Source organism: Corynebacterium sp. HMSC055A01, from assembly GCF_001809405.1.
Taxonomy (GTDB): domain Bacteria; phylum Actinomycetota; class Actinomycetes; order Mycobacteriales; family Mycobacteriaceae; genus Corynebacterium; species Corynebacterium hesseae.
The window spans coordinates 1-111904 of sequence record NZ_KV797521.1; the positions used below are offsets into that span (position 1 = coordinate 1).

At 62.2% G+C, this 111904-nt stretch carries 107 protein-coding genes and 2 tRNA genes (1 of these 109 cut by a window edge); 41 read left to right on the forward strand and 68 right to left on the reverse strand.

The window, feature by feature from the left end; genetic code table 11:
• Window positions 1–97: 97 nt before the first annotated feature.
• Both HMPREF2604_RS00465 and HMPREF2604_RS00470 read right to left on the reverse strand, forming a co-directional pair.
• Window positions 98–170, reverse strand: a tRNA-Lys gene (locus tag HMPREF2604_RS00465).
• Between the two features lie 90 nt (window positions 171–260).
• Window positions 261–1763 carry an acetyl-CoA hydrolase/transferase family protein gene (locus tag HMPREF2604_RS00470; RefSeq protein WP_070522973.1) on the reverse strand — a complete coding sequence of 501 codons (1503 nt, stop codon included), beginning with the start codon at window positions 1761–1763 and terminating at the stop codon, window positions 261–263.
• Window positions 1764–1939: 176 nt separating this feature from the next.
• Here HMPREF2604_RS00470 and dusB point away from each other — a divergent pair, with 176 nt between their 5' ends.
• Together dusB and phoU are read left to right on the forward strand one after the other, a co-directional pair.
• The gene (dusB, locus tag HMPREF2604_RS00475) at window positions 1940–3085 is read left to right on the forward strand and encodes a tRNA dihydrouridine synthase DusB (RefSeq protein WP_070532398.1); all 1146 of its coding nucleotides are present in this window, start codon (window positions 1940–1942) and stop codon (window positions 3083–3085) included.
• 65 nt (window positions 3086–3150) lie between these two features.
• Window positions 3151–3879 (forward strand): phosphate signaling complex protein PhoU, encoded by a 729-nt coding sequence (phoU, locus tag HMPREF2604_RS00480; protein ID WP_070532395.1) that lies wholly within the window; start codon window positions 3151–3153, stop codon window positions 3877–3879.
• Window positions 3880–3977: 98 nt separating this feature from the next.
• Here phoU and pstB read toward each other — a convergent pair whose 3' ends face one another.
• From pstB to mshD, 5 genes are all read right to left on the reverse strand, one after another.
• Window positions 3978–4751, reverse strand: a complete 774-nt coding sequence (pstB, locus tag HMPREF2604_RS00485; protein ID WP_070532392.1) for a phosphate ABC transporter ATP-binding protein PstB — start codon at window positions 4749–4751, stop codon at window positions 3978–3980.
• 39 nt (window positions 4752–4790) lie between these two features.
• Entirely contained in the window at window positions 4791–5708 is a 918-nt protein-coding gene (pstA, locus tag HMPREF2604_RS00490) for a phosphate ABC transporter permease PstA (RefSeq protein WP_070522961.1), read from the reverse strand.
• A 13-nt stretch (window positions 5709–5721) separates the two neighbouring features.
• Window positions 5722–6771, reverse strand: coding sequence for a phosphate ABC transporter permease subunit PstC (pstC, locus tag HMPREF2604_RS00495; RefSeq protein WP_070522957.1), 1050 nt, complete (start codon window positions 6769–6771; stop codon window positions 5722–5724).
• Between the two features lie 149 nt (window positions 6772–6920).
• Window positions 6921–8030 carry a phosphate ABC transporter substrate-binding protein PstS gene (gene pstS, locus HMPREF2604_RS00500; protein ID WP_070532391.1) on the reverse strand — a complete coding sequence of 370 codons (1110 nt, stop codon included), beginning with the start codon at window positions 8028–8030 and terminating at the stop codon, window positions 6921–6923.
• Window positions 8031–8216: 186 nt separating this feature from the next.
• Window positions 8217–9131, reverse strand: coding sequence for a mycothiol synthase (gene mshD, locus HMPREF2604_RS00505; protein ID WP_070532388.1), 915 nt, complete (start codon window positions 9129–9131; stop codon window positions 8217–8219).
• 33 nt (window positions 9132–9164) lie between these two features.
• Here mshD and HMPREF2604_RS00510 point away from each other — a divergent pair, with 33 nt between their 5' ends.
• Window positions 9165–10010, forward strand: a complete 846-nt coding sequence (locus tag HMPREF2604_RS00510) for an LmeA family phospholipid-binding protein (protein ID WP_070532386.1) — start codon at window positions 9165–9167, stop codon at window positions 10008–10010.
• Window positions 10011–10060: 50 nt separating this feature from the next.
• Here the strand turns inward: HMPREF2604_RS00510 and HMPREF2604_RS00515 are convergent, their stop codons facing one another.
• Window positions 10061–11101, reverse strand: a complete 1041-nt coding sequence (locus HMPREF2604_RS00515; RefSeq protein WP_070532383.1) for a diacylglycerol/lipid kinase family protein — start codon at window positions 11099–11101, stop codon at window positions 10061–10063.
• Between the two features lie 63 nt (window positions 11102–11164).
• On the opposite strand from HMPREF2604_RS00515, the gene HMPREF2604_RS00520 reads away from it, so the two are divergent.
• On the forward strand, window positions 11165–11839 hold the full coding sequence (locus HMPREF2604_RS00520) for a heme-binding beta-barrel domain-containing protein (RefSeq protein ID WP_070522940.1): 675 nt from the start codon (window positions 11165–11167) through the stop codon (window positions 11837–11839).
• A 17-nt stretch (window positions 11840–11856) separates the two neighbouring features.
• Here HMPREF2604_RS00520 and HMPREF2604_RS00525 read toward each other — a convergent pair whose 3' ends face one another.
• The gene (locus HMPREF2604_RS00525; protein ID WP_070522936.1) at window positions 11857–12744 is read right to left on the reverse strand and encodes an aminodeoxychorismate lyase; all 888 of its coding nucleotides are present in this window, start codon (window positions 12742–12744) and stop codon (window positions 11857–11859) included.
• A gap of 30 nt (window positions 12745–12774) precedes the next feature.
• Between HMPREF2604_RS00525 and HMPREF2604_RS00530 the strand changes: the two genes are divergently transcribed.
• Both HMPREF2604_RS00530 and HMPREF2604_RS00535 read left to right on the forward strand, forming a co-directional pair.
• The gene (locus HMPREF2604_RS00530; RefSeq protein WP_070532382.1) at window positions 12775–13836 is read left to right on the forward strand and encodes a CAF17-like 4Fe-4S cluster assembly/insertion protein YgfZ; all 1062 of its coding nucleotides are present in this window, start codon (window positions 12775–12777) and stop codon (window positions 13834–13836) included.
• A 187-nt stretch (window positions 13837–14023) separates the two neighbouring features.
• On the forward strand, window positions 14024–14251 hold the full coding sequence (locus HMPREF2604_RS00535) for a DUF3073 domain-containing protein (protein ID WP_070532434.1): 228 nt from the start codon (window positions 14024–14026) through the stop codon (window positions 14249–14251).
• Window positions 14252–14359: 108 nt separating this feature from the next.
• Here the strand turns inward: HMPREF2604_RS00535 and purM are convergent, their stop codons facing one another.
• Genes purM through HMPREF2604_RS00550 form a run of 3 tightly spaced genes read right to left on the reverse strand, consistent with a single transcriptional unit; the run spans window position 14360 to window position 17359 of the window.
• Window positions 14360–15412 (reverse strand): phosphoribosylformylglycinamidine cyclo-ligase, encoded by a 1053-nt coding sequence (gene purM, locus HMPREF2604_RS00540; RefSeq protein ID WP_070522927.1) that lies wholly within the window; start codon window positions 15410–15412, stop codon window positions 14360–14362.
• Window positions 15413–15426: 14 nt separating this feature from the next.
• Window positions 15427–16920 carry an amidophosphoribosyltransferase gene (gene purF / locus HMPREF2604_RS00545; protein WP_198530965.1) on the reverse strand — a complete coding sequence of 498 codons (1494 nt, stop codon included), beginning with the start codon at window positions 16918–16920 and terminating at the stop codon, window positions 15427–15429.
• A gap of 34 nt (window positions 16921–16954) precedes the next feature.
• Window positions 16955–17359 carry a sterol carrier family protein gene (locus HMPREF2604_RS00550; RefSeq protein WP_070522921.1) on the reverse strand — a complete coding sequence of 135 codons (405 nt, stop codon included), beginning with the start codon at window positions 17357–17359 and terminating at the stop codon, window positions 16955–16957.
• Between the two features lie 33 nt (window positions 17360–17392).
• On the opposite strand from HMPREF2604_RS00550, the gene HMPREF2604_RS00555 reads away from it, so the two are divergent.
• Window positions 17393–18427, forward strand: a complete 1035-nt coding sequence (locus HMPREF2604_RS00555; RefSeq protein ID WP_070522918.1) for an acyl-CoA thioesterase — start codon at window positions 17393–17395, stop codon at window positions 18425–18427.
• Between the two features lie 38 nt (window positions 18428–18465).
• Here HMPREF2604_RS00555 and HMPREF2604_RS00560 read toward each other — a convergent pair whose 3' ends face one another.
• Window positions 18466–19395 carry a MaoC/PaaZ C-terminal domain-containing protein gene (locus HMPREF2604_RS00560; RefSeq protein ID WP_070522915.1) on the reverse strand — a complete coding sequence of 310 codons (930 nt, stop codon included), beginning with the start codon at window positions 19393–19395 and terminating at the stop codon, window positions 18466–18468.
• Window positions 19396–20736 (reverse strand): 3-oxoacyl-ACP reductase, encoded by a 1341-nt coding sequence (locus HMPREF2604_RS00565; protein WP_070522912.1) that lies wholly within the window; start codon window positions 20734–20736, stop codon window positions 19396–19398.
• 187 nt (window positions 20737–20923) lie between these two features.
• Here HMPREF2604_RS00565 and HMPREF2604_RS00570 point away from each other — a divergent pair, with 187 nt between their 5' ends.
• From HMPREF2604_RS00570 to HMPREF2604_RS00580, 3 genes are all read left to right on the forward strand, one after another.
• Window positions 20924–22222, forward strand: a complete 1299-nt coding sequence (locus HMPREF2604_RS00570) for an acetyl-CoA C-acetyltransferase (protein WP_070562232.1) — start codon at window positions 20924–20926, stop codon at window positions 22220–22222.
• A 28-nt stretch (window positions 22223–22250) separates the two neighbouring features.
• Complete coding sequence (locus HMPREF2604_RS00575) at window positions 22251–24335, forward strand: acyl-CoA dehydrogenase family protein (protein WP_070562235.1); 2085 nt, start codon at window positions 22251–22253, stop codon at window positions 24333–24335.
• 106 nt (window positions 24336–24441) lie between these two features.
• Complete coding sequence (locus HMPREF2604_RS00580) at window positions 24442–25074, forward strand: DUF6891 domain-containing protein (protein WP_070562238.1); 633 nt, start codon at window positions 24442–24444, stop codon at window positions 25072–25074.
• 68 nt (window positions 25075–25142) lie between these two features.
• Here HMPREF2604_RS00580 and HMPREF2604_RS00585 read toward each other — a convergent pair whose 3' ends face one another.
• Complete coding sequence (locus tag HMPREF2604_RS00585) at window positions 25143–26159, reverse strand: TDT family transporter (protein ID WP_070562242.1); 1017 nt, start codon at window positions 26157–26159, stop codon at window positions 25143–25145.
• Between the two features lie 79 nt (window positions 26160–26238).
• Here HMPREF2604_RS00585 and HMPREF2604_RS13410 point away from each other — a divergent pair, with 79 nt between their 5' ends.
• A complete protein-coding gene (locus HMPREF2604_RS13410) occupies window positions 26239–27234 on the forward strand; it encodes a LysR family transcriptional regulator (RefSeq protein WP_083299134.1) in 996 nt (331 codons plus the stop codon).
• A 331-nt stretch (window positions 27235–27565) separates the two neighbouring features.
• Here HMPREF2604_RS13410 and HMPREF2604_RS00595 read toward each other — a convergent pair whose 3' ends face one another.
• Window positions 27566–28219 (reverse strand): PAQR family membrane homeostasis protein TrhA, encoded by a 654-nt coding sequence (locus HMPREF2604_RS00595; RefSeq protein ID WP_246818353.1) that lies wholly within the window; start codon window positions 28217–28219, stop codon window positions 27566–27568.
• Between the two features lie 290 nt (window positions 28220–28509).
• Here HMPREF2604_RS00595 and HMPREF2604_RS00600 point away from each other — a divergent pair, with 290 nt between their 5' ends.
• Window positions 28510–29547: an alpha/beta hydrolase gene (locus HMPREF2604_RS00600; RefSeq protein WP_070522900.1), complete on the forward strand. Its 1038-nt coding sequence runs from the start codon at window positions 28510–28512 to the stop codon at window positions 29545–29547.
• A 189-nt stretch (window positions 29548–29736) separates the two neighbouring features.
• Here the strand turns inward: HMPREF2604_RS00600 and HMPREF2604_RS00605 are convergent, their stop codons facing one another.
• From HMPREF2604_RS00605 to purS, 4 genes are all read right to left on the reverse strand, one after another.
• Window positions 29737–30423: a DUF3800 domain-containing protein gene (locus HMPREF2604_RS00605; RefSeq protein ID WP_070562247.1), complete on the reverse strand. Its 687-nt coding sequence runs from the start codon at window positions 30421–30423 to the stop codon at window positions 29737–29739.
• Window positions 30424–30551: 128 nt separating this feature from the next.
• Window positions 30552–32849: a phosphoribosylformylglycinamidine synthase subunit PurL gene (gene purL / locus HMPREF2604_RS00610; protein WP_070562250.1), complete on the reverse strand. Its 2298-nt coding sequence runs from the start codon at window positions 32847–32849 to the stop codon at window positions 30552–30554.
• A 27-nt stretch (window positions 32850–32876) separates the two neighbouring features.
• On the reverse strand, window positions 32877–33539 hold the full coding sequence (gene purQ / locus HMPREF2604_RS00615) for a phosphoribosylformylglycinamidine synthase subunit PurQ (protein ID WP_070562254.1): 663 nt from the start codon (window positions 33537–33539) through the stop codon (window positions 32877–32879).
• A complete protein-coding gene (gene purS / locus HMPREF2604_RS00620; RefSeq protein ID WP_070522888.1) occupies window positions 33539–33769 on the reverse strand; it encodes a phosphoribosylformylglycinamidine synthase subunit PurS in 231 nt (76 codons plus the stop codon). Before purS ends, purQ begins: the two co-directional genes overlap by 1 nt.
• Before the next feature lie 230 nt (window positions 33770–33999).
• Here purS and HMPREF2604_RS00625 point away from each other — a divergent pair, with 230 nt between their 5' ends.
• Window positions 34000–36831: an ExeM/NucH family extracellular endonuclease gene (locus HMPREF2604_RS00625; RefSeq protein ID WP_070562259.1), complete on the forward strand. Its 2832-nt coding sequence runs from the start codon at window positions 34000–34002 to the stop codon at window positions 36829–36831.
• Between the two features lie 406 nt (window positions 36832–37237).
• Window positions 37238–37654, forward strand: coding sequence for a hypothetical protein (locus tag HMPREF2604_RS00630; protein WP_070562262.1), 417 nt, complete (start codon window positions 37238–37240; stop codon window positions 37652–37654).
• 706 nt (window positions 37655–38360) lie between these two features.
• Here HMPREF2604_RS00630 and HMPREF2604_RS00635 read toward each other — a convergent pair.
• From HMPREF2604_RS00635 to HMPREF2604_RS13820, 3 genes are all read right to left on the reverse strand, one after another.
• Window positions 38361–39047: a DUF2334 domain-containing protein gene (locus HMPREF2604_RS00635; protein WP_070562266.1), complete on the reverse strand. Its 687-nt coding sequence runs from the start codon at window positions 39045–39047 to the stop codon at window positions 38361–38363.
• A gap of 106 nt (window positions 39048–39153) precedes the next feature.
• Entirely contained in the window at window positions 39154–41262 is a 2109-nt protein-coding gene (locus tag HMPREF2604_RS00640) for a S9 family peptidase (RefSeq protein ID WP_070562271.1), read from the reverse strand.
• A gap of 9 nt (window positions 41263–41271) precedes the next feature.
• The gene (locus HMPREF2604_RS13820; RefSeq protein ID WP_070562275.1) at window positions 41272–42129 is read right to left on the reverse strand and encodes a phosphoribosylaminoimidazolesuccinocarboxamide synthase; all 858 of its coding nucleotides are present in this window, start codon (window positions 42127–42129) and stop codon (window positions 41272–41274) included.
• A gap of 64 nt (window positions 42130–42193) precedes the next feature.
• On the opposite strand from HMPREF2604_RS13820, the gene HMPREF2604_RS00650 reads away from it, so the two are divergent.
• Window positions 42194–43000, forward strand: a complete 807-nt coding sequence (locus HMPREF2604_RS00650; RefSeq protein ID WP_070562278.1) for a serine/threonine protein kinase — start codon at window positions 42194–42196, stop codon at window positions 42998–43000.
• A gap of 114 nt (window positions 43001–43114) precedes the next feature.
• Here HMPREF2604_RS00650 and purB read toward each other — a convergent pair whose 3' ends face one another.
• Complete coding sequence (gene purB / locus HMPREF2604_RS00655; RefSeq protein ID WP_070532348.1) at window positions 43115–44554, reverse strand: adenylosuccinate lyase; 1440 nt, start codon at window positions 44552–44554, stop codon at window positions 43115–43117.
• Between the two features lie 39 nt (window positions 44555–44593).
• Window positions 44594–45868 carry a phosphoribosylamine--glycine ligase gene (gene purD, locus HMPREF2604_RS00660; RefSeq protein ID WP_070532345.1) on the reverse strand — a complete coding sequence of 425 codons (1275 nt, stop codon included), beginning with the start codon at window positions 45866–45868 and terminating at the stop codon, window positions 44594–44596.
• Window positions 45869–45902: 34 nt separating this feature from the next.
• On the opposite strand from purD, the gene HMPREF2604_RS00665 reads away from it, so the two are divergent.
• Window positions 45903–46331, forward strand: coding sequence for an HIT family protein (locus tag HMPREF2604_RS00665; RefSeq protein ID WP_010188927.1), 429 nt, complete (start codon window positions 45903–45905; stop codon window positions 46329–46331).
• A 24-nt stretch (window positions 46332–46355) separates the two neighbouring features.
• Here HMPREF2604_RS00665 and HMPREF2604_RS00670 read toward each other — a convergent pair whose 3' ends face one another.
• From HMPREF2604_RS00670 to HMPREF2604_RS00685, 4 genes are all read right to left on the reverse strand, one after another.
• Window positions 46356–47807, reverse strand: a complete 1452-nt coding sequence (locus HMPREF2604_RS00670) for a sensor histidine kinase (RefSeq protein ID WP_070532342.1) — start codon at window positions 47805–47807, stop codon at window positions 46356–46358.
• A gap of 11 nt (window positions 47808–47818) precedes the next feature.
• Window positions 47819–48523 carry a response regulator transcription factor gene (locus HMPREF2604_RS00675; RefSeq protein WP_070522860.1) on the reverse strand — a complete coding sequence of 235 codons (705 nt, stop codon included), beginning with the start codon at window positions 48521–48523 and terminating at the stop codon, window positions 47819–47821.
• Between the two features lie 131 nt (window positions 48524–48654).
• The gene (locus HMPREF2604_RS00680; RefSeq protein ID WP_070562280.1) at window positions 48655–49437 is read right to left on the reverse strand and encodes a MerR family transcriptional regulator; all 783 of its coding nucleotides are present in this window, start codon (window positions 49435–49437) and stop codon (window positions 48655–48657) included.
• A gap of 133 nt (window positions 49438–49570) precedes the next feature.
• On the reverse strand, window positions 49571–51316 hold the full coding sequence (locus HMPREF2604_RS00685) for a pyruvate dehydrogenase (protein ID WP_070522852.1): 1746 nt from the start codon (window positions 51314–51316) through the stop codon (window positions 49571–49573).
• A gap of 168 nt (window positions 51317–51484) precedes the next feature.
• Here HMPREF2604_RS00685 and HMPREF2604_RS00690 point away from each other — a divergent pair, with 168 nt between their 5' ends.
• Both HMPREF2604_RS00690 and HMPREF2604_RS00695 read left to right on the forward strand, forming a co-directional pair.
• Window positions 51485–52984, forward strand: coding sequence for an MFS transporter (locus HMPREF2604_RS00690; protein ID WP_070562283.1), 1500 nt, complete (start codon window positions 51485–51487; stop codon window positions 52982–52984).
• Window positions 52971–53498: a TetR/AcrR family transcriptional regulator gene (locus HMPREF2604_RS00695; RefSeq protein WP_070562286.1), complete on the forward strand. Its 528-nt coding sequence runs from the start codon at window positions 52971–52973 to the stop codon at window positions 53496–53498. The genes HMPREF2604_RS00690 and HMPREF2604_RS00695 overlap by 14 nt, the downstream gene beginning before the upstream one ends.
• 30 nt (window positions 53499–53528) lie before the next feature.
• Here HMPREF2604_RS00695 and HMPREF2604_RS00700 read toward each other — a convergent pair.
• Window positions 53529–53601: transfer RNA gene (locus HMPREF2604_RS00700), tRNA-Thr, on the reverse strand.
• 186 nt (window positions 53602–53787) lie between these two features.
• On the opposite strand from HMPREF2604_RS00700, the gene HMPREF2604_RS00705 reads away from it, so the two are divergent.
• The 5 genes from HMPREF2604_RS00705 to otsB are packed head-to-tail and all read left to right on the forward strand — an operon-like array spanning window position 53788 to window position 58594.
• The gene (locus HMPREF2604_RS00705) at window positions 53788–55464 is read left to right on the forward strand and encodes a threonine/serine exporter ThrE (protein ID WP_070562474.1); all 1677 of its coding nucleotides are present in this window, start codon (window positions 53788–53790) and stop codon (window positions 55462–55464) included.
• A 50-nt stretch (window positions 55465–55514) separates the two neighbouring features.
• Window positions 55515–55874, forward strand: a complete 360-nt coding sequence (locus tag HMPREF2604_RS00710; protein WP_070522844.1) for a hypothetical protein — start codon at window positions 55515–55517, stop codon at window positions 55872–55874.
• Between the two features lie 2 nt (window positions 55875–55876).
• Entirely contained in the window at window positions 55877–57298 is a 1422-nt protein-coding gene (locus tag HMPREF2604_RS00715; RefSeq protein ID WP_070562289.1) for an alpha,alpha-trehalose-phosphate synthase (UDP-forming), read from the forward strand.
• On the forward strand, window positions 57295–57819 hold the full coding sequence (locus tag HMPREF2604_RS00720; RefSeq protein ID WP_070562292.1) for a hypothetical protein: 525 nt from the start codon (window positions 57295–57297) through the stop codon (window positions 57817–57819). The genes HMPREF2604_RS00715 and HMPREF2604_RS00720 overlap by 4 nt, the downstream gene beginning before the upstream one ends.
• 31 nt (window positions 57820–57850) lie before the next feature.
• The gene (gene otsB, locus HMPREF2604_RS00725) at window positions 57851–58594 is read left to right on the forward strand and encodes a trehalose-phosphatase (RefSeq protein ID WP_070562295.1); all 744 of its coding nucleotides are present in this window, start codon (window positions 57851–57853) and stop codon (window positions 58592–58594) included.
• Here the strand turns inward: otsB and HMPREF2604_RS00730 are convergent.
• Window positions 58591–59676, reverse strand: a complete 1086-nt coding sequence (locus tag HMPREF2604_RS00730) for a LacI family DNA-binding transcriptional regulator (RefSeq protein WP_070522832.1) — start codon at window positions 59674–59676, stop codon at window positions 58591–58593. The genes otsB and HMPREF2604_RS00730 overlap by 4 nt on opposite strands.
• Before the next feature lie 72 nt (window positions 59677–59748).
• Between HMPREF2604_RS00730 and HMPREF2604_RS00735 the strand changes: the two genes are divergently transcribed.
• Genes HMPREF2604_RS00735 through HMPREF2604_RS00750 form a run of 4 tightly spaced genes read left to right on the forward strand, consistent with a single transcriptional unit; the run spans window position 59749 to window position 63343 of the window.
• Window positions 59749–60852: a metal ABC transporter solute-binding protein, Zn/Mn family gene (locus HMPREF2604_RS00735; RefSeq protein WP_070562298.1), complete on the forward strand. Its 1104-nt coding sequence runs from the start codon at window positions 59749–59751 to the stop codon at window positions 60850–60852.
• Window positions 60853–61554, forward strand: a complete 702-nt coding sequence (locus tag HMPREF2604_RS00740; RefSeq protein WP_070562301.1) for a metal ABC transporter ATP-binding protein — start codon at window positions 60853–60855, stop codon at window positions 61552–61554.
• Entirely contained in the window at window positions 61532–62494 is a 963-nt protein-coding gene (locus HMPREF2604_RS00745) for a metal ABC transporter permease (RefSeq protein ID WP_196189550.1), read from the forward strand. The genes HMPREF2604_RS00740 and HMPREF2604_RS00745 overlap by 23 nt, the downstream gene beginning before the upstream one ends.
• A gap of 9 nt (window positions 62495–62503) precedes the next feature.
• Entirely contained in the window at window positions 62504–63343 is an 840-nt protein-coding gene (locus HMPREF2604_RS00750) for a CE1 family esterase (RefSeq protein ID WP_070522820.1), read from the forward strand.
• A gap of 33 nt (window positions 63344–63376) precedes the next feature.
• Here the strand turns inward: HMPREF2604_RS00750 and HMPREF2604_RS13415 are convergent, their stop codons facing one another.
• The 9 genes from HMPREF2604_RS13415 to HMPREF2604_RS00790 all read right to left on the reverse strand — a co-directional run bounded on the left by HMPREF2604_RS13415 (window position 63377) and on the right by HMPREF2604_RS00790 (window position 70197).
• Window positions 63377–63658 (reverse strand): ATP-binding cassette domain-containing protein, encoded by a 282-nt coding sequence (locus HMPREF2604_RS13415; RefSeq protein ID WP_080550367.1) that lies wholly within the window; start codon window positions 63656–63658, stop codon window positions 63377–63379.
• 305 nt (window positions 63659–63963) lie between these two features.
• A complete protein-coding gene (locus HMPREF2604_RS00755) occupies window positions 63964–64614 on the reverse strand; it encodes an AAA family ATPase (protein WP_010188886.1) in 651 nt (216 codons plus the stop codon).
• Window positions 64611–65345: an AAA family ATPase gene (locus HMPREF2604_RS00760; protein WP_010188884.1), complete on the reverse strand. Its 735-nt coding sequence runs from the start codon at window positions 65343–65345 to the stop codon at window positions 64611–64613. Before HMPREF2604_RS00760 ends, HMPREF2604_RS00755 begins: the two co-directional genes overlap by 4 nt.
• An 18-nt stretch (window positions 65346–65363) precedes the next feature.
• Window positions 65364–66314, reverse strand: coding sequence for a 23S rRNA (guanosine(2251)-2'-O)-methyltransferase RlmB (gene rlmB, locus HMPREF2604_RS00765; RefSeq protein WP_070562308.1), 951 nt, complete (start codon window positions 66312–66314; stop codon window positions 65364–65366).
• A 59-nt stretch (window positions 66315–66373) separates the two neighbouring features.
• Window positions 66374–67795: a cysteine--tRNA ligase gene (gene cysS / locus HMPREF2604_RS00770; RefSeq protein ID WP_070562311.1), complete on the reverse strand. Its 1422-nt coding sequence runs from the start codon at window positions 67793–67795 to the stop codon at window positions 66374–66376.
• Window positions 67796–68166: 371 nt separating this feature from the next.
• The gene (locus HMPREF2604_RS00775; protein WP_141746401.1) at window positions 68167–68367 is read right to left on the reverse strand and encodes a hypothetical protein; all 201 of its coding nucleotides are present in this window, start codon (window positions 68365–68367) and stop codon (window positions 68167–68169) included.
• 28 nt (window positions 68368–68395) lie between these two features.
• Window positions 68396–68887: a 2-C-methyl-D-erythritol 2,4-cyclodiphosphate synthase gene (gene ispF, locus HMPREF2604_RS00780; RefSeq protein ID WP_070562317.1), complete on the reverse strand. Its 492-nt coding sequence runs from the start codon at window positions 68885–68887 to the stop codon at window positions 68396–68398.
• Window positions 68880–69641 carry a 2-C-methyl-D-erythritol 4-phosphate cytidylyltransferase gene (gene ispD / locus HMPREF2604_RS00785; RefSeq protein WP_070562320.1) on the reverse strand — a complete coding sequence of 254 codons (762 nt, stop codon included), beginning with the start codon at window positions 69639–69641 and terminating at the stop codon, window positions 68880–68882. The genes ispF and ispD overlap by 8 nt, the downstream gene beginning before the upstream one ends.
• On the reverse strand, window positions 69613–70197 hold the full coding sequence (locus HMPREF2604_RS00790) for a CarD family transcriptional regulator (RefSeq protein WP_070522798.1): 585 nt from the start codon (window positions 70195–70197) through the stop codon (window positions 69613–69615). Before HMPREF2604_RS00790 ends, ispD begins: the two co-directional genes overlap by 29 nt.
• A gap of 288 nt (window positions 70198–70485) precedes the next feature.
• On the opposite strand from HMPREF2604_RS00790, the gene HMPREF2604_RS00795 reads away from it, so the two are divergent.
• On the forward strand, window positions 70486–71061 hold the full coding sequence (locus HMPREF2604_RS00795) for a hypothetical protein (RefSeq protein ID WP_070522795.1): 576 nt from the start codon (window positions 70486–70488) through the stop codon (window positions 71059–71061).
• A gap of 187 nt (window positions 71062–71248) precedes the next feature.
• Here HMPREF2604_RS00795 and HMPREF2604_RS00800 read toward each other — a convergent pair whose 3' ends face one another.
• Window positions 71249–71485 carry a hypothetical protein gene (locus tag HMPREF2604_RS00800; protein ID WP_070522792.1) on the reverse strand — a complete coding sequence of 79 codons (237 nt, stop codon included), beginning with the start codon at window positions 71483–71485 and terminating at the stop codon, window positions 71249–71251.
• 37 nt (window positions 71486–71522) lie between these two features.
• Window positions 71523–71735, reverse strand: a complete 213-nt coding sequence (locus HMPREF2604_RS00805) for a hypothetical protein (RefSeq protein ID WP_070522789.1) — start codon at window positions 71733–71735, stop codon at window positions 71523–71525.
• Between the two features lie 219 nt (window positions 71736–71954).
• Here HMPREF2604_RS00805 and radA point away from each other — a divergent pair, with 219 nt between their 5' ends.
• Window positions 71955–73337: a DNA repair protein RadA gene (radA, locus tag HMPREF2604_RS00810; RefSeq protein WP_070562323.1), complete on the forward strand. Its 1383-nt coding sequence runs from the start codon at window positions 71955–71957 to the stop codon at window positions 73335–73337.
• Here the strand turns inward: radA and HMPREF2604_RS00815 are convergent.
• Both HMPREF2604_RS00815 and HMPREF2604_RS00820 read right to left on the reverse strand, forming a co-directional pair.
• Window positions 73324–74076 (reverse strand): hypothetical protein, encoded by a 753-nt coding sequence (locus tag HMPREF2604_RS00815; protein WP_070562326.1) that lies wholly within the window; start codon window positions 74074–74076, stop codon window positions 73324–73326. The two genes, radA and HMPREF2604_RS00815, sit on opposite strands and share 14 nt — an antisense overlap.
• 102 nt (window positions 74077–74178) lie before the next feature.
• Entirely contained in the window at window positions 74179–74802 is a 624-nt protein-coding gene (locus HMPREF2604_RS00820) for a carbonic anhydrase (protein ID WP_070562329.1), read from the reverse strand.
• 41 nt (window positions 74803–74843) lie between these two features.
• Between HMPREF2604_RS00820 and HMPREF2604_RS00825 the strand changes: the two genes are divergently transcribed.
• Window positions 74844–75704, forward strand: a complete 861-nt coding sequence (locus HMPREF2604_RS00825; protein ID WP_070562333.1) for an HhH-GPD family protein — start codon at window positions 74844–74846, stop codon at window positions 75702–75704.
• Here the strand turns inward: HMPREF2604_RS00825 and HMPREF2604_RS00830 are convergent.
• Window positions 75670–76986, reverse strand: coding sequence for a threonine/serine exporter family protein (locus tag HMPREF2604_RS00830; protein WP_070562336.1), 1317 nt, complete (start codon window positions 76984–76986; stop codon window positions 75670–75672). The two genes, HMPREF2604_RS00825 and HMPREF2604_RS00830, sit on opposite strands and share 35 nt — an antisense overlap.
• Window positions 76986–77156, reverse strand: a complete 171-nt coding sequence (locus HMPREF2604_RS13420) for a DUF4236 domain-containing protein (RefSeq protein ID WP_083299135.1) — start codon at window positions 77154–77156, stop codon at window positions 76986–76988. The genes HMPREF2604_RS00830 and HMPREF2604_RS13420 overlap by 1 nt, the downstream gene beginning before the upstream one ends.
• A 78-nt stretch (window positions 77157–77234) precedes the next feature.
• On the opposite strand from HMPREF2604_RS13420, the gene HMPREF2604_RS00835 reads away from it, so the two are divergent.
• Entirely contained in the window at window positions 77235–78461 is a 1227-nt protein-coding gene (locus tag HMPREF2604_RS00835; protein WP_070562339.1) for a lipase family protein, read from the forward strand.
• 3 nt (window positions 78462–78464) lie between these two features.
• On the opposite strand, the gene HMPREF2604_RS00840 is transcribed toward HMPREF2604_RS00835, so the two are convergent.
• On the reverse strand, window positions 78465–79298 hold the full coding sequence (locus HMPREF2604_RS00840; RefSeq protein ID WP_070522769.1) for a DUF1266 domain-containing protein: 834 nt from the start codon (window positions 79296–79298) through the stop codon (window positions 78465–78467).
• Between the two features lie 132 nt (window positions 79299–79430).
• Here HMPREF2604_RS00840 and HMPREF2604_RS00845 point away from each other — a divergent pair, with 132 nt between their 5' ends.
• From HMPREF2604_RS00845 to HMPREF2604_RS00855, 3 genes are all read left to right on the forward strand, one after another.
• Window positions 79431–79991, forward strand: coding sequence for a hypothetical protein (locus tag HMPREF2604_RS00845; protein ID WP_070522766.1), 561 nt, complete (start codon window positions 79431–79433; stop codon window positions 79989–79991).
• Window positions 79991–80851, forward strand: coding sequence for a hypothetical protein (locus HMPREF2604_RS00850; protein ID WP_070522763.1), 861 nt, complete (start codon window positions 79991–79993; stop codon window positions 80849–80851). The genes HMPREF2604_RS00845 and HMPREF2604_RS00850 overlap by 1 nt, the downstream gene beginning before the upstream one ends.
• Before the next feature lie 80 nt (window positions 80852–80931).
• Window positions 80932–81822: a cation diffusion facilitator family transporter gene (locus HMPREF2604_RS00855; protein ID WP_070522760.1), complete on the forward strand. Its 891-nt coding sequence runs from the start codon at window positions 80932–80934 to the stop codon at window positions 81820–81822.
• A gap of 143 nt (window positions 81823–81965) precedes the next feature.
• Here the strand turns inward: HMPREF2604_RS00855 and HMPREF2604_RS00860 are convergent, their stop codons facing one another.
• A complete protein-coding gene (locus HMPREF2604_RS00860) occupies window positions 81966–84743 on the reverse strand; it encodes an ATP-dependent Clp protease ATP-binding subunit (RefSeq protein WP_070562342.1) in 2778 nt (925 codons plus the stop codon).
• Window positions 84744–84997: 254 nt separating this feature from the next.
• On the opposite strand from HMPREF2604_RS00860, the gene HMPREF2604_RS00865 reads away from it, so the two are divergent.
• Window positions 84998–86257 (forward strand): serine/threonine protein kinase, encoded by a 1260-nt coding sequence (locus HMPREF2604_RS00865; protein ID WP_070562345.1) that lies wholly within the window; start codon window positions 84998–85000, stop codon window positions 86255–86257.
• Between the two features lie 7 nt (window positions 86258–86264).
• Here the strand turns inward: HMPREF2604_RS00865 and HMPREF2604_RS00870 are convergent, their stop codons facing one another.
• The 4 genes from HMPREF2604_RS00870 to lysS form a co-directional block, all read right to left on the reverse strand.
• Window positions 86265–87665, reverse strand: coding sequence for an MDR family MFS transporter (locus HMPREF2604_RS00870; RefSeq protein WP_070523012.1), 1401 nt, complete (start codon window positions 87663–87665; stop codon window positions 86265–86267).
• 158 nt (window positions 87666–87823) lie between these two features.
• The gene (locus HMPREF2604_RS00875) at window positions 87824–88768 is read right to left on the reverse strand and encodes a hypothetical protein (RefSeq protein WP_070532269.1); all 945 of its coding nucleotides are present in this window, start codon (window positions 88766–88768) and stop codon (window positions 87824–87826) included.
• A gap of 31 nt (window positions 88769–88799) precedes the next feature.
• On the reverse strand, window positions 88800–89759 hold the full coding sequence (locus HMPREF2604_RS00880; RefSeq protein ID WP_070532267.1) for a hypothetical protein: 960 nt from the start codon (window positions 89757–89759) through the stop codon (window positions 88800–88802).
• A 170-nt stretch (window positions 89760–89929) separates the two neighbouring features.
• The gene (gene lysS, locus HMPREF2604_RS00885) at window positions 89930–91504 is read right to left on the reverse strand and encodes a lysine--tRNA ligase (protein WP_070562346.1); all 1575 of its coding nucleotides are present in this window, start codon (window positions 91502–91504) and stop codon (window positions 89930–89932) included.
• Between the two features lie 187 nt (window positions 91505–91691).
• Here lysS and HMPREF2604_RS00890 point away from each other — a divergent pair, with 187 nt between their 5' ends.
• Window positions 91692–93788, forward strand: a complete 2097-nt coding sequence (locus HMPREF2604_RS00890; RefSeq protein ID WP_070562349.1) for a PhoX family protein — start codon at window positions 91692–91694, stop codon at window positions 93786–93788.
• 27 nt (window positions 93789–93815) lie between these two features.
• On the opposite strand, the gene HMPREF2604_RS00895 is transcribed toward HMPREF2604_RS00890, so the two are convergent.
• From HMPREF2604_RS00895 to dacB, 13 genes are read right to left on the reverse strand one after another with little or no spacing between them, the layout of a single operon-like run.
• On the reverse strand, window positions 93816–94763 hold the full coding sequence (locus HMPREF2604_RS00895; RefSeq protein ID WP_070562352.1) for a 2-dehydropantoate 2-reductase: 948 nt from the start codon (window positions 94761–94763) through the stop codon (window positions 93816–93818).
• Between the two features lie 39 nt (window positions 94764–94802).
• Complete coding sequence (locus HMPREF2604_RS00900) at window positions 94803–95534, reverse strand: pantoate--beta-alanine ligase (protein WP_070562477.1); 732 nt, start codon at window positions 95532–95534, stop codon at window positions 94803–94805.
• Window positions 95535–95557: 23 nt separating this feature from the next.
• A complete protein-coding gene (locus HMPREF2604_RS00905) occupies window positions 95558–96235 on the reverse strand; it encodes a hypothetical protein (protein ID WP_083299136.1) in 678 nt (225 codons plus the stop codon).
• Window positions 96236–97429: a DUF4229 domain-containing protein gene (locus HMPREF2604_RS00910; RefSeq protein WP_070562485.1), complete on the reverse strand. Its 1194-nt coding sequence runs from the start codon at window positions 97427–97429 to the stop codon at window positions 96236–96238. It lies immediately after the preceding gene.
• Window positions 97430–97434: 5 nt separating this feature from the next.
• Complete coding sequence (locus HMPREF2604_RS00915; protein WP_070562355.1) at window positions 97435–97908, reverse strand: DUF3180 domain-containing protein; 474 nt, start codon at window positions 97906–97908, stop codon at window positions 97435–97437.
• A 3-nt stretch (window positions 97909–97911) separates the two neighbouring features.
• Entirely contained in the window at window positions 97912–98382 is a 471-nt protein-coding gene (gene folK / locus HMPREF2604_RS00920; protein ID WP_070562358.1) for a 2-amino-4-hydroxy-6-hydroxymethyldihydropteridine diphosphokinase, read from the reverse strand.
• Window positions 98382–98753: a dihydroneopterin aldolase gene (gene folB, locus HMPREF2604_RS00925; protein WP_070562361.1), complete on the reverse strand. Its 372-nt coding sequence runs from the start codon at window positions 98751–98753 to the stop codon at window positions 98382–98384. Before folB ends, folK begins: the two co-directional genes overlap by 1 nt.
• Window positions 98754–98757: 4 nt before the next feature.
• Window positions 98758–99687, reverse strand: a complete 930-nt coding sequence (gene folP, locus HMPREF2604_RS00930; protein ID WP_070562364.1) for a dihydropteroate synthase — start codon at window positions 99685–99687, stop codon at window positions 98758–98760.
• Between the two features lie 5 nt (window positions 99688–99692).
• Complete coding sequence (folE, locus tag HMPREF2604_RS00935) at window positions 99693–100283, reverse strand: GTP cyclohydrolase I FolE (protein ID WP_070562366.1); 591 nt, start codon at window positions 100281–100283, stop codon at window positions 99693–99695.
• Window positions 100273–102792 (reverse strand): ATP-dependent zinc metalloprotease FtsH, encoded by a 2520-nt coding sequence (ftsH, locus tag HMPREF2604_RS00940; RefSeq protein ID WP_070562370.1) that lies wholly within the window; start codon window positions 102790–102792, stop codon window positions 100273–100275. Before ftsH ends, folE begins: the two co-directional genes overlap by 11 nt.
• 49 nt (window positions 102793–102841) lie before the next feature.
• The gene (hpt, locus tag HMPREF2604_RS00945; RefSeq protein ID WP_070532240.1) at window positions 102842–103429 is read right to left on the reverse strand and encodes a hypoxanthine phosphoribosyltransferase; all 588 of its coding nucleotides are present in this window, start codon (window positions 103427–103429) and stop codon (window positions 102842–102844) included.
• A complete protein-coding gene (tilS, locus tag HMPREF2604_RS00950) occupies window positions 103413–104372 on the reverse strand; it encodes a tRNA lysidine(34) synthetase TilS (protein WP_083299137.1) in 960 nt (319 codons plus the stop codon). Before tilS ends, hpt begins: the two co-directional genes overlap by 17 nt.
• On the reverse strand, window positions 104362–105648 hold the full coding sequence (gene dacB / locus HMPREF2604_RS00955) for a D-alanyl-D-alanine carboxypeptidase/D-alanyl-D-alanine endopeptidase (protein ID WP_070562376.1): 1287 nt from the start codon (window positions 105646–105648) through the stop codon (window positions 104362–104364). Before dacB ends, tilS begins: the two co-directional genes overlap by 11 nt.
• Before the next feature lie 69 nt (window positions 105649–105717).
• Here dacB and HMPREF2604_RS00960 point away from each other — a divergent pair, with 69 nt between their 5' ends.
• Window positions 105718–106191 (forward strand): inorganic diphosphatase, encoded by a 474-nt coding sequence (locus HMPREF2604_RS00960; protein ID WP_070522711.1) that lies wholly within the window; start codon window positions 105718–105720, stop codon window positions 106189–106191.
• Between the two features lie 197 nt (window positions 106192–106388).
• Window positions 106389–107225, forward strand: coding sequence for an endonuclease domain-containing protein (locus HMPREF2604_RS00965; RefSeq protein WP_070562379.1), 837 nt, complete (start codon window positions 106389–106391; stop codon window positions 107223–107225).
• Between the two features lie 12 nt (window positions 107226–107237).
• Here HMPREF2604_RS00965 and HMPREF2604_RS00970 read toward each other — a convergent pair whose 3' ends face one another.
• Genes HMPREF2604_RS00970 through HMPREF2604_RS00980 form a run of 3 tightly spaced genes read right to left on the reverse strand, consistent with a single transcriptional unit; the run spans window position 107238 to window position 110247 of the window.
• Window positions 107238–108167, reverse strand: a complete 930-nt coding sequence (locus HMPREF2604_RS00970; protein ID WP_070562382.1) for a S41 family peptidase — start codon at window positions 108165–108167, stop codon at window positions 107238–107240.
• Complete coding sequence (locus HMPREF2604_RS00975; RefSeq protein WP_070562386.1) at window positions 108164–109564, reverse strand: FtsX-like permease family protein; 1401 nt, start codon at window positions 109562–109564, stop codon at window positions 108164–108166. The genes HMPREF2604_RS00970 and HMPREF2604_RS00975 overlap by 4 nt, the downstream gene beginning before the upstream one ends.
• Entirely contained in the window at window positions 109561–110247 is a 687-nt protein-coding gene (locus HMPREF2604_RS00980; protein WP_070562389.1) for an ABC transporter ATP-binding protein, read from the reverse strand. The genes HMPREF2604_RS00975 and HMPREF2604_RS00980 overlap by 4 nt, the downstream gene beginning before the upstream one ends.
• A gap of 110 nt (window positions 110248–110357) precedes the next feature.
• Between HMPREF2604_RS00980 and HMPREF2604_RS00985 the strand changes: the two genes are divergently transcribed.
• The 3 genes from HMPREF2604_RS00985 to HMPREF2604_RS00995 all read left to right on the forward strand — a co-directional run.
• Window positions 110358–111050: a sensor histidine kinase gene (locus HMPREF2604_RS00985; protein WP_070562393.1), complete on the forward strand. Its 693-nt coding sequence runs from the start codon at window positions 110358–110360 to the stop codon at window positions 111048–111050.
• A gap of 3 nt (window positions 111051–111053) precedes the next feature.
• Complete coding sequence (locus HMPREF2604_RS00990; RefSeq protein WP_070562396.1) at window positions 111054–111710, forward strand: LuxR C-terminal-related transcriptional regulator; 657 nt, start codon at window positions 111054–111056, stop codon at window positions 111708–111710.
• Between the two features lie 132 nt (window positions 111711–111842).
• Window positions 111843–111904, forward strand: partial view of a hypothetical protein gene (locus HMPREF2604_RS00995; RefSeq protein ID WP_070562399.1) — the 5' portion only. Its footprint extends 1945 nt past the window's final position; only the first 62 of its 2007 coding nucleotides appear in the window; the start codon lies at window positions 111843–111845; the stop codon falls past the right edge of the window.

Consider the following 111904-nt stretch of genomic DNA (forward strand, 5'->3'; position numbering starts at 1 on the left):
CGCTCCTAAATCCACACGAAATGTCCCTTAAGCCTGAACCCAGCCCTGCGCTTGGGCCCCAAAACAAAAAAGAGCCGCCCGAAGGCGGCTCTTTTTGTGGGCCCTGTGGGGATCGAACCCACGACCTGCGGATTAAAAGTCCGTAGCTCTACCAACTGAGCTAAAGGCCCAACGCTCACCTATCCTAGCCGGTGGCACCAAAGAAAAGGAAATGGCCCTCACCTTCAGCGGTAAGGGCCACGGCCTTGCGGGTCTAAGACTTAGCCGCGCATGTCACCCTTCTCCATGAAGTTCACCTGGAAGTCGAAGGCCGTCTTCAGGTCGTGCGGGGTGTGCTGGAACTTGTTAGCCTTGGCGCGCTCGAAATACTCCTCCAACATCGGGCGGTAATCCGGGTGAGCCACGGCGATGACCTTCTCCACGCGCTCCTTCGGGGCCAAACCGCGCAGGTCCGCAACGCCATACTCGGTGATGATGACCATGGTGTCGTGCTCGGTGTGGTCGGTGTGAGAAACGAAAGGCACGATAGCGGAGATAGCGCCGCCCTTGGCCACCGACGGGGAGACGAAGGTGGAGATGTAGGCGTTACGGGTGAAGTCACCCGAGCCGCCGGTACCGTTCATGATGCGGGAGCCGGAGACGTTGGTGGAGTTGATGTTGCCGTAGATATCGCCTTCAATCATGCCGTTGGAAGAAATCAGGCCCACGCGGCGAATAACCTCCGGGTGGTTGGATACCTGCTGCGGGCGCAGGATGATGTGCTTGGCGTAGCGATCAGCCTCAGCGTTCATCTTGTCCGCGTACTCCGGGGACAGGGCGAAGGAGGTTGCGGAGGCGACGGTCATCTTGCCGGCGTCGATAAGATCCAACATGCCGTCCTGGATAACCTCGGTATAGGCCTGAATGTTTTCGAACTTGGAGTCCAACAGGCCTGCCATCACGGCGTTCGGGACGTTGCCCACACCGGACTGCATGATGAACTTGTCATACTCTAGGCGGCCGGCAGCAACCTCACCCTCGAGGAACTCGATGAAGTTCGCAGCAATCTTCTCAGAAACCTCATCCGGGGCCTTGAACGGAGCGTTGCGGTCCGGGGCATTGGTCTTGACCACAGCCACGACCTTCTCCTCCGGAATCTCGATGTAGGTGGTACCGACGCGGTCAGCCGGCTTGGTAATCGGGATTGGCTGGCGGTTCGGCAGCTTCTCGATCTTGTAGATATCGTGCATGCCCTCGAGGTTGAGGGACTGCCACTCGTTGATCTCAATGATGATCTTGTCGGCGGCATCGATGTATTCGAGGTTGTTGCCCACAGCGGAGGACGGAACGATATTTCCGTTCTCGTCAATACGAACGGCCTCAATAATGGCTACCTGGAAGTCACCGTAGAAGCCCTCTTCCACCTGCTGGCCAGAGTGCGAGAGGTGGATGTCCTGGTACAGGGCGGAGCCGTCGTTGAAGCGGCCGCGCAAAACCGGGTCAGAGTTATACGGAGAGCGGAAGCGGATGGCGTCTGCCTCAGCCAACACACCATCACAGTCCGGAGCGGTAGAGGCACCGGAGAAAACATCGATCTTGAACTCCTCGCCCGCCTCATGAGCTGCCTTCGCCTTCTCCGCGATGGCGGTCGGCAGCGCCTTAGGGTAGCCAGCGCCGGTAAAGCCGGAGATTCCCACACGGTCACCGTGGTTGACGAACTTTGCGGCCTCGTCAGCGCTCATCACGAGCTTCTCAAACGGTGCGTATGCAATTCTCTCAGACATTAGTCCTCCTTTTATGTGCAGAAACGACCTACGTTACGGTCCTTTCCTGTTAGTTACATGCACCACACTAGCGAATCGGTGGAGGATTTACCGCACTCTGCCCCAAACTGTGTGCACCCCTCACTTTCCTCGTGAGAATTTGCCACCCCAGGCTCTTTCCGCGCACAATTGGCGGCGTGACTCTTGCTATCGGAAAAATCCAGCTCAACTCCCCCGTTGTCCTCGCCCCCATGGCGGGCGTGACCAACGTGGCCTTTCGCGTGCTGTGTCGCGAGCAAGAGATAGCGAAGACCGGCACCGTCTCCGGCCTTTATGTCTGCGAAATGGTTACCGCCCGCGCCTTGGTAGAGCGAAATCCCAAGACGCTGCACATGACCACTTTCGATCCACAGGAGAATCCGCGCTCGTTGCAGCTGTACACCGTCGATCCGGAGTACACCTACAAGGCTGCGAAGATGATCGTGGATGAGAATCTGGCTGACCACATCGATATGAACTTTGGCTGCCCGGTTCCCAAGGTCACGCGCCGCGGCGGAGGCTCCGCACTCCCCTATAAGCGCCGCCTCTTTGGCAACATCGTCGCCGCAGCGGTCAAGGCCACAGAGGGCACCGATATCCCGGTCACCGTGAAAATGCGCGTGGGCATCGACGATGAGCACCACACGCACCTCGACGCCGGCCGCATTGCGGTGGAAGAAGGGGCGTCGGCAGTCGCGCTCCACGGACGTACCGCCGCGCAACGCTACTCGGGCCATGCGGACTGGAATGAAATTGCGCGCCTTAAGGAGCACTTGGCCCATACCGGTGTTCCTGTCTTGGGAAACGGCGATATTTTCAAAGCCACGGATGCCCACGCCATGATGGAACAAACGGGCTGCGACGGCGTCGTCGTGGGGCGAGGTTGTCTGGGCCGTCCTTGGCTCTTTGCGGAGCTCTCCGCCCACCTCCGCGGCGAGCCGGTGCCGGCCGAGCCCACGTTGGGTGAGGTCACGCAGATCATGATTCGCCACGCAGAACTGCTGGCGCAGCACGAGGGCGAGGACCAGGCCAGCCGCGATATCCGCAAGCACATCGGCTGGTACCTGCGCGGTTTTCCCGTGGGAGGTCAGGTCCGTGCTGGCCTGTCCCGCGTGAACTCCCTCGACGATCTCCGGGAGCTGCTCGAGCCGTGGGCGGATTCGCCTGCGCTTGCCGACGATGCCGATGGCGCCCGCGGCCGCCAGGGTTCGCCCGCCAAGGTAGTCCTTCCCGAGGGCTGGCTCGACGATCCGGAGGACGCAACCGTTCCGGAAGGCGCGGAGATTATGCATTCCGGCGGCTAGCCACGAAAACCCCTTTTGTGTCGCTCGACAGGCACTAGACCAATTGTTCAGCTAAAGTACGTGACATGCGCGCTGCCTACCGTGAACAGTTGGACAACTTTGCCCATGACCTCATCATCATGAGCACTGCGGTTCATAAGCTGATGACTCTTGCCTCTCAGGCATTAATCGAATCCTCCCTGCAACCAGCCGAAGAGGCCTTGTCGTTGCGCGATGAGTTGGATGAAGTCCGCTCGCGCTGCGAAGACCGTGCGGTGTCCCTTCTGGCCTTGGAGAACCCGATGGCCAAGGATCTGCGCCAGGTCATCGCTTCCATCTATATTGTGGAAGATTTTTACCGCATGGGCCGCTTGTCTCAGCACATTGCCACCAGCGCCCGCCGCCGCCACCCTGAATCAGTTGTTCCGCCAGACATTATGGGCTATTTCGAGGAATACGCCCGCCTCGTTCTCGACATGTCCTTAGGCCTCAAAGACATCCTCATCACCCGCGATCCGGAGCTGGCGCTCCGTTTGACCGAGGACGACGACGCCGTCGATGACATCAACCAACACCTGCTTCGTATGTTGACGCAGCGCGAGTGGAAAGGAACGGTGCGCCAGGCCGTGGAAACCTCGCAGCTTTCGCGCTACTACGAGCGTTTCGCCGATCATTGCGCAGCAGCTGCCGGCCGCATCATTTACCTGGCAACGGGCTTGGACCCCGACCGCTACATGCGCAAGCGTGATCAGGAGCTACGAGAGGCAGAGCTGGAGGCCCGCATGGCGGAGCTGGAGCGCCAGTTTCACCGCTAGCCCCTACCGCTCGCCACACCTAGCGCACAGTGCATGCACAAAGCCGGCACCTCTTCTAGACCTTTAGAAGAGGTGCCGGCTTTCGGCGCTGTCAGTGTTTAGCCGAAGCGGCCAGAGATGTAATCCTCAGTATCCTTCTTGGCGGGGTTTTCGAAGATCTTCGTGGTGTCATCGAACTCCACCAGGTGGCCAGGACGGCCGGTGGCTTCCAGGGAGAAGAAGCCGGTCTTGTCCGACACGCGGGCTGCCTGCTGCATGTTGTGGGTAACGATAACGATGGTGAAGTTTTCCTTCAGCTCATGGATCAGGTCCTCCACGGCCAAGGTGGAAATCGGGTCGAGCGCCGAGCAGGGCTCGTCCATGAGCAGGACTTCCGGCTCCACGGCAATCGCGCGAGCAATGCACAGACGCTGCTGCTGTCCGCCGGACAGGCCGCCGCCCGGCTTGTCCAGGCGGTCCTTAACCTCATCCCAAAGGTTGGCGCCGCGCAAGGACTTCTCGGCGACTTCCTTCAGCTTCTTCTTGTTCTTCTCGCCGGACAGCTTCAGGCCGGCAACAACGTTATCCTCAATGGACATCGTCGGGAACGGGTTGGCCTTCTGGAAGACCATGCCGATGGTATTGCGAACGGACACCGGATCGACCTTCGGCCCGTAGATGTTCTGGCCGTCCAGGAGAATCTCACCCTTGACATAAGCACCAGGGATGACCTCGTGCATGCGGTTGAGGGTGCGCAGGACTGTGGACTTACCACAGCCGGAAGGGCCGATGAAGGCAGTCACGGCCTTCGCCGGGATCTGCATGTTGACGTTCTGTACGGCGTGGAAGTCACCGTAGTAGATGTTCACGTCGTTGAGCTCAAGCTTGGACATGAGTAGTGCTCCTTTGGGGTAGGTAGAAAGTGAGTACGGTTACTTCTTGACGGAGAACTTCGCCGAAACGATGCGCGCGCCAATGTTGAGAATCGCGATGAGGAGAACCAACGTCAGGGCGGCACCCCACAGCTTGTCTAGGACGGCCGGATCAGCGCCGGACTTGTACATATCCAGCATCATCAACGGCAACGAGGACTGCGCACCCTTGAGTGCGTCCCAGTTGATGGAGGAGGTGGAGCCCACCAACACCAGCACCGGCGCGGACTCACCCATGATGCGGGCCACGGCCAGCATGATGCCGGTGACGATGCCGGACAGCGCGGTCGGCAGAACGATGCGCGCGATGGTTTTCCACTTCGGCACACCGAGAGCATAGGAAGCCTCACGCAGATCCATCGGGACCACGCGGAGCATCTCTTCGGTATTGCGGACCACAATCGGAATCATCAGGAGCACAAGCGATAACGCCACCGCCATACCGGAACGCTTGAAGCCGAACAGAGTAATCCACATGGCGAAGATGAACAGGGCCGCAACAATGGAAGGCACACCGGAGAGGATGTCCACCATGAAAGTAGTAAGGCGGCTCAGCGTTCCACCGCGAGAGTACTCCACCAGGTAAATCGCGGTGAAGATGCCGATCGGAACGGAAATGACGGTCGCGATGACGGTCTGCACAAAGGTACCGATAATAGCGTGGAGCGCACCGCCGCCAGCCTCGGTATCAAGGATTCCGCGCTGGGAGTGGGTCCACCATTCGGGACTCAGGATAGCGCCCGAACCGCGAGAAATGAGCTCAAAGAGAACCCACAACAGCGGGATCATGGCGATAATCATCGTTGCCCACACGAGAACGGTGGCAACAGTATTGGTGGTCTTTCGGCTCGAGGAGATATCCAGGAAGGTCGGGCCGGAAGATGCCGGGACAGAGTTGGAAGTTGTAGTCGTAGTCATCTCTGAGCCCTCCTTACTTGCTCTTCACGATGGAACGGGCAATAGCGTTGACCAAGAAGGTCAGAAGGAACAGCATGAGACCTGCGGCGATATACGCACCGGCACGCATCTCATTACCGAACTCAGCAGCCGCCAGGGCGATGGCCGTTGCGAAGGTGGTACCGCCGTCGAACAGCGAGAAGCGGAAGTCCACCAGCGGGGAGACAACCATGTACAGCGCCATGGTCTCACCCAGCGCGCGGCCCAGACCCAGCATGGAGCCGGCGATGTAGCCGGACATACCGAAGGGGAGAACCGTCATGCGGATGACTTCCCACCGGGTGGCGCCGAGGGCCAAGGCGGACTCGATCTGACCGGGAGGGGTCTGCACAAAGACCTCGCGGGCGGTGGCAGCGATGATCGGCAGGATCATCACCGCCAGAACAATGCCACCGGTGAGGACGTTGCGGCCCGTCGCAAAGTTCGGGGAGTTGTCGTAGACCTTGAAGAGGAAGAAGCCACCAGCCCAAGAGTGCAGCCAGGTGTAGAAGCCGGACAGTGCAGGGCCGAGCACCTGCCAGCCCCACAGGCCGTACACGATGGACGGCACGGCGGCGAGCATGTCTACCAAGAATCCCAACGGCTTGACCAGCTTGGCCGGCGCGTAGTTGGACAGGAAGATGGCAATACCGAGCGCGACCGGCATCGCAATGATGAGAGCCACGATGGAAATCAAGACGGTGTGGCCGAACATGGTCGGGATACCGAACTTCATAGCATCGGTGTCGTTGGTCTCCCAACGGTCACCGTAGGTGAAGAAGCCCAGAATGCCACCCTCATTGACGGACAGAGAAGGAACCGCACGCCAGATCAGGAAGGCCGCGATGGCAGCGATCATCACCGTGATCAGCGTTGCGGACGCAGTGGACAGGAATTCAAAAATGCGATCACCAGGGCGCTTCACACCGGACTTGACGGCGGGCGTAGAGGTGGCGTCCGCCTCGGACGCATGCGCGCTAGGGCGAGTCGCTGAAACGGCATCCTCCTTCACGGACGACGCTGTGGTGAGATTGTTGTCTGCCATGAGACTAGGGAATCCTTTTCAACGGAAACAATGAAAATACGGGACATGCTGCCGCCCCCAAAGCGCTCGTGAAGGGCGGGTTGGGGGCGGAAGTGTGTATTCAAACGGAAACTACGGGGCTTAAAAGCTGCCCGCGTAGTAACGCGCTCTTACTGGATAGCCTCGACGGCTGCCTTCAGGCGCTCCAGGTGGTCACCGGAAACCGGGATGAAGCCTGCCTTCTCCAGTTCCTCGGACTGATTGTCCAGGACGGTGTTGAAGAAGGCCTTCACCAGAGCGGAGGTCTCCTCGTCGTAGCCAGCGGAGCAGACGATGTTGTAGGTGGTCAGGATGAGCGGGTAAGCGCCCTCATCCTTAGAAGCAAAGAGCTTGTCGGAGTCAACGACCATGTCGTGCTCGGAGTTGGTCTCCTTGAAAGCGAGGTGGTCGAGAGCCACACCGACGGACTCAGAGCTGAGCTCAACCGGGCCGTTGCCGAAGTCAATCTTGGCAATCTTGACGCCATCGGCTTCCTTCTGGTGAGCGTAGCCAGCCTCAACGTAGGTGATAGCACCCTCGATGGAGGCAACCTGGTCAGCCACACCGGAGGAACCGTTAGCACCCTCACCAACAGAATCCGGGAACTGCTTGCCTTCGCTGTCCCAGTTGCCGGTAGCGGACTTCAGGAACTTCTGGAAGTTATCGGAGGTACCGGACTCGTCAGAGCGGAAGATAACGGTGATGTTCTTGTCCGGAAGGTCGGTGCCCTCGTTCTCAGCCTTGATGGCGTCATCGTTCCACTTGGTGATCTCGCCCTTGAAGATCTTGGCGAGGGTTTCGGTGGAGAGGTTGACCTCGGTGTCACCCAGGTTGTAGGCGATGGCGACGGGGCCAATGGTCGTCGGCAGGTGCCATGCGTCGTTGCCACCGCAACGCTCCTTGGCGGCCTCAACCTCGCCCTTATCTTCCTTCAGAGCGGAGTCAGAACCGGCGAAGTCAACGGTGCCGCCGTTGAAAGCCTTCACACCAGCGCCGGAGCCGGAAGAAGTGTAGGAGAAGTTAGCATCCGGGTATGCCTCCAGGAATGCCTTCTCAAAGACGGACATAGCGGACTTCTGGGAGGATGCGCCCTCACCAGAGAGGTCGCCGGAAACCTCTGCGCCATCGGAGCCGCCTTCAGCGGAGCCAGATTCGTTGGACTCAGAGCAGGCAACGAGAACGGTGGAGGTGGCGGCGACGATGCCGAAGATAGTGGCGGTGCGCTTGAAGTTGCGGATCACGGGAAACCTTTCCGGTGCGGATACAAGAGAATGATTGTCCGAGCAAATCGCCCTCTGCTCTTCTTTGAGCAATCTTCTTGAGACGAGCGCGATTAACTCACGGGTTGTAAAGCTATACAGGGCGGGTTAACCCCACAGGGATCAAGAGATGAACAATCGGTGAACTTGTACCAAAAGCCGGTGAGGCTAGCCACTTTTCGCCCAGACGCAGTGTTCCTCAGCGATGCCAAAGCCCAAACGCTCGTAGGCCTTTACCGCCGGAGCGTTATCAGCCTCGACATACAAGATGACCTTGTCCGCACCTTTAGCCGCCATGCGCTGCAGCCCAGCGCTCAGCAGCGGTCCACCGAGCCCGCGCCCGCGATAGTCCTCACCCAATCCCACAACATAGACCTCACCGAAGGCTGGGGTAGCCTCGTCGTGCCACTTCAGCCAGTGGAAGCCAGCCATTACCGGGTGGCTGTGGGAGTCATTCGGAGAATCCCACAGAAAAAGCACGTCGGCCGGATCGAACCACTCTGCCTCCATCCCGCGGTGCAGGCGCTCCAGATCCCAGCCTCCTTGTTCCGGGTGCCACGAGAAGGCTTCATTGTTCGTGCGTACCCATTCCGCCTCGACGTGCCCGCGCCCGAAGCGCTCCACTGACTCGGTGTAGGTCTGAATCTCTAGGCCATCAACCGTTGCCGGCGCTTCCTCGGCCGCGCGCAAGTCCTGCCCCTCAATCGCCATGACAAGCAGGCGCCTGACGACGTCCATCTCGTTGCGCTTCGCCAGCGCTTGCGCAGCGAGAAGATTGCCATAGGCCCAGATTTGGGGGGAGGTTGGGAGGGCGTCGACAAGCGCCTGCCCTACCCCTCGCCCACGGTGTTCCACGTCAACAAAGAGCTCTACAGTCTGCCCATCGAGGGCAGCCACGCCAGCTACCGCACCATCTTCAATTGCGAGAAGATGATGGTGCCCAAGGCGTTCATCCCTGAGCCCTAAAAGAAACTGCTCGGAGAGGGGCGCAACGCCGTCGTGAGCTTCAGCAGCAGTGGCCAGCTCCTCCACGCGCTGGGCCACATCTGGGTTCTGTGGCAGAGTCTTGGTCTCAATATTCATGCTTCCCACCCTACGTGCGGTAGTAATAGAGGGGTGACTGTCATCTACCTCAACCGCACTGCCGTACGCCTTGCCGCCGTTGCGGGTGTGGCCCTGACAGCATGGCTGGCGGATTCAGCGGTGGCGATGCACGCAGAACATACCGTGGCCCAGAAAGCGAAAGCCAGCTCCCAGTTGGAAAACACCCCGAATGTCTACATCGGCGGCGTCCCCTTCTCCCTTGCCGCGCTAACCAAAGAGATTCCATACCTGGAGGTCAACTCCTCCGACGTGGAAGTTCCGAAACTCGGCATGGTCAATGCCTCCACAACACTGCGCGACATCACAATTAGCCCCGAGCAACTCTTCAGCGGCGAACTGGAAGGCTCACCGGTATCCACCTATACGCGCAGCATCAGCCTCGACGGAGTGGCCTTGGGCCGCATGCTGGGTATTACTGACCTCTCCATTGCCAACCCCGATAATATGTCCCCCACCGGCGGGCCCTCCGCCGAAGCTGAGCTCACCGGCACGCTGCCGGGGGATACCACCAAGTCCACCGCGACGGTGACGCTGCGCCTCGTCGGCCCAGAATTTCGCATGAGTGTCTACGGGACTGATGACGAACGCTTGAAAAAGGCCTTCGGCCTGGTCTTGGACACGCGCCAACTCCCGTTGCCTTCTCAAGCCACCTCCGTGAAACTACACGGCGGCTCCATCACCTTCGAGGTACAGCGACGCAACATTACGCTGAAAACAGCACAGCTCTCCCCGCTGGAGATCGACGGTTCGGAGGAAAAGGCCGTCGAGGATGCCGCGCAAAAAGCGCAAGACACCGCAAACGAAGTAGGCAGCGCGCCGACGACGCCGCCGAGTTGGCGTCAAAATAGGCAAAACTAAGCCGACGGTGCACCAGCGGTACCCGCACCGCAGGCTTTTGCTACCGCCGGCTACTTAATACGGATGAGATCTCGCAGGACTCGGCGGAAGCTGCGGTGAATGGGCGGTGCCGGGTCGATGGGAGCAAAGACTTCCAGCGCGTCTGCTTCCGACTCCAAGTGCACCTCCGTAAAGGTGCCTTCCGACTCCCCGTCCGCTTGGAAGCGGTGCGGCTTAGGGCAGACCAAGTCCACCTCAACGGCATCCTCAAAATGCAGCGTGCGGGCATCCGTGACCTTATTCAACCAGTGACGGTGATCCACGCCGAACAGGTGGAGAACGCCCACGAGACCATCAATCCCGCCAAGATCCGACACGCCAAAAAGGCCAAGCCCCTGATCGAAGGAATTGCGCGGATTGGTCACCACCGGCAGCGGTCCCAGGAAGGTCCACGGGTTGGTGTTGGAGGTGAACATGACGGGAACGTCATCGGCCGCGAAGGTTTCGCCCGAGCTCGAGCGCGCACGCACATTAATGCGCGGTGGGCGGATGCGGGCGCGCTGATAGGCCTGAAAGGCCACCGCCAGGTAGCGCAGCGGGGTGGCTGAAAAGCCCATCTCCCGTGCACGGTCCACGCGAGCCAGCACGTCTGCATCCAGCCCGAAACCAGCATTGACCGCAAACCACCGGTCATTCCACATACCCAACGACACGGTGCGGCGGGTATTTCGCTCCAGCATCCGGGCCAGCACGTGCGCCGCCTCGACAGGGGTATTGGGGAAACCAAGGGCGCGGACGAAGACGTTTGCTGAACCAGTAGGGATCACCGCTAGCGCCGGGATCTCCTGGGGGCTAGGACGCTGTGCGGAATTCGCCGGGCCGAGCAACCCGTTGACGATCTCATTGACCGTGCCATCGCCGCCGAAGACCAGGATGACGTCAAAGTCCTCCCGCGTCATACCGCGCACCATGTCTTCCGCGTGGCCCGGGTAGTGCGTGAAGCGAGCGAGCAGCTGCAACCCATCCACCTCCCGAATGACGGGCAAAACCTCTCGGAAGAGAGCCGCATTCTGGCTCGTAGAATTAGGGTTTGAAATCAGCAAAGCGCGCATGGCTCCCTAGACTACTGGAGCCTAGTGGTTTCCGCGGCGCTGCCACGACTACGCTGGGGCAGCATGAGCGAACAGACAAATAGCGAGAAAAACACGGAAAACACCCACCCGGAGAACACCAAGGTAGACGGCAACGCGGCCGTCAACCAGGCAGCGGAGGCATGGAAGGATGCAGCCTCCCGCAACATTCCCACCGTTGATGTAGCAGATAATCCCCTGCCGGATGAGACGGCGAACTTGCGTCAGGGCCCGTCGCTGCACGATGGTCTGCTCGGGCTTCTCCCCCTCGTCGGTGTATGGCAAGGGGAAGGCCAAGCCCACAGCACCGACGGTGAACAGTACGCCTTTGGCCAGCAGCTCATCATCGCCCACGACGGTGAGAACTACCTGACCTATACGTCCCGCACCTGGAAGATTGATTCCGAGGGCAACCCGGTTGGCCCCGATGTCCGCGAGTCCGGGTTCTGGCGCATCTCACTCAAGGACGAGATTGAGATGACCTATACCTCGTCCAACGGCATCAACGAGATCTTCTATGGTTCGCTGTTTAACGAGCGCGCCTGGCAGCTCGAGTCTGCGTCCACGATGGTCACCGAAACCGGCCCCGCCAACCTCGGCCCCGGCAAGCGCATGTATGGCCTCATGCCGAACAACAACCTCGGCTGGGTGGATGAGCGGCTTGTCGACGGCGAAATGCGCCCTTACATGTCCGCCGAGCTCACCCGTGTGGCTGGCTAATTAGCAGTGCGGCGAAGTTAGCGTGCCAGGGCGGCGTCGATCAGCGCGCGTATCTTCTCCGCGTTCGCCGGCGCCTTGAGCTTCTTTTCATTCAGGCGCGTCACACGCACCGCAGTGCGCACCGAGGAGACGAGCCACACTGAGTCAGCCTCCTCGAGGTAGCGCAGATTCAGCTCCTTCGCCTTGCAGCGATATCCCTGTTCAGAGGCATACTCAAAGAGCGCAGCTTGCGTGGTGCCAGGCAGTATTCCCTTGCCCGCCGGGGTGCGCAGCTTTGTACCCTTGACCGCCACCACGGTGGAGGTGGCCCCTTCCAAGACCAGCCCCGTATCGGGATCGGTAAAGATCACATCATCAAATCCACGCTCGCGGGCCAGGCGCAGCGTGGCCATCGTGGCCGCATAATTCAGCGTCTTCGCCGGCAGCTCTTCCGCCACCTGCCACAGACGCGGCGTGCTCATCACCTTGACGCCGGTATCACGCTGCGCCACAACGTCATCCGGAATCTCCTGAACCACCACCCATGCCGTGGGCACCCCAGTCGAGGCCCGCCCGCGGGTATAGGTCCACGTGCACTTGGCCTCTCGCGCTAAACCGTCCTCGCCTTCCCCGGCGGCGGGACCACAATAGTCCGCGATGGCCAGCTCGGTGGCTTCTTTCCACTTGTGGATGGGTGGCTCCGGAAGATCGAGAGCACGCGCGGAATGCCGGAAGCGCTCCGCGTGGCGATGAAAATTGGCCGCCTTGCCGTCACGCACGAGGAGGGACTCGAAGATACCGTCACCGCGTGTGACCGCAGCATCGTCCCAATAGACCAACGGTAGGTTCGGCATATGACGCCGCACCGACCCTCCAAACGGTTCCACGACGTAGATGACCGGCTCTTTCCTACGCTGAAGGCTCATAGACCCGATTATGCCCTACCATCGGAGGGCGTGAGTTATACTTCGCCACTTCTTTCCCGGCCCGGGGCCGCTGAGTTCCAGGGCACCACGCTTGTCGACGTCTCCGGTATCCCCTGGCACTACGGCGACCCCCTCGTGGAGCAGCGCGCGGTGGAGACAGGTTCCGCCATCATCGACCGTTCCCAACGCCGGGTCATTGCCGTTTCCGGGCCCGATGCCCGGGCTTTCCTGCACAACCTCCTGAGCCAGAAGCTCGATGACGCGGACGCCGGATTCTCTGCCGGCGCCCTTGATCTAGACATACAGGGCCACGTCCTACACCACATCGACCTGTCCTTCGACGGGGAAACCTTCTACCTCGATGTGCCACCGGCCCAGTTCGAATCTTTGCGGGACTTCCTCACCGCCATGATTTTCTGGTCCCAGGTCACCGTGAAGGAAGCGGACGCGGCGATCATCACCGTGCTGGGCAAGCCGCTACAGAAGCCTTCCAGCGCCGTGATGGAGCGCTGCGTGCACTGGCCGGGCTGCCCGCGCCAGGATTTCCTCGTACCGCGGGGTGAGCTGGAGACAGCAGTCACAGAGTTGGAAAAGCAAGGCGGAAGTTTAGCGGGGCTCATGGCCTACACCGCCGAACGAGTGCGCGCACGCGAACCAGAATTGGCCGCTGACCTCGATGCGAAAACCATCGCCCACGAGGTTCCCCAGTGGATCCGACGCAGCAATGATAACCCCGCGTTCGTGCATTTGGAGAAGGGCTGCTATCGCGGGCAGGAGACGGTCGCGCGCGTAGAAAACCTCGGGCGCTCTCCGCGCTTGTTGGTCATGCTGTACCTTGATGGCTCCGCTCCGGAGCTCCCCGTAAGCGGAGCGGATATTACGCTTGGGGGACGGCGCGTCGGCAAGCTCGGCACCGTGGTCGAGGATTGCGATTACGGCCCCATCGCGCTTGGTCTAGTGAAACGCAGCGCCCTCAACCACGGGGATCTGAGCATTGGTCCAGTGGCGGCATCGGTCGAGCCGGACTCCATCCCCGCCGACGAGGGCCCCAAGGCCGGACGCGCCGCTGTGGACCGGCTGCGCGGAAAATAGTGGCGAAATGCACACTGCCCGTTGGCCGCGGGCTAGCGCACTTTTCCACGCACCACTGGGGGGTAGTTCGGAATTTTTTCTTCACACAGGCTATGGTGTCTTACAGGAACATACACATATCTGACTAAGACGATGGGGCGGCCAAGAATCCCTGGACCGCCCTACACACCTCAAGGGGGTCATGCACATGGGACGCGGACGCGCAAAGGCAAAGCAGACCAAAGTTGCACGCCAGCTGAAGTACAATTCGCCCGAGATGGATCTGGATTCGCTCCAGCGTGAGCTCGCCTCACAGAACTCCAAGCGTTCCCACGATGAGGACGAAGACCAATACTCGGAGTACGCGGATTACGAGGACTACGCAGATCGCTGGGACTCGGATGAGTGGGATGAGGATGATTCCGACGCGCGCTAGGCGCGCGAGTCACTGTCCCACCCTGTACATCACTTAAGCGAAAGGCCGGAGCCGTCTCCCCCTCTTCTTAAGGGGAAGCGCCTCCGGCCTTGTTCCTTTTCTCAGGACTTAGAACCCTGGGTGCTCGCCGGTCATGACAACGCGCGGCTCGCCCTCTTCGGCAGCACGAACGGTGCCCAGTTCCCACGCCTCCACGTGGCGGGCGGTCATCATAGCCAATGCTCGCTCGCGATCCTCCGGCGCAACGACGGCGATCATGCCAACGCCCATGTTGAAGGTCTTCTCCATCTCCTCGAGGGCAACCTTGCCCACCGAAGAAATGGTCTTGAAAATCTGGCCCGGAGTCCACGTCGAGCGGCTCACCTCAGCGCTCAGGCCCTCCGGGATGACGCGCTCCAGGTTGCCGGCAAGGCCGCCTCCGGTGACGTGGCAGAAGGTAGACACCGCACACTCCGATGTCAGCGCCAGGCAGTCCTTGGCGTAGATGCGGGTAGGCTCCAGAAGTTCCTCGCCGAGGGTGCGGCCTAGGTCTTCCATGTAGCCGTCGAGCGGCAGACCCGCCTGCTCCAGGAGCACGTAGCGTGCCAAGGAGTAACCGTTGGAGTGCAAGCCGGAGGACTTCATGGCGATGAGAACGTCGCCTTCGCGCACCTTATCCGGGCCGAGCAGCTCATCAGCCTCTACAACGCCAACCGCAGTAGCGGAGACATCGTATTCATCCTTGCCCATCACCCCTGGGTGCTCGGCGGTCTCGCCGCCGAGGAGCGCTGCACCAGCCTGGACGCAGCCCTCAGCAATGCCCTTGACAATCTCTGCTACCTTTTCCGGCACTACCTCGCCCACGGCGATGTAGTCCTGCAGGAAGAGCGGCTCAGCGCCGCACACGACAAGATCATCCACGCACATGGCAACGAGGTCGATGCCGATGGTGTCGTGCTTGTCCATGGCCTGGGCCACAGCCAGCTTGGTGCCTACGCCATCAGAGCCAGCCGCAAGGACCGGTTCCTTGTACTCCCCCAGCTTGAATAGGCCGGCAAATCCGCCGAGCCCGCCCATAACCTCGGGGCGGGTGGCGCGCTTGGCGTGGGGGGTGATTAGCTCTACTGCGCGGTCGCCTTCCTCAATGTTGACGCCGGCGGCAGCATACGTGTTCTCGCTCATGAGTGACTTAGTCCTTATTCGTTAGTTGTCGTCGAGCCCTGCAGGGTGCGCACGGCCTCAGCATTGGGGTTTCCGGCAGGCAGTCCGAGTGGGTACTTACCGTCGAAACATGCGCAGCACAGTTCGTTGCGCGGCTGTTGAGTAGCCGCCACCATCTCATCGGTGGAGACAAATCCCAGCGAATCCGCACCAATCGCGGTGCAGATGGTCTGTGCTACCTCTTCCGGATCATCGGAAGGGTTGGCGTTGGCAATGAGCTCGCCCGGGGAGGCGAAGTCGATGCCGTAGAAGCACGGCCACTTCACCGGCGGGGAGGCGATGCGCACGTGGACTTCGGCAGCACCGGCTTCCCGCAACATCCGGATCAGCGCGCGCTGCGTGTTACCACGCACGATTGAATCATCCACCACGACGATGGACTTGCCTTCAATGACCTCCCGCAGCGGGTTAAGCTTGAGGCGAATACCCATCTGGCGCTGGGACTGCGTGGGCTGGATGAAGGTGCGGCCCACATAAGAGTTCTTCACCAAGCCGTGCGCGAAGGTCAGCCCGGATTCGCGAGCATAACCGACGGCAGCCGGGTTGCCAGACTCGGGAACGGGGATCACCATGTCCGCATCGGGTGCCGGGTACTGGCGCGCTAGACGACGCCCAATTTCCACGCGCGTGGCGTTGACAGAACGGCCCTTGATATTCGTATCGGGCCGCGCTAGGTAGACGTATTCGAAGACGCAACCATGGCGCTTGGTCTCGGCGAAGCGCTCGGAGCGGATTCCGGTCTCATCGATGGCAACGAGCTCGCCCGGTTCGATCTCCCGGATAAACTGCGCGCCGACGATGTCGAGCGCACAGGTCTCGCTGGCTACCACCCAGCCCGTGTTGAGCCTGCCCAGGGCAAGCGGGCGCACGCCATGTGGGTCACGCGCCGCATACAGGGTGTGCCCGTCAGTGAAGGTGAGGCAGAAGGCACCTTTTACGGTAGGCAACAAGTGCAGGGCCGAATCAAAGACGGTGTTGTCCTCGTTGACGCCGTCCGCCAACAAGATGGACAAGCACATGGAATCCGAGACGGACTCTTCCTGTGGCTTAATCAGCCCGCGCTGCACGGCCTCTGCGCGCAGCTCCAGGTAATTTACTAGGTTTCCGTTGTGGCCAAGCGCGATGTCAACACCGCTGGGGGACGTCCCAAACATCGGCTGCACATTCGACCATTCCTTGCCGCCTGCAGTGGAATAACGCGTGTGGCCGACGGCCACGTTTCCATGCAGCGAGCTCAGGATTGATTCATCGAAGACATTGGAGACAAGGCCCATATCCTTAAAGACGACGATGCGATCATCATCGCCCACCGCGATACCGGCGGCCTCCTGTCCGCGGTGTTGGAGGGCGAAAAGCCCGAAGTAGGTTAGCTTCGAAACCTCTTCTCCTGGTGCCCAAACACCGAAAACTCCGCATTCTTCGCGGGGTTCCGGATCCAGGCTGGGATCCGTCGACAAGGGCTTAGTCATGCTCTGGACGTGTTCAGCTACCACGGCGCCAATCCTAGCTGTTTGGGCCTGTGAAAACTAACGGAATCACGGGCAAACAGGCTGCAATGTCGTGGGAGCGGGATCCGGAGGCGTCCACGCGGCCGGCGTTAAGCGCCTGCTCCCAGCCAATGACTCCCGTTGCCAGCTGCAGCCATGTCAGGGGATCCATCTCCACCACATTCGGAGGGGTACCCCGGGTATGGCGGGGACCGGCGATGCACTGGACTGCCACGAATGGGGGGACCCGCAACTCCACGGAATGTCCCGGCGCGTCCGCCTCCACCAGGCGGGCTGTTGTGCGGGTGGCCTTCGCCAGAGCAGAGCGACCTGGTTTTTCGGTCCTCTCAGGGTCACGGATCCACTCCGCCACCGCTTCGACGGCGGCACGGGTGGTGGCGGCATCAACGGCCTTTTTCATACGCTATGCACACTCCCTGATACTTTGTTATCCATGTCACCAACCATGCCACCAAGCTCCTCGGAAGAAAAGAAGCCTGTCCCGACTGGGAAGTCCCCCTCCATCACGCTGCGGTTTATGGCCGCCCCGACAGATCTCACCATCGCCGGCGCCCAAGGCATCGGCGGCGGGCGTGTTTTGGAATGGATCGATAAGGCCGCCTATGCGTGCGCGGTTCAATGGTCCGGTACCTACTGCGTGACGGCCTACGTGGGCCACATTCACTTCACGCGCCCGATCCCTTCGGGCCACTTGGTAGAGGTACGCTCGCGCATCGCGATGACCGGGCGGTCCTCCATGCACATCGTCAACGAAGTGCTCTCCGCTGACCCGCGCGATGGCATCTTCACACGCGCCTGCGACTGCCTCGTCATCTTCGTGGCCAAGGACACTGAGACCGGAAAGTCGATGGCCGTTCCGCCGCTCGTTCCGGATTCCACTGAGCACCAGCGCGTATGGGAGGCTGCAGAGTCCCGCATCGAGCTGCGCAAAGCCATCGAAGCGGAGATGGAAAAGCAGACTTATGACGGCCCGTCCGACGCTCCCCGCATGGTCAACCGCTTCTTGGCCAAGCCCACCGACGTCAACTGGGGCGGCAACGTCCACGGCGGCACCGCCATGGAATGGATTGATGAGGCGGGCGCTGCCTGCACCATGGAGTGGTCCGGCGAGCACACCGTCGCGGTCTATGCCGGCGGAATCCGCTTCTACCGGCCAATCCACATTGGAGATCTCATCGAGGTGGATGCCCGCATGATGCGCACGGATACCCGCTCGATGCAGATGTCCGTCCACGTGCGCTCAGGCAACCCGCGCGGCGGCCGCGAAAAACTGGAGACCGCCATCCACGCCACCGTCTCCTACATGGCGATGGACGCTGACTGGCAGCCGCTAGCTGCCCGCCAATTCACTCCCCGCACCGAGGAAGACAAGCGCCTCTGGGAGCACGCCGGCATCCTTCGCGGACTGCGCGGCAAATACTCCCCGAAGCCACTGGTGGTGGCACCAAAGCACCAGCACGTGGATTAACAAAAGGATGAGCCCGAGGCTCATCCACTGGGCCGCGCCTACTGTAGAGGCTCAACCCGGCACGCCACGTGGAGGGAGCTTGGGTCCTTGGCCTTGCGCAAGGTGACGGTGCGGGCTTCACCACCGCTGTCCGTGGTGCCGCCGGGCGCTACGTAAACTCCCGTGGTCGCCGGAAGGATGACGGGCTTGTAGAAGTCCGCGCTGATGCGCACAGCACCGGGGAGGGTGCCGTCGAGCACCGACAGCATGCGAGCGTGCGTGTACATGCCGTGCGCGATGGGCGCGGGGAATCCGAAGAGTTTGGCACCCACCGCAGACACGTGAATGGGGTTCTTATCCCCCGATGCCGCGGCATAGACGCGGGTACTTTCGGGGCTAAAGCGCAGCGTTGCCGCAGGCGTTCCCGCCTCATCGCCGGGGAAGTCGAGGAAGCGCTCAGCCTCCGGACGTGTTCTCACTTGTCGCGGGGTGTCCTTGGTGAACTTCGCCCCCTGGCCTAGGAAGACTGATGTCTGGCGCCAGATCTCCTCGCCGCCAACACTGTACGTGGTCACCATATCGATGACCAACCCTTTGCGGTGCGGGCGCAGGTTTTCCGCGTGCACGGCGATGTCACAGCGCTCGTCGACGCGCAGCGGGCGTTTCTGCTCGATGCGGTTGGACAGATGCACCACGCCCACGGCTGGGAACGGAAAGTCCGGTGCTGCCATGACCTTGATGGCAAGCGGGAAGGCCAGCGCGTAGAGATAGGTAGCGGGCAGCTCGTTACTCAGACGCAGGCCCGTGGCCTGGCAGTAGCGAGCCAGGTGCTCGGTGTCGACGCCTACGCTGTCGACGCGGTACGCGGTCTGCGGGTCCTCAACCTTGCGCTTGCCCGCCCCCAGCCCGGGGATGGGGACCGCACCCAGCATGAGGCTGCGGTACAGGGCGGGAAGGTCCGGAATCTCGTTGAGTGTGGTGACGTTCATTTAGGCTCCCATGAGGTTCTGACCGCAGACGCGGACGGTGTTGCCGCTCACCGCCGCGGAGGCCGGCGAGGCGAAGAAGGCGACGGTCTCCGCGACGTCGACAGGCAAACCGCCCTGTTGCAGTGAGTTCAGGCGGCGGCCGATCTCGCGCGGCCCGGTCGGCATCGCCGCGGTCATGGCGGTTTCAATAAAGCCCGGCGCCACGGCGTTGATGGTGGAGCCGTTCTCCGCCAACACTGAGCGCAAGGAATCAACGAGGCCAATGATGCCGGCCTTGGTTGTGGCGTAGTTGGTTTGGCCGCGGTTGCCGGAAATGCCAGCCATGGAGGACACACCAATCACAGCGGCACCCGGGGCGAGGGAACCGGATTCCAAGAGGCTTTCGGTAATGCGAACCGGCGCCAAGAGGTTAACGGCAAGAACAGAGTCCCACTGGCCTTCATTCATGTTGGCCAGCAGCTTGTCACGGGTAATTCCGGCGTTGTGGACGATGACGTCAATGGCTCGGCCGTGGCGCTCCTGCGCGTGCTGGGCAATCTTGTCTGCGGCTTGGGGGTCGGTGACGTCGAGAGGCAGCGCGGTGCCCTTGACCTTGTTCGCGGTCTTGGCCAAGTGCTCGCTGGCCTGCGGGACGTCGATGCAGATGACGCTCGCACCATCGCGCGCCAGCACCTCAGCAATGGTGGCGCCGATGCCACGGGCAGCACCGGTCACCACCGCCAGCCGCCCGTCGAGCGGCTGCTCCCAGTTCTGCGCTTCGCCATTGGCCGCCGGAGAATCGTGTCCCTGGGCACTGACGCGCACAACCTGCCCGTCCACGAAGGCCGACTTCCCAGACAGGAAGAAGCGGAGCGTGGACTCCACCTCTGCGGTGGCAGCGGGGTCTGCCCAGACCAAGTTCACGGTGCCGCCCTTGCGCATTTCCTTGGCCAGGGAACGGGTGAACCCTTCGAGTGCGCGGGCGGCAATGCGGGCGTCGATAGTGTCCGCAGCTTCCGGGGTGGTACCGATGACCACCAAGCGCGCGCACGGCAGAAGGTTGCGCATCTGCGGGTTGAAGAAGTCATAGAGCTCACGCAGCTGCTCTGGGGTCTCCAGGCCGGTGGCGTCGAAGACGAGGGCGGCCCGCTTCGCCTCCGCGGAAGCATTGATGACCTGGTAGTCCACGGCTAGCTGAGAACTCAGAAACTCAGCGATGCGCCCCTGGCCGCCAATGACGATGGGGCCATCGAGCGCTGGTTCCCCAGCCTTGTGGCGGCGCAGGGGATGACCTTGGGGTACTCCTGCTTTGGCGGCGAGCGGTGAGTTGATGAGCTTCTCAGCAATTGTGACGTTCGGCATAGGCTGGCATGTTCCTTTCTCGATTCTTCACAACCTTGCGAGCTTTGTTGAGCTGGTTGCAAGGTTAGTTAATTGAGTGATAGAACTAACAATATCACTTTAGTTGTGACGCGAAACGAACAGCCGGGTTGCTACCCCCCTCCCGCTGGGATGATTCGCACGAGACCACTCGCGAAGGAGCTTTTTAATGACCAACCCCCCGCACCGCGTAGCCATCCTGGGTGGCAACCGCATCCCATTTGCTCGTTCCAATAAGCAGTACGCCCACGCGTCCAACCAAGACATGCTCACCAGTGCGCTGGATGGACTCGTCGCACGCTACGGGCTTCACGACGAACGTCTCGGCCTCGTCGCCGCCGGCGCTGTGCTCAAGCACTCCCGCGATTTCAACCTCACCCGCGAGGTCGTTCTAGGCTCCGCCCTCGACTCCACGACCCCCGCCATCGATGTACAACAGGCCTGCTGCACTTCTCTTGCGGCAGCTATCCACGTCGGTGATGCCATTGCCCAAGGCCGAATCTCCACCGGCATCGCGGGCGGAACGGACACCACCTCGGATGCCCCGCTGGCCGTCAATGACACGCTGCGCCGTACGCTGCTCAACCTCACCCGCGCCAAGACCGCTGCGCAGCGCGCCCAGCTCATCGGCTCTATCCGTCCCTCGCAGCTGGCCCCGGAACAGCCGCAGAACGGTGAGCCGCGCACCGGACTCTCCATGGGTGATCACGCCGCCATCACCGCCCGCGAATTGAACATCAGCCGCGAGGCCCAGGATGAGTTGGCGCTCGCCTCCCACCAGAACCTCCACAAGGCTTGGGAGGAGGGCTTCTTCGATGACCTCACCACGGGCTTCCTCGGCGTCAACCGCGATACCAATCTGCGCCCGGATTCCTCCCTGGAGTCCTTGGCCAAACTCAAGCCGGTCTTTGGCAAGCGCGATGCCGAGCAACACGGCACGCAGGCCACGATGACCGCAGGCAATTCCACGCCGCTGACCGACGGCGCCTCCGTCGCCCTGCTGAGCTCCGAGGAATGGGCGGCCGAGCACAACATCGAGCCCCGTGCCTTCCTCGTGGACTCGGAGACCGCGGCCGTCGACTTTGTCCACGGTCCCGACGGCCTGCTCATGGCCCCCACCTACGCGGTCCCGCGCCTGCTCGAGCGCAACAACTTAAGCCTGCAGGATTTCGATTTCTACGAGATCCACGAGGCCTTCGCCTCCCAGGTCTTGGCCACCTTGTCCGCATGGGAGGACGAGACCTACTGCCGCGAGCGCCTCGGATTGCAGTCCGCATTAGGCCCCATCGACCGCGCCAAGCTCAACGTCAAGGGCTCCTCCCTGGCCGCCGGCCACCCCTTCGCCGCCACCGGCACCCGAATCCTCGCCACCACCGCCAAGATTCTCGAAGAAAACGGCGGCGGGCGCGCCCTCATTTCTATCTGCGCTGCCGGCGGTCAGGGCGTCGCGGCCATCGTCGAGCGTTAAGAAAAGCACCACAGAAAGGACCCTCACCATGGCACTCACCAAGTCCTCCACGGACAAAAAGTCCATCTCCCCGGAGCTCAACAACCAGGCCTCCACCGACGCCCCCAAGGCCGAGGCCCGCAGCCCACACCGCCTGCCCACCACCCCGAAGCCTGCTGTTGCCACCGAACTTGCCGCGCTTCTCGACGGCCCACACGCCGCCTTCCGCCAGGAGCTGCGCACCTTCCTCAACGATCCTTCGCTCTTCCCAAACCCGGATCTACCTATGGCGGAGCAGCGCCAACACACCTTTGAGAACCTCTCCAAGGTTCGTGACTTCGGCGGATTCAACCACGGCCTGCGCCGCGCGCACGGCGGTGCCGGCAAGCCAAATCTCTCCACCTTCACCCTCGAAGGCTTGGCGTGGGTCGACGGTTCGCTGGCGATTAAGTCCGGTGTGCAATGGGGCCTGTGGGGTGGAGCGCTGGATCAGCTAGGCACCGAGCGCCACCTCGAGTGGGTTGAGAAGGCCGCCAGCCTGGAGTTGCCGGGCTGTTTCGCCATGACTGAGCGCGGCCATGGTTCCGATGTGCAATCCCTCGAGACCACCGCCACCTTCGACCCGGAGACCGATGAGTTCATCATCAACACCCCTTCCGATTCCGCGGTGAAGAACTACATCGGCAACGCCGCCAAGGACGGCCGCGCGGCCGTCGTCTTCACCCAGCTCATCACCCCGGACAGCGATGGCCGCTCCCACGGCGTCCACGCCATCATCGTCCCCATCCGCGATGAAGAAGGCAACGAGCTGCCAGGCGTTACCTTGGGTGATCATGGCCACAAGGGTGGTTTGGTGGGCGTCGACAATGGCACCCTGCGCTTCGACAACGTCCGCGTGCCGCGCGAGAACCTACTCAACCGCTTCGCCGATGTGGATGAGAACGGCAAGTACTCCTCCCCCATCGAGTCGAAGAATGCTCGCTTCTTCACCATGCTGGGCACGCTTATCCGCGGCCGCATCGGCGTATCCGGCGCAGCGGGCGCGGCCACCGAGGCTTCCCTGGACATCGCCATCCGCTACGCCAACCGCCGCCGCCAGTTCGAGGGCGCGACCGGCGCCGAGAAGCGCCTCATCGAACACCGCCAGCACCGCCGCCGTCTGCTCATTCCGCTGGCCCGCACCTACGCGCTGCACCTGCTCTACAACCAGATTCTGGAGCGCTACCAGGAGCAAAACGATCAGCACGAGGCTGGAACATGGTCTGTGACGGAGCCGACCGAGGAGCAGAAGTTTGCCTCCCGCGAGATGGAGTCCCTGGCAGCAGCCATCAAATCCGCGCAGACCCAGCACGCCACCCGCACCATCCAAGAGTGCCGCGAGGCCTGCGGCGGTGCCGGCTACATGTCCGAGAACCGCCTGACTACCTACCGTGCCGATTCCGATGTCTTCGCCACCTTCGAGGGCGATAACACTGTGCTCATTCAGATGGTGGGCAAGAACCTTCTCACCGCCTATGGTCGTGCGATGAATGACATGAGCCCGTGGGACACCGTGAAGTACGCAGCCACCACCGCCACCGAAGTGGTTCGCCGCCGCTACGGGTTCACCACCCGTCTGCAGGGGCTGGTGGACCGCGTGAATCCTTCAGAAGCCTCGCTTTTCGACGCCACCTACCAGGCCAAGCTGATCGACGACCGCGCCCAGTCCATCCTCTTCTCCCTCGTGCGCCGCATCCAGCCGGCCCGCAAGGCCGATAAGGTGCAGGCCGCTGCCATCGTGGACCAGTGCCAGGATCACCTCATCGCCGCCGGCTGGGCCCGCGTGGATACCTTGTTGGTCCAGGCCATGATTGAGGCAGAAGAGCGCCTTGAGGAAGGTTCGCTGGCACGCCAGGTCTTCGAGCAGCTGCGCCACCTCTTCGTCTTCGACACCTTGGTTCAGCACGCGGGCTGGTACCAGGAGCATAACCTGATTCCGGCCGGCCGCATGAAGGCCGCCCGCGCTGCTATCAACGACCTCGTCGATTCGCTCGCACCATGGTCCGTCGTACTCGTGGATGCCTTCGGCGTTCCGCCTGAGGTGCACAACATCCCGATGCTCACCGAGGCCGGTGTGGATCCGCTCCACGTGTAGTCACGCCACGCATCTCGAGGGCACTTCCGCCATCTGGCGGGGTGCCCTCCCTGCTTTCGCCCAGTTTTCGGCCACTGTCAGTATCACGCATCTACCATCCACAGACATGACCACTTCACACTCCATGTTCTCTAGTTCCTTCCCACCTTCCGATGATCTCTTAGTTTCCGGCACTCTGCGCAACGACATCTCGCTACATTTGTGTCACGGCCATTCACGCCAGGACATTCACAACGATTTCTTCGAGCTTCTCGATTCCCCAGCCGAGTGGAAGATGGTGTGCAAGGACCCGTTCCCGGAGGACTTCGACGCCATCATCGACGAGGTAGCCGCTGAGTATGCACAGAAAGTTACAGAAAAGTCTGCTGACGCACAGCGCCTCGAGAACCTCCGGAATGAACTCCAGCAACGCAACCTAGCTTTCAGCTTCGGCGAAGGCTGGGATGCTTCCGAAGGCGCCGAGTACGGCGCCGATAAGGCGGAAGAAGACGATGCCGCAGGCTACGTCTATTGCCACATGCAGGACGTCGACAGGATGATTCACACTGGCGAGCTCTTGTTCGGGTTCGGCACTATGAAAACCGACGACGCACTCGGCACAGCTGCAGCTGTAGGTGAGCAACTCGTTGATGCGCTGCGCGCTGTTGGCTTCAACCCCACGTGGGACGGTAACCCTGACGCACGCGTGCTGTGCGAGGGTCTCGTCGTCGAATACCCCCTCGCGGATGATCTCCGCTAACCAGCCACAACCATCCATGTACTCGCAGGGCTGACGTCTTCCAGTGGGCCACCTCAGTGTTTATTGCCTTAACTGCATGAACTGCGAGCCCTCCCCCAAGTTATTGCGACAGCACCGAAAGTCGCCCAAGCGATGTGCACAAGAAGAAGAATAAGCAGGGCGGCGCTGACAGTATCTAACCATTCCACGTTCCACGACAGCCTAGTGCCCTGCGTAGACAAGGCATGAGCACCGAGGCAACATGTGCCTACAGGAAAAGTACTGGCCCACCACGAGGGGTTGTAGGACATTGGAGTGCTACCCAGGACTGCTCCCCAGTGTTTGGTGACGGCATAGACAGCTAACGGGACACCGAGGCTGAGCATCGCGGCGCCGTAGACCGCAGCTCGAAGATGCCATTGATCTCCGTCGAGCAATTTGTCACCAGCGAGTAGCTGCGCGCCTGCGGTGGACTGGCCAACCAGGCCGAGTGGGATCCAAGCAGTGGCGGCGAAGCTGGTGGGAAGCTTGGGAAAAGTGCGCAGGTAGACGAAGACAAACGTGGGTACCGCGGTAGTCCAGGCTAGTACAAAGCAGGCCACACCGATACCGTGGACTACCGAAGCCCACTCGCCAGCATGTGGTGTCAATTGCGCTGAGGACGTGGCGGCCACCATGGGTGCTACGAGGGGCAATCCCCAGGTGAATGCCGGCCCAGAGGGGCGTGTGACGATAAGGAAATGGAGAAATCGAAGGCAGGTAACGACGCCAAGGACTGTTCCTACTCCCCAGCACAGCGCATGGATTGTCCAAGCAGTGAAAACACCGGAGTATGCGCTCCCCAAGGCGAGGATGCCCATTGAAGCCATACCCCACGATGGCATTACAGTGGAGTGAAATCCAGGAACGCGGTTTCTCAAGAAGCCGATCAGGAGCGCTAGGGCTAGAGAGGTTGCAATCCCAAGCATGAATGCGGCGGGCAGCCTACCCACAACTGGCGTCAGATGAATGTTGATAAGGGTCGATGAGATCGATAGACCCATGAGTGAGCCAGCCCAGGCAGGGCCTAGAGGTGGGAGATCTATCTCATCTTGAATTTTTAACATGGGTTTCAGGCTAGGTACTGCCGCGACGAAGCGGGAGAGCGCACAAACCGAACGGGGTTACAATAAATGAATGTACCCCATGCGAAATAACGATAATGATGAATTTTTTCCAGTTCGACGCGGCTACGTTCCCGACGCTCTTACAGTTGATGCGGTGCTTGCCGTTGTTCGGTATGGGGGTATGAATAAGGCCGCTCATCACTTGGGAGTCTCCCAACAAGTGGTAAGTACGCGTATTTCGAAACTTGAAATGCGATTAGGTCAACGCATTTTTTGGCGCGGAGCGGCGGGTAGCTTCACCACAGAGTCGGGGAGCCGGATCGTTCGTGTGCTCGAAGGTCTGCAAGGTGCTTTGGATGAATGCGCGCGGGGTCTCGAAATCGCCGTAGGGGGAAGTCCCACCGAGGAAGTCAAACTGGTGGTTTCTCATACGATCGCCGAAGTGGACTATCCTCGCTGGGCCGCGGCCTATCAGCGTGCTCACCCACATAGCCATCTGCATATGCGTCAGCTCAACAGCCGAGAAGCGCAGACTCACGTGGTTCAAGGCCATGCCGAACTAGCCATTGTTGAAGGCAACTGGGTAGCGCACGAGCTGCATCAGCGTGTAGTCGGGCACGATGAGTTGGTGGTGGTTGTCCCCGCAGCGCATCGCTGGGCTGAAACGAATAATCCCCGTCAACCAAGCGGTACTGAAGTTCCCACATCGGCTCCTGAAATAGCGGCGGTGACTAAAGAGGAGTTGCAATCTACGCCTCTGGTTTTGCGTGAGCATGGAAGTGGTACGCGCGAAGTTGTAGCCGATGTTCTGGGGACGCTCGCCTCGCCTGCGGGAGAGTTTGGTTCTCTGGGTGCGCAACGTACTGCCATAGGTGCTTTAGAAGCTCCTGGAATAATTGCGCGACGTGCGGTGGCGTCCCAGCTGGAGACGGGTGAGTATGTCGAAGTACCGGTGGCTGGTATTAGTTTTGACCGTCCGCTACGAGTCGTGTGGAGCTCGCAGAACCGACTTTCCGATCCTGCTCATCAGTTCCTGCGCTTTCTCGTGGACTACGCGGATGCGGGGAGGGCATAGCCCAGAGAACCTGCAGTCAGGCCTGGGTAGGCTCAGAGCTCGCTGAGGAGGAAGGCCGCAGCGGTTATGCCTACTGCCACCGGCAGGACATCAGCCGGGCTATCTACAACGGCGAACTGTACTTTGGTTTTCCGCCATGGAAAAAGCGAAGAGGCAACAATAAAGGTCGGCGCGCAGCTTGTCGACGCCCTGCGCGCCCTTGACTTTGCCCCCCCCCGAATGGAACGGCTCGACGAAAGCGCGCGTTCTATGCCACGACGTCACCCTCGAATTCCCCCTAGCGGACGACCTCACCGACTAAGCGGCTCCAGATGGTCAACCCCTTATTCGGCTATCCCGCAACAACCATCCAGATGGCTACCATGTGCACCACTGCCGCGGCAATCGTCGCGGTGTGGAAGTGTTCGTGGTAGCCATACCAGCGTGCGTTGCGCCCTGGCCATTTGAAGCCGTACATCAACGCACCCACTGAATAGACCACGCCGCCGGCAAAGAGAAGCCACACCACGGCTGGGCTCGCGGAGTGCCATAGGTTCGGCAACAATGGCAGAATGAGCCATCCCAGCACGAGGTAGACCACCACGTCCAGCCAGCGCGGGTGATTAATCCACACCAAGTTCAAGACAACCCCCATGATGGCGCCCACCCAAGCAGCAGTCAGCATCCACAGCGCCTGGGTCGGCTCTAGAACGATGGCACACAGCGGCGTGTACGTCGCGGCAATAAAGACGGAAATGGTGGCATGGTCCGCCCGGCGCCACCACTGCACCGCCCGCATGGTCACCCACGGCCAGCGGTGGTACAACGCCGAGACCGTAAAGAGACCCACCACGCCGACGCCGTAGACCGTCACCGCGAGCCCCTGCCACCACGGCAGTGTCATCCACGCAAAGGTAATCAAAACCGTCGATGCAATCAGGGAGGCGATGGCCGCAAAGAAGTGGCCCCAGCCGCGCGTCAGTGGGCGCGGGCCGCGGTCCGCCATCCAGTACGTGCGCTGGATGAGCTGCTCTATCGTGCTGCTTTCCTGCACAGAGCCTTCTTCAACTGGAAATTCTTGCGGGGACGATTTCTGAGCACTGGGTGCGTTCATAGTGGGGGCCTTGCCTTGCCTGAGATGCGGGTCATGCGTATAACGCATTCACTCCCAAAACTTACGTACCCGTAACTATACGGACGAGCATTGTGGCAGACAAGGGTGGAGCAACAGTTTTCACCAGTTTTTCTTCCAATATTTGCAGTTCGAGGGCGCTGGCCACGTAAACTACCCACATTATGCTTTCCTTTGTCTCACGCTCTCGCCGCACCGCGGCGCTGTTCGCAGCTGCCATGGTGGCGCTGGGGGCGGCGTCGGCAGGCGTCGGCTCCGCTTCCGCACAGTCCAGCACCATCGGCGAGGTTTCCTCGCGCGTGACCAACCCGCAGCCCTGGCTCGGTGACAAGGCCTTCATTACCTCAAAGCGCCACATGGGTGGCAACCACTGGGTGGTAGACGTGTGGTCCCCTGCCAACCGTGCGGTGATTTCTAATAACGTCCTGCTCCCCGAGGGCGATAAGCCGCGCCCCTCCTTCTACCTGCTGCCCGGAGTGGAAGGCGGCCAGGCCGGCATGAACTGGATGACCCACTCTGATATCCGCAATTGGGCCGTGGGCAAGAACGTCAACGTCGTTATGCCGCTCGGCGGCGCCTATTCCCTCTACACCGATTGGAATGCCGAGGACCCCATCCTGGGTGTCAACAAGTGGAACACATACATGACCGCTGAGTTGCCCCCGCTGATCGACGCCGAATTCCACGGCACCGGCCGCGATGCCATCGGCGGCATTTCTTCCACGGGCGGCGCCGCACTCGACATCGCCGGCCACGCCCCACAGCGCTACAAAGCAGCAGCCTCCTACTCCGGCTGCCCGGTGCGCTCCGGTGCGATTGGCTTCCCCACCTCCACCGCGATGATCGCCTATGGCGGCGGATCCTCCTTCAATGCGTGGGGCCTGCCGGGCTCCCCGCAGTGGTTCGAGCACGACCCCAACGCCAACCCTGGGCGCCTGCGCGACGTCGAGGTCTTCGTGGGCTCGGCCTCCGGCACCCCGGGTCCCATCGATGGGACCAATAACCCCGGCCAATGGCTCGGACCCCGCGCGGTAGAGACGGTTGCTAACCAGTGCTCAGAGGAATTCACCCGCAACGCCCGCAATGCCGGGGTGCGAGTGAACCGTTACTTCAGCCCCCAGGGCTCGCACACCTTCAACCTCTTCTCCCACCAGATGAAGCTGAGCTGGGACCAGACCATCGCCCGCACCATCGGCGCTTAATTGGTTGGTTCCTAGGAGGTTGCCGCCTCACGGCGGGCGGGGCCGGCCCCTCGCTCCTGCCTTCGGCATTTCCTAATAGCTCCCTTGCCTCCCCACACGATGAAGGTCTAAACTCAAGGCGAAAGGTTCCGCCCCACTGAAAGAGCCCCTGAAGGCTTTCCGGCTTACGCCGGTAGGTGGGGCGGTCGCTTATTTTCGGACCGGGCCACTCCAGTAATAGGTCTTTCCCGCCGAAAACATATTGAATTGATCCCAATTGTGCCGCTGCGAAAGTGCTTGAACGTACTGTCCCTTGCCTCGTTCCATTTTCTGAAACCAGGACCAAGAAAAGTAGTCAGCAATCTGACCGTTCAAATCCTGTTTTACTGGATGAAAGAGCACACGGAACTTTAGCTGTAGACCTTTCAACAGAGGCTTTATCCTCTTTTCAAATGCCGATCTTTCTTTGCCTGTAAGAACCGAGTCGAAAATCAAGATTACTTGGCTTACCTCTGAGTCTCCCCACACCGCATTAATCCACTTCCCCATTGCACCAGCAAAGAGCCCTAAAAGCTGCGGTGGAGACTGGTAAGTCGGATGCGTCATTCGCTTATCCACCCAGATCGTGTGGACACGGCACCGATCAAGCTCATTAATTCGGTCTATTACCCGCTTTCGCGTTCCCTTCGAATTCTCTGTTGCATGAAACTCAAGGTCTTTACTCCCCGCTGCCATAAGTTCATACTTCAGCGCTTGCAGTCCTATCGCAGTGCCTGCTGGATTGAAAGTGCAAAATGCTGTGATTAGGAAGTGCGTGGAGGCTTTTGCACCAAACTGCATATCCCCCGACTCATCGAGAAAAACATACAAAGCTCTTTTTCTCTTCACGTCTTCCATCTCTGTTCCCCGGCCCCCGTACGCAGCTATTACTAATAGTCTACAACGCTGACTGGAGCAATTAGACAGTGCGGGCAGGGCCTCGCCTTGGCGAGAACCCCGCCCGGTTGCAGTTCTGTGCGTGAGGTCTACTCCACGACGGAGTTGGCACCCACCGCGTGGCCAAAGAGGTCCGGCAGGGTTGCTGCCCAGGCCTCACGAAGCTCGGAGACAGCAATGGACTCGCCGCCGAGCTCAAACTCGCCGTTATCGGTGGTCTGGCCGATGATGACGGCCGGCACACCGCACTCCTCAGCGCGGTGCAGCAGCATGTCGACGCGGTCAGCGGTCGTTGCCACGAGCACGCGGGAGGCGGACTCGGAGAAGGCGGCCACGAAGGCGGACTCGTGGACCTTGGACAGATCCAGGTTCAGGCCCACGCCGCTGCGCTTGGCCATCTCGAACGCGGTGACGGCGAGGCCGCCTTCGGAGATATCGTGAGCGGCGGTCAGGCCTTCGTTGCCCACGAAGAAGTCAGCGAGGCGCTGCTCGTTGGCCAGGTCGACCTGCGGCGGCAAACCGTTGAGCCCGTTCTTCGCCTCATGGCCCTGCTCATGAGCGCTCACCTGTTGCCAGATGGAACCGCCGAACTCATCCTTGGTCTCACCCAGCAGAACGAGCACCTCTGGTTCCTCCACGAGGCCGAGCTCGTTGCCAATGGACGAGTGGACGTCCTCGATGACACCCAGGACGCCCACGACGGGCGTCGGCAAGATCGGCTCCTCACCGGTCTGGTTGTAGAAGGAGACGTTGCCACCGGAGACGGGGATGCCGAGTTCCACGGCGCCGTCGGCAAGCCCGTGCACGGACTCGCGGAACTGCCACATGACGTCCGGGTTTTCCGGGGAGCCGTAGTTGAGGCAGTTGGTGATGGCGACCGGGCGGGCGCCGGTGACGGCCACGTTGCGGTAGGCCTCCGCCAGAGCCAGGCGTGCGCCCATGTTCGGGTCCAGCTTGGTGTAGCGGCCAGACGCGTCAGCCGACACCGCGATACCGCGGCCGGTCTCCTCATCAATGCGCAGAACACCAGCGTTCGCGTGGTGGGACTGCACGGTGTTACCGCGCACGTAGCGGTCATACTGCTCAGTGATGAAATCACGTGAACACAACGCCGGGGAGGCCACGAGCTTCTTGAGCGCCACAGTGATGTCCTGCTTCTCGACGCCCTCGAATTCCTGCAGCGCATCCTGCCACTCCGGGCGTGCGTACGGGCGGTCGTACACCGGGCCCTCGTTGGCGATGGTGTGTGCCGGGGCATCGACGACGACCTCGCCCTGGTGGCGAATGATGAGGTGCTTGCCGGTGGTGACCTCACCGATCTCGGCGCAGGTGACGTCCCAGTGCGCGCAGATCTCCTTGAACTTCTCCACGTTCTCCGGGGTCACCACAGCGCACATGCGCTCCTGGGATTCGGATGCGAGGATCTCTGCGGCGGTCATGTTCTTCGCACGCAGCGGGACGTTGTCCAGGTTGATCTCCATGCCGCCGTCGCCGGACGCAGCCAGCTCGGAGGTGGCGCAGGCCAAGCCCGCACCGCCCAAATCCTGGATGCCCACCACGATGCCGGACTTGTACAGCTCCAGGCAGCACTCGATGAGAACCTTCTCCGCGAACGGGTCACCCACTTGGACAGCCGGCAGCTTGCGCTCCGCGCCATCCTCGAAGGTGTCAGACGCCAGCACAGACACGCCGCCGATGCCGTCGAGGCCGGTGCGCGAGCCGAAGAGCATCACCTTGTTTCCGGTACCAGAAGCGAAGGCCAGCTTGAGGTCCTCGACCTTCAGCGTGCCCACGCATAACGCGTTGACCAACGGGTTACCAGCATAAGATTCATCAAAAACGGTTTCGCCACCAATGTTGGGCAAGCCCAAGCAATTGCCGTAGTGCGAAATGCCGTCGACAACACCCGGCAGAACGCGCTTGGTGTCGGGCGCATCCGCCGGGCCGAAGCGCAGCTGATCCATCACGGCAATCGGGCGCGCGCCCATGGCCATGATGTCGCGGACGATGCCGCCCACGCCCGTCGCGGCGCCCTGGTGCGGCTCCACGTAGGAGGGGTGGTTGTGACTTTCCACGCGGAAGGTCACGGCGTTGCCGTCTCCGATGTCCACCACGCCGGCGTTCTCACCGATGCCGGCGAGGATCTTGGAGCCCATCTCTTCCGTCATGGTCTCGCCAAAGTAGCGCAGGTGCGCCTTGGAGGACTTATAAGAACAGTGCTCCGACCACATCACCGAGTACATGGTCAGCTCGGCATCGGTCGGGCGGCGACCCAGGATCTCGCGGATGTGCGCGTATTCGTCATCCTTCAGGCCCAATTCGCGGTAGGGCTGGTCCAGTTCAGGCTGCGCGGATGCCTGCTCGACGGTGTCGTTGTGTACGGTCATTGTTTCTCCTTTAACCGTCGGCGCGGGTTAAGCGACGACCTTGAGGGCGGACACAAACAAACCCAGACCGTCGGTGGACGGGCCGGTGAGAAGATCGATGGCATGCTCCGGGTGCGGCATCAACCCCACCACGTTGCCGGCCTCGTTGGTGATGCCGGCAATGCCATTGATGGAGCCGTTGAAGTTATCGGTATAGCGGAAAACCACGCGGCCCTCGCCCTCCAAGCGCTCCACGGTCTCCGCATCCGCCTGGAAACGGCCTTCGCCGTGCTTCGCCGGGATGAGGATCCGCTGGCCCTGCTCAAACTCGCTGGTCCAGGAGGTCTGTGCGTTCTCCACCTCGAGGTAAGTATCCACGCAGTGGAAATGCAGACCCTGGTTGCGGGTCAGGGCGCCGGGCAACAGGCCAGCTTCCGTCAGAATCTGGAAGCCATTGCAGATGCCGAGCACCGGCATGCCCTTATTCGCAGCCTCGACCACCGCGCGCATCACCGGGGCCAGCGCCGAAATCGCGCCGGAACGCAGGTAGTCACCGTAGGAAAAGCCACCGGGAACCACGACGGCATCGACGCCGCGCAGGTCCTCGTCCGCATGCCACAGGGACACGACTTCGGCGCCGGCGGTGCGGGCGGCGCGGGCCGCGTCGACGTCGTCAAGCGTGCCGGGGAAGGTAATAACGCCGATCTTCATTACTGGATGACCTCGTAGTCCTCGATCACGGTGTTGGCCAGCAGGGTGGAAGCAACCTTCTCCAGCTCCTCGGTGCTGACCGAATCATCGACTTCAATTTCAAAGCGCTTGCCCTGGCGCACGTCGCTGACACCAGCAACCCCCAGGCGGCCCAGCGCGCGAACAACGGCCTGACCTTGCGGGTCCAAAATCTCGGCCTTGGGCATGACATTGACAACTACACGAGCCATGAAAATTTTTGCCTTACTGTGCGTGAGTATAGGTGCCCCGCCAGTCTATCCCGCCGGCAAGAAAGATTCGGAATCTTTGGGGGTGATGAATTCAAACCAAACGGCTGAAGAATTCTTGGGGAATCCCACCTTAACCCCCAGCTCACCTAGTGCGCTCCGGTATCACGCGCGCTGAAACCCGGGTAGAACGAGATGCATTGTCCTGTTCTCACCTATCCAAGGAACCTCTCATGCATCTCACACGCATTGGCTCACTCGCCATCGCTGCTCTTGCCTCTACCTGCATCGTCGCACCTCAGGCCGGTGCGGCAGCGGACGGCTCCAACGCCGTTATCTCTGAGGTCTACGGTGGCGGTGGCAACAAGGGGGCGGCGTTTACTAACGATTTCATCGAGCTTTATAACCCCACCTCCGCTGACCTCGACCTCACTGGCTGGTCCGTGGAGTACCTGTCCGCCTCCGGCAACTCAGGCGGAAAGCACGAGCTGTCCGGCTCCATCCCGGCTGGGGGCTACTTCCTCATCCAGGAAGGTGGCGGCGACACCGGGGAGCCGCTTCCTTCCCCTGATGCAGAGGGGAACCTGAACCTGTCCGGCTCCAAAGGCTCGGTCAAGCTTTACGACGCCTCCGGGGCCGAGGTAGACCTCGTGGGGTACGGGGCGGCGTCGCTCAGCGAGGGCTCCCCCGCCCAAGCCCTGAACAACTCCACCTCCGCGCAGCGGGACGCCGAGGGCTCCGACACCGACGACAATGCCGCAGACTTCAGCGCTGCAGCGCCGACGCCGAAGTCTGCCGGCCGCGCAAATGTGTCGGACCCAGACCCCACCCCAGCCGAGCCGGGTTCCACCGTCACCATCCCGGAGATCCAGGGCACCGGCGCACAGTCCCCGCTCAAGGGCCAGAACGTCACCGCCCAAGGTGTGGTGACCGCGGTGTGGCAGGGCGAGAAGTCCCTTAACGGCTTCACCATTCAGACCCCGGGCACGGGCCAGACCGCGCCGACCGAGGCCTCCGAGGCCGTCTTCGTCTACACCGGTGGCACCGGCTTCTACCCGGCCATCGGGGATTCCGTCGAGGTCACCGGCACCGTTGATGAGTACTTTGGGCAGACCCAGATTGCCCTGAGCGCCGGCTCCACGCTTGACGACGCCCTCCCCGCCGTCACCCCGCTCGCCATCGATGCCCTTCCGGAAGGCGATGAGGAGCGGGAGAAGCTCGAGTCCATGCTGCTCAAGCCTGGCGTGCACACCGTGACCGACAATTACGGTCTCAACCGCTACGGCGAGCTCGGCTTGGCTCCAGGCACCGAGGCTCTGCGTCAGCCCACCGACATCGTCTCCCCGGGCAGCCAGGAACAAAAGGACATGGAAGCCGCTAACGCGGCAAAGTACGTCATTTTGGACGACGGCTCCACCCGCGACTTCTCCCGTGATGGCGCCTCGACGAAGCTGCCCTACATCATGCAGAACGGCTCGGAGGTCAAGACCATCCGCACCACCAACCAGGTAGAGTTCGCGGACTCCGGCGTCATCCTGGGCTACGGTCACGAGCAGTGGCGCTTCCAACCCACCGCGATGATTACCGGTGACTCTGCCGCCGCGGACCTGCCGATTACGTGGGACCCGGCCCGTCCGGAGGCCCCGCAGGTGGACGGCGATTACACCGTCGCGGCGTTTAACGTGCTGAACTTCTTCATCAACCTGGGCGAAGACAACGGCGCGAAATCCTACAAGGACCGCTTTGGCAACGGCGTGGGCTCCGATAGCGGGACCTTCCGCGGTGCGTGGTCCGAGTCCGCGTTCAATGACCAGAAGGGCAAGATCCTCACCGCGCTGGAGGGACTTGATGCCGATGTCATTGGCCTGTCTGAGATCGAGAATGCCGCGAATACCGTGGGTGGCTCCTACGATGACGCCGTGAAGTACCTCGTGGGTGAGCTCAATTCCCGCGCGGGTTCTGAGAAGTGGGATTACGTCAAGGCCCCGGCGAACGCGTCAGCCGATACGGACGTCATCCGCACCGCGATCATCTACAAGAAGGACCGCGTTAAGCCGGTGGGTGAGGCCACCTTGCTTGAGGACGCCCGCTTCAAGGGCACCGCCCGCACCCCGCTCGCCGCGGAGTTCCAGCCTGTTTCCGATAGGTGCGCTGTTGAAGGTCCCGATTCCTTCGTGGTGGTGACCAACCATTTCAAATCCAAGGGATCGGTAGCGAACGGTGATGCCGATACCGGCGACGGCCAAGGCAACAACCCCAACGTGCGCAACGCCCACGCCCAGGCCGTCCTCGACGGGCTGGCCAAGCAACCGCAGTGGCAGAAGAAGGCCACCTTTGTCATGGGTGATTTGAACACCTACTCCAAGGAAGATGCCATCTCCGTCTTCCGCAATGCGGGCTACACCATCCCGGTGGAAGAGCTCAATGCGCAAGAGGACTGGCAGAACGTGGCCTCCTACCAGTTCTCCGGCCGCCTCGGCTCCCTGGACCACATCCTGGCCAACGAGCACGTCGACGCGCAGGCCGCACAGACCTGGAACATCAACTCCGACGAGCCCATCGCCATGGAATACTCCCGCCGCAACTACACCGGCGGCGATGTCTTCGAGGCCGATAACCCCTACCGCTCCTCCGACCACGACCCGGTCAAGGTGGGCTTTAACCTTGCGGCGGTGAAACGTTCTGCGGACGAGCTCAAGGATTGCGAGACCCCCGAAGAGTCGGACCCGTCGGAGGAACCAGATCCGGCGGAGGAGCCAGATCAGACCGACGATGACGACAAGGTTGGCACCAAGCCCACTCACAGTTCCAGTTCTTCTGCCGGCGAGCGTTGCCTGCCGACTGCCCTCGGCCTCACCATCCCCGCAGCCCTCGCCATTCCGGTTGCCTTCCTTGGGTTTGCCAACACGCAGTTCAACATCCCGGGCTTCGAGCCTGTCCGGAAGCAGATTGAGTCGATGACCCGCAACATCCCGCGCGAAGCTCAGTACGCTGCTGGTGGCCTCGGCCTGCTGGCTGCGCTTGGCATCATCGGCGCGGCCTGTGCCCCAACCGAATCTGAATAGAGACCAGCCGGACCCGATGAAACACGCGGCCTCCCCTCCCCTATTGGGGGGAGCACAAGGCAACATCAAACCGCCTGACGGTTGCAGCCCCTTTTTCGATGCCTCATAATTCACTACAAGGTGAATGGGACTTACCCCAGCTCACCCCACAAATCTTCTCTCTCCTGCAAAGGACACTCATGAAGTTCTCTCTTCGGAATCCTTCATCCAGGAACCCAAACTCGACTTTGCTATAGCTTAGACACCACAGGCGGACAAAGCGGTTCTCCGGTCTATGCCACAGACAACGCTGCCATCGGCATTCACACGCATGGCATCAGCGATCTCGGCTGCCCTGAAAACAGTGCCCTACGTATAAGCCCAAGCATGCTAAATACCTTCAATGACATTAAGGAGATCCAAAACAATGCAACCACAGATCCCGGTTCCAGCTCAGATTCAAGCTCTCATTAATAACCCCAGTAATCTTCTCGGACTCATTGGTACCGTTCTGGGCATTATTTCCCTAGTTGTTGCAATCAGTGTCGGCCAAGGCCTCCCCAACGATGGGCAGACCAAGCCTAATGCAGGAGAATCAACGATTCGCGTTGTAACCTCCAGTGGTAACCCGGCAGGCGAATGTAAGCTTATTGGCCTTTCGCAGGAAAAGGTACACACGACTAATGCCAAAGGCGTGTACTTCTACGCGTTGGAACCTGGTTCGCATACCATCAACGCATCTTGTTCGGGGCTTTCCAGCCTTTCCTCCGCGCGAGCGCTCGAGGGCAGCCAGGAAGTAACGGTGAATGACGAGCCGGTAATGGTAAAGATTGTTGTTAAGTAGATTGGCCCTAGCTTTCTTGGTTCTAAAGAGCTAAGAGAAACACGCGTGTGCCCCCAGGGAAACCTCCTGTGGGCACACGCTTTTCAATGAACCACACCTAATTCGAGAGGGAACCGTACCTTCGTACGCGCCCGTATGAGAAGCTGCGCATTTAATGACAGCAGCAAAACATCATTTTCAAACAAATGAACGCTTTTAAACCTCTGCCCCAAGAGCGCCAAACGCTTATCTGCATGTGTTTACACGGGCAGTTGGCTGTAAACCTGTAAAGACCCCATCACCTTCAATGCACATCGCGATGATCTGTTTGAAGTTAGCCACAAGAACTAGCTTTTCCAAGTAGAAGTTGACGCAACGCCACCGAGTCGTAGCGCCTCCAACACCCCCATGTAGTACCGAGTAAGCGCTAGACACCGCCAACAGTGCAGCCGGACGCCCGCCAGCATTACTGACGGAGCTCCCTGCCACTTACTCACTGACCCGCGACGCCGGAATACTCGCTAAGTTCGTCTCTGCTCAGCCAGGTCAAGCTCCTCATCAGAGAGGCTTTTCTCGCTCCGATTGCGGGTGGGGCAATTGAAACCTACGTCCGCTACCGCAATTCGGGGATTGCGCTCGTGAAACACGCAGCCAGCACACCCGACGGGTTCACAAACCTACACCGCGTCTAATTCGGCCACACCCCAAAGAAAAAGAGGTTGGTGGGCTATTCGGCGTGCGTGAAAACGGAATAGTCGGCGGGTCGAGCACCAGCTGCCATGGCGCGCTCGGCGGCTTTGAGGAAATCAGCAACTACCTTGCGGTCATCGAGGTTGCGGCCAGAGATTGACAGGCGCACGGTGTTGCCGCGCTGTGCAGAGCGCTCTGCTGCGCGAATAATGTTGCGGCGCCACCACTTGGCCGAACCGAAGCCCTCACCAAATGACAAGTTGCGGGCTTGGTGGAGCTCGCCTGTGCGAAGGTCGTGGATGCCACGGGTGGAGGCGGCAAAGTCGAAATCAAACTCGGGAAGGACTTCTAGTGTTCCCTCCGACATTCGCCAGCGCGGTGGTGCAAAAATGGTCGGCTCAAAGCCGATCTTGGCCATCTGTCGCGTCGCGCCCTTTAGGCGCAGACGTGCCTCGTGCGCATCCAGGTTGGCGAACTCCGCACGGCGGCCCTGGACCGCTTGGTCAAAGCCATTGAGAATAAGCACGCGGCCCGATTCGGCCTGCTCGCGAAGCCAGGATTGCGTCGCTGTGTCTTTAGCTAGGTGCCAATTGCCGTCGATGTGCGGCGCCACCAGCAAAGAGACAGGAACGTCAGCTTTATCGAACTGCTTGAGCAGATCGGAGGCTTGGCTTCGGGTGTCATCAAAAATACTGGAAATCGAAACCAGAAGGTGGCCATGCATAAGGAAAATTATCGCACAGCCACCGCCCCGGCGCGCGCTGAGAGAGATTCGGCGCTCCCCCACATGGGCGGCGTGCGGCTGATTAGCCACACGCCGTAAGCGGTCCCTAGGCCGCGACACCCGTGGCCTGGTTGATCAACCACGCGTACTCAAAAGCCGCCTGCCGCCACTGGGCATAGCGCCCGGACACACCACCGTGGCCCGCGGCCATCTCCGTCTTGAGGAGGAACTCGCCGCCGGTGGCAACGTCACGCAGCTTGGCCACCCACTTCGCCGGCTCAACATACAGCACGCGGGTGTCATTGAGCGAGGTCAACGCCAGAATATTCGGATACTCCTGCGGAGCGATGTTCTCGTACGGCGCATAGGAGGCCATGTAGTCGTAGACCTCCGGATCGTGGTACGGGTCGCCCCATTCCTCCCACTCCACCACCGTGAGCGGCAGCTCCGGCATGAGAATCGAGGTCAGCGGATCCACAAAGGGCACGTTAGCCTCGATGGCCTTGAACCTATCCGGTGCCATATTCGCCACCGCGCCCATGAGCAGGCCACCGGCGGAACCGCCTTCAGCCACCAAGGTCTCCGGTGTAGTCACCCGGCGCGCGATGAGGTCATCCGCCACCGCAATGAAGTCCGTAAACGTGTTTTTCTTGGCCAGCATCTTGCCGTCGTCGTACCAGTTGCGGCCCATCTCGCCGCCACCGCGAACGTGCGCCATGGCAAAGATCATGCCGCGGTCCATGAGAGACAAACGGAAGACCGAGAAGTACGGGTCCATATTCGCCTCATAGGAACCGTAGCCATAAAGCAACGTCGGGTTCGGTTGCGTGCGGTCCAGGTCCGCGCGGTGCACGATGGACACCGGCACCTTCGTCCCATCGGGTGCTTCAGACCAGACGCGGTAGGCCACGTATTCGTCTTTGTCATAGCCGCCTGGTACTTCCTGTTCCTTGAGCAGCGTGTACTCACCGGTGGCCACGCGGTAGTCAAAGAGCTGTGCGGGCTGGATAAAGGATGTGTAGCTCACGCGCAGAACTGGGGCGTCCCACTCCGGGTTGCCGGCCACTCCAACGGTATAGAGCTCTTCGTTGAAGTTGAGCTCGCTGAGGCGCGCCCAGCCTTCCCGCACATCCATAATCGCCGCCCGGCCGATGCCGCCCCGACGGTAGGCCACGACGATGTGGTCGCGGTAGCAATCAACGCCCTGCAAGCGAACCTCATCATCGTGAGGCATGAGCACGGTGAGCTTACGCAAGGAAGGAAGCTGCTCACTGACCGGGCAATAGCCCAACTCAAAGTTCGGGCCGGTCACGTTGTGCGTGACCACCCAATAGTCGGTACCGTCCACGATCGCATGATCGACGTCGTAGTCCACTCCGGACTCGCGCGCCCACAAACAGCGGAACTCACCCTCCGGGTTGTCCTGCTCGAGTACCCATGCCTCACTCGTCATCTTCGAGCTCGACACGATCATGATGTACTTCTCGCTGCGGGTCGTGCCCACGCCGATGCCGAAACGCGAATCCTCCTCACGCATGACCACGACGTCCTCCGACTGCGGGGTGCCCACGCGATGGCGCCACACCGTATCCGGGCGCCACGCATCATCCACGGTGGTGTAGAAGATGAACTCCTCCCCCACCCACGTTGCACCGTAGAAGATACCTTCCAGGCGGTCCTCCAACAGCTCGCCCGTGCGCAGGTCCTTGATGAAGAGCTCAAAGCGCTCATCACCGGCCACGTCGACCGAATAGGCCAACAGGTCACCGGAATCGCTCACCGTGGACGCACCCAGAGCGAAGAAGTCGTGGCCTTCGGCGAGCGCGTTGACGTCGAGAAGCACCTGCTCCCCTTCCGGTGCCCCCGTCTCCGGGATGGTCGGCGGGGTCCACGGATCGGAGCCTTCCGACACCGGGATGCGGCAGCTATAGCCGTACTCCTTACCTTCCTCGGTGCGGCCGTAGTACCAGTACTTGCCGCGACGCTGGGGCACGGACATGTCCGTCTGCTTGATGCGGGACTTGACCTCGGTGAAGATGTTCTCCGTCAAGGTCTCCAGGTGCGCAGTGCGCTCTTGAGTGTAGGCGTTTTCGGCCTCGAGGTATTCGCGGGTCTCCGGGGTGTCTTTCTCACGCAGCCACTCGTAGTCATCGACGAAGCTGCGGCCGTGAAACTCTCGCGTAATGGGGCGCTTAGCAGCAATCGGTGCGTTCATTCAGCCTCCTTAAAAGGTGGTTCCGGACAGGCGCTCAAAGGCCTCAACATAGCGCGCGCGGGTGGCCTGGACAACGTCGTCCGGCAAGCGCGGCGGCGTGGACTCCTTGTCCCAGCCGGAATTAGTGAGCCAATCGCGCACGTACTGCTTATCGAAGGAAGGCTGGACCTTGCCTTCCTCATAGGTGTCGGCCGGCCAGTAGCGCGAGGAGTCCGGGGTGAGGACTTCATCGGCCAGCACCAGGGTGCCGTGCTTATCGACGCCAAACTCAAACTTCGTATCCGCCAAAATAATGCCCTTCTCCTCCGCCAACGCGGCGGCCTTGGCATAGATGCGCAGGGTGGCATCGCGCAGCTCTTCGGCTCGTTCGCGGCCGAGCTTGTCCACGACGACATCGAAGGAGACGTTCTCATCGTGCTCGCCCTGCTCCGCCTTGGTGGCTGGGGTGAAGATGGGCTCGGGCAGGCGGGAAGCCTCGGTCAGACCCTCGGGCAGCTCGACTCCGCACACGCTGCCGGATGCCTTGTACTCCTTGAGCCCGGAGCCGGTGAGGTAGCCGCGGGCGACGCACTCGAAGGGCAGCATGTCGAGCTTCTGCACGACCATTGAGCGACCGAGGACTTCCTCGGGGATGCGCTCATCATCGAGCGGTCCGGCCAGGTGGTTGGGGAAGTCGATGGCGTCGAAGAAGAACTTCGACGTCGCCGTGAGCACGCGGCCCTTGTCGGGGATGGCCGGCTCGAGGGCGTGGTCATAGGCGGAAATACGGTCGGAGACCACCATGAGCAGGGTTTTGTCATCGATTTCGTAGATATCGCGCACCTTGCCGGAGGCGATGTGGGCATAGGAAGAAAGTTCTGGACGCATGACATACATTCTAGACCCGTCTAGACTGCTTCAAGATACATCCCAATCCCGAGGAGCTAAGCCCGTGCACTCTCGCCTGACCTCCCTTTTGACCTCCGCTGCGCTGGTGGGCGCCGCCCTGTCTGTGCCCGCTGCGCACGCAGCCGACATCTCCGTGCGCGAGTCCGCCCACGGACAGTGGCTGTGCACGATGTCGGCGTCCTCCACGGATCGCGCACTAGCCCGCGATGTCCGGGCGGGCTACATCAACACCATCCGCACGACCTCGGAGAAGATTCAAGCGCAGTTCCCGAAGCTGGACTTCTCCGCGTACACCTCGCGCGATATCAGCAAGGCTCCGGGCTACGCGGCGACGGTGGCCGCGCTGGGCAAGGCCGGCTACACGGGCGCGGATATGGTCATCATCATGGTCGGCGCGTCCGCCCCGGAGGACCTGGTGGAGGATGAATCGGTGCTGTTGCCAGGGGATGCCGAATACTCGATCAATGCGGCGAAGTCCCGGACTGAGAAGGGACCGGCACCGTTATTGTCTACGGGTAGCGATTTCAGCCCTAAGCTGCGCGCCGCTCTGGCAGAAAACCAGGCGCAGGAAAAGGAGGCCGTCGATGCCTTCAACGCAGCGCAGGTGCAGTCCTTTGCCGAGTGCGTGGAAGAGCTGCACAGCCGCGGTGCGCAGGAAGGTATCCAGCCGGTGCCGGAGCTACCCATCCCGGGCAAGACGACGCAGCAGCAAACCTCGTCCACGGGTGCTACGGTTCTCGGCATCATGGCGGTGCTCACCGCTCTGATGATCGGCGGCTACCTTGCTACCAACGGCAAATCCCTCGGCGGCTTCGAGCTGCCGGTTCTGCGCATCCCTGGAATAGCCTAAGAGCTAGTGCCGGGTGAGCCCGGCCGCCAATGGGAAGTCGTTTCGATCAAATAAGGGCCAGAAAATTGAGGATCTGGGGCCTTAATTGATCGAAACGTACCGCCAAGGGTGAAACTAGAGGATTTCGCCCGGGGTGTAGGCGGCGGCCTGCGGGTGCTGATCAGCAATCGCCTTGATGCGGCCCAGAATCTGGCTCACCTGCGATTCGGCAGCGCCGATGAAAGCGTGCTTGTCCGACAGCGCGGCCTCGAGGGCGGCGGCATCGAGTGGCAGGCGCTCGTCGGCAGCTAGGCGCTCGATCAGATCCTGCTCCCCGCCATTCTCACGCATGTTGAGCGCCACGGCGACGGCGTTTTCCTTGATGACCTCGTGCGCAGTTTCGCGGCCCACGCCCGCGCGCACCGCCGCCATGAGGATGCGGGTGGTGGCAAGGAAGGGCAGGTAACGCTCCAGTTCGCGGTCGATCATCGCCGGGAAGGCACCGAATTCCGCGAGCACGGTGAGGAAGGTTTCAAACATACCGTCAATGGCGAAGAAGGCATCCGGCAGTGCCACGCGGCGGACCACCGAGCAGAACACGTCGCCCTCGTTCCACTGCTGGCCAGACAGATCCGCCACCATGGTGAGGTAGCCGCGCAGGATTACCTGGAAACCGCACACGCGCTCGCAGGAGCGGGCGTTCATCTTGTGCGGCATCGCGGAGGAGCCGACCTGGCCTTCCTTGAATCCTTCAGTCACGGTCTCGTTGCCGGCCATCAGGCGGATGGTCGTGGCCAGCGAGGAGGGCGCAGCACCCAGTTCAACGAGCGCAGACACAGCGTCGAAGTCGAGGGAGCGCGGGTAAACCTGGCCCACCGAGTTGAATACGCGGGAGAAGCCCAGGTGATCCGCAATGCGCGTCTCCAGCGCGGCGAGCTTGTCCTCGGAGCCTCCCATGAGGTCGAGCATGTCCTGCGAGGTGCCCATCGGGCCCTTGATGCCGCGCAGCGGGTAGCGGCTCAACAGGGATTCCACGCGCTCGATGCCGAGCAGGAGCTCGTCGGCAGCCGAGGCGAAGCGCTTGCCCAAGGTCGTCGCCTGCGCAGCAACGTTGTGGGAGCGGCCTGCCATCACCAGCGTCTGGTACTGCGCGGCGTGCTCACCAATGCGCGAGACCACCGCGATGGCCTTATTGCGCACCAGCTCTAAGGAACGCAGAATCTGCAGCTGCTCGACGTTTTCCGTCAGGTCGCGCGAGGTCATTCCCTTGTGGATGTGCTCGCAGCCGGCCAGAGCGTTGAATTCCTCGATGCGTGCCTTGACGTCGTGACGCGTGACGCGCTCACGCTGGGCAATCGAGGCAAGGTCCACGTTCTCTACCTGCGCCTCATAGGCGGCGATGGCCTGGGCGGGAATATCGACGCCGAGATCCTTCTGCGCCTTCATCACCGCGATCCACAGCTGGCGCTCCAGAATAATCTTGTGTTCTGGGGACCAGATTTCAGCCATCTCTGGGGAGGCGTATCGAGCGGACAGGACGTTGGAAATGTTCTTCTTTTCAGCCACGTCGCTCATTATTCCACGCCTCGCCCCAAAGGCGGCATTATCAGCGGACTAGATGCTGATCTGGCCCTTTTCCGCTGGCAACGCAATGTCCTTGCGGAAGAAGCTGCCCTCCAGCTTGATGCCGTCGAGCACCTCGTAGGCGGCGGCGCGGGCGTCGGCCAAGGTGGCACCGCGGCCGAGGACGTTGAGGACACGACCACCGTTGGATACGTATCCGCCCTCCCCCGTGGTGGTGCCAGCGTGGAGGACGCGGGTGGGATCATCAAGATCCGGCGAGGTGATCGGATCACCCTTGCGCGGGGAAGCCGGGTAACCCTCGGCAGCCAGCACCACGGTAACGGCGTAGCCTTCCTCCCACTCCAGCGGCGCAAGGTCCGCGAGTTGCCCTGTCGCGGTGGCGTTCAGGACCTCTCCCAGTGGGGACTTCAGAAGGGACAAGACCGCCTGCGTTTCCGGGTCACCGAAACGGCAATTGAATTCGACGACGGCCGGACCTTCCTTGCCCCAGGCCAGTCCCGCATATAGCAGCCCGGTATACGGCGTGCCGCGCTTGACCATTTCCTTGGCCACGGGGACGCAAACTTCGTCGACGATGCGCTGGGTACCGTCGGCAGGCAGCCACGGCAGCGGCGTATAAGCGCCCATGCCGCCGGTGTTGGGGCCTTCATCGTTGTCATAGGCACGCTTGTGGTCCTGCGCCGGCAGCAGCGGCACGACGGTCTCACCATCCACGAGGCAGAACAGGGAGACCTCGGGGCCGTCAAGGAAGGACTCGAGCAGCACCGGGTTGCCGGCTGCATGAACGGCATCGACGTGCGCGCGGGCTTCCTCGCGGGATTCGGTCACCACCACGCCCTTGCCGCCGGCTAGGCCATCGTCCTTGACCACGAAGTGCGGGCCGAAGCGGTCGAGCGCGGCCTCAATGTCCGCATCACTTACACCAGGGGCGAGCTGCTCTGCGCGGGCGGTGCGCACGCCGGCGGCCGCCATGACGTCCTTGGCAAAGGCCTTGGAACCCTCGATTTGCGCCGCGCTTGCCGACGGCCCGAAGACCGCAATGCTGCGCTCACGCAGTGCATCCGCCACGCCTTTCACCAGCGGCACCTCCGGCCCGATGACGACGAGGTCAGCGGCGATGTCCACGGCTAGTTCAACCATGCGCGCAGGATCATCCACCTGGGAATACTCTGGGTGGACGGTGGCCTGCTTCGCATGGGCCGGGGAGCCCGGTGCGATGTGCAGATCGGTAACAGTGGGGTCAGCTTTCAGGCCAGTGAGCAGGGCGTGTTCGCGGCCGCCCGAACCGATAACGAGAATGCGCATGCCGTCTATCTTAACTGGCGGTAGCCTAGGGGCCATGTCTTCCGTATTTACAAAGATCATCGAAGGCGAGCTGCCTGCTCGCTTTGTCTACCGCGACGAGAAATGCGTGGCATTTTTGTCCATCGAGCCGCTGCGCTACGGCCACACCTTGGTGGTGCCGGTCGAGGAAGTAGATAAGTGGACTGACCTCGATCCTGAAACCTGGGCACACCTCAACGCCATCGCTCTGGAAATCGGTGGCGCCATCAAGACGGCCTTCGACACCCCACGTACCGGCTACATCATCGCCGGCTTCGACGTTCCCCACACCCACATCCACCTCTTCCCCACCGAGAAGATGGAAGACTACGACTTTGCCAAGGCCTTCGCTGCCGACGCCACCGACCCCGCCGCCATGGACGAGGCCGCCGCGCGTATCCGCCAGCACCTCGGCACGGATGAGGACGGCCGCCGCGACAGCTAAGAGCTGACTGCTACCTTTCGGCAGCTAGGAACTAGCTGCCGCCTTGGGCAGCTGGACGGTAAACACCGAGCCGCTGCCCAGCTCCGAATCCACGGAAATCGAACCGCCGTGCTGCTCCACGAGTGACTTCACGATGGCCAAGCCCAAGCCCGAGCCACCCGTATCGCGAGTTCGTGAGCTATCAGCACGGTAAAAGCGCTCAAAGATGTGGGCTGCATCTTCGGGAGAGATGCCCTTGCCATCATCGGCAACGTCGATAAGCACGTGCTCCTCGTCATCCCGCAACGTCAGCGTCACCGACGCCTCATCACCGCCGTGGCGGATGCCATTGGACACCAGGTTAAGCAATACCTGGTGCAAGCGGTCCGGGTCTCCGTTGACCATTGGAATCCCGGAGGCTTCGTTGTTGACGTTGATGGTGCGGCCAGAAAAAGCCGCGCGCGCCGAAGAACCCACAGAGAGCACGAGCTCCAACATGTCCACCTCACGCATGTCGAGGCGCGAGCCCTCTGCGCGCGTCAGGGCCAGCAGATCCTCCACCAACAGCGACATGCGCTTCGACTCAGCATCGATCTTGCTGAAGACAAACTCCGGGTCTTGGGTCGCCCCCGAACGGTACAGCTCCGTATAGCCACGCAGGCTGGTCAATGGGGTGCGAAGCTCGTGGGAGGCATCTCCGACGAAGCGGCGCATCTGTTGCTCCTTCTCCTGCGCATGGAGCACGGAGTTTTGCAACTGCGTCAACATGACGTTGAGCGCTGCGGCGAGCTGCCCCACCTCGGTGTGCAGCGGCCACTCAGGAACGCGTTTATCCAGGTTGCCCGCCGCGATCTGGGAGGCCGTTTTCTCCACCACGCGCAGCGGACGCAAGGCTCTGTGGATGAGCCACATGCCCACCAACGCGATGATGAGCATGACCAACGCCGCGATAATGACCTGGACAATGGCCAGGCCTTTAAGGATGGAGTTCTCCGTCGTCATGTCTTTGGCCACGACGACCACGGAACCATCCGATTTGAGCTTCGCCACGGCCCGCCATTCGGTTTCGCCTTGAACCGAGCGGACACTCGTGGGCTCGCCGCCGACGACCACCGAGCGGGCATCCGGCAACCCCGCCATCGGCCGCGTGGTTACCACGGAGCCATCGGGATAATACGCCAGTGCTACATAGTCCGTCGGGGGCCGGCGGCTTCCGTCCTGCGGGGTATAAAAGGCCGCGTCGAGGTTGCTGGCCCAGGAGCCAATCGCGTCATTGAGCTCCGTGTCCACGCGCGTGTAGAGAACGTTGCGCATAATCGATGACACCGCCAGGGAGGACATAGCCAGGCCCAAGCCCGAAACCAGAACCATGAGGACGAGCAGCCACGTGCGCAGGGGCAGCGCTTTAGGGCGTTGCATGCGCCGGCGCAGGGCGCTATTCCGCACCGAAGAGGATCCAGAATCCGAGCCCTGAGTGTTCGCGGGGGATTCGCTCATAGTGGATGAGCCTACGTGCGCGGTGTGCGCAGCACATAACCAACGCCGCGGACGGTGTGGATCAGCGGTGTATCGCCGGTATCAATCTTGCGGCGCAGGTAGGAGATGTAGGACTCGACCACGTTGCCATCGCCGCCGAAATCGTAGTGCCAGACGTTGTCCAGAATCTTGGACTTGGACAGCACCACCTCGCGGTTTTGCATGAGGTAGCGCAGCAGGTTGAACTCGGTGGGCGAAAGCTCCACGATCTCCCCGGCCTTGGTGACCTCATGGGTGTCATCGTTGAGAGTGAGGTCGGCATAGGTCATGGTGGCGCTGCCATCCTGATCATCCACCGCATTGCCGCGGCGCAGGATCACGCGCAGGCGAGTAATGACCTCCTCCAGGCTGAAGGGCTTGGTGACGTAATCATCCGCACCGATAGTCAAGCCATGGATGCGCTGATCCACACTGTCCTTGGCGGTGAGGTAGAGGACGGGGCCGTCGAGGCCTTCTGCGCGCAGCTTGCCCAGCAGCTCAAAACCGTCCATGCCCGGCATCATGACGTCCATAATGTAGGCGTCGGGATTGATCTCACGCGCGATGCGCAGAGCCTCGTTGCCGGAGTTGGCGCTGTGTACATCGAAGCCCTGAAACTTCAGGGAGACAGTAAGTAGTTCAACGATATTGGGCTCGTCATCGACGACAAGTACCTTGACGTCCTTTGAATCATCCATGGTCCCGCTTTGGTCCTTTCTCCGCTGTTCCTATGACTAGGTGGCGTGGGGGTTTCTCATTCAAAGTGAGAAGTATTGCACTACGCCTTCCCAGGGTACTGAGCGGAGTCTGGACGTGCGCTGTGAACAGATTAGTCCCACACGAGATTATCCAGATCTAGCCCTTCTGCCTGGGCTTGAGCCTCGATCAGCTGGCGCAGGTAGTCGGCGTTGCCACGGTAGGTCTCATCGAAGCGCGGATCCTCGCAATACATGCGCGCCAGGAGCACTTGCTTGGACCTCGACACCGGGTACCACTGGGCGATGAGAGCACAGTGCTTGTCGACGATCTCCTTCGCCTCCTCGCTGCCTGCCTCAAGTCCCGCTTTCGCGGCCTCCTCTAGCTCGGCCGCAAAGTGTTCATGCTCCACGGAGAATTCCTCCCAGTCTTTCTTCCCCATCGATTCCGCGACGGCCGCACTGGCCGCCCACTCTGTGCTGTCACCCCACTTCTCGTGGGCTTCCTCCTGCAACGTGGGCCATGCGTCACCCAGCTTCTTTACCTTTTGGCTCGCGCTAAGGTTCTGATCCATTTCGGTCTCCTTGATTAGTCGGTTCACTGCCTGCAGCATCGCGTCAACATCGGCGCGCCGCTTCCGCAAGGCAGCCTGCTGAGCACGGAGACGATCCACGGCGGACGCGGCGGGCGCCTGCAACAACTCAGCGATGTCCTTCAGCTCAATGCCCACGCTGCGATAGATCACAATGTCCATACCGCGCTGCAGGTCGTCTTCTGTGTAGAGACGGTGGTCTCCCACAGTGCGCCACTGCGGGCTCAGCAGCCCAATCTCATCCCAGTGCCGCAACGTTCGAGTGGTGACTTTGAGGATGGCGGCCACCTCACCAATGCTGTAGTCGCTGTAGTCCGTGCTCATGACACGAAGCTTAGAAGTTGACGTCGCGGCAGGTGCAAGCCGAGAACTCCCCGCACAGCAAACCCCCGCCTCCCCACGGCGAAAAGTATGCCGGAGGGAAGGCGGGGGTCACGGCCGAATGCCGAGAGTCCGCTTAGAAGTCCTGCGGGCGCGGGATGTTGCGCAGGTTGGACTTCGCCATGGTGAGCATTTGGCCCACGCCGCCGCCGAAGACGGTGCGGGTTGCCGCCTTGGAGAAGCCGAGCAGCTGCTCAAAGGTCAGTGTGGGTGGCAGGGAGAGGGCGTTGGGGTCGGTGACGACGTCGATAAGCGCAGGCCCGTCGTAGGCCAAGGCCTCCTTGATGAGGCGCGGCGCTTCCTTCGGGTCCTCGATGCGGAAGTGCTTGATGCCCGCGCCCTCCGCAATCTTGGCGTAGTTGACGTGCTCGTGGTCGGTCTCGTGCTCCGGGAGGCCCTGGACCAGCATCTCCAGCTTGACCATGCCGAGGGAAGAGTTATTGAACACGAACATCTTCACCGGCAGGTTGTGCAGCTTCACCGTGAGGAGCTCGCCCATGAGCATGGACAGACCGCCGTCACCAGAGAACGTAATGACCTGGCGGCCCGGGTTCGCCGCCTGCGCGCCGAGGGCCATCGGCAGAGCATTGGCCATGGTGCCGTGGCGGAAGGAACCAATCTGCTCGCGCTTACCATTCGGGGTGATGTAGCGCGCGCCCCAGACATTGCACATGCCGGTATCGACGGTGAAGATGGCGTCCTCATCGGCCTGCTGATCGATGAGATCGGCAATGTACTCCGGGTGGATCGGGGTGTGCTTCTCCACGCCGGAGGTATAGGCCTCGACAACGTGATTCAGCTTGTCGTAGTGCTTCTTGAGCATCTTGTCCAGGAAGGAGCGGTCCTTCTTCTCCTCCACGTGCGGCAGGATGTTCTCGATGGTGGCGGCAACATCACCGGTCACCGGGTACTTGATGCGGGTGCGGCGGCCGATGTGGGAGCCGTCGATGTCAACCTGCGCCACGTTGGCATCCGGCAGGAAGTCGTTGTAGGGGAAATCCGTGCCCAGCAGGATGAGCAGGTCTGCTTCGTGGGTGGCCTCGTGGGCTGCACCATAGCCGAGCAGGCCGGACATGCCGACGTCGAAGGGGTTGTCGTACTGGATGTACATCTTGCCACCCAGGGCGTGGCCGATGGGGGCCTTGATCTTTTCGGCGAGCGCGAGGACCTGCTCGCGGGCGTTCTTCACGCCGGCGCCGACGAAGAGGGCGACGGTCTTGGCCCCATTGATGGCCTGGGTCAATGCGGCGGCCTCGGCAGGATCCGGGAAGACGACCGGGCTGCCAGCGGAAATAACAGAGGAGGTGAAGGTATCATCCTCGGCCTCCTGCGTGGACACATCGCCCGGGATAACGAGGACCGACACTCCCTTGCCCGCCATGGTGCTCTGGATGGCGTGGTGCAAGACCACGGCACCTTGGTCAGCGGAGTTCACCATCTCGCAGTAGCTCGAGCACTCTTGGAAGATGGCCTCCGGGTGGGTCTCCTGGAAGAACTTCGAGCCGATCTGGCGGGAAGGAATGTGGCTGGCCAGGGCGAGGACCTTGGCGCCGTTGCGGTGGGCGTCATAAAGTCCCTGAATAAGGTGCGTATTTCCCGGGCCGCAGGATGCGGCGCACACGGCAAGGTTGCCGGTGGTGAGGGAATCGGCCTCCGCGGCAAACGCTGCGGCCTCCTCGTTGCGAACGTGAACCCACTCGATGGAGGACTTCCGCACTGCGTCCACGATGGGGTTGAGGGAATCGCCGACGAGGCCGTAGATGCGCTTCACACCCTGGGCTTCCAAGGTTTCAACAAGTTGTGTGGCGTAATTGCGTGCCATGATTTACCTCTCTAACTTTTGCCGTTAACGGCCCCAGTGTCCCCCCTTTAAGGCGCGTTTCGCCACCATAAAGCTGACTTCTCACGTCCTAGAAACTTTGTGACTGCGACAACAACTCGACCTTCTAGGCTTTGAAACTGTAACGACCGTTCGCTATAGTTTCGAACCATGTCAGACCTCCACGTGAAAGCCTCCGCCGAATCCCTCCGCGCCTCCGCTACGCGCCGGTGGACCTTTTTTGGCGTCATTTCCCTGGGCCTGCTCATGATCGGCTTAGACAACTCAATCCTCTACACCGCGCTACCGGTGCTCTCCGATCAGCTCCACGCCACCTCGCTGCAGCAGCTGTGGATCATCAACGCCTACGCGCTCATGCTGGCCGGCCTCCTGCTGGGAACCGGCACGTTGGGCGATAAAATCGGGCACCGCCGCATGTTCGTCATCGGCCTGTGGATCTTCGGCATCGCATCACTGGCCGCAGCGCTAGCGCCCGGCGCGTGGGAATTAGCCGCGGCTCGCGCCTTTTTGGGCCTCGGGGCCTCCATCATGATGCCCGCGACCCTCGCTCTCATCCGGTTGACCTTTGAGGATGAGATTGAGCGCAATACAGCCATCGGCATTTGGGGCTCCATCGCCGTCGTGGGTGCGGCGGCCGGCCCCACGGTGGGTGGCTTCTTGCTGGAGCATTTTTGGTGGGGCTCGGTCTTCTTGGTCAACGTGCCCATCGTCATCATCGCGCTCATCCTCACGGCCTTCCTCGCCCCGCCGAATATGGCGAACCCGGCGAAGCACTGGGATTTCCTCTCCTCGCTGTATGCGCTCATCACGCTGGCCTCGCTGATACTCGTCATCAAGTCGGTGGCCAGCGCCCACCTCAACGCCATGCTCATTGGCGGCGCGCTAGCCGCCTGCCTCATCGGTGCCATCCTCTTCACCCGCCGCCAGCACAAGCTGGAGGAACCACTCCTCACCTTCGATATTTTCCGCTCCCCCATCTTTAGCGGCGGCGTCTTGGCTGCGGCGGGCGCCATGTTTGGCATGGCGGGACTAGAGATGACCACGACGCAGAAGCTCCAGCTGGTGGACCTGTATTCCCCGCTTCATGCCGGGCTCATCATTTCCCTCATCGCGCTGGCGGCGCTGCCAATGTCCGCGTTGGGTGGTGCCAACCTCCACCGTTGGGGTTTCTTGCCGATCATCGCCGGTGGCTTCCTCTTCATGGCGGCGGGCATCGGCTGCGTGGTGTGGGGCGGCACGCACGACATCTTCCCCGCATACCTGGCGGGCCTATTCATCACCGGAATCGGCGCGGGACTTGTCATGTCAGTCTCCTCCACCGCCATCATCGGCGCCGCCCCCGCCTCGCGCTCCGGCATGGCCGCCGGCGTGGAGGAGGTCTCTTATGAATTCGGCACGCTGCTCTCGATTGCGATCACCGGTTCCGTACTCCCCATGGTGTACAAGAGCGGTCTGCCCGAAGACGTCCAAGACCTGGGCATGGAAGCGCTCCACAACTCGGCGCTCGCGGAGGTTGCCGGCCCCGCCTATACCGACGCCTACCTGGCCACCGCCGCAGGACTCGGCGTAGTCATGCTCGTCTTCGCCGCGGTCACCGGCTGGTGCTTCCGCACCAACCCCACGTCAGGAGGTGCCGATGCCTCGCACTAGTAAAAAGGTCGAAGCGCTCGACATGGCGCTCACCATCATCGAGAAGGACGGCGTCCACGCGCTCACTTATGATTCCTTGGCCACGGCCACGGGCATGAGCAAGTCTGGGCTCATCTACCACTTCCCTTCCCGGCACCAGCTGCTCATAGACTGCCATTCGTTGTGCGCGGAGCGCTGGGAGGAGGAGCTTATCGCACTCTCAGACGGCAAGACGGCCGAGGAATTAAGCCCGCGCCAGCGCTACCGTGCCGCGTTGGAATCAATGGGCAAAAATGATCCGCTCATTGAGCTGCTGATGTCCATCCACGCGCAGTCACATCCGGATTTTCAGAAGGTGTGGAGGGATGTCGACGAGCGTTGGCTCCCCGATCCCGCCACGGAGGATGAATCCGTGGCGCTCGCGATGGTGATAGCGAACGGCCTGTGGGTCCATGATCACCTCACCGAACGCCCCCTGCCACCGCAGCGACGCCGGGCGCTTATCGACGTCGCCCTAGGCCACCTCGCCGACTAAGAAAAATGGGCTTTAAAAAGGCCCTCTTTGAGCTGGAGACGAGACTTGAACTCGCAACCTACGCATTACAAGTGCGTTGCGCTACCAATTGCGCCACTCCAGCACCGCGGCTAATCCGCTAGAGGGCATCGTACCTGAGACCACCCCTCGGAAGGAAAGCCAGGGGGCTTGCGCTGCGAAAAAGCGGGTGCGAGGACCCCGAAAAGCACTGGCAGGTGCATAAATCGGCGGCAGTTACTAAAGTGCTGACTTACCGAACCCAGAAGTGTTGATGAGGTCTTTCTTTTCCGTGTCTGTTCTTTCTTCCTTGCGCCAGCGCCTGCTGTACCGTTCGGCCCCCGTCGCCACCATTGACGCCGCGAAGGCCGCACCACCGCCCTCCCCTCTTGCCCCGGTCGATCTCACCGACCCGGCCCAGGTCACGGGCGTCATGGAGATCGCCGCGCGCGTCGGGGAAATCCTGATTGCGGCTGGCTCCGCCAATACCGACGTCCAGGCGCAGATTCACCTCGTCGCATCCTCTTATGGTCTGCACTACTGTCACGTGTCCATCCTGATGAACACGATCACTATCCACACGGCTATCGGCACGGGCCCGGACCGGCGAAACCTCCACGTCTTCCGCGTGGCGCCGAGCATCGCTGTGGACTTCACCAAGCTGTCCGCCGTCGACCGCCTCATCCGCTCCATCCACTCCGGTGCCACGCCGCCGGCCATGGCGGAGAAGGTCCTGGATGATATCGACGCGATGAAGAACCCTTATTCCACGACCACCATCGTCAGCGCCTGGGGCGCCATGGGTGGGTTTATCGCCGTCATGCTCGGTGGTGATCTCCTCGTCGGCCTCATCACGTTCCTCATTTCGGCTCTCATCATGGGCACGAACATGTTCCTGGCCGGGTACCGCTTGCCGCCCTTCTATCAGAACCTCGTCGGCGGCCTGCTTGCCGTTGTCCCCGCGGCCATTCTCTACAACGTCTTCGCGGGTTTTGGTATCCACATTCTGCCTTCCCAGATCATCGGTTCGGGCATCATCGTGCTGGTGGCGGGACTGACCTTGGTGCAGTGCCTGGTGGACGGCATCACGCGCGCGCCCGTGACTTCCTCCGCCAAGTTCTTCGAGGCCCTCATGTCCACCGGCGCCATCATCGCCGGCGTGGGCCTGGGTATCCAGGTTGCCTCATGGGTGGGCTTTAGCCTGCCGCCGCTGGCGACGCTCGCGCCACCCGTCTATCACCAGATCCCGCTTCTGGTGCTGTGCGGCGGAATCGGCTCCGCCGCCTTCGCGTTGGCCTTGGGGGCATCGTGGTCGGAGGTCACCATCTCCGGGCTCACGGCGGCCGCCGGTATGGTTTTCTACTACTTCCTCGTCGTCTTTTTCGGCGTTGGCGCTGTCGTCGCCTCCGGATTCTCGGCCGTGGCGGTGGGCCTCGCGGGTGGTCTCCTTTCCCGCCGCTACATGATGCCACCGCTCATCACCATGATCGTGGGCTATACCCCCATGCTGCCGGGCCTGACCTTGTACCGCGGCATGTATGCCATGCTCAATGAACAGCTCATCACCGGCCTGACCAACCTGGCCAGCGCCCTTGCCATTTCCGGCGCGCTCGCCGCCGGTGTGGTCTTTGGTGAGCGCGTCGCCCGCCGCCTGCGCCGCCCGCAGTACTTCCGGCCTTATACCGCCTTCAAGCGCCTGGGAACCTTTTCCTTTTCGCGGGCCACCCGTTTGGCGCAGCGAGCACGCATCCCCCGCGTGCCCATGTCCCCCTTCGCACCGCGCCACAACCTGCCGGCCCCGCCGCCGCAGTATGGCCCCAAGCCACCGACGCCCGCGCAGCAGGCGCGCTTCCAGCAGGGCGATGCCGTCACGGACATGTGGCCCGTCACCACGGAGTTTCCAGCGCAGCGCCCCACCTACACGGTGCCCGGCAAAGATGACCCGAGCGCCCCATCGGCGTCGCAATAGCGTAGAATAGCCGGTCTGAAAGCTTTCACACTTCATCCCAGGAGGACTCCGTGCCACCAAAGGTCACAGATACTCAGCCAGCGGCTGACCAGACTCATGCAGTAGAGGAAGAGACCGCCCGCTCCGCGCGCCGCGTCGTTGCCACCTATGCGGAGGATTTCCTTGACGGCGTGACTCTTATGTCGATGCTGGGCGTCGAACCGGAAGGCTTGGTGCACCGCAAGGTCTTGGCCGAGCAAGCCGATGCTGCTCCAAAGAAGTCCAGCAAGAAGTCAACGAAGAAGGCCTCCAAGAAGTCCAGCAAGAAGGCGACCAAGAAGGCTACGAAGAAAGCCTCAAAGAAGGCGACTAAGAAGAGCACCAAGAAGTCGACGAAGAAGGCGTCTAAAAAGTCCGCGAAGAAGGCCTAGCTATGTCCGGGCGCAGCAATAGCTTCGTAGTCGTGGCCAACCGCCTGCCGGTGGACCTCGAGACCTCCGCCGACGGCACCCGTGAATGGAAGGCCTCCCCCGGCGGTCTCGTCACCGCGCTTTCCCCTGTCTTGGAAGAACACCAGGGCTGTTGGGTGGGTTGGCCGGGCGTGGCCGACGAGGCCCCTGAGCCTTTCACCACCGACAACGGCGTCCTGCTTCACCCGGTACGCCTCACGCAAGAGGATTATGAAGCCTTCTACGAGGGCTTTTCCAATGCCACCCTGTGGCCGCTCTACCACGACCTCATCGTCACCCCCGTCTACAACCGCGATTGGTGGGATGCTTACCGCGAGGTCAACCTGCGTTTTGCCAACGAGGTAGCGGCTGTCGCCGCGGAGAATGCCACGGTGTGGGTTCAGGACTATCAGCTGCAGCTCGTGCCCGGCATCCTGCGCCAGCTGCGCCCCGATCTCACCATCGGCTTCTTCCTCCACATCCCTTTCCCCTCCCCGGATCTCTTCCGCCAGCTGCCGTGGCGTGAGGAGTTGGTGCGGGGGCTTCTCGACGCCAACCTGATCGGCTTCCACCTCGAATCCAACGCCCGCAATTTCCTAGAGCTCGCCCGCACCCAGGGCCTGAAGGTCGAAGGTGAAGTGAGCACCCGCGCGGTCACCGCGCGCATCGTGACCAGTAGTGGGCATTCCGTCGGAATCGGTGCCTTTCCCATCTCCATTGCGGCGGGTGAGTTCGCTGAAGGCGGTGATGCGGGGGACATCGCCCAGCTACGTGCGGAGTTGGGTAACCCCACGCACGTCATTTTGGGAGTCGACCGCCTCGACTACACAAAGGGCATCCTGCAGCGTCTTACTGCCTTCGAGGAGCTCCTCGAAACCGGGGCGCTGGACCCAGAAGAGGTGACCTTCGTGCAGCTGGCCACGCCCTCGCGCGAGCGCATCGACCACTACCGCGCCACGCGCTCGAAGGTGGAGGAAGCCGTAGGCCGCATCAATGGGTGCTTCGGGCGCCTCGGTGCGCCGGTGGTGCACTATCAGCACAGCTCCGTTCCGAAGGAGGTCCTGCGCCGCTACTACAGGCTCGCGGACATCATGCTGGTCACGCCATTTAAGGACGGCATGAACCTAGTGGCCAAGGAATACGTGGCCTCCCACGGCGATGGCTCCGGCGCGCTCGTGCTCTCCGAGTTCGCAGGTGCGGCGGCAGAGCTTACTCAAGCTAACCTGTGCAACCCCTTCGACATCGAATCCATCAAGCGCGCCCTGCTCTCCGCGGTCAAGGCGCTGGAGGAATCGCCTGAGACCATGCGCGAGCGCATGACTGCCATGAACGAGCAGGTGCGCCAGCATGATATCGCTTTGTGGTCGCAGTCCTTCCTCGGCGCGTTGGATCAGGAGGAAGCATGATGCGACGCCGCCCCGCCGCAGCGCTCACCGCTGTGCTCACCTCGGCGCTGCTCGCAAGTGGCCTCACCGGGTGCGGCTCCGCGGACGAGGAGCCCACGCCGCGCGGCGATGATCGCATCGTGGGCAAGGATTGGCAGGTCATCAACCTTTATACCTCCCCGGACGCGCCATCCTCCCTCCCAGCCGATACCGCGCAAGTGCCGCACATGAGTTTCGGTGAGCACACTGCCGTGGGCTCGACCGGCTGCGTCCCCTTCACCGCCGAGGTCTCCTTCCACAAAGGGAACAAGGCCTCCACGATCTGGGAGGGTGACGTGATGAGGGTAGAAAAAGCCACCTACGAGAGCCCACCGAACGGTGAAGACTGCGAGGGCTCGGTCAGGTGGGCCGATTCGCTCATGCGCAACCTCATCGCCGAAGGCCATGAATTCGGCTTTGCGCTTAACCCCAACAACCAACTCGTATTGACGCTGCGCACCGACAAAGTGGATTCACCGATCATCCGGATGGCTTCGCTGTAGCCCTGAAGTTTTCAGCGCTAGGGTGGGGAGCATGATTGATGCTCTCGCCTCCGCCGAACGCCTCGCGGTTGTGTCCGATTTTGATGGCACCTTAGCGGGCTTCGCGCGCAACGCGTATGACGTAAAGCCGGAGCAGCGCTCACTCGACGCCCTGGCCACCCTAGCGGAGCTCCCGAACACCACCGCCGCGGTACTCTCCGGTCGGCATCTCGAAGGCTTAAAGCGGGTTTGCCCGCTGCGTGAACCGGTACTTTTGGGCGGCTCGCATGGCGCAGAGTCCTCTTGGGAGGATTCCGCCCTCACTCCGGAGATGGAAGCTCACCTGGCGAAGAAAGAAGCAGAACTCAAAGAAATCATCGCGCGCCACCCCGGCGCGGAACTGGAGGTCAAACCCTTCCAGCGCGTGCTGCACCTGCGGACGCTAGAGTTGCAGGATCCTGACGCGGCGGCCGCGGCCTATGCAGAAGGCGAGGCTCTCAGCGCCGATGGCTTCCCTAAGACTGCGGGCAAGTGCGTCGTCGAATTTTCCGCTACGCAGGCCACGAAAGGCACGTGGCTTGAGAAGCTTCGCCAGCGCGTCGGCGCCACGGCGGTGGTCTTTTTAGGGGATGACACCACCGACGAAGACGGCTTCGCCATGCTCAACCAACCGCCGGACCTCGGCGTCAAGGTCGGTGAGGGCGCAACGCAAGCGGCGCTACGCGTGCCCGATATCGCGGCGGTGACGGAGTTCCTCGAAGAACTCGCCGCCGCCCGCGCGCAGCACAGCGCTTAAGCCCCAGCCGGGGCCACGGTCCGCCCAGGATGGAAGGTGGTCTCCAACAACGCGCGCGGTACGTCGCCGCGCCCATCGATGAGACTGGCCAGCATGCGCCCGGCTGCCGCCCCCTTCTCCTTATTCGGCTGTACGACGGTACTCAGTCCCAGCGCTAGGGCCGGCGCGATGCCGTCGAATCCGGTGACGGAAAGCTGCTCGGGCACAGCAATTCCATGATCGCGGGCATAAGCTATCACGCCGAGCGCCATCGAGTCCGTCGTGCACAGCACCGCGGTGAGTTCGGGGTGGGCGCTCAGCAACTCTTCGGCTGCCGCATAGGCGGTGCGCGGGTCGTTGATGTGGCGCGTCACCACGGGGATATCTGAAGGATCGAGGCCCGCCTGCGCGAAGACGTCCAGCGCCCCCAGCACGCGCGAGCGCTGGACGTGCATGTCCGCCGCGGCGAGCTGTTCGGCCGTCACTTCGCCGTCGAGGCGCTCACGGTGCAGGCGGATGGTGAGGATGCCGATGCGGGTATGGGAGGCGTCGACAAGCGCCTGCGCCGCCGGGGCGATCGCGGCGCGGTCGTCGATGCCCACGAAGGGCAGGCCCGAATCCGTGGGCTGGTCACACACCACCACCGGCAGACAGCGACGGCGCACGGCCTCCAGATAAGCATCGCCCGCCGCCACGGAATAGACCACGAAGCCATCAACCGCCGCCGACCCTACGAGTTGCGCCGCCTGGGCATCGTTGGGGGCGCCCACGGTATCCGGGCCGGCGGGAATCAAGGTAAGGGTCGTGCTCGCCCCCGCTGAAGCCTCCGCCATCCCGGCGAGGAAGTCCACGGAAGCCATGTCCTCGAAGGCATAGGACAGGTGCTCGGTGAGCAGGACCCCCAGCGACCCCTGGCGGCGCGTGCGCAGGCTGCGCGCGGTGGGATCCGGGCCGGTGTAGCCGCGCTCGGCCGCGGCAGCGAGGATGCGCTCGCGGGTGGCAGGCGCCAGCTGGTCCGGGCGGTTATACGCGTTGGACACCGTGGTGGGCGAAACCCCGAGTTCGGCAGCCAGGGAGGCCAGCGTCGTGCTGCGTTTGGACATGACGGTAACACTACCCGTTTTCAACTCATTATCATTTGACAACAATTTTCACTAAAGCGTAGAAATAGGGACATGACCACTTCCCACTCACGCCGTGCTTTCCGACGTCCCACCGCCCTCCTCTTCGCTGCCACCCTGGGCGCCGCCACGCTAAGCGCCTGTTCCGCCAGCGGCGATAACGCCGATGGCGGCTCGGATGCCGGTGCTGATAAGGAAACCATCCAGGTCGTCGCCTCGACCTCCATCTGGGCTGATGTGGCCCAGGCGGTCGTCAACACCGCGCAGACCGACGTCAACATCGACGTCCACCCCATCGTGAGCGGCAATGGCGTGGACCCCCATCACTTCGAACCCACCGCGGCCGACATCGCGCGCGCTAACGACGCCGACGTCATCATCGCCGGTGGCGGCGGCTACGACGCATGGCTCTACCAGGCAGTCAAGAACCAGGACGAGATCATCCACGCCCTGCCGCTGACCGCGCATGACCATGGCGATCATGATCATGGAGAAGAACACGACCATGCGCACGAGGAACACGCGCATGACCACGACGAACATGGTCATGACGAGCATGACCATGGAGAAGGTCATGATCATGACCACGCTCACGAAGGCGAAACCGTGACCATGGACGAGGCCAAGAAGATCGCCGCCGAGCACCCCGAGCAGATCACCAACATCGATGGCAACGAGCACGTGTGGTACGACGCCGCGGCCATCGAGAAGGTGGCGACCGACGTAGCCAATCTCGTCAACGAGGCCAACCCGGAGGCCAAGGCCACCGCCGATCCTCTGGTCGAGCGCGTGGAGGGCCTGAAGGCACGCATCGAGAAGCTCCCGCAGCACAACTACGCGCAGACCGAGCCCATCGCGGACTACATCTTCAAATACACCGAGAGCACCGACGCCACCCCGGAGGGCTACCGCAAGGCCACCGTTGCTGAAGGCGAGCCCACCGCCGCCGACCTGGCGCACTTCCTCGAGGACATCAAGCAGGACAAGATCGACCTGCTCATCTTCAACCCGCAGACCGAAACCGACATGACCAAGCGCATTCGCACCGCCGCCGAGGACAAGAACATCCCGGTGGTAGAGATTGGTGAAACCCCGCCGGAGAAGACCAACTTCCTCGACTACTACGAAGAAGTCGTCAGCGCACTCGAGGCCGCATAAGTGCTCATTTCCTTTAAGAATGCCGCAGTAGAACCACTGTGGTCGGATATGAACCTCGCCGTAGACCGCGGCGAGTTCATCGCCGTTTTAGGCCCCAACGGCGTGGGCAAGTCCACGCTGCTGGGAACTATCCTGGGTACCCGCCAGCTCACCGCGGGCAGCGTGGACGTCGCGTGCCGCGTGGGCTTTATCCCACAGCAAAGAATGTTCCCCCAGGACCTGCCCCTGCGCGCCCGGGATCTGGTGTCACTGTCCCTCGCCCACGGCACCCTGCGCAACCGACGGCCTGCTCGGGGCCGCGTCGACGAGCTCCTCGCCGAGGTCGGCGCCACCGGAATTGCCAACCGCCGCGTGGGCCAGCTCTCCGGCGGCCAGCAGCAGCTCATCCGCCAGGCGCAAGCCCTCGCCAACGACCCAGAGCTCATCCTCGCGGACGAGCCGCTATTGTCCTTGGACCCGGCACGGCAACAGGCAACCGTCGCCAAGCTCGACGCCTGGCGCCACGAGCGCGGCACCTCCGTGTTCTTCGTTACCCACGGCATCAACCCGGTGCTGGGCGTGGTGGATAAGGTGCTCTACCTTGCGCCCAATGGTCACATGTTCGGCACGGTCGATGAGGTCATGCGCTCCGAGGTGCTCTCGGAACTCTATGGCTCCACCGTGACCGTTCTCAACGTCGATGGGAGGCTCATCGTTGTCTAGATTCATCGAAGATACCCAGTACCTGCTGGGCGTTGATTTCGTGCAATCCTCGCTCATCGCCTGCGCGCTGCTGGGAATCCTCTCCGGAGTGATGACCTCACTCATCGTCCTGCGCCAAATGTCCTTCTCCGTGCACGCCACCTCTGAGCTCGCGCTCATGGGCGCGGCCGCCGCCCTGCTGTTCGGCCTCAATATCGGCTTCGGCGCGATTGCCGGCGCCATCGTCGCCGCCATCATCCTGGCGGTGCTGGGACTGAAAGGCCAACAAGACAGCGCTATCGGCGTGGTCATGAGTTTCGGCCTGGGACTCTCGGTTTTGTTCCTGCACCTCTACCCCGGCAACGCCAAAACCGCGATGACGCTCCTAACAGGACAGATCGTTGGCGTCTCCTCCGCTTCGGTGTGGCTGCTCGCCGCCACGACCGCCATCATCGTCGCCGTGGTGGCGTTGTTCTGGCGCCCGCTGCTCTTCGCTTCTGCGGATCCCGTCATGGCCCAAGCCGCCGGCGTCCCGGTGAAGTCACTGGCGGTGTGTTTCGCCATCCTCGTTGGTCTGACGGCCGCGCAGTCCGTACAGATCGTCGGTTCCCTACTCGTCATGGCGCTGCTCATCACCCCGGGCGCAGCGGCAGTACAGATTACCTCCTCCCCGCTGCGCGCGGTGGTATGGTCCACCGTCTTCGCGGAGGTCTCCGCCGTGGGCGGCCTGGTCCTCTCCCTGGCGCCGGGCCTGCCCGTCTCGGTCTTCGTCACGAGCATCTCTTTTGTTATTTACCTGGTCTGCCGCGGCATCGGCTGGGCTCGCAGCCGCAAGGCCGTCCGCGACGACGTCGCCGCCCGCCGCGCCTCCCAGGAACACTTCCGCGCCGCCACCGATCGCGCCGACGCCGAGACACACCACACCTCGACGCACGATGAGCACTGCGCGCATCAGGATTAGGCTAGATGCGTGACTTTGGAACGCCGTAGCCTCGAATTACAAGACCGCACCCGCACGTACCTCGTGTACCGCCCGAATGATGACGTCGAGCGCCAGAGAGACCTCCTCCTGTTCTTCCACGGCTCCCTGCAATCCGCGAACGTCATCCGCCGCTTCACTAACGGCACGTTCGATGACCTCGCCACCCGCCACGGCATGCTTGCGGTCTACCCCACCGGCGTGGAACAGCACTTTAACGATGCCCGCGCCACCCTGCCCGTCGCCGCGCGCGAGCTGGGCATCGATGACGTCGCCTTCACGCGCGCCATCCTCGACGAGCTGCGCGCGGAGCAGGAGATTAGCCGCGTGTTCCTCTGCGGCTTCTCCAACGGCGGGCAGATGGTTATCCGCTTGCTCTTCGACGCCCCCGGGCTTGCCGATGCCGCCTGCATCTTCGCCTCCACTCTCGGCGCCGGCGCCAACCATGCGCCCACCAATCCGGACTCGGCGTACCAACCCACCCCGGTCATGTTCGTCCACGGCACGGGCGACCGGCTCGCGCCCTATACGGGCGGAACGGCGGGCATTGACCCGAAGCGCACCCGCGGTGCCGTCACCGGCGCGCAGGAGAACGCCGCACGCTTCGCGGAGCTCAACCATGCCGCCGGCCCAGAGCGCACCCACCTTTTCCCCGACACCGTTGTCGACCGCTGGGAGCCGGCAGACGCCACCGGCGCGCCGGTCGAGCTCGTGAGCGTCGAGGGCATGGGCCACGTCATCCCGTCGGGCAACGAGCTGGACCCACGCCTGGGTAAAAACACGGATTCCTTCATCGCTGCCGAGCTCGTGGAGGAATTCTTCGGGCTCTAGACTGCGCGTGCGCCCCATCGTGTCTCACTCCACTCAGCCCCAACCTCGGGTCGAGGCCGTTCGTAGGTGAGCGTCGAGAAGCAATAATTGTGGATTACCGACCAGTGCTTTGGCGATTCCTAGACGCTGTTTCATACCGAGCGAAGCATGCTCGCAGGAAACACTGTGGTGCAATGAAAGGCCTACAAGGGATAAAAGATCCTTCAGTTCATCATTCAGTGAACCTTGTTGTAGTGGTCGGCAATGTCGTTGACGATCGCGTAGAGGTCGCGTTCCATCGCGTAGGTTTTCTTTTCTCGCGTACTGACTAATCACACTTGCGACCCATTGTTATCTAGAGAATTATTACGTCCCAGCGTGATGTTGCACACGTCTGTGCATGTATGCACTCTCGATGTCACGGTTTGCTGGCGAAGATTCTTCAAGTTACCCGCAGCTGAATCTGTACAAGGTGAAAACGGCAGGCAAAGGACCGAGTTGTCCTCGTCTCTAAGCCGTGGAACCCCAATCCTCCAGAACCTTGTATTCGGCACACGCACGCAATCTGAATGTTCAAGATGTGAAGTACTGGCCAGCAACCAAGAAGTAAAGATCGCCATCCAGCTTTCTCGGCCCTGAATCTAGCATCCGGAGGCGTAGAGAAACTCACGCAACGACTGAAACGCCAGCGTCTGTGTCACGTCGCGCAGCTCAAGGAAGAACCCATCTTCTGTAATTTCAACAATCCGCGCACCGGGGATGGCTGCCACAATCGGCGAGTGCGTCACCACGATGAACTGCGCACCCGCCTCCGCGGCGCGATGGATTTCCGCCATGAGCGTCATCTGCCGCACGAGCGAAAGCCCAGATTCCGGCTCGTCGAGGATGTAGAGCCCGCGCCCATCAAAGGAACGCTGCACGACGTCCATGACGGACTCGCCATGCGACATCGCGGTCGAACCAACGTTGTAGTGCGCCTCCGCTCGCAGGAAGTAGCCGTCCTTGGGCGCGGTACCTAGCCGCAGGCTCGCCCACCTCCGGAGGGGATTGATGGGACCGGCGGAGCGCTGCACACCCCATATCCCACCGCGCTCAGGAAAGCCGTACTCGAAGGCAATGCCCTCGGCGAGCGTCGACTTTCCTACCCCGTTGTCCCCGGTCAGCACGGTCACCGGCGCACGCAGGTCCAGTCCTTGGCGTCGCAGCGCCACGAAACCAGGAACGGAGGACACCCACTCAGGTCCGTGGCCGCCGTCCAGCGCGGCATAGGCGTCGACATAGAAGTCTCTCATTCGCCCTCCCCAATAAGAAACGCGGCGGTTCCCAATGGATCGGCAAGGAACTCGCGCGCGGCGTGGACAGCTTCCGTCGCTTCGGGAGCGACGGGCGCAATCCCCTTGTCGCCGAACGCGTAGACGGTCGCGCCTTGCATGCTGAGGAAGACTGGCGAGTGCGTCGCGAGGATGACCTGCGCGCCCTGGGCGGCGAGGCGCTCGAGCTGCGTGACAACCTCGACCTGCCGGGGATAGGACAAGCCGTCTTCCGGCTCGTCGAGAATGATCATTCCGTCAGAATGGAAGCGTCTCTCGACGAGGGCGAGCAGACCCTGGCCGTGGCTGAGAAACGGCAGGTCACTGAGCGGATCGGGATTCTCCGGGCTGTGGATCTGGTGGTGATACTCGCTCAAGTTGAGGAAGGTCTCGCCGCGCAAGAAGTACACGTCGCGCGGGTTGTGCGCCCGCGAGCAGATGAGCCACTCGGGATAGTCCTCGTCGCCGGTGGCAAACCGGGCGTGGCGCGAGCCGCCCTCGGGATTGACGCCAAGCCCCACGGCGATGGCCTCGAGCAGCGTGGATTTTCCGGCGCCGTTATCCCCCACGACGACGGTCACGGGCGTAGGCAAACGCAAGGCGCCGCCGGGCAGCGCTGCGATGAGCACGCCCAGGCGGCGCATGTGTTCCGGCACGCCGGGCAATCCCTCCCCAATAAGCTCCGGGGCGGGACGCACACTCGTGAGGAACATGGCGACGAAAGCGTGAGCCTACTTCTGGGCCGCGCGACGCTGGCGGGCGAACTCGGAAAGCACCGCACCTGCCGCCACGGAGGCGTTGAGGGATTCAACCCAGTCGGTCATGGGGATGGACATGATGGCATCGCAGTTCTCGCGGACGAGGCGCGAAATGCCTTTGCCCTCAGAGCCGATGACGATGACAACGGGGTCGGTGCCACCGTTGTAAGTATCGAGGGTGTGCTCGCCTCCCGCATCCAGGCCAACGACCTGGTAGCCGGCTTTCTGGAATTCCTGCACGGTGCGGGTCACGTTGGTCACGCGCGCGACAGGCAGGCGTGCTGCGGTACCGGCCGAGGTGCGCCAAGCCACCGCGGTAACGGAGGCCGAACGGCGCTCCGGGATGATGACGCCGTGGCCGCCGAAAGCAGCGACGGAGCGGATAACCGCGCCGAGGTTACGGGGATCCGTAATGTTATCGAGGATGACGAACATACCCGGTTCCTGAGCATCGCGGGCCCGATCCATCAGGTCATGAACGTCGGCATACTTGTACGGCGGGATCTGCAGGCCAATGCCCTGGTGCATGCCGTTGCCGGTCATGCGATCCATCTCGTGGCGCTGGACCTCAAGAATCGGGATGTTGCGGGTATTGCACATGGCCACTGCCTCCGACAGGCGGGCATCATTACGCGTGCCCTGCACGATGTAGAGGGAGGTAGCAGGCACCTTGGCGTGCAGGCACTCGATGACCGGATTGCGGCCAACGACCATCTCCGCGGTCTCCTTGTGGTGGCGGCCCGAGTTGCGGCGTTCGCGCTCCAGCTTCGCCTTGTGCTTGGCGTGGTAGACGCGGTCCTCCGCCTTCGGCGTGGGCCCCTTGCCGGCTAGGCCCTTGCGGCGCTGACCGCCAGAGCCCTTCGTAGCGCCCTTCTTATTCGTCTTGCGGATACCTGCGCCGCCGCGGCCATGGGTACGTGCCATAATTCTTCTCCTTATGTTGTCCTCGGCTTCTGTGCTGTCCTAGGCCTTTGCCAAGGACGTTAATCCGCCAAGGACCAGGTGGGGCCGTCGGCGGTGTCGGTGATGGTAATACCCGCGGCTGCAAGGCGGTCGCGCACAGCGTCCGCAGTAGCCCAATCCTTTTCTGCGCGGGCGGTAGTGCGACGCTCCAACTCGGCTCGGACGAGGACGTCCAATGCCGCATCAGCGCCGCTTTCTTCGCCACTATCTTTCCACTGTTCATCGAGTGGATCAAAGCCAAGAACCGCAGCCATGACGCGCACCGCCCCGGCAAGGCGCTCGGCTTCCTCACGGTTGCCTTCTCCCAGCGCCTTATTGCCCGCGCGCACCGTGGTGTGGATTTCCGCCAGCGCCTTCGGGACAGCAATGTCATCGTTCATTGCGTCCTCGAAGGCCGCGGTCCACTGGCCCTTCTCGACGCCCTCGAACTTGCCCACAAAGTCCTCAATACGACGGTAGCCCGCCGCGGCCTCGGTCAGCGCTGCCTCAGAGTATTCGAGGACCGAACGGTAGTGCGCGGAACCCAGGTAGTAGCGCAGCTCCACCGGGCGGACGATATCCAGCATGTTGGCAATGGAAAGCACGTTACCTAGGGACTTGGACATCTTCTCACCGGACATGGTCACCCAGTGGTTGTGCATCCAATAGTTGGCAAACCTATCGCCGGCCGCATGGGACTGTGCAATCTCGTTCTCGTGGTGCGGGAACTGCAGGTCCAGGCCGCCGCAGTGGATATCGAACTCGCTACCCAGGTAGTAGGTGGACATGGCCGAGCACTCCAGATGCCAGCCCGGACGGCCGCGCCCCCAGGGAGTGGGCCAGGACGGCTCGCCCGGCTTAGCCGCCTTCCACAGGGCAAAGTCCTGTGGACTGCGCTTGCCAGCGTTGTCTGTTTCGCCCTGTTCCATCTCCTCGACGCGGTTGCCCGACAGCGCGCCGTAATCCGCCCCTTCCGTGGCATTCCACGCGGCGACATCAAAGTAAACGGAGCCAGCCTCATCGTCCTCCCCCGCTGGGCCCCCAGGCACGGCGTAGGCGAAGCCGGCGTCGATAAGCCTCTGCATGTACTCCACCATCTGGGTCACAAAACCCGTCGCGCGCGGCTCCACAGAGGGCGGCAGAACGCCCAGGGTGTTATAGGCCTTGGTGAACTCGCGCTCATAGGTGGATACCCACTCCCACCAAGGGCGGTCATTCTCGGCTGCCTTGGTCAAGATCTTGTCATCGATATCAGTGACGTTGCGCACGAGTGCCACGTCATAGCCCTGTGCAAGCAGCCAGCGGCGCAGGATGTCAAAGGCAACGCCGGAGCGCAGGTGCCCAATGTGCGGCTGGGACTGCGGGGTGGCACCACACAGGTAGATCGACGCATGGCCGGGACGAACCGGCTCGAACTCACGTTGGCTGCGGGTGGCGGTATCAAAAATGCGCAAAGTACTCACCCGGCCCAGTCTAATTGACCCCTTGATAGGATTTCACCACGGCCGATAGTCACACGGAGCAGGACTGGGCGCAGTGCCTGTCCATTCAACCCGATTTAGGTCGCGGATGGATGAGCAACGTCACTTTTAACACTGATACCTGGCGGCTTACAGCAGCGTGATGGGATTGTTCCGCACTCAATTGACCTAAGACAGGAAGGCGTCCCGTAAAAGGCATCTGTCACAAGGCATCTTTGGGTCCAAAAACGCCATCTGCCACGAATAAATGGCGTTTTCAGCCGTGAAAACGCCATTTGACTGATGCCTTTTGTCAGACGCCCTTTGCCAGATGCCTCTAGCACGTCGACGGAGGCACGCAACTGTTCACGGAGCTAACGGTAAAGCATAAGCTCGACGCGCCTGAGCTCGTCATATAAAGCGCGCTCCGCTTTCGAAAAGCGACCGGACTCTGCAAGCATCCGCAAATCTTCAGAGCTAAGGTTTTCACCAACCGCAGCTTCCAAGGCGTGCAGGAGTTCGTCGTGCCGAGCACGAAGTGCCTCGGTATTGGTAATTCGCATTGTCAAAGCCACAGCGTCCTCCTTTTCTGATGACTTTACGTTAGGAATTGGGAGCGCGCCAGACCACGGCGGTGGCCACGGCTGCGCGGCCCTCCTTACGGCCGGTGAAGCCGAGGTGATCCGTCGTCGTGGCCGAAACAGACACAGGGGCGCCGAGGATGTCACTCAGCACGGACTCGGCTTCCTTCCGCCGCGGTCCCATCTTGGGGCTCTGCCCAACCAACTGTGCGGCGGCGTTGCCGATAATGAAGCCTTCCTTCTCCAGCAGCTCGCGGCACTCGCGCAGCAGCTGGGCACCGGAGACCCCGTCGTACTCTGGCCGGCCCACGCCGACGAAGGAGCCGAGGTCGCCGAGGTTGGAGGCGGAGAGCAAGGCGTCGACAAGCGCGTGGCTCACCACATCACCATCGGAATGGCCCTCGCAGCCATCCACGTCCTCGAAGAGGAGACCTGCGATCCAACAGGGTTTTCCGGGCTCGATCTGGTGGGCGTCGGTGGCGATTCCCACGCGCGGGATAATCGGGTTAGTCACTAGGCACCTCGAAGATGGTCGGTTCGGCCTCATCCGTCACGGCCTTGGCCAGGACGAGGTCAATGGGGGTGGTGATCTTGAACGCGAAGGTATCTCCCTGCACGGTCTCCACGCGCTCGCCGTGCCATTCCATGAGGCTGGCGTCATCCGTGGCGACGAAGTCAGGGTCCTGCGCCCAATAGTCTAGGTTGGCGCGGCGCAGCGCGGCCAGGTTAAAACCCTGCGGCGTTTGCACAGCGCGCAGACGGAAACGGTCTGGGGTGGACAGGACCGTCTGGCCCTCCACCTCTTTGATGGTGTCTGCCACGGGAAGGACCGGGATGACTGCGGTGGCGCCGTCGAGCACGCGCTTGGCGACGCGCGCGATCATCCCCGGCGGCGTCAATGCCCGGGCGGCGTCGTGGATGAGCACCACGGCGTCCTCCTCCGGGATTGCTTGCAGTCCCGCCCAGACGGAATCGGCGCGCTCGCCCCCGCCGTGGACGATGCGAATGGGTACGTCAGAATCGATGCGGCCGAGGATGCTGGAGGCATAATCTTCCATGGCCGGGCTGACCAGCACGATGATCTCATCAACGAATTCGGAGGTGATCATCGCCCGAACGGAGCGCTCCAAGAGGGTGCGCCCGCGTAGCTCCACGTAGGCCTTGGGAACGTCTGCGCCGAGGCGTGTGCCCTGCCCGGCAGCCGCGACGAGAGCAATGACGCGGGGGGTGGGCTGGTCCTTAGTCTTCGTCGTCGAAGGAGAGGTCATCGAGATCGACGTCATTGTCAATGTCGGTGGTAATGGACTTGTCATCCACCAGGCCAGCGGCGCGGTGACGCTCGATGGTGGCGTTGATTTCCTCCATCATGGTGTCAGCCTTCTTCTCATCAACCGGCTTGGCCAGGGAGAGCTCACCGACCAGAATCTGGCGGGCCTTGGCCAGCATGCGCTTCTCACCAGCGGACAGGCCGCGGTCCTGGTCGCGGCGCCACAGGTCACGCACAACCTCGGCCACCTTGTTGATGTCGCCGGAGGCGAGGCGCTCCTGGTTGGCCTTGTAGCGGCGGGACCAGTTGCCGGCTTCCTCAACGTCTACTTCGCGCAGAACGGAGAAGACCTTCTCGAGGCCTTCCTTGCCCACGACATCACGCACGCCGACCATCTCAACGTTCTTGGAAGGCACACGGACCACGAGGTCGGACTGGTTGATTTGGAGAACGAGGTATTCGAGCTCCTCGCCGCCCATCTCCCGGGTTTCAATCGCCGTAATCTTGGCGGCGCCGTGGTGGGGGTAGACGACGACCTCTCCGACCTTAAATTCCATTGCCACTCCTTGTGAAGCCTTTGAGACGGTGCCCATCGTGTGCTCTCGGCGTACTCTCGGTGGGCCGCATATACAGGGAATCTATTCTAGCACGCAGCCATCGTGCCCCGCTCCCCCGCCCGGGTACCGCCTGCCCGCCGCCTTACACCACGGTGACGCCCCATAGAAAGCTCGGCTACCCCCGGTCTACCCAAGGGGTTTGCTGGAAACTGTGTGCTTTCTACCCAGAGGTACTAGGCTAAAGCGTTGATAAGCTTTGTGATCGCAATTCAATGGAGGACACTCACAGTGCAGTCCCTGAAGTCCGCCGCTCGCTGCGGTGCCATCATGTCAGTTACCGCCCTCTCCGCGCTGGCCTTGGCGTCCTGCTCGGCCGGTCATGTTGCGCAGACCGCGGAAAAGGTGATTGCTGTCGACGGCGCATCCGCAAGCTCCGAAGATGGAAAGGTGGCCGTACGTGACGTCACCATTCAGGTTGAGCCGGACACCGGTGAGACCTCCCTCAAGTTCGTCGCCGTCAACCAGGGCTACAAGGTCAACGACGTCGTCCTCGAGTCCGTCAGCGTCGACGGCCAGGATGTTCCTCTGGAGGGCGTCGAGCCGCTCCCCCGCGATCATTCCCTCTTTGCTGATTCCCAGACGAACCTGGACCGCCTCCCCAAGGACGGCAAGGATGAGAACATCACTTATGTGACCACCTCCCTGGAGAACGAGGACTACGCCTTCGGCGGCTCCCGCCCGGTGACCTTCACCTTCAACACCGGCACCATTGAGGTTGACGCCACCGTGTCCGCCTCCCCGCTGCAGTCCGGTGACTTCGACCGCGACCCGCAGTCCACCGAAGGCTACGCTGAGAACAAGTAAGCCTTTTCCTCAAAGCGCAACCGCCCCAGCTGCCAAAGTTTTCCCGGATCTTCGAATCGGGGGATTCAACTTCGTCAGTTGGGGCGGTTGCGTTTCGTATTAGTGCTTCCGTAGATGCGCAAAGGCCACCGCATGAGATACACGCGGTGGCTTAAAGTCTTAGCAAACTTCCTAGAAGCGGATCCTTTTACTTAGAGGAACCACTAGCAATCAGAGCGAAGGCAAGGAAGCCGTAGCTCAAAGAGGAAATGCCAAACGGTACCAGCAGAGCGTTCGGTGCCTGCGGGCCACCGACCTCAACCATCTTGTCGATGACTTGGTTGAGCGGCTCCGGGTAGGTAGCTGCTGAAGCAGCCGGAGCGCCAGCAACGGTAACAGCAGTTGCCGCGGCAAGAGCAACGAGGGAACGACGAATCTTCTTCATAGTGACTCCTTGAGAAAGTGTTGACGTGCGAGTTGATTTAGCGGAACAGCAGGTTTCCCAGGAAGCCCAGGGAAGAGGTGAGAGCTGGAACGAGAATGATGTTCTGAGCGTGGTATCCAGCAGTGTTAGCAATCTGGGTAAGGACAGTTGCGAGCGGCTCCGGAGCCTCCGCAGCGGAAGCAGCAGGGGTACCAGCCGTAGCGATAGCAATAGCAGCACCGACAGCAACGAGAGAACGACGGATCTTCATGAAATCACCTTTGGGTAGGGAGACGATAGAAACCGGAACACACTTCATCAAAAAGCTAAGTATGTTACCTGCCAAATAGCTTAACCTCTTCGAGGCATCAGCGCTGGGCAACTCGAAGCATTCCATTCATGCGGGGGTAAGCCACATCGTTGCTAATACAAAGCCTTGCGGTGAGCAATTTAAGCCTGACTGTCCGGTGCGATTACTAGAGTGTGAGACATGGCAAAAAAGGTTCGTCCCGTCCACACGTGTTCTGAGTGTGGCTTCGTCTCCCCCAAGTGGCTCGGCCGCTGCCCTGAGTGTGGCTCATGGGGGACGCTGCAGGAAACCGCGGCGGCTCAAAGCAGTACCGCCGCCCAAGCCGCCGTGTCTGGGCGGCGCCCCACAGGCTTGACTCCGACGAGCCCGGCGGTGCCGATAACGAAGGTCGGCGCATCAGCGACGAAGGCCATCAATACCGGCATCGGGGAGCTCGACCGCGTTCTCGGCCGCGGCATCGTCCCTGGTTCGGTCGTGCTCATGGCGGGAGAGCCGGGAGTCGGCAAATCCACCCTGCTGCTGGAGGTAGCCTCCCGCTGGGCACAGTTGGGCCGCACCGCCCTGTACGCCACCGCGGAGGAATCCGCCGGGCAGGTCCGCGCCCGCGCGGAGCGCACCGGCGCACTGCATGAGACGCTCTACCTTGCGGCCGAGTCAAACCTGGACGTCGTCTTTGGCCATGTAGAGCAGCTTAAGCCCAGCCTGCTCATCGTGGACTCCGTCCAAACCATGCACGCCGCCGGGGTCGAAGGAGTAGCCGGTGGTGTAGCGCAGTCACGCGCTGTGACCGCAGCGCTGACCACGCTAGCTAAAACCACCGGCATCCCTATCCTCCTCGTCGGGCACGTGACCAAGGACGGCAACGTCGCCGGACCACGCGTGCTCGAGCACCTCGTGGACGTTGTCTTGAACTTTGAAGGTGACCGCCAATCCTCACTGCGGCTGCTTCGCGGCCTGAAGAACCGCTTTGGCGCTACCGATGAGATGGGCTGCTTCGAGCAGACAGCGGCCGGAATCAGGGAGGTCGCGGATCCTTCCGGCCTCTTTCTCTCCCACCGCGGCAGCACCCCGGATGGCTCCGCGGTGACCGTCGCCATGGATGGTGTGCGCCCCATCTTGGCCGAGGTACAAGCGTTGACCGTCGATCCCGTGGCCAAGAACCCGCGGCGCGTGGTGACGGGGCTCGACGCCAACCGCGTCCCCATGGTGCTCGCGGTGCTGCAGGCCCGCGCGGGCGAGCGCACCAACGATAAGGACGCCTACGTGGCCACGGTGGGAGGAATGAAGATTCAGGAACCAGCCACGGATCTTGCCGTAGCACTCGCCACGTGGTCCTCCTTGCATGAGCAACCACTTCCGCCGAAGACCGTTGTCATCGGGGAAGTCGGCCTCGCCGGCGAGGTGCGCCGTGTGCCGAACCTAGACCGCCGCTTGTCGGAAGCTGCCCGCTTGGGCTACCGCCACGCCATCGTCCCGCCCGGAAATGTGGAAACCAGCGGCGGCATGCAGGTGCGCCAAGCGGCAACGCTGAGCGAGGCTATCGCCGCCGTTAAAGCAGGTTGAACGGGAGCGCTGGGGAGTAATTCTCACCGATGACGGAGTGCAGGAAATAAGCACCCGGCTCGGCTTCCTCACGCTCGGTACACTTGCCCGGTTCGGAGCGCTTGCGGGACCAATCCGCCTGGAAGTAGCGGGTCTCACCGGACTTGAAGGTCTGCTTGCCGGTTTCTACAGAGGCATAGCAGTCAGTATCGGCCCACACGCGCTCGTTAGAGCCCATCTTGTAAACCTCAAAGCGCAGCTGCTCTTCATCGAGGTCGATGGAGCAATCCTTTGTCGTCGGGTTAAAAACCTCCAGGTAGAAGGTCGGCATCTTACCGGCCGGGACGCTGTCCTCATTGGTCTTAGCCAGCACCTTGAGGTCCTGGAGGGAGCACGTCGTCTTGGACGGGTCCACGGTCAGCTCATCCGGCTTCGCCTCTGACGTTGGTTCTTCCTTGCCGGACTCGCCCGCCTCGGATTTCGCCGGTTCCGTCGAACCCGTCGCTTCGGCGGATTCCTTGGCTGAGGTGGGCTCCGTCGTTTCCGCTGCGGAGGTTGTTTTTTCCGAAGGTGCCAAGGTATCCGAAACCGCTGCCTGCTGCGACTCGGCCGCCGAGTCCTCCTTCGAACCGCCAAAGAGCGCGGTAGCAGCGAAGATAAGAACAACCACGAGTACCAAGATCGCCACGAGTGCGGCGACGCGACGACGCACGTAGATCTCTCGCGGCAGCTGCTTCGGGGTACGGGATGGCTCAGTCACAGGTCTTAGTTTAAGGGGACTCGAGCCCAACCCGGGCCAGCCCCAAGCCGCGTGTCTTGAGCAGCGGCTTCTACGCGCTTGGGGCCCGCCCAGCGCCCAGGGCTAATGAACTCCGTGCAGGACGACGGTCTCCACGCTGGAATCCTCAAGGAGGTAGCGCAGGCCGACGATGCCGAGCGTTCCGGCGTCGAGAAGCCGGCGTGCAGCCGGAATATCGGAGATGATCTGGGAAACCACCTGCGCGGTGTTTTCGCGCTCGAAGTCAGCGCGATCTTCGCGGCCATCACGCTTGGCCACCATCGAGGCCGCGGCAACTTGCTCGATGATCGGGCGCTGCAGGCCCGTGGGCAATTCGCCACCATCCAGGAAGTCCTTGGCCGCGCCCACTGCGCCGCAGGACTGATGTCCCATGACAACGAGCAGGTTGGCGTGGAGGTTTTCTAAGGCATAATCCAGCGAGGCCATCACCGCGCTGTCCAAAATGTGGCCCGCGGTACGGATGACGAAGGCATCGCCGAAACCAATGTTGAACACGTGCTCGATCGGCGCGCGGGAGTCCGAGCAGGCCAATACGATGACGCGCGGATCCTGGCCCTGGGTCAGGCCAGCGCGCAGCTTCGCGTCCTGGTTAACGGCGATGAGGTTGCCCGTAACGAGGCGTTGATTACCTTGCTGGAGGGCTTCCCACACTTTCTGTGGATTTTGAGGAACTTTTGCTAAAGGCATGTTTCTTAGCTTAGACCTCAGCGCCCTACACTGAGGTGCCTATGGATACCCAAGCTGTCGTGGAATGGTTCGATGCCCATGAGCGCCCCCTGCCGTGGCGCCGACCGGGTACCTCAGCGTGGGGTGTGCTCTTAAGCGAGGTCATGAGCCAACAGACCCCCGTCGCTCGCGTGGCCCCACAGTGGGAGGAGTGGATGCGCCGCTGGCCCACCCCACACGACCTCGCGGCGGCGTCCAAAGCGGACGTACTGCGCGCTTGGGGAAAGCTGGGCTACCCGCGCCGCGCGCTGCGCTTGTGGGAGTGCGCGAAGGAGATTGGTGAGGGGGCGGTTCCGGGGGACGTCGACAAGCTCTTGGCGTTGCCCGGGATCGGTGAGTACACCGCGCGCGCCGTGGCGTGCTTCCATTTTGGCTACAACGTCCCGGTGGTGGATACCAACGTGCGCCGCGTCTATGCCCGTGCCGAGGAGGGCCGCTTCCTCGCGCCGCCTCCCACAAAACGCGAGCTGGCACAGGTGGAAGCATTGCTTCCGGAAGAAAATGGGCCACGTTTTTCCGCCGCGCTCATGGAGCTCGGTGCACTGGTGTGCACAGCCAAGAACCCCGACTGCGCCGCCTGCCCCATCAAAGCCTCGTGCGCGTGGCAGCTCGCGGGCTGTCCGGAACCCAGCGAGGAAGAGGCAGCGCGGGCAAAGAAGCGCGTGCAGAAGTTCACCGGCACGGACCGCCAGGTGCGCGGGCTGCTTCTCGACGTCCTCCGAGGCTCACCCCACCCAGTTCCCCAAGCCGACCTGGATGCGGTGTGGCCGGACGCGACGCAGCGCTCGCGGGCGCAGGCCTCACTACTCGAGGACGGGTTGATGGATGTCAACGACGAGGGTCTGTTCCACCTGCCGCACTAGGCACGTGCGAGAAATCGATGAGGTGGCCGAAGGTCCAATCGCGGTCAGTTAGCAGGCGGGCGAGGATAAGCCCGCAGCCAATGGCCGCCACGGCCATCGAGGCGGTAGCGAAGTTGCTCAAGGCTTGGTCCATGTTCCCCACGTTGAGGTGATAAACGGTGCGGAACATGGAGGTTCCCGGGATCATGATGACGGACGCCGGCACCGTCGTGGTGATGCGCGGTAGATGCGCGCGCTTGGAGGCCACCGCGCCCAAGAGCCCCACGATGAGACCGCCGGCGAACGCTCCGACGTAGCTTGTGGCCCCGACCCCGATAAGGATAAGGCGTACGAGGTTGGCCACCGTGCCCACCGCAGCCGCCACGAGCACCATGCGGCGCGAGGAATTAAAGAGGAACGCGAATCCGGAAATGCCCAGGAAGCTGGCCGCCGCGGCGGCGAGGTACCACACCGGCGCATAGTCCGGGATGCCCGGTTCCGGTGTGAGCTCCGTGGTCCAGCTGACCAGGGCCACGGTAAAGGTGGCGGCGGTGATCACCGTCAGCGCATAGGTCAGGCGGGATAGCCCGGCCTCGAAGTCGAAGCGCGCGAGGTCAATGAGCGCGGAGAACAGCGGGAAGCCGGGAATGAGGAAGAGCACCGCGGCCACGTAGCCCGAGGAAAACTCTGACGGGTCCGCCACCCCGGCGGCGGCCACGGCCTCGGTGGTGAAGAAGTACACGAGACTGGCCACCGTTCCGGCTGCCACGATGCACCCCAGTTGGTGGACGTGCTTGCTGTGCAGAACCGCGCGGGTGAGCTGACCACAAAAGGCAGCGAGGGCCACCAGCAGAATCGCCAGCGGCGTAAAGAAGTTCAGGACCGCGAAAGAGGCGCACGCAATGGACGCCGCCGCAGCTAGGAGCCAGCGGTTCCACCGCTTGACCACGTTGGCCTCGATGACGTCGAGCATCTTTGTGAGTTCTTCCGCCGTGATGCCCGCGTACAGCCGGTGGTGGGTCAGGTCCTCTAGGGCTTCGATCCGGGAAGCGTCGACAGCCGGCGAATGCTGCTGCGCCACCACCGTGCGGAAGTCGCGGCCACGGTGGAACGTACAGGTGATCTGTGTGACGCCAACGTTGGCGTCGAGCCGATCAAAGCCGAGCGCGCGGGCGGCACGTTTCATGCCGCGCAGCACGCGGTAGCCGGACGTTCCCGCACCCATGAGCATCATGCCTAGGCGCAGGACGACGTCGGCCTCGTACCCCATACGGACATAGTCGCTGCTGGGGTGAGAAGTCATTAGCGCCAGCGCCCCCGGAAGTTCAGTCCACCTGGAAGATTGACCCACATGCCGCCGCGGGAGTTAAAGGTCACGGGACCGACCTTTGTTGACATCGAGGCACCGGAGCCGGAGAGATTGATCCAGCTATTTTTTCCGGTCTTCTTGCGCTTGCGAAAATAAATGCCCATGCGCGCTAGCTTAGCGCAGCGACGTCTCAGCGCAGCGAAGTCGCTGCGCACCGGCGACAGAGCGATTACCCTTACGGCATGAATCTAATCTCTCCTCGCGCACTCGTGGCGGCCCTTACGCTGGCGGCTTCTGCGCTGCTGCCCGTCACAGCATCGGCTACACCCGGCACGCCGACCTCCGCCCATCCGATTGACCACCTCGCAGGCGTCTCCGGCGTCACTGCGGAGAAGATCTCCTATGAGTCCACGCTCATGGACGGCTCCCCCACCACCGTCACCGGCGTCATCTACGAGCCTTCCGCTGCCTGGAGCGGCCCGGGTGAGCGCCCCACCATCATCTTCGCACCCGGCACCCGCGGCGCGGGCGACCAGTGCGCTCCGTCCAATGCCACGCAGTCGGTGGGCAACGTCGCGCTGGGACCGGCCAATCAGGTCACGCTCAATATGAACTACGAGTACGCGCTGTACCAATACGCCGCGCAGCAGGGCGTGCGCGTGGTCACGACCGACCTGGTTGGACTCGGCACACCAGGTCACCACACCTATGTCAACCACATCGAGGAAGCACACGCGGTTCTCGACGCCGCCCGCGCCACCCTCCGCCACGCGAACGCGCCGATAGATGCCCCCGTGGGTTTTGCCGGCTATTCCCAAGGAGGCGGTGCTGCCGCGGCCGCAGCCGAGTACGCGGCTACCTATGCGCCCGAGCTCAACGTCAAGGGCACGTACGCCGGTGCCCCACCGGCCGATCTTTTCGAGGTTATGAACGCGGTCGATGGCTCCTCCATCGTTCACGTGTTGGGCTATGCCATCAACGGCTATGCGGAGCGCAGCCCCGCGTTTTACAACGAGATCGTCACCGAAATGAACCCGCGCGGCATGCATTTCCTTGCCAGCGCCGCCCACGCCTGCATTGGTGATTCTATCGCTAACTGGGGCTTTACCCGCACCAGCCAGCTGACCAAGACGGGTGAATCCTTCGGCGAGCTCGTCCGACGCAAGCCAGCCGCCGCCCAGATGCTCGCGGAGCAAAGGCTAGGCCAGCATGCCCTCAACGCCCCGATGCTGGTCATGAACTCCCCCACCGATGACCTCATCCCCTACGAGCAGTCCCGCACGATGGCGAGCAACTACTGCTCACTCGGTGGCGCCGTGCAGTTTGACGCCGCCGACCCCGTCGACGTTCTTCCCCACTCCGGGGCCAACCACGCCGTTGGCATCATCAACTCGGTTCCGCGCGGCGTGGACTATCTGATCGATCGCTTCAAGGATGTCCCCGCACCCTCTAACTGCCAGGCTTCCTAAGACTTAGTGCAAACCACCCAAGGATGAGAATGGCTCCTCGGCCTGGATGTCGTGCAAGGGCACGCGCACCCAAGGCGAATCACTGTGTGCGAGCAGCTCGGTGAGCCGTTGCGATTGATCCTTCATCGCAGCGGTGACGTCGGGCTCACCATCACTCGCCCAGATCATTCGGCCCCACCAGAAACTTGCGGCTACGTCAGCCCACGACACGAAGTAGCGCTGCAGGGTCGCCACGGCCTTGTCCGAAATCTGAAGGAACTCTTCTGGAGAGATCCACCCCAGCTCCGTTGCCGGGCCACCAACGGCGTGAACACGGATTATGTCCCATGCGCGCGTAGTGGTGGGCAGTGCCGGGGCCGCTGCTTTGGCAAAGCCCTCCGAGCGCAACATCCTCACGAGGTAGCGGAACTTATGTTCTCCAAGGCGCGGATCCGCGCCTTGGGCAATAAAGAAGTCTTTGAGGAACTCGACCTTTTCCTCCACTTCCGCATCTAGCTCGCGCTCGGGGACGTTCTTCACGGCGTATGCGAGGGGTAAAACCAGGTCATTTTCCACGTGCTGGCCACCTTCGAGCAGAGCATCAATAACCTGATACGCTTCCTGTGCACCAGTGACCCCCCAGTTTTGCTCGAGAGATGTTTTGTAGTACTTGGCCGCCCTTGCGTTGATGGCCTCAACCCCTAGCGGGGTCGCAAACGCCTTATTGCTCTTGTACGTCATTCCCCAAGAGTGTCGGCGCACCTCATCTTTGCTCGGCGCCGGTTCCGGCCACGGGAACTTTGTAAGGCGGTAGATCCAAGTATCATCAAACTTTGCTGGCGTGAACGTTGAGCTCATACCCACACAACGTACCGAGGTTTCTGGCACGGTTCCGTGGTGCCCCATCCATCACCCCTATGCTGGGGGTGATCTACACCATAATTCAGCGCACCCAGTCACAGTTTTTGATGTGTTGTTAGTCTCGTGTGCATGACAGGACCCCAAATTGCATTGACAGACCGGCCAGATCTCGGTGCTGCGCTTAAACGTGCTGGTGATTCCGAGATTGTGCACGCTGCCGCCGCAGCCGTTGTAGAAGGCCTTGGTGTCGACGAGATTGTGCTGGAAGCCGCCGCTACGAAAGCTAGCGGGGTGGATGGTGCCGCGTTTGTCACCAACCGAAGGATCCTCGTGACCGCCGATAAGAAGGATCCATCTCATTTTGAGTTCCTTGAACTTGACAACCTGGGCAACGTCACAGTTCTGCCCTACCAGGATGGCTGGGCCGTCGTGGCTCAACTCTACAACACATACAAAGTGTGGAGCGGGTTCACGGAAAAGGCCGCGCGTCGCGTGCAGTTTGCCGCCCAGTGGGCCCTGACCGCAGGCCGGGAGGCACGAACGGAGGCCTCGCGCGCGGTGTCTTCGGAGGAGCTTTTTAAGCGGTGGAAAGAAAACAAGCACCGTCTCAATCGCAATAGCTTTGAAGAGCACGTTGAGTCGATGCGCTCCCTGTATTCCGATATTGATTCACGGTGGTGGACTGAATAATGAGCCGACTTGCATACCCGGGTTCGCCCGATCACCTTAACGGGGCGGAAGACACATCACACATCAAAGAAGGCCAGACAGTTGCGGATAATGGCTACCGCCATTTCATCAAGCATGGCGAACTACTAGACCCAGGCGCAGCTTCGAAGAATGCATCAGGCACCGCCTCCACGTCGAACCCCACCGCAGGCACGACAGGTTCCCATACCGATGCCCCGAAGCAAGGCCTCAGTGTAAAGAAGCAGCTGTTGCTCCTTCCGCTAGTAATCGCGGTCATCGTGGTGGTAGCGATTGGTTACGTCGCAGCTAAAGATGCCCTCTTTGGTGACAAGTCTGAGGATTCCGCCGCGCCTGCGCAGCCCGCCGCTGAAGCACCTGCCGATTCCGGGGCTTCCAACGGTGACACCGCCGGCGAGACCGGTGGCGATACTGCTGGCGACGCTCAAAGCGGCCTCACTCCTACCGACCATGCGCCCGAGCCGATTGCTGACTTCGTGGAAGTGTGCACAGATTATGAAGTGATGTTCAGCTACTACGGCGCGGATAACTCCCCTGCCCCAGAAGCGAAGGGCACCAACTGTTCCGTGGATACTACGAAGGCGCCTGAGGTTGGTTATGTAGTCTTCACCGATGATCCTGCTGCCACCGCCGCCGTTCGTGACGGCAAGCCCGTCTTGGACGCCGCTGAGATTCCGGCAGAATCAACGCGCGGTTCCACATTCAAGGCACAGCGATTGGAGGCCATCTTCACTGTTCAGGAGATCCTCGCGGATGATAAGGGAATCGTTGAGTACATGATCAAGAGTGATGACCCTGAAGTAGCAAAGAAAGCTCTGGTAGACCTCGGCGTGGCCAAGTAGAGCTAGAACGCACACTTTTGCCCGCCGCCATACGTTTTCATTTTATTGTCAATAAGCGTTGGTGGTGATAGGCTGAGTGCATGGCACACGAGCACCACGACCATGATCACTCCAGCACGCCGCTGCGCGCGCTCCTGATTGCGCTCAGTATTACCGGCATTGTCTTCTTCGCGGAGCTAATCGGCGGATGGTTGGCGGGCTCGATGGCACTGATGGCGGATGCGATGCACATGCTTTCCGACGCCGCGGGACTCATCATTGCGGTGATCGCAGTGTTGGTTGGGCGGCGCCAAGCATCAGCCCAGGCCACCTACGGCTACCGGCGAGTAGAGGTACTTGCGGCGCTAGCCAACGCAGTAATGGTGCTGGCAATCTCAGTGTGGATTGTCGTCGAGGCGGTGCGCCGCCTGCAGAGCCCGGCCGAGGTACAGGGCAAGGCGATGCTGATCATCGCGGTGATCGGCCTGGTAGCCAATGCGCTCTCGGCGTGGGTGCTGCACCGGCACCGCGAGTCCTCGATCAACGTGGAAGGCGCGTTCTTACACGTACTGGTGGACTTGCTCGGCTCGGTCGCGGTGATCGTAGCGGGCATCGTGGTGCTGACCACGGGATTTGTGGCGGCGGACGTGATCGCCTCTTTAGTCATCGCGGCGATGGTGCTCCCACGCGCGTGGCAGCTCATGCGGTTGTCGGCAAGCGTTCTGCTCGAGCAGGTTCCGGCGGGCTTCGACGCCAGCGTGATCGAACCCGTGCTGCGTCGGGTCGAAGGCGTTGCCGACATCCATGACCTGCACCTGTGGAGCCTGGACGGAGTCAACGTTCTCACGACCGTGCACATCGTGCGCGACGGCACCGTCGACACCGGTCCGCTGTTAGATGCCGCCCAGCACGTTCTGCGCGAACATGGCATCGAGCACTCCACCATCCAAATCGAGCCCCCAGAACACGAATCCCACGAGACAGTGTGCTGATTCTGTTCTAGTTGTGGGCACGCCGCCCACCGGGCCGTCCCGCCCACCGGTCACGCAAAGAAAGCCCCGAACCGCACGGAGTGTCACTCGCATGCGGTTCGGGGCTAATCCTTATAGGCCCAGCGCGGGGCCCAAGTCAGCGCTTAGAGCGGCTGGCCAGCACCGGCACCAGCCGGCGGCGGATTGCCGTCATCACCATCGTTGTTGTGGGATTCCTCGGCGGAGTCGCTACCGGACTCGTCGAGTACATCCGGAGTGACGGTGTCAGGGCCATCGGAATCCGGACCGTGGGACTCCTCATCGATCTCGGTGGCGAGTTCCTCATCGGCCTCACGCACGGCGGTCTCCTCGAGATCCTTGTCGAAGGTGTCCTCCGGCAGTGGGCGCGGACGCGGGGTGAAGGTGAAGGTGGCAGAAGAGTTGTCCTTGGACTCGCCGTCCCAGCCTTCAACGTCCACGGTGATGATTTCGCCCGCACCGATTTCGCCGAAGAGGATCTTCTCGGAGAGCTGATCCTCAATCTCGCGCTGGATGGTGCGGCGCAGCGGACGAGCACCCAAGACCGGGTCGAAGCCGCGCTGAGCCAGCAGATCCTTGGCCTTCTGGGTGAGCTCAATGCCCATGTCACGCTCGGAAAGCTGCTTCTCCACGCGGGCGATGAGCAGCTCCACCATCTCGACGATCTGCTCCTGCGTGAGCTGGTGGAAGACCACAATCTCATCAATACGGTTCAGGAACTCAGGGCGGAAGTGCTTCTTCAGCTCGTCGTTGACCTTGTTCTTCATGCGCTCGTACTGCGCATCGGCGTCATTCTCCGAAGAGCCGGTAAAGCCCAGTCCCACGGCCTTCGAGATGTCCTGGGTACCCAGGTTGGAGGTGAAAATGAGCACCGTGTTCTTGAAGTCCACCACGCGGCCCTGACCATCGGTCAGGCGGCCATCCTCCAACACCTGCAGAAGGGTGTTGTAGATCTCCTTGTGGGCCTTCTCGATCTCATCGAAGAGCACCACGGAGAAAGGCTTACGGCGAACCTTCTCGGTCAGCTGGCCGCCCTCTTCGTAACCAACGTAACCCGGAGGGGCACCGAAGAGGCGGGACGCGGTGAAGCGATCGTGGAACTCACCCATATCGATCTGGATGAGGTCATCATCCGAACCGAAGAGGAAGTTAGCCAAGGACTTCGACAGCTCCGTCTTACCCACACCGGACGGGCCAGCGAAGATGAAGGAACCAGAAGGACGACGCGGGTCCTTCAGGCCAGCACGGGTGCGGCGGATGGCGCGGGAGACGGCCTTGACGGCATCGTCCTGGCCAATGATGCGCTTGTGCAGCTCCTCTTCCATGTTGAGGAGGCGGTTGGATTCCTTCTCAGTAAGCTTGAGAACCGGAATACCGGTCCAGTGAGCGAGGACCTCTGCGATCTGCTCCTCACCAACCTCGGCGATTTCCTCCAAGTCACCGGAGCGCCACTGCTTCTCCTTCTCCGCACGCTCTTCACCGAGCTTGCGCTCCTTATCGCGCAAACCAGCGGCCTTTTCAAAGTCCTGCGCGTCAATCGCCGCTTCCTTTTCCTTGCGGACCTCGGCGATGCGGTCATCGACTTCACGCAGACCTTCCGGAGCGGTCATACGCTTAATACGCATGCGGGCACCGGCCTCATCGAGGAGGTCGACAGCCTTATCCGGCAGGAAGCGGTCATTGATGTAGCGGTCAGACAGGGAGGCCGCTGCCTTCAGCGCCTCATCGGTGTAGGAGACACGGTGATGTGCCTCGTACTTATCGCGCAGACCCTTGAGGATGAGGATGGTGTCATCGAGGGAAGGCTCTTCCACCTTGACCGGCTGGAAGCGGCGCTCGAGAGCGGCATCCTTCTCAATGTGCTTGCGGTACTCATCCAGGGTGGTGGCACCGATGGTTTGCAGTTCGCCGCGAGCCAGCTTCGGCTTCAACAGCGAAGCGGCATCGATAGCGCCCTCGGCGGCACCGGCGCCGACCAGGGTGTGGATCTCATCGATGAAGAGGATGATGTCACCGCGCTGGTTAATCTCCTTGAGCACCTTCTTCAGGCGTTCCTCGAAGTCACCGCGGTAGCGCGAACCGGCCACCAGGGAGCCCAGGTCCAGCGAGTAGAGCTGCTTATCCTTAAGGGTCTCCGGGACCTTGCCGTTAACGATATCGAGGGCCAGACCTTCGACCACGGCGGTCTTACCCACGCCGGGCTCACCGATGAGCACCGGGTTATTCTTCGTGCGGCGGGACAGCACCTGCATAATGCGCTCGATCTCAGAATCGCGGCCCACTACCGGGTCCAGCTTGCCATCACGCGCCGCCTGGGTGAGGTTGCGGCCGAACTGGTCCAGCACCAGGGAGTTGGAACGCTCACCGGAGCCGCCTGGGCCGCCACGTCCACCCTGGCCAGCGCCGGCACCGGCGCCCACCGGACCTGCACCACCCTGGGACTGGTTGCCCTCTCCCTCGTTGCCCTCATAGCCGGAGAGCAGCTGGATAACCTGCTGGCGAACACGCGGCAAGTCAGCGCCCAACTTCGTCAGCACCTGGGCTGCTACGCCATCGCCCTCGCGGATGAGGCCAAGCAGTAGGAATTCGGTGCCGATGTACTTGTGGCCCATCTGAAGGCCCTCACGCAGCGAGAGCTCGAGGACTTTCTTGGCGCGCGGGGTAAATGGGATGTGGCCTGTGTGCGGCTGAGAACCTTGACCAATGATCTCTTCCACCTCACGGCGGACATCCTCCAGCGAGATGCCCATGGACTCCAAGGCCTTGGCTGCTACACCTTCACCTTCATGGATAAGCCCCAGGAGGATGTGCTCGGTGCCGATGTAATTGTGGTTGAGCATGCGTGCTTCCTCCTGCGCCAAAACGATGACGCGGCGAGCACGGTCAGTAAACCTCTCGAACATTACCTCTTACCTTTCGCTTTAAATGTGTCATCCACTCTAACGCGCGGGGCGGACACTCCATTCACGATTTTTCTCCCCGCTTCCCCTAAACTCCCGTTTCCGCAGGCAGCGGCACTGTACGCCGGTAGCGAACAGGCACTAGAAAGCCCGCGTCACGCACCGGTCTGCCATGGAGGCCTCATCCCCTTAGAATGAAGAGGATTCTATAAATCTCATCGTCGACTCTCCGCGAAGGATTTCCTCTCACCGTGTCTATGCTCCCAGAATTTTTCACCACCCAGCACCAGCTGCGCCAAAAGGCAGTCTTGGACCAAGGAGCTGACTCCGCGCTCTTCCTCGTGGAAGATCCCTCACACGATGAGATGCTCGTGGAAATCTACGCCCCAGAGCACCGCGGCGTGCTCCGCCAGTCCGGCATTGTAGGACAGCTACAGCACAGCGCCATCGCACCCATCGTGGGCACAGGCACGATGAACAGCGGTCAGGAATTCTTTGTGCGCCGCAGTCTGCCGGGCGAGCAGCTTTCTAACTTCACCTCCTCCGGCGTTGGCGCGCACCACCTGTCCCGGGAGGAAGCCCTCGCCGTCTTTGCTCCATTGGCAGACGCCACCGATTTTCTGCTCAACAAGGGCCGCGCCAACTACGCCATCCGCGCACTCAATCCGCGTCGCATCATCCTGACCGATAACCGCTCGAATGCCTTCTTCGCTGCGGTCGGACCAGCCTCAAGTAACGAAGCTCCGAACGCAACAGCGAAAGAAGCAATCGACCGCCTCGCGCGCATCGTCGCCGCCGCCTGCCCTTCCTTCCGCGCAGCTGCCGCCTACCCCTCGGCTGCTGCCGTCGTTGACTCGCTGCGTAGCGCGGGCACGACCAGCACCAACACGGCTGGTGCGAATACCACTGGCGCGAACACCGCCGCAACGGGCACACCGCAGTGGCAACCAGAACAGCCCTACTCCCCCGCCCCGCAGGAGGGGTGGGGAACGCAGCCCCAACCGCAGGTCACAGCTTCCGCTCCCGCGAAGGGCTCCACCAAGCGTGGGTCAACCTCGAAGAAGAAAGTCTTCACCGGGCTCGGCGTGGGGCTTCTCCTCTTAGCCCTGATCGGCGGCCTACTGTGGTTCTTCTTGGGACGGCCGGCGTGGTCCGAGGCGGAGCAGGCGCTTGTCGACGACCACCCGGGACTCATCAGCTCCCGTCCCGGCGGGGAAGGCTTCAGCGGTGCCACCTGTGATGCCCGCGAACCGGAAGATGGTCAAGATGCGAAGATCACCTGCGTTGGTGACGGTGTGGGCTACTCCGTGGCGCGGTACGGGGACGTCGCCAAGCGCGATGCAGCCGCCCCGACGCAGGATGCACAGGAACTGTCCAACGGACAGTGCACCGTGAACAGCTACGACGTTTCCGACACCGAGCCGGTGTTCTACATGGGCGCCGAGGACTCCGCCGACGCCGTCCTCGTGTGGGGTGAGGATGCAGAGGAGCTTCGCCTGAACATGCCGCTGTGCTAATTCACGGCTAATTCACGCGCTTGAGCAGCGGCGCAATCACCGCAATGGCGGTGCCGGCCACGCCGGCAAAAAGGAAAGCCCAGTGCGTTCCCTGTGCCGTCGCTGCGGCCGGGCCCATCCCCGCCGCGACGCCGGCCTGGGTGCCGCGCGTGAGGAAGACAACGAGGAAGGCCGTTCCCATCGCACCCGCCAGTTGCTGGAAGGTGTTCATGATGGCCGACCCGTGCGAATACAACTTCTCCGGAAGCGAGGACAGCGCTGTTGTCATCAACGGCGTCATCATCAGGCACATGCCGAAGGAGAAGAGAACGTGCATGCCCACAACCATCCACACGGCTGAGTTCTCGCCCAAGGTGGCCAAGAGCCACAGGCTGGCCACCATAAACAGCGAGCCCGGAATCATGAGCGGGCGCGGGCCATAGGAATCGAAGAGTCGGCCCACAATCGGGGAAAGAAATGCTTGGAGAATTCCACCCGGCATCACCGCCAAACCCGTGGCAAAGGCGGTGACGCCCAGGGTGGTCTGCAGGTAGATGGGCAAGACCGTAACCATTCCCAGCATCAGGCCGAAGGACAATACCAGGATGAGCACCGCGAGCGTGAAGTTGCGAACGCGGAAGGGGCGCATATCCATTAGTGCACGATCCTCGAGCGCCAGACGCCGCTGCCGGCGGATGAAGACGATGAGCGCGATGACGCCCACCACGGTGACGGCGATGTCTACCCAGGCGCCACCCTGCAGCATCTTTTCAATCGAAGACAAACCATAGATCAGACCGCCAAATGCACAAGCAGAAAGAAGTACGGAGGGACCGTCGAGTGGGGTATCGCGGTTCTCACCCACATCACTCAGGCGCCAGAGACCAGCCACCAGGATGAGAGCGATGAGCGGCACCATGGCCCAAAAAATGACGTGCCAGGTGAAGCGGTTGAGGATTGCCCCGCCGACCGTGGGGCCCAGCGCCGGGGCGACGGAAATAACCACAGAAATAATGCCCATCACCGTGCCGCGGCGCTGCGGTGGGACCAGAGTCATGGCCACGGTCATGAGAGTGGGGATCATCAACGCAGTCCCGCCTGCTTGCAGGACGCGCCCGAGGAGCAGAGCGACGAAGCTCGGCGCAAGGGCCGCCACCACGGTGCCTGCCAGGAAGAACCCGGCAGAGGCGAAGAAAATCTGGCGCGTGGTGAGCCTCTCCAGCAGGTAACCGGTGGTCGGAATGACGACGGCCATGGTGAGCATGAATCCCGTCAACAACCACTGTGCGCTCGTGGCGGGGATGCCATAGTCCGCCATGATGGCTGGTAGTGCGACGGACAGCGAGGTCTCGTTGAGAATCATGACCATCGCTCCCAGCACCAGGATGCTGAGGTTGATGACTACCTTGGAGGGAATCTCAGCGGACATGCGGCCAGCCACACCTTTCTTTTCTCTGCTCTGGGGATACTCGCGCCAACGCTTCCGATGTCAGCGCGCAAGGAGTTTAGAGTACTCGCAAGCTAGCCGGGGATGCCACATGAGCCAGGGCAGCGAGGTTTCCTCGCTCCCCGGCAGGTGGTGGGGTTTTAAGGAATCGTTTCCATGTTGCGGGACGTGATGACCACGACGCTGCCACCGCTATCCAGGCTGCAGCCCAGCAGCCGGTTTTCTGGGGTATCCTCCCACAGTTTCGGCGCACCGTATGCACAGTGTCCTAGGTCAGTCTCGAGGTGGCCACGGCTTCCGCCCTCGCCAGCCTGCCAATCATGGTTGGCGTATTCATCCAACAATTCCATGGCGTCATTGCAATTCGTGCCGTCCTCTTGCACGTAGACCAAACCGGTGTCTTCACCACGCGTGCCGCTCTCACCACACACCGCACCGGTGTTGGCAATGCCATCCGCGTCCGGTTTCGCCGGGAAGGTATCGGAGTAGTACTGTCCATCATCCTTGACGGTGAAGTGGTGCCCGTTCGACTTGACCACGAACTCATTGCCGCTGTGCGCCTCAAAGGTTCCACCGTCAAAGCTCACGGTCTCGCCCTCGTTGAGCGTTTCAACCTCGGTGGGCCTATAGAACTCGATGGCCCACACAGGGAAGAAGCCACGGTCACTGCGGTAGCTCACCGCGTTTGACCTCCAGCTTTGCATGACTGGCCCCGGATAGATTGGCGGATCAGCAAACTCCACCTTGCAGTTTGGGCCGTCAGTCTCTTCGTGAATGAGGCAGAGGACGCGCCCATCAGGGCTCTTGACGGCCGGGATGGGGTTCGGAATACTCGCCCGATCACCGCCGGCCATAAAGTCCTTCGGATCGCGTTCCTTCAATCCGCCGGGTTTGTCTTTATCGGGCTTGGCGCTGCTCGACGCCGCGGCCTCAGTAGAGCTACTGGAGGCAGACTCAGAGCTAGTGGAGCTGGCTGAGTTCTGTTGAAACTGTGGCTCATCGCCCGCCGGTTCGCTCGTGGAAGAACACGAAGCCACGGCGCAGGCCATGAGGGAGGCAGAAAGGATAGAGAGAAGCTTCTTCATAACAATCATCGTCCCACGAATTAGTGCTGCGCTAGTAGTTATATGTGTATTTCGGAACATCTGGGTGTACAGCGTCGAGAAGAATGACCCGACCATTACCGGACAAATCACCGCAGTGCAGACGGCGTGCATCCGGATCCGGCATGTCAATGTACTCCGGTTCTCGGTAGGAACACTTCCAGCCGTCAAGCTCCAAAATTCCGCGAGAGTTCATTTCTTTGATGTCCCACTCGTAGTTGAAGTACTTGTCCACGATGTCCATTGCAGTCGTGCAATTCGTCCCGTCTGTCTGCACAAAGACTTTCTGACGGCCAAAATTGGTGTCAGCCTCGCCGCAGACGGTACCCACGGGCGCATAGCCATTGGAGTCCGGTTTAAAAGGATAGGTATCCGCCGAAAACTGGCCGCCGTATTTCACGGTGAACTGGTGCCCTTGGGCCTGAACGGTGAATTCATCTGCGCTGGGGGCTTCAAAAACCACACCGTCTATTTCGACCTTCTCGCCTTCCCCCAGCTGCTGCGATGGAACCTGGTCGCCGGCATCCACCACGCCGTTGGGGAAGAAGCCTGCGCCATCTTTGAAGGAAACCATGTTCGCTTCCCATTGCGGGTTCTCGGGGTCAGGCAGGATAGGCGGGTTCTCAAAGCCAACGCTGCACCAAGGCCCTTTAGAGCCCTCAGTCAGAGAACACGACACCCTGCCGTCTGGGCTCCTCACTCCCCAAGCAACCGTGGTCTCATACCTGAACCCAGTGGCGCGGAAGTCCTCGGCATCGCGCTCTTTGAGTCCGGAAGATTGAGAGCCAAACTCCGGCTCGCGATCTGTGGAATCGCTTTCTTCGGCGCTTTCAGAGCTTTGCGCACTGCTTTGAGAACCGGAGGACTCCACAACTTCGAATCGATGGGTTTCCTCGGTTCCTTCATCAGAAGAACACGCAACCAAGCCAGCCGTTACAAGCGGCAGTGTGAGAAGAGAGAGTAGCTTTTTCATGCTTTGTATTTTTCCACGCAGGCAGGCTTCTCGCTGAGTGATGTGCGCTGTGGCAACAAACTGGAGGCTGCAAAACAACAACGCACAAGCCTTCAGCTGTGGGGCTGGTGGCTTGTGCGTTGCGCGCGGAATGTGCCGCGGGGTGAGCTCTGTGCGAGTTGGCCTCGGGCCTACTTCTCCGGCTTCACAATCGGGAAGAGCACGGTCTCACGGATACCCAGGCCAGTCAGGGCCATGAGCAGGCGGTCGATGCCCATGCCCGTGCCGGCTGTCGGAGGCATTCCCTGCTCCATGGCGGCGAGGAAGTCCTCGTCCAAGACCATGGCTTCCTCATCACCGCCGGCGGCCAAGCGCGCCTGATCCTCAAAGCGCTCGCGCTGGATAACGGGATCCACCAGCTCCGAGTATCCGGTAGCCAGCTCGAAGCCGCGCACGTAGAGATCCCACTTCTCGGTCACACCCGGCAGGGAGCGGTGCTGGCGGGTCAGCGGAGAGGTCTCGACCGGGAAGTTCTTCACAAAGATCGGGCCCTCAAGCTGGTCCTCGCAGAGCACCTCCCAGATCTCTTCCACCAGTTTGCCGTGGCCCCAGCCGCCGCCCTTCGGGACGTCGAGCCCGATGACGTCGGCAAGCGCCTTGAGCTCCTCGACGGTGGAGTCAATGGTGACCTCCGGCTGGCCCGGGAACTTGCGTTGCAGAGCCTCGTTGAGTGAGGGGTACATTTCAATCTCCGGCCACTCTTCACCACCGAAGTCATACTCAGTGCCATCCGCCAAAGTAACGGTGGTGGAACCGAAGACCGCACGTGCCACCGACTGGATGGACTCGCGGGTAGTACGGGCGCAATCGTTGTAGTCGCCCCACGCGGCGTAGGTCTCCAGCATGGCGAATTCCGGGGAGTGGGAGCGGTCGACGCCCTCGTTGCGGAAGTTGCGGTTAATCTCAAAGACGCGATCGATGCCGCCGACGACGGCGCGCTTAAGGAAGAGCTCCGGCGCGATGCGCAGGTACAGGTCAATGTCCAAAGCATTGGAGTGCGTTACGAACGGGCGGGCTGCTGCACCGCCGTGGAGGGTCTGCAGCATCGGGGTTTCGATCTCTACGAAGCCCTCATCCTCCAGGTAGTTGCGCAGTGCACGCATGACCTTGACGCGGGTCATGGCATTCTTGCGGGCTTCCTCGCGCACGATGAGGTCGTTGTAGCGCTGGCGCACGCGGGTTTCCTCATTCATGTCAGCGAAGGACACCGGAAGCGGGCGCAAGGACTTCGCCGCCATGGTCCATTCGCTAGCCATGACGGAGAGCTCGCCGCGGCGCGAGGCAATAACTCGGCCGCGCACGGAGATGAAATCACCCAAGTCAACGTCGGACTTCCACGCGGCGAGGCGCTCCTCCCCTACCTCTGCAAGGGACAGCATGGCCTGCACCTGGGTTCCGTCGCCATCCTGCAGGGTGGCGAAGCACAGCTTGCCGGTATTGCGCATGAAGATGAGGCGGCCGGCGATGGCCACCTCAACGTCAGTCTCCTCACCAGCGCTGAGGTAGGTGACGCCCTCTTCCGCGGCTGGCTCCTCACCTTCGGCCACCACCTGGAACTGCTGGCGAAGATCCCGCAGGGAGATCGTGCGGTCTACGGTCACCGGATAGGGCTCGGTGCCGGACTCCAACAGTCGGGCACGCTTCTCGCGGCGAATGCGCAGCTGCTCGGGGACGTCAGTAACTTCAGTATTCTTCTTCTCGCTCACGGTTGTCTAGGGTAGTCGATCCCTATACGCTGGCGCGATCCCGGTTCACAGAGTGTTCATCTAGCGGTTAGACAGGATCAACCGCGCGGTCATCTCAACCGTATTAACTCATGACGTCCGTTGCGACACTTCGTTGCGACATCCCCTTGCGCAACCAACGATTTTCGATTTTTGGAGCATAACTTTCATGGCACTCAACGGCCGTAATCTCTTGGCTAACATGTTCACCTCGTCTCGTTCTTCTCTTACCTGCACCTACAAGTGCGGTAATGCCTGTTTCGGCGAATGCGAGAACACCTCCGACAACCCTTACTTCGGCGACCAGTTCTCCCGCCGTACCGCCCTGCGCGCCGGTGGCTTGGCTGTCGTCGCCGTTGGTGGTTCCTCTGCGCTGGCTGCATGCGCTGCTCCGGATGACAACGGGTCTGCGGCGGGCGGCTCCTCCAACAAGACCAGCGAAGTTAAGGGCTCCGACATCGAGCTCACCTCCGCCGAAGGCATGCACTTTGAAACCGTTGAAGCCAATACCAAGGATGAGGTCGTCATCCCGAAGGGCTATGAGCAGTCCGTTCTGATTGCCTGGGGTGACCCAGTCATCGAGGGCGCTCCGGAATTCGACGTCAACAACCAGACCGCCGAAGCGGCGGAGAAGCAGTTCGGCTTCAACAATGACTTCGCCGGCCTCATCGAGCACCCGGATGACAAGAACCGCATGATCTACATGTGCTCGCACGAGTACACCACCGAGCCGATGATGTTCCCGGACTACGATCCGGAGAACCCCACCGAGGAACAGGTGAAGATCGGCTGGGCCGGTCACGGCCACACTATCCTCGAGGTGTCCAAGGTCAAGGGCTCCGGCGAGCTCAAGCGTGAGTTCGGCCCGCTCAACCGCCGCATCACCGCCACCACCCCGTTCACCCTGGTGGGCCCAGCTAAGGGCACTGACCTGGTGAAGACCTCCGCCGACCCGAAGGGTGAGAAGGTCCTGGGTACCCTCAACAACTGCTCCGGCGGCGTGACCCCGTGGAACACCATGCTCTCCGGCGAAGAGAACTTCGACCAATACTTCGCCGGCGGCGACATCAAGGATAAGAAGGCTGCTGAATCCCTCAAGCGCTTCGGCATCGAGGAAGGCCCGTCCGACCGTAAGTGGGAAAAATACGATGACCGCTTCGATGTAACCAAGGAGCCGAACGAGCCGAACCGCTTTGGCTGGCTCGTGGAGATCAACCCGCTGGACCCGAAGTCCACCCCGATCAAGCACACCGCCGTGGGCCGCTTCAAGCATGAGGCCGGCAACATCCACATCACCAAGGATGGCACCGTGGTCTGCTACTCCGGCGATGACTCCCGCTTCGAGTACGTCTACAAGTTCGTCTCCTCCAAGAAGTACAAGGAAGGCGATCTCGAGCACAACATGACCATCCTGGACCACGGCACCTTGTACGTGGCCAAGATGGAGGGCAACTCCCCCGAGAAGGAAATCGACGGCTCCGGTGTCCTGCCGGAGGACGGCGCTTTCGACGGCAGCGGCGAGTGGGTCAAGCTGCTGACCTCCGATACCGAGAACAACAAGTTCGAGTCCCACGTGGACGGCATGTCCGCAGAAGAGGTCGCCGTCTTTACCCGTGAGGCCGCCGACAAGGTGGGCGCAACCAAGATGGACCGCCCTGAGGACGTTGAGGTTCACCCGGAGACCGAGAAGGTCTACATCGCGCTGACCAACAATAAGTACCGCGGCGCCACCGGCGAGAACGCTAAGAAGAACAAGGAAGACGCCAAGGAATGGGCTCCGGTCAAGGAGAACAAGAACGGCCTGGTCATGGAGCTCGAGGATGACCACGCCGGCGAGAAGTTCACCTGGAACCTCTTCCTAGTCTGCGGTGACCCGCGTGAGGCCAGCACCTACTTCGGCGGCTTCGATAAGGAGAAGGTCTCCCCGATTTCCTGCCCGGATAACCTGGCCTTCGATAACCACGGCAACCTGTGGATCTCTACTGACGGCAACGCGCTGGACTCTAACGATGGCCTCTACGCCGTGACCACCGAGGGCGAGACCCGCGGCGAGCTCAAGTGCTTCCTCACCGTCCCGGCGGGCGCGGAGACCTGTGGCCCGATCGTCGACGATGACCGCGTCATGGTCAACGTTCAGCACCCGGGCGAGTCTGATGACGCCACCTTCGACAAGGCCACCTCCCACTGGCCTGATGGCGGTAAGTCCACCCCGCGCCCGGCCGTGGTTGTGGTGTGGAAGAAGGGCGGCAAGATCGGTACCGAATAAGGCACCGACGCTGCGTAGTGCGCACTCTTAGGCGGTGCGCAGCTGCGCCTCCAGCACCTCCTGTGCGAAGTCCCACAACGGGGTTGCAACCCCAGCTTTGACGCCCATGCGTCGGATCGCTCCGACCTGGGCGTCTAATTCGTTGGGCAATCCTGCTTTGATGTCGCGCTGCATCGAAGACGTGCTGTCCGGGTGCTGTTGGCGGGCAAATCCCATGGTCTGTTCCACCACGTTCTCTGGCAGCTCCACGCCGAGTGCGCGCCCGACGGCCTCAACTTCCCGCATGAAGGCCTCGAGCTGGCCGGGGATTTCCTGGCAGAGGTACCCAATCGGTTTATCCACCAAGGCGCCCAGAGTGCCTGTCGGGGTGACGAACATGGCTTTCGACCAGACGTCGACAAGCGCGGCGTCGTGGAATTTGCTGGAGGCCCCAGACTTTTTCAGCGCGGCCGCCAGCTCCTCGCCCGTACGGCGCAGCGACTCCGGCGCCTCAGCACTCAGCGGACCAAAAGCCAAAGCCAAGGGCCCTGGGTTGCGCTTGATCTGCGCCGGCCCCAGACGGGTAGCGTAAACGCGAGCGACACCGGCGAGGATGTTTTCCTCCCCGAATTCCTCGGCCGCCAGGTAGGGAATCTCGACCGAGTTGTGCGTGGTCACCACCGGGATCCCCTGCAGGGCCTCGCGGTCCTCCGCGCTGCCAAAAGTCTCGTTGCCTGGCAGCGCTTTCGACGCGATAATCGCTACATCCAGCCCACCCAAGAGTTCTTTGACCTCAGCAAAGGTGTGCGCAGCCGGGACCTTAATGACCTCGGTGCTGGTGGGTTCCGCGTGGGCGTCAATCAACGTCACGCCCGTCTCCCCCAGCACCCGTAAGGTCTCACCGCGAGCGACGAAGGCGACGTCGTGGCCCGCTGCTTTCAGTTTTCCGCCAAAGTATCCGCCGATAGCGCCGGCTCCCAGAATTCCAATCTTCATGCCTCCAACCTAACTGGTGGAGACCTGCGCCACAGACTTTTATCCGCGCTGTTCTAAGTTACGGAAGCCAATACCCAACGGCACGCCCGCGTTATCGATGAGCCGCACCCCACCCACGGTGGCAGCAATAAAGAGGCGGGCATCGCCCTCTGCGGGGGCTTCACCCAGGTCGCGTCCGCGCAACTCCACGTACTCCGGCTCCACGTTTGCTGCGGCCAACACTTCACGTGCCACGCGCACAACCTCTTCGGCTCCGGACTCCGCCGCGTACGCACCGGCGGTGAGTGCCGCCGACAGCGCGCTGGCTTGCTCGCGGGCCTCTGACGCGACGTCGGCGTTGCGCAGGCTCATCACCACTCCGTCCGGCATGCGCACCGAGGGCACGCCCTGGACACGCGCCGCGATGTGGAGGTCCGTAAAGGCCTGCTGGGTGGCCACGAGCAGCTCGTAGTCCTTCTCCCCCATGAGCACATCGCTGGGCCCCAGCGCACAGGTCAGCGCCACAATGCGGGTCAGCTCCGCGCTCACGTCCTCCATGCCGTGATCGGGTGCGAGGACCCGCGTGCGCTGGCTCTGCTCGCCATATCGCCACACTACGTCAACGCCGCCGAGTGCAGAGGTGTCCGTCTCTGGGTCCACAGCCACGACGACGATGCCGCCGCGCACGCGCTGCGCCGCCTGCACCAAGGCCAAGTGCCCCGCATGGATATCGCGGCCCAGCGGCACGAGCACCACACGCTTGCCCGTCTTGCGGTAGGCGCCGCCGACCATGCGGATGCGCTCGATGTCCTCCACTAGGAGTTGTTCTGCCACGGCGCTTCCTTTCTTACTGCCCACAGTTCCAGTTCTTCAATCTTCTCCTGCCCGCCCACCATGCGGGCGACGTCGCGGTAGTTGCGCGCCATGCCCAGCTCCACGGCGGCAGGATAAGCATCGATGATGTCCCCGGCGTCGAGGTCGAAGGCGCCGCCCATATAGTTTTCGATAATCCCCGCCTTTATCGCCGCCCACACGCTGAGTGCACCGAGCATCTCCGCGTAGTACAACCGTGCGGCACGTTCGGCGCGCTGCTCCTCCGGCACCGTTTCTGCGGACTGGGAAATCTCCGATAGCAGCAGACCAATGACGGTTTCCGCTACCTCATCGGGCGCGCTCACCGCATAGGAGTCAGCCAATGGTGCTGCGGCAATCGTCACACAGCCTCGTATTTCCAGCTCATCGAGTGCTTCTACCCCAACCAGCAACGAGGTATGAATAATAATCTGCCTATGGCGCACGTGCTTGGCCACATCCCCAACAGCTGCCTCCAGCTCTCTCGCCGTTGCAGCGATAATCAGTGCATCGAAGCGGTCCAACTCGGAGGGGTCCTCAAGGCTCTCGATGGTGTGGCCGGCCCACTCGAGGCGCCGTGCGAAGTTAAGTCCGGCTCGGGAGTTACCCCAGACCGCCACCCGCATGCGTGGTGCCTGCATCTACTTCTTGTCCCCCTTGTTCTGCTGCTTCCTGCGCGCCATGAGCTCCGCCACGGAGACCGCGCCCTCGCGGTGCTCATCGCTGCGGCGGCGGCCACGGGTGCTGGGCTGTGCGGTGTCAGCCTCCGGCTTGCGGTGGCGGTGGTGCGGCTGCGCGGGGGCAGGGTTCGACTTGACGTGCTGCCCGCCCGCGGCGCCCTGGTTCCACTGCACGGCCTGGAAGCTATCGGTCTTGAACTCCGGCGCCTTTGGCTGGGGCTGTGGCTTCTCAGCCTTCGGCTGGGGTTGAGGCTTCGGCTGCGGCTTCTGCTGTGCCGCCTGCGGCTGAGGCTGCGTTTCGGTCATTGGGCGAAACGCCGAGGGACGGTTCTGAGAAGGCTGCGGCGCGCCGAAGGGCGATGGGGCTGGGCGGGTGCCCTGCTGTTCTGCGGGTTTCGCGGCGGGCTGCTCGGCTGGCTTCTGAGTGGGGTGCTGAGCTGGCTTCGCCGCCGGCTGCTGAGCGTTGGCACGGGCATTATCCGCCAACAGGTTGTCCAGCGGGTTGCTCACCGGGTGGGTCGGCTGCGAGCCGAGGCGGCCTGCCACGGCGTCGGCAGACGGCGCGCCACCGGACTTCTGAGTGAAGTTCACGTTGGTGGCATCGCCACGCTCATCCACGCTCGCGCCACCAGCCTTGCGCTCCAGCTCCTGGATACGGCGGGCCTCCGCGTACAGGGCGGCAGGTTCGTAAACCCACTCGCGCCCCGAGATCTCCTCGATCTGGGCGCGGATGGCCTCCAGCTCAGAACGGATCTCCGCAAGGACCTGGCTGTTGTCTGCTGTGGAAGATCCGGAGGCTGTCAGCGAGGAAGCAGCGTGGGCGCGCTCCACCGCCAGAAGCTCGTTGGCTTCATGGGCCTGACGGCGGTAACGCACCACCAGGAAGAAGCCCAGAACCGCGGCCCACAGGGAAGCGAGCAAGGCGATCTTCAGCGCATTCGCCGAGCCTGAAATCAGCATGACCAGGCTGGCAATGACAGCGAGAATGACCAAGACGATGAGTCCGATGGAACCGACGTCCGTCTTCGAACCGGACTGGGAAGACTCCACCGACGTTGGCGGCTGGGAGTCCGGCTGTACAGAAAACTGGGTCGTCGGGCGATCATCCGGGGCCGACTCGTGCTGGGGCTCAGGGGCGTGGTTCGGACTCGTCATGCCCACTAACTTACCGCTTGTGCACCATCAGATGGAGGTGGCACCTCGCAGTGTCGCTCCAACACCACTCCGGCGACGCACATCGCGGCACCACCCAGCGCCGAGGTCACCACCCCGGCCAGGTCACCGGCCGCAGCAACGAGCTCGCCGGCGCGCGGCACGACATAGACCGCCATTCCCGCATAGGCCCCACCCACGATGGTGCCGGTCCACGCGGAGGCTTTACCGACGAGCAGGAATTGCGCGATGGTCATGGGATTCAGCTGCGAGTTATCCAGGCCGATGCCATGCTCATCGTCCTTGGCGCCGCGCACCTTGAGGGTCAACAGCACGCAGACCAGCGCCATGGCCCACAGGGAAATCGACACCGTTGCCGGGATGGCCAGCATTGAGCCATAAAAGCGGGTGGTGAGGATGGCGGCCGCTGCGGCCACGAAGAGGGCCACGCCGACGAGCGCGCCGATCGACGTCCTCTTCATCGCCTACCCCACTTCCTTCACCGCTGCGACCTCGTCCTCATCGAGGCCCGCGATGAGCTCGCGCACCGGGGTGCCGTTGAGTCGTGCGTGCTCATCCGCAGCCAACCACGGCACGAGCACGAAGGCGCGCTCGTGCGCATAGGGGTGCGGGAGGGTGAGCTCCGGATCATCAGAGGTAACGCCGTCTATCTGCACGATGTCCACGTCCAAGGTGCGCGGACCCCAATGCCGCACGCGTACGCGCTCGGCGGCTTCTTCCAACTTCTGGCCACGGCGCAGCAGCTCCAGCGGAGTGCAGTCCACGTCCACGATAAGCACTGCGTTGAGGAATTCATCTTGGTCGGTCACGCCCCACGGCGGGGTGGCATAGACCGGGGAGGCCGCAACGGTCTCGGCGGCGAATTCATCGAAAACGGTCTGCAGGAGTGCGCGGCGGTCCTCCATGTTGGAGCCGATGGACAAGACAGCGCGCATTAGCCTGCCATCCGCTTCCGGGAGCGGCGCGCTACGACGGCGACGTCGGCAAAGGTGCGCGGGATGGGTGCCTTCGGCTTGTGGATCGTCACCTCGATGGCGTGGAGGATCTCGAAGCGCTGCATCGCGGTCTCGGCGACTTCAGCGGCCACCGTTTCGATGAGATCGCGGGAGGGGCCTTCGACGATGTTTGCTGCGACGTCGGCAAGCTCGGCGTAATTCACCGTACGGTTCAGGTCATCCTCGATGCCCGCGGTGTCCAACCAACATGTGACGTCCACGATGAAGGGCTGCCCCGTCTTCTTCTCTTCCTCGAAGACGCCGTGGTAGCCAAAGCATTCCAGGCCGGTGAGCTCGATGCGATCCGCCATGGGCTTAAGCCCTCCCCAGCGAAGTCGAGACCACGGTTCCTCCATCGGCGCCGTTGGCATAGCTGCCGGAGGCATGCTCGCCGCCGGTATACGCCGCGCCCGCATTCCAGGCGGCGGCCACATCCACAGCATCGCGGGAGACGTCGACCTCGTGCACGCGCACGCCCCACGCTCCCATCTGCGCGGAGATGGCGGTCACGGCCGCGGTGGCCGGATCCGCGAGCAGCGGGCTGGACTCGGCACCGCGATCCTCCCGGATGGCGGCGAGGAAGCGCTTGCGGGAAGCGCCCACGAGCAGCGGGAACTCGCCCTGCAGGAACTCCGGCAGCGCCTTGAGCAAAGCCCAGTTATCCTGCGGGGACTTGGCAAATCCCAGGCCCGGATCCACCACGATATTGTCGTGGCTAACACCCTCCTGCAGGGCGCTATCGGCGAGCTTCGCCAGGGACTCGTGGACATCGCGCACGACGTCCCCGCCGTGGTCGGCCACTCCGGCCGCGCTGCCGAATTGGACGGTGCGCCAGTGCATGAGGCACACCGGCAAGCCGGTAGCCGCCATAGTGCGGTACATCTCCGGGTCGGCGGCACCACCGGAGACGTCGTTGATCATGTCGACACCAGCTTCGGCGGCGGCTTGAGCAACCGAGGCCCGCATCGTATCCACCGAGGTCTTGATTCCCTCCTCGTGCAGCGCCTTGATGACGGGCACGACGCGGTGCTCTTCCTCTTCGGCCGCGACACGCACCGCGCCCGGGCGGGTGGACTCGCCGCCCACATCGATCATGTCCGCGCCGGAGTCCACCAAATGCCGGGCGTGTGCGATGGCGTCGTCGACGTTAATCCAGCGTCCGCCGTCAGAGAAGGAATCTTCCGTGACGTTGACGATGCCCATGACCAGCGTGCGGCCGGGGACGGTGAGGTTGCTGACTGCCATGGAAACTAGCTCCTAATGAGGCTCATGACCTCCGCACGGGAGGCCGCATTCTTCTTGAAACCGCCGCGCACTGCGGACGTCGTCGTGGTAGCCCCCGGCTTGCGGATGCCGCGCATGGCCATGCACAGGTGCTCACACTCGATGACCACGATGACGGACTGTGCGTGGAGGACGTCCACGAGGGCATTGGCGATCTGGCTGGTGAGGCGTTCCTGGACCTGCGGGCGCTTGGCGTACATATCCGCCAGGCGGGCCAGCTTAGACAGTCCGGTGACGTGGCCGTCGGGGCCCGGGATGTAGCCGATGTGCGCCTTGCCGTAGAAGGGCACAAGGTGGTGCTCGCACGTGGAGTAGATGGGGATATCGCGCACGAGGACGAGTTCCTGGTGCTCCTCCGCGAAGGTCTTGTGGAGGACCTCGGTCGGGTCCTGGTGCAACCCTGCAAAGACCTCCGCGTAGGCGCGGGCCACGCGGGCCGGGGTTTCGCGCAGACCCTCGCGGTCGGGGTCCTCGCCCACGGCGAGAAGAAGCTCGCGGACAGCGGCTTCGGCGCGCTCGTGATCGAACTCGCGCTGCGCCGGGATGTTATCGCTCATTGGTCTCGCCGTCCTTGTACGGGTTGTTGCGGTATTCGTTGTCTCCCCAGCCGGGCGCGCCCCAGGCGTGATCCTCCGGCTTGGCGTGGCGGCCGCGGCGCTCTTGCTCGCGTTCGCGTGGCTGTGCTTGCGGCTGCGCTTGTGCTTGCGGTTGCGATTCCGGCTGTGCTTGTTGCTGCGGTGCAGCGGACTCCGGCACGCGCGGAATCTCCTGGGTGACCTCGTTGCTGGGGCCCTTCTGCTCTTCAGCCGGTTGCTCCGCCGCCGGCTGGGTCTGCTCTGGGGCCACGGTCTCATCGTGTGCCCCATCGCTTTCGGCACGGTCCTCGCTGAGCTCGCGGCCGGTAGGTTCGGTGATCTCGGATTCACCGAAGAAGGTGTTGCCCTTCTCCGGATCCACGTAGTCACCTGCGTGCTGGCCAAAGCTGAAGCCGATCTCCTTGACCGGCGCCGCCGTCCCGGCGGCGTCAGCGGGCTCTCCGCCGTTTTCCTTTGCTCGCTCCAGCTCCGCGTGGCGGCGCTCGCGGGCGGCACGGGAGGCGTCGAGAAGCGTCATGCGTTTCGGCAGCTCCTCACCGCGCTCCTGGGCCAGCTCCACCGGGGTCTTCACCGGCTCGCGGCCAGCCTGGCGCGGGAAGCGGGCGTCCTCGTTCGGAAAGACGTCGAAGGCCTCGCGCGGCTCGATGCCCTCGAAGATGCCCTCGAGGTCCGGGCGGCGCAGGGTTTCCTTCTCCAGCAGCATCTCGGCGAGCTTATCCAGGTAGTCGCGGTGCTCGGACAGGATGTCATAGGCCTGCTGGTGCGCGCGGTCCAAGAGGTACGCCATCTGCTCATCGATCTTGGCGGCTACGGAATCCGAGTAGTCGATGGTTCCACCGCCGCCGGCGTAGCTGAAGGGATCGCCCTGCTCCTGGCCGTACTTGACGGTACCCAGGTCCGGGCTGAAGCCGTATTCGGTCAGCATGGAACGCGCGATCTTGGTGGCGTGCTCGATATCGGAGGAGGCACCGGTGGTCGGTGCACCGAACACAAGCTCTTCCGCGGCACGCCCGCCCATGGCGAAGACGAGGCGAGCGAAAAGCTCGTCGCGGGTGTACATGCCCTTGTCGTCTTCCTGCGCGGTCATGGCATGGCCGCCCGTGCGGCCGCGGGCCAGGATGGTCACCTTGTAGACGCGCTCAATGTCCTTGAGCGCCCACGCGGACAAGGTATGGCCGCCCTCGTGGTAGGCGGTGACCTTCTTTTCGTGCTCAGAGATGATCTTGCTCTGGCGGCGCGGGCCGCCAACGACGCGGTCGGTGGCCTCCTCCAGCGCGTCGTAGGTAATGACGTTGCCGCCAATGCGCGCGGTGAGCAGGGCAGCCTCGTTGAGCACGTTGGCCAGGTCCGCACCGGACATGCCGGCGGTGCGCTTGGCCAGCTGCGCCACGTCCACTTCCTTGGCCAGAGGCTTATCCTTGGCGTGCACACGCAGGATCTGCTCGCGGCCGGCCAGGTCCGGGTTGGTCACCGGGATCTGGCGGTCGAAGCGGCCCGGGCGCAGAAGCGCCGGGTCCAAGATGTCGGGACGGTTGGTGGCGGCGATGAGGATGACGCCCTCACGGTCACCGAAGCCATCCATCTCCACGAGCAGCTGGTTCAGGGTCTGCTCGCGCTCATCGTGTCCACCGCCGGTGCCGGAGCCGCGCTGACGGCCCACGGCATCAATCTCGTCGACGAAGATGATGCACGGGCTATTTTGCTTGGCCTGCTTGAACAGGTCGCGCACGCGGGAGGCACCGACGCCGACGAACATCTCCACGAAGTCGGAACCGGAAATGGAATAGAAAGGCACGCCGGCCTCACCCGCAACGGCGCGGGCCAGCAGGGTCTTACCCGTGCCGGGAGGGCCGTACAACAGCACGCCGCGCGGGATTTTCGCGCCCAGCGCGTGGTAGCGCTCCGGATCATCCAGGAAGTCCTTGATCTCCTGGAGTTCATCCACCGCTTCATCCGCACCGGCAACATCCGCAAAGGTGTTGGTGGGCATGTCCTTGGTCAGCTCCTTGGCCTTGGAGCCACCAATGCCGAACATGCCGCCCGCGCCCTGCTGCATGCGGGTCATGAGCCAGAACAGCAGCGCGAAGAGGATCAGCATCGGCAGCAGGAAGCTGATCATGGAACCGATGAAGGAATCCTGCGTCACCTTGGTCTGGTACTTCTCCGCACCAGAGCCCTTCACCGCGTTAAAGACCTGCTCGGAGGCGCGGGCCGGGTACTTGGCAATGACCTCTTCGACGCCCTCCTGTTCCTCCACCGTCACCGGCTTCTTGAGCTTGAGGCGCAGCTGCTGCTCGCGGTCATCGATCTGCGCTTCCTCGACGTTCTTATCCGTCAGCTGCTGCATGGCCACGGAGGTGTCCACCTGCTTGAAGCTGCGGGCATCGTTGCTAAAGAACGTGAAAGCGTACAGCAGGATGAGAACCAGGCCCGCGATCGAGCCATAGCGGATGATGTTCTTATTTTTCATTAATTACCTTGCGAATTCGAGGCCTCATGCAACAGAGGGCAAGAAGAAACTAGTCGTTGCTGTATACCGCAGGCTCCAGCGTGCCCACATAGGGCAGGTCACGGTAGCGCTCCGCAAAATCCAGACCATAGCCCACGACAAACTCGTTGGGGATATCAAAGCCCACGTCGAAGAGATCCAGCTCCGCCTTGACTACCTCAGGCTTGCGCAGCAGCGTGACCACTTCCAGTGAACGGGGGTGGCGGCCCTGCAGGTTGCGGATGAGCCAGGACAAGGTCAGGCCGGAGTCGATGATATCTTCCACGATGACCACATCACGGCCCTCGATATCGCGGTCCAGGTCCTTCAAAATACGCACCACGCCCGAAGAGGAAGCCGAGTTGCCATAGGAGGACACCGCCATGAACTCCAGTTGGGACGGAATGGTGAGCTTGCGGGCAAAGTCCGTCAAGAAGAAGACCGCACCCTTGAGCACGCACACCAGAATGAGGTCATCATCGGCGTTGCTGTATTTCTCGGAAACGCGGTCCGCCATCTCTTGGATGCGCGCCTGAAGATCGTCTTCGGCGACGAGTACGTTTCTAATGTCCTCTCCATAAGGATTGGCGGGGACGGCTGAATCATGGGTGTCGTGCACGTAAGCGCTCCTTTGCTGACCGAGGCAATAGTGACAGTTTGCCACCAACGCGTGCGACTTCCAACCTTGTACCTCTCTTTTCACCACGGACGGCGACTGGCCCCTGCCCGTGCCACCGCGTGCACAGGGCATCGATGCCGCGCACCGCCTCGCGCGTAACCTCCACTCCTTCCTCGCGCAGCCACGTGGCAATCGCCCGGCGGCGCTTCGGCTCGGGAAGGGCTGCCAGCTCGGCGCAGTCGGGGGTGGGGTGGGTGGTGAGGAAGGCGTCGTCAAGCGCGGCGTCATGGGCGGCCTGGGCCAAAGCCGGCACGGGGTCACCGCCTAGGATCTCCTGCAGGCGCGGGAGGATCTCGCGGCGCAGCGCCACGCGGCGAAAGGCCGGGTCCTGGTTCTGGGGATCGTGCCAGACGTCCAGCTCCAGCTCCGCGCAGGCGGCCTCGGTCTGAGCGCGGCGCACGCGCAAAAGGGGGCGCAGCACGCGCACGCCCTCCACCTCGGAGCGCTCGCACATGCCCGCCACCTTCCCCCGCAGGGCGCTCAGCAGCAGGGTTTCGGCCTGGTCATCGGCGGTATGAGCCACCGCCACCTCGCCCCAGGGCGCGAAGGCACGGTACCGGGCGGCGCGGGCTTCGGCCTCCACGGAGCCGTGCTTGGCGACGTCCACCGGCAACACCTCCGCCCCCGCCCCCAATCCACGAGCCTGGTCGGCAGCCCCGCGCGCCTGTGCGGCCGAGCCTTCCTGTAGGCCGTGGTCGACGCAGAGCGCTGTGACCTCATGACCTTCTGCGACGAGGGCCGCGGTCAGCGCCAGCGAGTCGGCGCCGCCGGACAATCCCACCGCTATGGCGCGGGGGTGCTGCCCCACCACGGCGCGGGCGGCCACCCGGCAGGCCAAGAAGTTGGGGCTTTTACGTGGCCAAAAAGGTTTCTTAGAAGTCATGGAGTGCGGCGGCGAGGGCGTCTTGGGCCTGGCGGGCGGAGGTGACTTCGCCGTCGTTGACCAGGAAGGCGAAGGCATAAACCCGGCCCGACTGGCCCTGGGCAGTGCCGGTCAGCGCGGAGGTTCCGGTGAGTGTGCCGGTCTTGGCGCGCACGAAGCCGCGGGCGGGCGAATCGGAATAGCGCTCATAGAGGGTTCCTTCGCCGCCGGCGAGGGGGAGGTAGCCCAACAGTGGGCGTAGCTCTTCGGTGGCTACGGCTTGATCCGCGATGTGGGCGAGGAGGCCTGCCGGGATGCGATTATCGCGGGAGAGACCTGAACCGTCCTTTAAGGTGACGCCGTTGACGTCGATGCCGGCGCCGCTGAGCACGTCGAGGGTGGCCTGCGCGGCGCCGTCGAAGCTTGCCTCCGCGTCTTGGCTGATGGCCAGCTCGCGGGCGATGGCCTCTGCCATGACGTTGTCGGAGTCCTTCGCCGCTTGCTGCGCGCGCAAGGCCAGCGGCTCGGACTCGCTGGAGGCGATGGCCTCCGCGTTGTCGGGTGCGGGGGCCATGTCGGCTTTATCGGTACCCAGGCGTTTGGCGAGCGCGCGGGCGACGTCGAGTGCCGGCTCATGGGAGCGCGGGACGTCCCCGGTCTTCTCCCCGATGCGCCCGCCGTAGAGCATGGCTGGCTGGATGGGTGCGACATAGCCACCGTCGATATTGTCATCGTCCCAGCCGGGAGCCTGGTCGGGGCCGGCCCAGACGGAGGTATCAATGGATACTCGGTTGACGGTGCTCATGTGCTTCTTGATCTGCTCCGCGAGCTCATCGAGGCGCTCGTCCGTCAGCCACACATCGCCGGAGGCTTTGATGACCACGTCGCCATCGTTATCGCCCTTGACCACTTCCGTAGTGAGGCGCTCTTCTTCATCGAGCGCGAGCGTTGCTGCGGCGAGGGTGAGGACCTTGGTTGAGGAGGCGGGCGTGAGCGGCTTTGCGGGTTCGCGCTCCCACAGCACCTCGTGGGTGGTGGTGTCGATGACCTGACCGCCGAAAGTGGCAAGAGCCTTGTCTTTGCCCAGTTCATCCAACTTCGCTTTGAGCGCGGCGGTGTCTATCTCACCAGGCTCGACGGGCTGGACCAGCGTTTCGGGTTCTGCCGGCTTATAGGGTTGGCCGTGGTCCAGTTGATCGTAGGTGCGCTGGACTTCTACGCCCACTGCGGCCGTCGCCGCCACGACGCCGGCCGTGACGAGGGCCGCAGTACTCCACCAGACATGCTTAGCTTTCATCGCCCTTTAGACTAGCGCGGTAGACTATGCGGAGCACATGCCAACCTATTAGTTATGGAGGATTCAGCCGTGAGCGTTGAAGTAACCATCGAGATCCCTAAGGGCTCCCGCAACAAGTACGAGATCGACCACGAGACCGGCAAGGTCCACCTCGACCGCTACCTGTTCACCCCGATGGCCTACCCGGCTGACTACGGCTTCATCGACCACACCCTGGGTGAGGACGGCGACCCGCTCGACGCACTAGTTATCCTCCCGGAGCCGGTCTTCCCGGGCGTTGTCGTGGAGGCCCGCATTCTCGGCGTATTCAAGATGACCGACGAAGCCGGCGGCGACGACAAGCTGCTCGCCGTCATCGATGACCCGCGCTGGGAGCGCTACCAGGACATCAACGATGTGGAGCAGCACATCAAGGACGAGATCGAGCACTTCTTCGTCCACTACAAGGACCTGGAGCCGAACAAGGAAGTTACCGGCTCCGGCTGGGGCGACAAGGCTGAGGCAGAGAAGATCCTCGAAGAGGCTAAGGCTCGCTTCAAATAATTCGCACTTCTAAGGGACGTTTCGATCAAATAGAGGCCAAAATCCGGGGGTTTGAGAGGCCTTAGTTGATCGAAACGTCCTTTTTCTTTGTCACCGCGACAACTCCTCATTCGTGACGTACGATTCGATCAAATAGGGGGCCGAAAACAGCGGTTTCTGGGGGGCTTATTTGCTAGAAACGTACTCATCGGGGGCACATGAAAATTTTCGAGGGACGCGCGGGCACTCGCCGTGCGGCTAATGGCCAGGCAATCAAGATTTGTCGCGGTCTGTATTTATCTGCGGTGCCAACGCCGCGCGAGCTCGCTGAAGTCGTCTCGCGGCATTGGCCAGACTCAGCTCTGGATGGCTACTCCGCCGCCCAGCAGTATCTTGGCCAAGAACTGACTTTTCCGCTTCACTTCCTGCGCGCAGGAACGATGGCACCGAGCACGTACTTCCGGAGCCGACGGGCGCGGCCCAAAGCGCTGGGCAGCATGAATGGGGTAAACGTGTGTAGCCCGCTGCAATGCGTTGAGGCGATGGAGCACGAGGATGCCGTGGCCTTCATCGAGGCCTTCTTCGCTGGGCCGCATGGGCGCTCGCGCATCGAGACGGAACAGCTGGACTTTCGCCGCCTGCCCAAGCACACGCGTGAGGTGTTGGAAAAGGCCATCGTCGGGGCGGATAGCAAGCCGGAGCGCGACCTCACCCGGGGCCTTGAGCCCCACGTCAAAGTCCGCAACAACGTGCGGATTGGCCCCTACCGCTGGGACTTGCTCCTAGAGGAACACAAGGTGGCCATCGAGGTGGACGGATACGCCTACCACAAAGGCGAGAACCGGCAGCGTTTCGAGATCGACCGCCAGAAGCTTAACGACGCCATCCAGCGCGGCTACCGGCCCCTCCACTTCACCGCCGCCACGATCGAGCATCACCTTGACGTCGCGGTTCACCAGGTTCTCGCGGTCATCAAAGGGCGAGGCGAGCTCGTTCCTCCGCCGTGGAAGTGGCATCACTACTGGCGGTGGGAAGGCGAACGTTGGGCCAGCTAGCGTTGCGGCGTACTAGCCGCACTGGGAGGCGAGCCAGCCGTCGAGCTCGGATTCGGGTGCATCGGGAGCGATGGGGTCCTCGGCGAATTCCTCACCGGTGCGCGCCTTGTCCTTGGCCGTGGTGAGCATGAGTGAGCGTCCGTCCGGGTAGTCAATGACCGTGTTGGCGGAGGCGTAGCCGGCCGTCGGTTCGCCGAAGGTGCGCACGTTGTCTAGGCCGCGGAAGGCTAGGAGGGTGGCTTCGGCGGAGGAAGCGGTGTCACCGTCGGTCAGCACGGCTACCGGAATGTCGAGCTTGCCACCGGACGTGGTGGTGGGGGTGCCACCGCCGGTGACAGAGTTGCCGTCAATGACAACGTCCGTGGTCCCCATGCGGCTGACAAAGGAGAGCGCGGTGCCGTCCGGCAGCAGCGGGCTGAGCCCCGCGTACATCGGGCCCATGTCACCACCGTCATTGCCGCGTAGATCGACCACTGCGGCACAGGCCTCTGGGTGGGCGGTCAGACCCTGCGCCAAAGTATCGGCGTAGGTTTGGCCGTCATCGTGGCGGCCGATGGACGGGACGGTGGCGCGCAGGACACCGTCGTCGTAGTTGACGACGGGGGCGGTCTTCTCAATCTCCTTCTCCGACTCCGTACTAAAGACCTTGGAATGCTTACCGCCGGCGGCGTCGATGGCGGCATCGAGGAGCCCCGCGTTGGTCGGATCCTCCTCAAAGGCCTCACGGGCGCGCTGGAATTTATCGCTGTCGCCGTAGATGCCGTTAAGCGCCGCGGTATCCACCATCGCGGTGTTGATGCGCTTTTCGCTGGCGTTGAAGAGGAATACGGGTTTGCCCGCAAACGCCCCGCCATAGGAGGGGCCGAAGAAGTACACGGCCGCGACCACGGCGATGAGAGCAACGACGAACAGGCCACCGAAGATTTTCAGTACCGTTTTCATTCTTTTCGCCGTCCCGTGCGCAACACGTAACCGCGGAGAGGCTCCACAATCACGATGGCAAGGAGCGTAACCAGCCAGCCCACTGCCAAGAAGCCGAAGGCCATGAGCAGGCGGGCGAGTACATTGACGTCGCTTGACTCGACGCTGGAGAAGAACATCAGCGAGGCAATCCCGCCGCCAAAGAGGAAGCCGAAGAAACTCAATCCCACGACGGGCCCCATGACCGCAAGCGCGCCGGACCGGAACTGGAAGCCGCGCGGCACGCCCATGAGATCCAGGGAGCGGATGAGTTCCTTGTCTTCGAAGATGCCGGAGACCTGCCCCAGAATGATGGACATGGTGGTCAGCGTGAAGCCGAAGATGAGGGTTAATAAGACACCGGTGGAGATGTCTTTGAATACCACGTTCATTCCGGGATCTTCCTTGAGCACGAGAGCCAAGGCGTCGGAGCCCAAGGGGGCGGCAACGAGAAAGCCCGCCAAATAGCCGAAGAACGCGATGGCCGCACTCCGCTTCCATGCCGGGCGCGCATTGCCCGCCACTCGCTGGCAGGCCACGAAGTGCGCGGTGCCAGGAAAGAGAGACATGATGTGTGCGCCGAGCTGCAAGATAAAAGGGGAAATGAGGTTGATGCTCATCACCATGCCAAACATGACCACGATGACCATGGCGGTCGGCGGGCCCGCCTTTCCGGAGAGCAACACACCACCGATACCCGCGATGATGAGGAAGACGATGACGCGCCACCAGCGATAGGCCGCGGGCATCTGGCGCTTGGCCACCCCCAGGGGGCTCACGCGCACGCGCTGCATGCCGACGAGTGCCGCACCGATAGCCAACACAAAGAGCACACCGGCCACGGCTAGATAACCCCACCACGGGAGAAGAATCTCGGATACAGCAATAGAACGCATCTGGAAGTCCACCTGCGTAAAGACCGGCGCGATGAGCAGGCTGATCAGCCCACCGAGCACGATGCCGATGATGGCTTGCAGGCCCGTCTCCACGATGGCCATGCGCTCCACCTGGCGGGAGCTCAACCCCAGAAGACGCAGGGTGGCCAGGCGCTGCTCCCGGCCGGAGGCGCCGAGGACGGCGGCTTGGGCTGTGAGGTTAAACAGCGCCGGAAGAATGAAGGCGCAGGCCAGCAGGGCCAGGGCAAACCAAGGATAAAGAAAGGCCTCCATCTCGTTGCCGAAGGCCTCCTTGAGCGCGGGCGCGGCTTCCTCGACGTGCTGGGCGCGTTGCCAAAACATCCACGTACCGCCCGCGACGAGGAAGGCAATGGCGGAACCAATGGTCAGGCTCACAATGGCCAGCAAGGAAACAATTCCTGTTCCGGAGCGCGCACGAATGGATTCGCGCTGCAGGTCAAAGACTAAAGTCGCGGTGTTCATCGGATCACCTCGAGGCGGCGGTCATCGTGGATGATGCCATCGCGAATCTCCACGCGGCGCTGCATCCAGTCGGCCACCTTCGGGTCGTGCGTGACCATGACCAGGCTCGCCCCGGACTGGCGCACGATGGTGGTCAGCATCTGCATGACCTCGTGACCCGTGGATTGGTCCAGCGCACCGGTGGGCTCATCGGCGAAGACCACGCCCGGATTCGCCACCAGCGCACGCGCGATGGTCACGCGCTGCGCTTGACCACCGGAAACCTGCGCCGGGCGGCGGTCCGCCAAATCGCCCAGGCCCAGTTGGTCCAGCAGCTCCAGTGCTCGCTTGCGGGCGGCACTCCGCCCCATACCGTTGAGCATTGCGGGCAGCGCCACGTTGTCCACGTTGCTCAGCTCCGGCAGGAGCTGGCCATCTTGGAAGACGAAGCCGAAGTTGCGTAGGCGGAGGCGGGAGCGGGGGGCGTCGCCAAGCGCGGAGAGCTCCTCATCCCCGTAGCGCACGCTGCCGTGCGTGGGGGTGAGCACGCCGGACATGCAGTGCAGCAGCGTGGACTTGCCGGAGCCGGACGGCCCCATGACGGCCACGAGCTCGCCCGGCGCGATGTCGAGGGAGATTCCAGCGAGCACCGGGCCGCCGCCGAAATCCTTGGTGATGTCTGTCAGGGAAAGTGTCTGTGTCATGTCTTTCATTCCACCGTCTCGGGCTCGCTTTAAGAACAGCCCTAGCGTTGCTCTTTAAGGTAGTGCCAGCACTACCCCTGCCATCGGTGGCGCCCGTTATGCTGTGAACCGTGTTCCGAAGAAAGCCCCAGCCCACCAACCATGAGCAGCAGCAAGCGGAGAAGATCGCGCAGCTCACGGCCTCGCGCCGCGCCATCGCGGACGCCTACGAGGTGGAGCGCGCACGCATCGAGCGCGACCTGCACGACGGCGCGCAGCAATACCTCGTGGCCGCGAGCATGAAGTTGGGGGAGGCTCTTCTCGACGCCCCCTCTGACCTCGCCGAGCTCCTTACCGCCGCCAAACAGGACGTGGACCGCGGCCTCAAGTCCTTGCGCGCCACGGTGCACGGCATCCACCCGCAGGTGCTGCAGGATCACGGTTTGGTGGCCGCGCTTGCCGACGTTGCTTCTTCCCACGGCCCCCACGTCAGCGTCTTCGCCCCGCATCCTTTGCCCAAGCTATCTGCCTCCGTGCTGGCCTGCGGCTACTTCTTCGGCACGGAGGCTTTGACGAATGCGGCCAAGCACGCGCCCGGCGCGCCGGTGTCTGTTTTAGTGACCGCGGATGCCTCCTTGAAAATCGCCGTGGTGGATGAGGGGCCAGGCGGCGCGCGGGTGGTGCCGGGCCACGGCTTGGCGGGGATGGCCGAGCGCCTCGCCGCTTTCGGCGGGGAGATGACGCTATCCTCTCCCCCGGGCGGGCCGACGAGGCTGGCGTGCTCGATTCCTCTTCTTCTCGATCGCGGACAGTCAGGAGTTTAAGAAATGAGTTTGAGAATCGTCGTGGCGGATGACTCCGCCATTCTGCGCGAAGGTTTAGCTGGCCTTCTGGAGCGCCGCGGGCATTCGATTGTGGGCCAGGCGGACTCCGCCCCGGAGCTTGAGGCCGTGATGGATAAGCTGCGTGATGAGCTTCCGGACATCGTCATCACGGACGTGCGCATGCCACCAGGCATGGGCGATGATGGCTTGAAAGCTGCCGTGAACTTGAGAAATGCATACCCGGGCTTACCCGTCATGGTGCTCTCCCAGTATGTGGCCCCCGCATATGCGGTGGAGCTCTTCGACTCCCCCGATGCTGGCACCGGCTACCTCTTGAAGGACCGCGTCTCCGAGGTGCGGGACTTCCTGTCCAGCCTGGACGTGGTGGCTCAGGGCGGCACCGTTATCGATCCCACCGTGGCGCAGGCGTTAATGAGCTCCGGGCGCAGCGGCTTGGGCGAGCTCACCCCGCGCGAGCGAGAGGTGCTCGAACTCATGTCGCGCGGCAAGTCCAACAAGGACATCGCCGCCGAGCTCGTCTTGTCTTCCGCCGCGGTGGCCAAGCACGTTTCCAATATCTTCACCAAGTTGCGGCTGGATCCCAGCGAGGACAACCGCCGCGTGAAAGCCATTCTGGAGTACCTCTCAGCGCACCGCTAAAGCCCGCGCCTGCCCACCGTCCACAAGAGCACCCTGACAGAGACCATCCACAGGATCCCAAGGAAACTGTGACGCAAGACGCATAAGCTTGTCCGTGCCCTTGCCCAACCCACCCCGGAAGGACCCCGCTTAATGGACGTGCAGCTCAACATCGTGCGCTTTAACCGAGAAAAGATTGCTGATCATGACTATTT

What these genes read in the sequence shown, in the direction of transcription:
- HMPREF2604_RS00585 (WP_070562242.1), bottom strand. Translation starts at nt 26,159, where the DNA reads ATGTTAAAAATTCAAGATGAGATAGATCTCCCACCTCTAGGCCCTGCC.
- HMPREF2604_RS00915 (WP_070562355.1), bottom strand. Translation starts at nt 97,908, where the DNA reads ATGAAGAGGACGTCGATCGGCGCGCTCGTCGGCGTGGCCCTCTTCGTG.
- phoU (WP_070532395.1), top strand. Translation starts at nt 3,151, where the DNA reads ATGCGCGCTGCCTACCGTGAACAGTTGGACAACTTTGCCCATGACCTC.
- HMPREF2604_RS00515 (WP_070532383.1), bottom strand. Translation starts at nt 11,101, where the DNA reads ATGCGCGCTTTGCTGATTTCAAACCCTAATTCTACGAGCCAGAATGCG.
- HMPREF2604_RS00605 (WP_070562247.1), bottom strand. Translation starts at nt 30,423, where the DNA reads ATGGAAGACGTGAAGAGAAAAAGAGCTTTGTATGTTTTTCTCGATGAG.
- HMPREF2604_RS00575 (WP_070562235.1), top strand. Translation starts at nt 22,251, where the DNA reads ATGGCACTCACCAAGTCCTCCACGGACAAAAAGTCCATCTCCCCGGAG.
- HMPREF2604_RS00910 (WP_070562485.1), bottom strand. Translation starts at nt 97,429, where the DNA reads ATGACGAGTCCGAACCACGCCCCTGAGCCCCAGCACGAGTCGGCCCCG.
- HMPREF2604_RS00865 (WP_070562345.1), top strand. Translation starts at nt 84,998, where the DNA reads ATGCTCCCAGAATTTTTCACCACCCAGCACCAGCTGCGCCAAAAGGCA.
- pstB (WP_070532392.1), bottom strand. Translation starts at nt 4,751, where the DNA reads ATGTCCAAGCTTGAGCTCAACGACGTGAACATCTACTACGGTGACTTC.
- purQ (WP_070562254.1), bottom strand. Translation starts at nt 33,539, where the DNA reads ATGAAGATCGGCGTTATTACCTTCCCCGGCACGCTTGACGACGTCGAC.
- HMPREF2604_RS00665 (WP_010188927.1), top strand. Translation starts at nt 45,903, where the DNA reads ATGTCTTCCGTATTTACAAAGATCATCGAAGGCGAGCTGCCTGCTCGC.
- HMPREF2604_RS00790 (WP_070522798.1), bottom strand. Translation starts at nt 70,197, where the DNA reads ATGGAATTTAAGGTCGGAGAGGTCGTCGTCTACCCCCACCACGGCGCC.
- HMPREF2604_RS00890 (WP_070562349.1), top strand. Translation starts at nt 91,692, where the DNA reads ATGGCACTCAACGGCCGTAATCTCTTGGCTAACATGTTCACCTCGTCT.
- HMPREF2604_RS00630 (WP_070562262.1), top strand. Translation starts at nt 37,238, where the DNA reads ATGCAACCACAGATCCCGGTTCCAGCTCAGATTCAAGCTCTCATTAAT.
- pstC (WP_070522957.1), bottom strand. Translation starts at nt 6,771, where the DNA reads ATGGCAGACAACAATCTCACCACAGCGTCGTCCGTGAAGGAGGATGCC.
- HMPREF2604_RS00715 (WP_070562289.1), top strand. Translation starts at nt 55,877, where the DNA reads ATGTCCGGGCGCAGCAATAGCTTCGTAGTCGTGGCCAACCGCCTGCCG.
- HMPREF2604_RS00685 (WP_070522852.1), bottom strand. Translation starts at nt 51,316, where the DNA reads ATGGCACGCAATTACGCCACACAACTTGTTGAAACCTTGGAAGCCCAG.
- HMPREF2604_RS00860 (WP_070562342.1), bottom strand. Translation starts at nt 84,743, where the DNA reads ATGTTCGAGAGGTTTACTGACCGTGCTCGCCGCGTCATCGTTTTGGCG.
- HMPREF2604_RS00975 (WP_070562386.1), bottom strand. Translation starts at nt 109,564, where the DNA reads ATGAACACCGCGACTTTAGTCTTTGACCTGCAGCGCGAATCCATTCGT.
- HMPREF2604_RS00520 (WP_070522940.1), top strand. Translation starts at nt 11,165, where the DNA reads ATGAGCGAACAGACAAATAGCGAGAAAAACACGGAAAACACCCACCCG.
- HMPREF2604_RS00470 (WP_070522973.1), bottom strand. Translation starts at nt 1,763, where the DNA reads ATGTCTGAGAGAATTGCATACGCACCGTTTGAGAAGCTCGTGATGAGC.
- HMPREF2604_RS00840 (WP_070522769.1), bottom strand. Translation starts at nt 79,298, where the DNA reads ATGAGCTCAACGTTCACGCCAGCAAAGTTTGATGATACTTGGATCTAC.
- HMPREF2604_RS00965 (WP_070562379.1), top strand. Translation starts at nt 106,389, where the DNA reads ATGAAAATTTTCGAGGGACGCGCGGGCACTCGCCGTGCGGCTAATGGC.
- HMPREF2604_RS00875 (WP_070532269.1), bottom strand. Translation starts at nt 88,768, where the DNA reads ATGAAGAAGCTTCTCTCTATCCTTTCTGCCTCCCTCATGGCCTGCGCC.
- HMPREF2604_RS00755 (WP_010188886.1), bottom strand. Translation starts at nt 64,614, where the DNA reads ATGAGAGACTTCTATGTCGACGCCTATGCCGCGCTGGACGGCGGCCAC.
- HMPREF2604_RS00720 (WP_070562292.1), top strand. Translation starts at nt 57,295, where the DNA reads ATGATGCGACGCCGCCCCGCCGCAGCGCTCACCGCTGTGCTCACCTCG.
- purB (WP_070532348.1), bottom strand. Translation starts at nt 44,554, where the DNA reads ATGAGCGACGTGGCTGAAAAGAAGAACATTTCCAACGTCCTGTCCGCT.
- purM (WP_070522927.1), bottom strand. Translation starts at nt 15,412, where the DNA reads ATGAGCGAGAACACGTATGCTGCCGCCGGCGTCAACATTGAGGAAGGC.
- HMPREF2604_RS00555 (WP_070522918.1), top strand. Translation starts at nt 17,393, where the DNA reads ATGTCACCAACCATGCCACCAAGCTCCTCGGAAGAAAAGAAGCCTGTC.
- HMPREF2604_RS00905 (WP_083299136.1), bottom strand. Translation starts at nt 96,235, where the DNA reads ATGCAGGCACCACGCATGCGGGTGGCGGTCTGGGGTAACTCCCGAGCC.
- HMPREF2604_RS00675 (WP_070522860.1), bottom strand. Translation starts at nt 48,523, where the DNA reads ATGGATGATTCAAAGGACGTCAAGGTACTTGTCGTCGATGACGAGCCC.
- folE (WP_070562366.1), bottom strand. Translation starts at nt 100,283, where the DNA reads ATGAGCGATAACATCCCGGCGCAGCGCGAGTTCGATCACGAGCGCGCC.
- HMPREF2604_RS00850 (WP_070522763.1), top strand. Translation starts at nt 79,991, where the DNA reads ATGAGCCGACTTGCATACCCGGGTTCGCCCGATCACCTTAACGGGGCG.
- HMPREF2604_RS13410 (WP_083299134.1), top strand. Translation starts at nt 26,239, where the DNA reads ATGCGAAATAACGATAATGATGAATTTTTTCCAGTTCGACGCGGCTAC.
- HMPREF2604_RS00550 (WP_070522921.1), bottom strand. Translation starts at nt 17,359, where the DNA reads ATGAAAAAGGCCGTTGATGCCGCCACCACCCGTGCCGCCGTCGAAGCG.
- folB (WP_070562361.1), bottom strand. Translation starts at nt 98,753, where the DNA reads ATGGCGGATCGCATCGAGCTCACCGGCCTGGAATGCTTTGGCTACCAC.
- folP (WP_070562364.1), bottom strand. Translation starts at nt 99,687, where the DNA reads ATGGCAGTCAGCAACCTCACCGTCCCCGGCCGCACGCTGGTCATGGGC.
- HMPREF2604_RS00830 (WP_070562336.1), bottom strand. Translation starts at nt 76,986, where the DNA reads ATGACTTCTCACCCCAGCAGCGACTATGTCCGTATGGGGTACGAGGCC.
- HMPREF2604_RS00990 (WP_070562396.1), top strand. Translation starts at nt 111,054, where the DNA reads ATGAGTTTGAGAATCGTCGTGGCGGATGACTCCGCCATTCTGCGCGAA.
- tilS (WP_083299137.1), bottom strand. Translation starts at nt 104,372, where the DNA reads ATGACTTCTAAGAAACCTTTTTGGCCACGTAAAAGCCCCAACTTCTTG.
- HMPREF2604_RS00525 (WP_070522936.1), bottom strand. Translation starts at nt 12,744, where the DNA reads ATGAGCCTTCAGCGTAGGAAAGAGCCGGTCATCTACGTCGTGGAACCG.
- HMPREF2604_RS00870 (WP_070523012.1), bottom strand. Translation starts at nt 87,665, where the DNA reads ATGTCCGCTGAGATTCCCTCCAAGGTAGTCATCAACCTCAGCATCCTG.
- HMPREF2604_RS00845 (WP_070522766.1), top strand. Translation starts at nt 79,431, where the DNA reads ATGACAGGACCCCAAATTGCATTGACAGACCGGCCAGATCTCGGTGCT.
- HMPREF2604_RS00625 (WP_070562259.1), top strand. Translation starts at nt 34,000, where the DNA reads ATGCATCTCACACGCATTGGCTCACTCGCCATCGCTGCTCTTGCCTCT.
- HMPREF2604_RS00895 (WP_070562352.1), bottom strand. Translation starts at nt 94,763, where the DNA reads ATGAAGATTGGAATTCTGGGAGCCGGCGCTATCGGCGGATACTTTGGC.
- HMPREF2604_RS00600 (WP_070522900.1), top strand. Translation starts at nt 28,510, where the DNA reads ATGCTTTCCTTTGTCTCACGCTCTCGCCGCACCGCGGCGCTGTTCGCA.
- mshD (WP_070532388.1), bottom strand. Translation starts at nt 9,131, where the DNA reads ATGAATATTGAGACCAAGACTCTGCCACAGAACCCAGATGTGGCCCAG.
- HMPREF2604_RS00560 (WP_070522915.1), bottom strand. Translation starts at nt 19,395, where the DNA reads ATGAACGTCACCACACTCAACGAGATTCCGGACCTTCCCGCCCTGTAC.
- HMPREF2604_RS00535 (WP_070532434.1), top strand. Translation starts at nt 14,024, where the DNA reads ATGGGACGCGGACGCGCAAAGGCAAAGCAGACCAAAGTTGCACGCCAG.
- HMPREF2604_RS00730 (WP_070522832.1), bottom strand. Translation starts at nt 59,676, where the DNA reads ATGTCCAAACGCAGCACGACGCTGGCCTCCCTGGCTGCCGAACTCGGG.
- HMPREF2604_RS00970 (WP_070562382.1), bottom strand. Translation starts at nt 108,167, where the DNA reads ATGAAAACGGTACTGAAAATCTTCGGTGGCCTGTTCGTCGTTGCTCTC.
- ispD (WP_070562320.1), bottom strand. Translation starts at nt 69,641, where the DNA reads ATGACCTCTCCTTCGACGACGAAGACTAAGGACCAGCCCACCCCCCGC.
- HMPREF2604_RS00570 (WP_070562232.1), top strand. Translation starts at nt 20,924, where the DNA reads ATGACCAACCCCCCGCACCGCGTAGCCATCCTGGGTGGCAACCGCATC.
- folK (WP_070562358.1), bottom strand. Translation starts at nt 98,382, where the DNA reads ATGCGCGCTGTCTTGTCCATCGGCTCCAACATGGAGGACCGCCGCGCA.
- HMPREF2604_RS00835 (WP_070562339.1), top strand. Translation starts at nt 77,235, where the DNA reads ATGAATCTAATCTCTCCTCGCGCACTCGTGGCGGCCCTTACGCTGGCG.
- HMPREF2604_RS00855 (WP_070522760.1), top strand. Translation starts at nt 80,932, where the DNA reads ATGGCACACGAGCACCACGACCATGATCACTCCAGCACGCCGCTGCGC.
- HMPREF2604_RS00900 (WP_070562477.1), bottom strand. Translation starts at nt 95,534, where the DNA reads ATGGTCGGCGGCGCCTACCGCAAGACGGGCAAGCGTGTGGTGCTCGTG.
- radA (WP_070562323.1), top strand. Translation starts at nt 71,955, where the DNA reads ATGGCAAAAAAGGTTCGTCCCGTCCACACGTGTTCTGAGTGTGGCTTC.
- HMPREF2604_RS00880 (WP_070532267.1), bottom strand. Translation starts at nt 89,759, where the DNA reads ATGAAAAAGCTACTCTCTCTTCTCACACTGCCGCTTGTAACGGCTGGC.
- purF (WP_198530965.1), bottom strand. Translation starts at nt 16,920, where the DNA reads ATGACTAAGCCCTTGTCGACGGATCCCAGCCTGGATCCGGAACCCCGC.
- HMPREF2604_RS00580 (WP_070562238.1), top strand. Translation starts at nt 24,442, where the DNA reads ATGACCACTTCACACTCCATGTTCTCTAGTTCCTTCCCACCTTCCGAT.
- HMPREF2604_RS00760 (WP_010188884.1), bottom strand. Translation starts at nt 65,345, where the DNA reads ATGTTCCTCACGAGTGTGCGTCCCGCCCCGGAGCTTATTGGGGAGGGA.
- HMPREF2604_RS00670 (WP_070532342.1), bottom strand. Translation starts at nt 47,807, where the DNA reads ATGAGCGAATCCCCCGCGAACACTCAGGGCTCGGATTCTGGATCCTCT.
- HMPREF2604_RS00635 (WP_070562266.1), bottom strand. Translation starts at nt 39,047, where the DNA reads ATGCATGGCCACCTTCTGGTTTCGATTTCCAGTATTTTTGATGACACC.
- otsB (WP_070562295.1), top strand. Translation starts at nt 57,851, where the DNA reads ATGATTGATGCTCTCGCCTCCGCCGAACGCCTCGCGGTTGTGTCCGAT.
- HMPREF2604_RS00690 (WP_070562283.1), top strand. Translation starts at nt 51,485, where the DNA reads ATGTCAGACCTCCACGTGAAAGCCTCCGCCGAATCCCTCCGCGCCTCC.
- HMPREF2604_RS00980 (WP_070562389.1), bottom strand. Translation starts at nt 110,247, where the DNA reads ATGACACAGACACTTTCCCTGACAGACATCACCAAGGATTTCGGCGGC.
- HMPREF2604_RS00595 (WP_246818353.1), bottom strand. Translation starts at nt 28,219, where the DNA reads ATGGCGGACCGCGGCCCGCGCCCACTGACGCGCGGCTGGGGCCACTTC.
- HMPREF2604_RS00565 (WP_070522912.1), bottom strand. Translation starts at nt 20,736, where the DNA reads ATGCCGAACGTCACAATTGCTGAGAAGCTCATCAACTCACCGCTCGCC.
- HMPREF2604_RS00800 (WP_070522792.1), bottom strand. Translation starts at nt 71,485, where the DNA reads ATGAAGAAGATTCGTCGTTCCCTCGTTGCTCTTGCCGCGGCAACTGCT.
- HMPREF2604_RS00640 (WP_070562271.1), bottom strand. Translation starts at nt 41,262, where the DNA reads ATGAACGCACCGATTGCTGCTAAGCGCCCCATTACGCGAGAGTTTCAC.
- HMPREF2604_RS13420 (WP_083299135.1), bottom strand. Translation starts at nt 77,156, where the DNA reads ATGGGCATTTATTTTCGCAAGCGCAAGAAGACCGGAAAAAATAGCTGG.
- ftsH (WP_070562370.1), bottom strand. Translation starts at nt 102,792, where the DNA reads ATGAAAAATAAGAACATCATCCGCTATGGCTCGATCGCGGGCCTGGTT.
- pstA (WP_070522961.1), bottom strand. Translation starts at nt 5,708, where the DNA reads ATGACTACGACTACAACTTCCAACTCTGTCCCGGCATCTTCCGGCCCG.
- HMPREF2604_RS00805 (WP_070522789.1), bottom strand. Translation starts at nt 71,735, where the DNA reads ATGAAGATCCGTCGTTCTCTCGTTGCTGTCGGTGCTGCTATTGCTATC.
- HMPREF2604_RS00745 (WP_196189550.1), top strand. Translation starts at nt 61,532, where the DNA reads ATGGGAGGCTCATCGTTGTCTAGATTCATCGAAGATACCCAGTACCTG.
- dacB (WP_070562376.1), bottom strand. Translation starts at nt 105,648, where the DNA reads ATGAAAGCTAAGCATGTCTGGTGGAGTACTGCGGCCCTCGTCACGGCC.
- purD (WP_070532345.1), bottom strand. Translation starts at nt 45,868, where the DNA reads ATGCGCATTCTCGTTATCGGTTCGGGCGGCCGCGAACACGCCCTGCTC.
- purL (WP_070562250.1), bottom strand. Translation starts at nt 32,849, where the DNA reads ATGACCGTACACAACGACACCGTCGAGCAGGCATCCGCGCAGCCTGAA.
- HMPREF2604_RS00820 (WP_070562329.1), bottom strand. Translation starts at nt 74,802, where the DNA reads ATGCCTTTAGCAAAAGTTCCTCAAAATCCACAGAAAGTGTGGGAAGCC.
- HMPREF2604_RS00695 (WP_070562286.1), top strand. Translation starts at nt 52,971, where the DNA reads ATGCCTCGCACTAGTAAAAAGGTCGAAGCGCTCGACATGGCGCTCACC.
- HMPREF2604_RS00680 (WP_070562280.1), bottom strand. Translation starts at nt 49,437, where the DNA reads ATGAGCACGGACTACAGCGACTACAGCATTGGTGAGGTGGCCGCCATC.
- rlmB (WP_070562308.1), bottom strand. Translation starts at nt 66,314, where the DNA reads ATGGCACGTACCCATGGCCGCGGCGGCGCAGGTATCCGCAAGACGAAT.
- HMPREF2604_RS13820 (WP_070562275.1), bottom strand. Translation starts at nt 42,129, where the DNA reads ATGCGTCCAGAACTTTCTTCCTATGCCCACATCGCCTCCGGCAAGGTG.
- HMPREF2604_RS00735 (WP_070562298.1), top strand. Translation starts at nt 59,749, where the DNA reads ATGACCACTTCCCACTCACGCCGTGCTTTCCGACGTCCCACCGCCCTC.
- purS (WP_070522888.1), bottom strand. Translation starts at nt 33,769, where the DNA reads ATGGCTCGTGTAGTTGTCAATGTCATGCCCAAGGCCGAGATTTTGGAC.
- HMPREF2604_RS00825 (WP_070562333.1), top strand. Translation starts at nt 74,844, where the DNA reads ATGGATACCCAAGCTGTCGTGGAATGGTTCGATGCCCATGAGCGCCCC.